This is a genomic window from Streptomyces atroolivaceus (genome assembly GCF_000717025.1).
GTDB classification, from domain to species: domain Bacteria; phylum Actinomycetota; class Actinomycetes; order Streptomycetales; family Streptomycetaceae; genus Streptomyces; species Streptomyces atroolivaceus.
On record NZ_JNXG01000002.1, the window covers coordinates 164,655 to 276,569 of the forward strand.

A 111,915-nucleotide genomic window follows, 5' to 3' on the forward strand; every position below is an offset into this window, starting at 1 on the left:
TCGCGACACCGCTGCTCACCGGCCCCTTCACCGCGCCGTTGGCGACCTCCACGACCAGCGAGTCCGGCTCGTACCGCAGCCCGATGGTGATCGAGGCGCCCGGAGCGTGCTTGTGGGCGTTGGTCAGGCCCTCCTGGACCACGCGGTACGCCGCGTGGTCGGCGGTCGGAGCGAGCGGACGCACCTCGCCCGTACGCCGGATCTCCACGGGCGTGCCTGCCCTCCGGGACGTCTCGGCCAGGCTCTCGACGCCGGCCACCCCACGAGACGCGGGACCAGGGTCCTCGCCGCCGGTGCCGGTGCCCGGTTGAGTCCTGGGGGAGTCGGCGCCGTCCCGGAGTACGCCCACCACGTCCCGCAGTTCGTGCATCGCGGCCACCGACGCCTCACGCAGCACACCGACGGCCTCGCGCTGCTGTCCGGTCAGCTCACGGTCCACCTCCAGCGCACCGGTGTGCACCGCGATCAGCGCCAGTTGGTGGCCGAGGCTGTCGTGCATGTCCTGCGCGATGCGCTGACGCTCCAGCATCCTCGCCTGCCCGAAGATCATCTCTCGCTCGCGCAGGAGCTGGGCGTTGTACTCGTGGAGGGTGTCGGTCAGTGTCCGGCGCTGCGACCAGTAGCGCCCCGCGAGCCCCGGCACGAGGATGACGACCAGCATGAACATCCCGGCGATGGCCAGGAGCGAGAACGAGACGTGTGGTTCCAGCGCGACGGAGAGTCCGAGGGAGAGACCGTAGGCGAGGCCGAAGACACCGCCCGCCCTGCCCAGTCCCTCGATCCGCCGCCCGGCCGACCAGGCGACGACGAGCAGAAGGGGCGCGAAGCCGAAGAACGGCGCGGAGCCGGCCGCGGCCGCCAGCAGCACGGAGGCAGGCAGGCCCCGGCGCAGGAGCGACAGCAGCCCGGCGGCCAGCCCGATGCCGACGGCCTGCGCCTTGGTCTTGTCATCCGCGAGCCCGGCGCCCACCGCCAGCAGCATGAGCGCCAGGCTCAGGAACGATTCGCCGACGATGCGCCGGAGCGGCCACATCCCGGGCGCGAGGAGGGCTCGCCCCGGCACGGCCGACCAGAACGCCAGACGCGTCCTCACCGCCGATGCCCGAGGAACGGAGGTTGCGGGGGCGATGGAATCCACACGAGTCACGCGCCCACGGTAGAGACCCCCGGCAGGGCGCCGCTGTAGCCGTTGGTCGAGAGGCCGGACGACGAAAGTCGTGGGCGGCGTGGGGGTTACGCGTGCTTGAGGCCGGCGACGAAGGCGCCCCAGGCGGCTGTCCGGAACACGAGCGCCGGGCCGTCGGCCATCTTGGAGTCGCGGACGGGGACGATGTCGGGGTGGCCGTCGGCGACTTCGAGGCAGTCGCCGCCGTCGCCGCCGCTGTAGGTGGACTTGCGCCAGGTGGCGATCTCCAGGCAGTCGCCGCCACTGCCTCCGCTGTACGACGACTTGTGCCAGGTTGCCGTGGAGAGGTCGCAGTCAGAGCTGTTTATCTGCATGGGCGTAATCCTCCGCCACCGATTCGATCAGGGCCAGGGACGCTCCCGGTGACAAGGCGCTGGCCACGACGAGATCGTAGGTCAGTTCGTACTGCCTGACGGTAGCCGGATCGTCCTGCAACTGCCCCGTCCCCAGGCCCTGTAGGTAAGCGAGCGGAGGTGCGCCAGGGAACGACATCAGTTTCAGGGGGCCTGCGAGCGCCCCGTGGGCACCGGCGGAGAACGGCAGGACCTGCACGATCGCACGGTGTCGGTGAGCCAGTGCCGCGATGTGCCTGAGTGCCTCAGCCATCACTGCCCTGCCACCCTTGTGACGACGCAGTACGGCTTCGTCGAGAACCACCCAAACCAGGGGGGTTGTTGGATCGGCGAGCAGGTGCGCACGCTCCAGGCGTGCTGCCACCAGATCGTCGATGACGTCCTCGGTGGCGGTCGGTTGATAGGCCCGGAACACGGCCCGCGCATACGCCTCGGTCTGCAAGAGGCTCGGGATCAGCAGGGGCGCGTACTCCCTGATGGCCGTGGCTTCCTGCTCCGCTTCCGCCGCCTCCGCGAAGTGGTCCGGGTACTTGGACTTCTTCAGTGCCGCGCAGTTCCGCGTGAAGAATCCGCCCGCGTCCAGCACCTCGTCCAGTTTCTGCGCCTGGTCCGCCTGCATCCGTCGCGTACCGGCCTCCAGCTGGCCGATGAAGGAGCCGCTGACGAACAACGGCGCCCCCAGGTCGTCCTGCGAAAGGCCCGCACCCTCTCTCCGGTGGCGGAGTTCGGCGCCCAGGAGGGCCCGGGGTGAGGCGGAGGGGTCGAGCTTCTTGGGTCCGGGCAAGGCGACTCCCTGTGGCACACGTGCGGGTGTTGGAACTGCGCCTCTTCCACGGTAGCGACGAATTGACCACGCTGTGTACGCATAGCCACTACTCAGCGTGGAAATGGGGAAGATCATGATGACGGCTACGGAACGGCGCAAAGAGGCAGCGGGCAGAGTGCGGGCTGCGGAGGACGCGGTGGCGCGGCTGCGGGACGGGCTGGCGGGGGTCGGAGTGAAGCTGCCGTCGCTGCAAATCGACCCGGTGTCGTGCGCGGGCGACGAGCCGACGCCGCTCGTCGACCTCGGCCGGTGCTCGATCGAGACGGCGCTGCGGCTGAGCGCACAGCTCGAAGCGAAGGCCGCTCATGACAGTTGAAGGACTGGAGCCGTGCAAGCCGGAGCCCGGCACGTTCGCGGTGGACGGCCGGGACGGCCGGGTGGGCCGGGTGATGGGCCGGGTCGGGCCTTACGTACAGCTGCGCCCGCCGGGCGGTGGCGCGGAGTGGGAGTGCCCGCCGGAAGCCGTCCGGCCGGCTCCGCCGGGGCTCGTGCTGCGCGCGCGGGTGAAGGAGATCAACTGGGAGGGACGGCTGCCGTCATGAGCGGGCGGCACCAGTCGTGAGGTCCTGCTTCCGCCTTTCTCCATCCATACGCGGCTGCCCGGCGTCTGCCTCATGAGATGCGTGTGAACGGTGGCCTGGTTCTCCGGCGAGGACACATGCCGCGAGCTCGCTGCGCACGTCACACGATCGTGGGACGCTGGTGGAAGCGGCGTACTGCCGCTGGAACGTCGATCTACGCTTCCACGCCAGGCCACAGGAGAAGGGACCTGCGATGACCGCTGCGATGGTCGAAAACGATCAGGGCTCCGAGGGCCGCCCGTGGGGCTACCTGCTGCGCACCTGGCAGGAACTGGACGTGCCCGAGGGGTGGCGCGCCGAGATCGACGAAGGGCAGATCGTCTTGGTACCGCCGCCTCATGCGCACCACAACAGCATCGCCGAAACGGTGCAGCGTCTGCTTTACAGGGGTCTCCCCGATGATCTGGGGATCTACCAGACACTGGGTGTGCACGTCGCGCCTCTCGACAAGCTTTATGTCCCGGATCTTGTCGTGTTGCCGAGAGAGCTGGTCACCGCCGCCGATCCGGAGACCAGCGACCCGATGGACGCGTCGGAAGCGCTGCTGATCGTCGAAATCACTTCCAAGGGGAACGCCCGGGAGGACAGGACGAAGAAGTACCGCGCCTATGCGCGGGCGGGGGTCCCGATGTACCTGCTGATCGACAGGTTCGACACGCGTGGGGCGATGACCACCCTGTTCACGGAGCCGGACGGGGACGGAACGTACAAGCGTTCCGACCCCGTGCCCTTCGGGAAGCCGCTCCTGCTGCCCGAGCCATTCGACGTGGCTCTGACTACGGACGACTTCCCGGTCTGACGGGCGTCCAGGGGCGTTCAGAGCCAGGGCCCCGCGGCGTCGCGCAGCGCCCTGATGGACTCGGAGAGCGAGGCGACCGACGCCAGCGCGCCGGTCACGGTGAAGATCGCGTTCCGCACGCGGCCCTGACCGGCGTCGTCGGCCGGAAGCGAGGCGACCTCCACCTCGGCGAGCGCCGACTCCGCGGCCGATCCCTCGGCGGCGGACAGCTCGGCCGGGTCCAGGGTGCGGATGCGGTCGCGGAGGGCTTCGACGGCCTCCCGCAGCCGCACGACCTCGTCGGACACCTCGTCTTCGGCCGCCGGGGCATGGCTGACGTACTCGGCCCTGCTGTGGTCGCCCGTCTGCGCGTTCCCGGTGAACGTGCCGTGGCCGCTCACGTGGATTCCGCGGTCCTCCCCGGCCGGTGTGTTCGTCATGACGTCGACTCCTTCAGCTCGAACCGGTGTTACCGCCGGTCGTCGGACCGACATGCGGTTGTGGCGTGGTGACCGTCTGGTGGCTCGCCCGGGCGCCGTCACCCGTCTGGACATTCCCGTGCACCGTGCCGTTGATGTGCACGGAGCGGTCGAAGAGGACGGTGGTGCGGGCGTCGTACTCGCTCGTGCGGTAGCCCGCGTCCCTCAGGCTGTTGCGCACCGCGGTGACCGTCCTGGTCTGGATGCTCTTGAGGAAGCGGTGGACGTCCATCTCCTGGAAGAGCTGCTGGAACTGGGGCTCCGCCGCCAGCTCGCGGACCGAGTAGGCGGGGCCGTGGTCGACCGGGCGGTCGGTGGCGCACATGCGGGCGTACCAGAACCTGGAGCGTGCGGTGCGGGTCTTCGTGCGGGAGGGGGCCGTGAGGTCGCCCGGGCCGTCGGCGACCAGGGAGAACACGGACGCGAACGCCCCGCCGATCAGGTCGGTCCAGTCCTTGGTGTCCCTCGGGGGCAGTATGTCGTCGATGAGGTGGTAGGCGCGGGCGATCGGCGGGAGCAGGGAGGCCCGGGACTCGAGGAACAGCAGACCCCCCTGCATCTGTACGCGGCTGAACACGGTGAGCACCACTTCGTCGCCCCAGCTGCCGACGCGCACAGCCAGGTAGTGGCGTAACCGCTCCTCGGCGAACAGGTCGAGGCTGTCGGCCCACCACGTCCCGGGGGCCTGCCCGTGCGGGGTACGGAGCATCCGGGCGGCCTCGTCCCGGGCGGCGGGGGCCATGGCCTGGAACGGGGTGCCGGGGCCCGTACCGCTCCAGTCCGTCGAAGGGCCCAGCCGTTTGCCGCTCTTCATGACGTAGTCCTCCACATGGAGCCCGCGCAGCCGGTCGCCGGGGTAGGACTCCCCCTCGCCGAACCGGAGGAGGTCGCGGCGTATCCGTGCGTGCACCTGGGGCACGGTGAAGGCCGCCCGGCGGCCGGCGGCGTCACTGTCCTCGTCCTCCGTGTCCGGCACCAGCTCGATGGCGAAGGACCAGTGGTCCAGCTCGATCCCTGCGCCGACGAACGGCGCGTAGTCGCTGTAGACGACGTCGGGGTCCGCCTGCTGTGCGCGGATCTCGGCGAGCCTGGGAGCGACGACGGGAGGGTCGGGGTGTTCCGTGCTCCGGCCGACGGCGAGGGAGTAGAGGCGGTGCACCTCGCGGTGCTTGTACACGGCGGCGACAGCGGTCCATCCCGCGAGGACCAGCACGGCGGCGAGGAGATGGCTGCCCTCCCCGGCGAAGCCGCTGACCAGGACGTAGAAGGCCTGCTCGGCCAGGCCCACCGTGCGCCACAGGACCCAGAGGAAGGCGAGGAGCAACAGGACGGTGATGAGGCCCTGGCCCGAGCGGGACCTCGGGTCGTCGCCCGGCCGGGCGCGCCCTCGTAGCGCGTCCTTCAGCCTGCGGCCCAGAACTCGCGCCAAGTGGACGAACAGGACCAGCAGGAGAGGGACGAGTGCCCCGGCGGCACTGACGGGAAGCATCAGCAGGGGCAGGCCGAGCAGGAACGCCGCACGCGTCGCCACTTCTCTGCGCGCGACGAAGCACTCCTTGAGGACCGCTGCCAGATCCACCCCGTACGAGGGCGGCGGGATGCGGTGCGGGTTCTCGGCGAGTTCCTGGATCACGGCGTCGCGGAACTGCCGGTCCAGGTGGGCGGCGCCGCGCAGGTAGTCCGTGGCGCCCCCGGGCCGGTTCCCGGCCTGGGAGCGGACCAGCTGCCACAGGGTGCTGCCGGGGCCGGACGGAGGAGGGACCGGGAGCGGGTCGGGTGGGAGCGGTGGGCTCTGGGGATCGGTCATGGGAGCCGGCTTTCCGTCGGGACGGAGTACAGAGGTGGCGGTGCGGGGGTGGGGCGACGCGGTGTCAGAGCTCGGCCGTGTCGCGTTCCGGGAGCCCGTAGCTCGCGGCGATCGGCGTCCAGTGCGCGAGGAACTCCTCTTTGGCACCGGTGGCGAGCTCACTGCTCCGCACGCCTCGCCGGTAGGAGGAGGTGCGGGGGACCGCGCCGGGGGAGCAGCCCTGCGCGTCGTCGGCCCAGTCCGCGAACGCCCGGTCGGCGTCCGCCGAGTGCTGCCATCCCGTACGGAGGCTGCCCGCCGCGAGCGAACCGGACGCGAGCTCGCCCACGTCGAGTGCGGCGAGATCGGTGATCAGGCCCTCGCGGCGTACGGCGGCCTCGTTCAGGGCCTGTCCCGCGGCGGCGACGGTCCCGTCCGAAGCGCAGGCCTCCACGGCGTTGACGGCGTCGATGACCTGCTGACGGTCCGACTCGCTGCGCTCCAGGAGTTCGTCCACCGCCGTGGCCTGTTCCTCGGCCGACGCGGTGGGCGGGCCGGAGGGCTGGGGGTCCGTCTCCGTGGAGCCGGAGAGAGCCACCGAGGGCGAGCTGGAGGACGAGGGGCCGGCGCTGTGGGCCGCATCGGGGGCGGAAGGGCGGACCGTGTGGGCGACGACGAGGACCACGGCGGCGACCGCCAGGCCGCCGCCCACCGCCAGCAGGACGTACTTCTTCGGTACGGTCCGACGGCCGCTGTCCGGGTCAGGGTCCGGGGCCGGCTCGTCCGGCGGTCCGGTCCGGCCGTCGGAGGCCCGCACCCAGCCGCCCGCGCCACCGCGCGCGTGCTCGTCCCAACGCATCGGCCCACCGCTGTTGTTCTCGCTCATGAGCGCCCCCCCGCCACTGCAAGAGGGGTAACCATCCCATGGGCCACCGGTGGAGCCAACGGGGCCGTTGTGAATTGGCCGAAGACGGCCGTGCCGGAGCACGGACCTGGTTCTCGGCACAGCTGACAGCGGGGCCGGCTCCCTGTGGAGCCGGCCCCGCCTCTGCGCACGGCGCGTCAGGTACTAGATGCGGTAGCTGTCGTAGTAGGTGCCGACCTGGGCGTGGTAGCCCGGGTCACCCGCATGCTTGTGCTTGTCGAACTCCGGGGAGTCCTTGATCTGGTCCTTGGTCAGGTCGACGAAGATCGTCTTGTGCTCGGTGTCGATCCCCTTGACCGTCCCTGCCGGAAGCAGGACGCTCTTGCCGAAGATCCAGACACCGGTGTCGACGACGATGTAGGCCGAGCCCACCTCGTCGGAGTGCTTGTCGACCTTGCCGATGCTTCCGTCCGTCGCCTCGACCGAGAATCCGGTCAGGTCGGCGCCCGCGGTGTGGCCGCTCGTGGTCTGGTAGCCCCACAGGTTGTTGCTCATAATCGGCTCCTTCCTAGACGGTTCATTCGGCGCGGCGAATCCCCTTGTGACGGGATATCCGCCGCTCACTTATCGGCTGCCCGCGCTTTTCCGGTCCACACATGTTTCCGGTCCGCACATGGTGAATTCGGTGAAACACAGCGAAAAACGCGGGCGGCTCAGCACCCGAAGGTGCTGAGCCGCCCGCGTTCATCGCTGGTCGATGTCGTCTACCAGCGGTACCACCGGCCGCGCTTGCCGCCGCCGGCTGCCGGACGGACAAAGAATCCGATGAGCCAGACCACGAGTACGATCACCGCGATCCACCACAGTGCCTTGAGTGCGAAACCGGCACCGAAAAGGATCAGAGCGAGCAGAAGAACGAGAAGCAGGGGAACCATTGTTATCAACCTCCGAGGCATCTGGTGCCCGGCAATCCATTTCCTACACACACGTGTTCGCGAGGAAAAGTTCGCGACGTTCTCGCGACCTTCTCGTGGCCCTCTCGTGACTGTGCGCGGCCGCAGCGCACGGCCGGCGGCGGCGCCCCCGCACGACGCGTGCGCGGATACCGCCGCCTGGAACCGCCGTCGGTCAGACGCCCGCGGGCTCCTTCGCCGGGGTGCCGCCGGACGCGGCGGCCGGGCCGGTGGCCGCGACCGTGGAGGGGGCCGGTTCCTGGGAGACGTTGAACTCTGTCAGCAGCGCCTTGCCGAAGCCGAAGAAGTACGTGGCGACGAAGCCCGCGACGTAGCCGACGAGCAGGCCGCCCGCGTAGATCGCGATCGTGGAGCCGAGGCCGTGGTTGCCGTCGAGGAGCGGGAACAGGGCCCAGCCGGACGGGCCGATGGCGGTCGAGCCGACCGAGTCGCCGAGCTGGTTGAACAGCCCCACGAAGCCGCCGCCGAACGCGCCGCCCACGCAGGCCGTGATGAACGGGCGGCCCAGCGGGAGCGAGACGCCGTAGATCAGGGGTTCGCCGACGCCCAGAAGGCCTGCGGGCATGGCGGACCTGATGGTCTTGCGGATCGACTCGTTACGGGGAAGGCGGAGGTAGACCGCGGCCGCCGCGCCGACCTGGCCGGCTCCGGCCATGGCGAGGATGGGGAGCAGGACCGTGAAGCCCTGCTGCTCGATCAGCGTCGTGTGGATCGGGATCAGCGCCTGGTGCAGGCCGAGCATCACCAGGGGCAGGAAGAAGCCGCCGAGCAGGAAGCCCGCGCCCGCGCCGCCCGTGGAGAGCAGCCAGTCGGCGAACGTACCGATGGCGGAGGAGACCTCACCGGCCACGTACATCAGGCCGAAGATCGTGACGAGGCCGGAGATCAGAACCGTGAGCGTCGGGGTGACGAGGACGTCCAGCGCCTCGGGCACCCAGCGGCGGCACCACTTCTCGACGTACACCGCGAGGACCGCCGCACCCAGGGCACCGAGGACGCCGCCCTGGCCGGGGGAGAGGGTCTGGCCGAAGGCGTCGATGTTCGCGACGCCGGGGAAGACGATGATCGCCGCGACGGCGCCGCCGAGGATCGGCGTACCGCCGAACTCCTTCGCCGTGTTGTAGCCGACGAAGACCGCGATCAGGGCCATGAAGCCGGAGGCCATCGCCGCGAGGGCGGGGGTGACCGAGGTCAGCCAGCCGAGGTTGACCAGCAGGCCGTTGAGACCGGCGATGATGCCGCAGCCGATCAGGGCGGGGATCAGCGGGACGAAGATGTTCGCGATCTTGCGCAGGAACAGCTTGAACGGGGTGGAGTTCTTCGTCTTCTGCTGCGCCTTGAGGGCCGCGCCCTTGTCGGCGAGCTCCTCGGCCGTGTGGACGGGCCCGGGGGTCTCGGACGCCGACGCCCTGCCCTCCTCGACCAGCTGCTCGAACTCGGGGGTGACCCGGGCGACGGTGCCCGGGCCGAGGACGATCTGGTAGGTGTCGTCCTCGACCACGCCCATCACGGCGGGGACCGCCTTGAGGGCCTCGTCGTCGACGAGGGTGCGGTCGTGCAGGCCCAGCCGGAGCCGGGTCATGCAGTGGGCGATCGAGCTGACGTTCGCAGCGCCACCGACGAGCGGCAGGATCGCGGCGGCAGTGGCGCGGTTCTTGTCTTCAGTAGCCATGTGCGTGGTGCCTTGCTGTGCGGGGAGTGGTGCGTCAGGTGGTTCGGACGGCCGCGAGGGCGGCGCGGAGGTGGCCCCGGGAATCGGCCAGGAGCGTGGCGGCGGTGGGGCCGTCGACGCCGCCGAGGATGGTGAGGATGGCGTTCTTCACCTCGCCGTCGGTGGCGGTGAGCGCCGCCTCGATCTCCTGGTCGGAGGCGCCGGTGGCGAGGGAGACGATCCGGCGGGAGCGGGCGCGCAGCTTCTCGTTCGACGCGCGTACGTCGACCATGAGATTCCCGTACGTCTTGCCGAGCCGGATCATCGTGATCGTCGAGAGCATGTTCAGGACGAGCTTCTGCGCCGTGCCCGCCTTGAGGCGGGTGGAACCGGTGAGCAGCTCGGGACCGACGACGATCTCCAGGCCGTGCTCGGCCGCGGCGGCGAGCGCGGAGTCCGCGTTGCAGGAGAGACCGATGGTGAGCGCGCCCTTGGTGCGGGCGTGCTCGACGGCTCCGATGGCGTACGGCGTGCGGCCGGAGGCGGAGATCCCGACCACCGTGTCGTCGGCGGTGAGGTTCAGGCCGTCGAGGTCGGCGGCGGCCAGCTCCTTGCTGTCCTCGGCACCTTCGACGGCCTTGACCATGGCGGAGGGACCGCCCGCGATCAGGCCGATGACCTCGGACGGGTCGGTGTTGAAGGTGGGCGGGCACTCGCTGGCGTCGAGCACACCGAGACGGCCGGCGGTGCCGGCGCCCGCGTAGATCAGCCGTCCGCCGCGCGCCATGCGCTCGGCGGTGGCGTCGATCGCGGCGGCGATGTGAGGCAGCTTCTCGGCCACGGCGGCGGGGACGGTGGCGTCCTCGCCGTTCATGATGCGGGCTATCTCCTGCGTCGGCAGCTGGTCGATCTCGGCGAGCTCCGGCCGGAACGCCTCCGTGGTGAGGGTGGCGAGCTGGGCGCGGAGTTCGCCGTAGCCGCCGGGGGTGGCGGCGTCGGCGTTCGCGTCGGTGGTGGAGGTCACGGGGCTCTGCTTTCTCGTGCTCGTACGGTGCGCGGGTGCGGGTGCTGCCGGGGTCAGCGGCTGCGTGGGGTGTGGCGGTGGGCGAGCGCCTCGTACGAGGCGGACAGTGCGGGTGCGGCCGTTTCGTACGTCCGCTGGGCGACGCCTATGAACAGGCAGTCGACGACGAGGAGCTGGCTCGTGCGGCTCGACATGGCGGCGGGCCGCAGCTCGCTCTCCCGGGCGGTGGACGTCGTCAGCACGTGGTCGGCGTACTGCGAGACCGGCCCGTCCGGGCGGCCGGTGATCGCGATCGTCGTCGCGCCCCGGTCGAAGGCGACCCGGAGCGGCTCGATGACGTCACCCGTGGAGCCCGAGTGGGTGATCGCGATGGCCACGTCGCCGGAGCGGAGCTGCACCGCGTTGGTCACGGCGAGGTGCGGGTCCACGTGGGCGTGGGCTATCAGGCCGATGCGCAGCAGCTTCTGGGCGAGGTCCTGGCCGACGAGGGAGGACGCGCCGACGCCGTAGACGTCGATGCGGCGCGCGGTCGCGGCGGCGGCCACGGCGGCCCCGAGCTGCACGGTGTCGAGACCGGCGGCCGTGTCGGCGAGGGTCTGCTGCTCGTCGTAGGCGAGCTTCGCGACGACGTCCGCGATGGGGTCGTCGACCGCGATGTCGGCGGTGACGGCGGGCGCCCGGCCGGACTGCTGATGAGCGGCGAGGCCGGCGAGCGCGAGGCGCAGGTCCCGGTAGCCCGGATAGCCGAGGAGGCGGGCGGTGCGGACGACGGTCGCCTCGCTGGTGCCGGTGAGCTCGGCGAGACCGGTGACGGTGAGGGCGGCGCACCCGGCGGGGTCCCCCGCGACCGCTTCGGCGACCCTCTGCATGGAACGGGTCATGGACGGGGCGAGGGTCCGCACCTTGGCCGCGAGGGCCGCGGGGGCGGGCGGCGAGTCCGGGTTGAAACTTTCCTTCACGTCATTGGTCACGTTTGAAAGATATTTTCAGAGGTGAATCCCGTCAACCCCCTTTGGTCCCTACCTCTGAAGGATCAAGCTCGGGCGTGTCGGCGGCGGGGGACAATGGGCCCATGGAGTTGAACAGCCTGGAACAGGAGCTGCACACCGCGCGTGCACTGGTGATGGCCGACCTCGTGGCGGGCGACGTGGCGGAAGCCGGGATCGTCTCGATGGTCGAGGACGCGGTGACCCACCGGCGGTGGTGGGTCGAGCAGTGGCCCGAGGGTGTGGCCTTCGTCACGGGGCTCGTGGCGCAGGACGTCCAGGACGCGCTCCTGGAGCAGCACGGGCGCTGGCCGCTGTGCCCCGTGTGCACGGAGGAGGGGCCGCACGCCCTGGACGTCGAACCGGAGCTCGGCGCCGATCCGCACTGGGTCTGCACCAAGGCGGCGGTGGCGGTCGCACGGGTGGGGTCGCTCGCCGAGGTGCTCGGCCGGTGACCGTCTACATCGACCCGCCGACCTGGCCGGGGCACGGCCGCATGTGGTCGCACCTGGTCAGCGACGAGTCGTTCGAGGAGCTGCACGCCTTCGCCGCCACGATCGGCTGTCCGCCCCGCGCCTTCGAGCGCGACCACTACGACGTGCCCGAGGCGCGTTACGCCGACGCGGTGCGCGCCGGGGCTCGGGAGGTCGGGTCGAAGGAGATCGTGCGCCGGCTCACCGACGCGGGGTTGCGGCGCCCGAAGGGGCGGCCTGCTCCGGGCTGACCGCCTGTCCCGGGATGCCCAGGTCCGGAGCCGCGCCCCGCTCCGGGCCGCTGTGCGCCGGGGCGCCCGCGATCCGCCGGGACGGTGCGCCGCCGCGCAGCCGCATCGAGACCGTCACGGCCGCCAGACCGAGCACCAGCATGGCGGCACCCGCCCAGGCCGTGGCCCGGAAACCGAAGTCCGCGTCGATCACCGTGCCGCCGAGCCACGGGCCGCTCGTGTTGCCCAGGTTGAACGCGGCCGTGGTCGTCGCTCCCGCCAGGGTCGGGGCCACACCCGCGACGTTGAACATCCGGGCGTTGAGCGCCGGTGCCGTGTAGAACGCGGACAGTCCCAGCAGGAACGCGAGAACGACCACGGCGACCTGGTTCGACGCGAACAGGGCCAGGGCCACCAGGAAGACCGTCGAGGCGCTGATGCCGCTCAGCAGCACACCGAAGAGGTGCGCGTCCGCGACCCGGCCGCCGATCGTCGTACCGATCACCGCGCCGACGCCGAACAGCCCGAGCACCCACGGCACCCAGCCCGAATCCAGTCCCGCCACATCCGTCAGCAGCGGCGCGAGATAGCTGAACGCGCAGAACACGCCGCCGGCCGCGAGCGCCGTGATCACGATCGACAGCCACACCTGACGGTCCCGGTAGATCGCGACCTCCCGCCTCAGCTGCGGCTTCTCGTCCGGCAGCGGAATGCGCGGGATGCGTGTGACGACGCCGACCAGCGCCACGGCTGACGCCGCGCCCACCGCCCAGAACGCCGAACGCCAGCCGAAGCTCTCCCCGAGGAACGCGCCCAGCGGCACACCCAGGACGTTGGCGATCGACAGCCCGCCGATCATCACGGCCATCGCCCTGGCCCGCGCGTTCACCGGCACCATCGCGATGGCGACCGCGGCGCCGACCGCCCAGAAGCCGGCGCACGCCAGCGCACTCACCACGCGGGAGACGAACAGCACCTCGTACGTCGGTGCCAGCGCGCCCGCGACCTGGCCCAGCCCGAAGACGGTGATGAGCGCGATGAGGGTCGTACGGCGGGGCAGCCGCAGGGTGGCGACGGCGAGCAGCGGTGCGCCGACCACCATGCCGATCGCGAAGGCGGATATGAGGAGCCCGGCCTGCGGGATCGACACGTCCATGTCCTCGGCGATGGGCGGTAGCAGCCCCGACAGCATGAATTCGCTGGTACCGAGGGCGAAGACCGAGAGGCCGAGGATGTAGACGGCCATCGGCATACGGGGACGGCTGGAAGCAGAATCGGGCATGACAGTGGCCAACAGTGTTTTCGTCCCTGTCATTCCCCTGTCCCAGTGGGTGGGCAGCCCAGTGGGTGGGCAGCCCGGTGGGTGAGCAGCGCGGTGGTGGGCAGCCCGGTGGGTGAGCGGCTCAGTGGTGGGCAGCTCAGTGGGTGAGCAGCTCCAGCTCGGTCGTCAGGTTCTGCCGGGCCCTCGGCTCCCACTCCGCCGCCCCGTGGGGCGTACGGAACAGCCGGGGCAGCTCCAGCAGCTGCCGCAGGACGGCGGAGCGCCCCTCGCGGAACGCGTCGTCGGGGACGAAGCCGTACTCCTCCCTTACCTGCGCCGCGTACGCGGCGTACTCCTTGGGGGCCGCCGCCAGGATCGCGAGGTCCGCGTCGCAGAGCACCTCGCCGTTGGTGTCGCCGTCCGCCGGGTCGTGCGTGACGGTGAGCCGGACCAGCCGCGCGACCTCGGCCGTCGCGGCGTCCGGGACACCCGCCTCGGGGAGAGCGCGTTCGGCGAGCGCTGCGCTGCGCTCCTCGTTCTCGGAGCGGTCGGGGCGGTAGACCGCGTCATGGAACCAGACGGCGAGGCGCACCAGGTCCGGGTCGGAGGCGTGGCCGGCCAGGGTGTCGACGCGGTCCAGGACCTGGGTCAGATGGGTGGTGGTGTGGTAGCGCCGCTGGGGTTCGGCCCACCGCGCGAGGAGGGCGTCGGCGTACGGGTCCGGATCGGGCCCGCGGTCCGTCCCGCCGCGTGCGGCGAGCAGGGTCTCGCGCCAGCGGCCACGGAGTGAGCCGCCGGTGTCCGGGCTCTCGGAGGTGCCGCGTTCGGAGGTGCCGCTGTCGGATGTGCCGGGGGCGCTGTCGCTCATACGCCGAGGGTAGGACGTACGCGCCCGGGGACGGTCCGCCCCCCGGCCGGCGGGCCGGGGGACGGGCCGCCGCTCAGTGACCGGGCGGCGTGTCCAGGGCCAGTGCCGCGTACGTCGCCAGCCAGTGGTCCGAGGAGAAGTCACCGGAGGACACGGTCGGCAGCCCGAACGCGAGATGTGCCTCGGCGGAGGCCAGGAGGGCGGTACGGGCCGGGCCTTCCGGGAGTGCGCCGGCGATCGAACGGAGGGCGGCCGCCCGGCTCAGGGTGAGACCGAGGAGGTGGCCGATCTGCGGGTCGGCGTGGTCGGAGACCACCGGCGGGTCGAGCAGGGTGGAGTCGGGCGCGGCGGAGACCAGGTCGGGCAGGAACGCGGCGATCCAGGTACGGAACTCCGCCACCGGCAGCACCCGCCTCATCGCGTCGGCCTCGGCCAGGGCGGGGGAGAGGAAGTCCTGGCCGGAGGGTTCCCAGTGGGCGGGGGCGTCGTGGTCGTCGGTGAACCAGGTCCTCAGCCGGTCCGTCGCCGCGTCGAGGACCGGCGCCGGCAGCCCGGCGGTCCCGCCCGCGTCGAGGATCAGGCCCAGGCCGAAGGCGCTGTTGTTGTGGACGCCGTGCCGGACCGGGTACGTGGCCTTGGGCAGCCAGGCGCCGAGCAGGTCGCCGACCGCTGCCACACCGAGGGCCAGGGCGTCGGCCCAGCGGTCGCCGTCGGGCGTGGCGAGGGCCCGGCACTCGGCGGCGAGCGCGATCAGCCAGGCCCAGCCGTAGGGACGCTCGAAGTACGGCCGGCCGCGCAGGTAGGACGCCTCGACGGCGATGTTCGCGTGGGTCAGATGGGTGTCGAGCACCTCGCGGATACGGGTGGTGAGGGTGGCCGGAAGATCGCCGGTGGTGGAGAAGCGGCGCACGATGCGGACGAGCAGCCAGTGCATGTGCACCGTGGAGTGCCAGTCGTAGCCCCCGTAGAACGCGGGGTGCAGCGTGCGGGGCGCGACGAGTTCCTCGGGCCCGGTGTAGAGGTGGGCGGGCGCGTTGGGGTATTCGCGTACGACGTTGGCGAGGGCCAGTTCCGCGAAGGGGACGGCGTACGCGGCGGGGAGCGCGGGGGACATCGGGGGCTCCAGAGAGGTGGGCGAGCGGCTCGGGTCAGGGGGCGGTCCGGGTCGGGGTGATCCCGGGCCGAGGGGGGGCGTCCGGTCCGGGGTGATCCGGGCCGAGGGGGGGGGCGGGGTGGTCCGGGTCAGAAGGCGAAGAGGGCCATGATCGCGACGTTGCAGACCAGCAGGGCCGCCGCCGTGGGGAGCTGGGCCTTGATCGGGCCGTACTGGTCCTTGAGTTCGAGGAGCGCCGCCGGGACCAGGTTGAAGTTGGCGGCCATCGGCGTGACGAGCGTGCCGCAGAAGCCGCACAGCATGCCGATCGCGAGGACGGCGGGTGCGTTGCCGTTCATCTGCTCGATGAGGACGGGCCAGCCGATCGCGGCGGTCATCACCGGGAACGCGGCGAAGGCATTGCCCATGACGATGGTGAACAGCGCCATGCCGCAGCAGTAGACGGCCACGGCCACGAACTGCTGACCGTCCGGCAGCACCGCCTCGCTGATCCTTCGGACCTGCTCGCCGACGCCGGCCGTCTGGAAGATCGAGCCGAGGACGGAGAGCAGCTGAGGCAGGATCAGCGCCCAGCCCATCGATTCGAGCATGTTGCGACCGGAGTGCAGCGGGACGGAGACCTTCCGCTCGCGCAGGAGCACCATGCCCACGACCAGCGCGGCGACAGCGCCGACGCCCAGGCCGAGGATGGTCTCGTACCCCGGCTCCAGGACCGGTTCGCCACCGATCTTCCAGTCCTTCACCAGCGTCGCGCAGATCATCGCGACGACGGGGATGGTGAGGGCCGGAAGGAACAGCTTGTTGCCGAGCAGGGCGGCCGAGGCGGCACGCTTCTCGCGGGGCGGGGTGTGCGACTCGCCCTTGCCGGTGAGACCGCAGCCACCCAGGACGATCAGGAGCAGGACGGCGACGCCCAGCGGTTCGGCGGGGAGGGACTTGTCGACGACTCCGGTGGAGTAGAAGAAGGCGGCGCCCAGCAGGCCCCAGAAGCCGGCGGAGCCGAAGCGCCTGGGGTTGGTGCGGTCCATGACCATCTGCGCGGCCATGACGAGGAACACCGCGCCGACCAGCCAGAAGAAGTGCTCGGACTTGATCACTTGGCGTCCTCCGTCCGGAGCCCGGCGTGTGCCGTCAGGTCGTTCTCGGCGGCGGCGACGGCGAGTTCGCGCTCCAGCTGCCGGTCCAGGTTGAGCAGGCGGGCCCCGTGGATCAGGAAGGCGCAGATCGCGGAGGGGATCGCCCACAGGGCCAGGTGCAGGGGCTCGAGGTGCTGGCCGTACGTGGAGTTCACGAAGCCGGTGATCAGCAGGATCGATCCGATGGCGATGAAGCAGTCCTCACCGAAGAAGACTCCGATCGTGTCGGCGCCGGACGCGTGCGAGCGGACCTTCTCGCGCAGCCTTTGCGGCAGCGGACGGCCCGCCTTGGCCTCGGCGGCCGCCTCGGCCATCGGGGCGATCAGCGGCCGCACGCTCTGCGCGGGGCCGCCGATGCTGGTCAGGCCGACGGAGGCGGTGAGCTGCCGTATCAGCAGGTAGAGAGTCAGGAACCGGCCGGTGGTCAGCTTGCCCAGCTTGCCGATGAGGTTACGGGCCTGCTCCTGGAGTCCGTAGCGCTCCAGGAGTCCGATGACCGGCAGCGTGATGACGAAGACGGTCACCGAACGGGCGGAGGCGAAGCTGTTGCCGAACGTGGCCAGCACCTCCTGCGGCGAGAGCTTGCCGAGCAGCCCCGTGACGATGCCGGCGGCACCCACCACGAGCAGGGGATTGCGGCGGGTGGCGAATCCGAGGATCACCACGAGCACGCCGAGGAGAACGATCACGCGTCGGCCTTCTTCCGCGCAGGGACGTGGCGGTGCACGGTCCTGGTCAGACGGGGTTGGTACGCGAGACCTTAGGGTCTTGTTCAACAATCCCACAAGGGTGTGGGCTACATCGATCCGAATCGGCGGCGTGGGAGAGCGGGGTGACGGGTGGCTTATCCGGCTTCGCCCGCATCCGAGGCGGAGTGCGGGTGCTTCGGGAGTGGAGGGATGGGGCGCGGATCGTGGAACGACGGCGGCTACCGCTCGGTGAGCCGCTGCGCGTACGCCTCCGCCAGTTGGCGCCGGGAATCCTCCAGGTAGAAGGCGAGCATCCGCTCCGCGCCGGCCGCGTCCCCCTTGGCCAGCCGGTCCGTGATCTCACGGTTGCGGGTGAGATAGGGCTCGTGGAAGCGCCGGGGGTCGGCCATCACGTGGAAGGCGAGCCGCAGTTCGGCGAGGACGTTGCGCATCAGTTCGTCGGTGCGGGGGCTGTCCGCCAGGCCGGCCAGCGCCTGGTGGAAGCGGATGTTGGCGGTGGAGCAGGCGGGCCAGTCGTCCTGGAGCGCGGCCTGCTCGCCCGTCGACACCGCCGCCTCGACCGCCGTCAGGTCGAACGGGGGCTCGCCCAGGGCCCGCAGGGCCGCGCACTCGACGAGGAGCCGCACCCGGTAGATGTCGACCAGGTCGTCCACGGCCAGGACGCGGACGAAGACGCCCCGGTTGAGACGGTGCTCCAGGAGGCGTTCGTGCGACAGCAGGCGGAACGCCTCGCGCAGTGTGTTGCGGGACACGGCCAGGGCGCCGCTGATGCTCTCCTCGGACAGGCGGCTGCCCGGCGGGAAGTAGCCCTCGGTGATCCGGTCCCGCAGGACGGCGGCGACCCGCTCGGCCGTACCGGACCGCTCCAGGGAGGCGCTGTGCGTCGCCAGTTCCGAGAGGTCCGGCGTGCCGCCGGTCCTCCCGCCGTCCGTCGTCCCCGCCATGCCCGTCCCCTGTCTGTCGCGTCTGTGGCGCCTGTCGTACGGTCGTGTCTGCCGCGGCCGCCGCGCCCGCTGTCTCCGGAACGCAGGGCGTGGCCTGGTGTCCCGTCAACTGCGCGCGGTGCGCGGTGCCCAGTGAACCGTACGAGTGTCTCAGGCGGCGGGCGGACTCTTGTCAGATTGTTGAACAATCGCTAGCGTGCGCTCGTGACGGATCTGACGAGTGTGACGCGCCCCCCGAGGCCGATGGACCTCAACGCGGACCTGGGTGAAGGGTTCGGACGCTGGACCCTCACCGAGGACGAGGCGCTGCTGACCTGTGTCACCAGCGCCAACGTGGCCTGCGGCTTCCACGCGGGCGACGCCTCCGTGATGCGGCGGGTCTGCGACACGGCGGCGGAGCGGGGCGTACGCATCGGGGCGCAGGTCTCCTACCGTGACCTGGCCGGGTTCGGGCGGCGCGCCATGGACGTGCCGGCGGCCGAGCTGACGGCCGAGATCGCCTACCAGATCGGCGCCCTGCGGGTCTTCGCGGAGGCGGCCGGCTCGACCGTCTCGTACGTGAAACCGCACGGCGCCCTCTACAACCGTGTCGTCCACGACGAGGAGCAGGCCGCCGCCGTCGTCGCGGGCGTGCTGCTCGCCGGTGGCCGCCCGGCCGTCCTCGGGCTGCCCGGTTCGCGGCTGCTCGCGCATGCGGAGGCGGCGGGGCTGACCTCCGTCGAGGAGGCCTTCGCCGATCGCGCCTACACCCCGCGGGGCACGCTCGTGCCACGGGGCGAGGCGGGCGCCGTGGTGCACGACGCGGACGAGGTCGTACGCCGCAGTGTCGGCATGGCCGTCGACGGCGCGGTGACCGGGGTGGACGGCAGCCGGATAGCGGTCACGGCCCGGTCGCTGTGCGTCCACGGGGACACCCCGGGGGCCGCGGCGCTGGCGCTGCGGGTCCGGACGGCGCTGGAGGAAGCGGGCGTCAGCGTGCGGGCGTTCGCGTGAGCGGCATCCGGGTGCTGGAGGCCGGACCGCGCGCCCTCCTCGTGGAACTGGCCTCCGGCGACGACGCGGAGGCCTTCCACGCGGAGCTGCTCCGACGCCGGGAGGCGGGGGAGCTCCCCGCCGTGCGCGAGATCGTCCCCGGGGCCCGGACAGTGCTGCTGGACGGGGTGGAGGACCGCACGCTCGCGGGGCGGCTGCGGTCATGGACCGTGCCGCCGCTGAGCCGGGAGGCGGGGGAGGCCGTCGAGATACCCGTCGTCTACGACGGCCCGGACCTCGCCGATGTGGCCGACGCCTGGGGCGTCGCCGTCGACGAGGTGTCCCGCATCCACGCCCGTACGGAATTCCGGGTGGCCTTCTGCGGGTTCGCGCCCGGTTTCGGATACCTCACGGGTCTGCCCGGACACCTGCACGTGCCGCGCCGGGCCACGCCCCGGACCCGGGTGCCGGCCGGCGCGCTGGCCCTCGCGGGCCCGTACACCGGGGTCTATCCGCGCCCGTCCCCCGGTGGCTGGCAGCTCATCGGCCGGATGCCGGAGCCGGGCACCCTCTGGGACCCGGCACGCGAACCGGCCGCGCTGCTCGGGCCCGGGGCCCGTGTGCGCTTCGTGCCGGCGGGGGTGCACGCATGAGCCCGGGGCTCGAAGTGGTCAGGGCGGGCGCCCTGACCACGGTGCAGGACGAGGGCCGCGCGGGCTGGGCCCACCTCGGCGTACCCCGGGCCGGGGCGCTGGACGGGCCCGCCCGGCGGCTGGCCAACCGGCTCGTCGGCAACGCGCCGGACGCGGCGGTGCTGGAGACCACCCTCACGGGGTGCGCGGTCCGGGTGACCGGCACCCGGCCGGTGCTCGCCGTCGTCGGCGGTGCGGGGTGCCGGGTCACGGTGGACGGCCGCCCGGCCCCGTGGGGCGCGCCCGTCCGGGTGCCCGGGGGCGCGGTGCTGGAGGCCGGGCCGGCGGTGCACGGGCTGCGTGGCTATCTGGCCTTCGCGGGCGGCCTGGTGCCCGAACCGGTACTCGGCAGCAGATCCGCCGACCTGCTCTCGGGGCTCGGTCCGCCCGTCCTGCGCGAGGGTGACGTCCTGCCGCTGGGGCGGCCGGGCGGCGCCCCCTGTGCCGACACCGTGCCCTGGCCGGGTGTCCCCGCCGAGCTGGTGCTGCCCCTGCACGCGGGGCCCCGCGACGACTGGTTCACGGAGGCGGCCCTGCGCACGCTCACCACCGCGGCGTACCGGGTCTCCGAGCGGAGCAACCGCATCGGACTGCGCATGGAGGGCCCCTCCCTGGCGCGTGCCAGGGAGGGTGAGCTCCCCAGCGAGGGCATGGTGCTGGGAGCCGTCCAGGTGCCGCCGGACGGGCTTCCCGTGGTGTTCCTCAACGACCATCCGACGACCGGTGGTTACCCGGTCGTGGGCGTGGTCGCGGAGACCGCGCTGGCGGGGGCGGCGCAGGCGGTCCCGGGGACGCCGGTGCGCTTCGTGCGCGCGTGACGGGAACGCGGTGAGGGGCCGGGCGACAGGGGGGTGGGCCTGCCTCCCCGAGGTTCCGCTTGACGTTACCGAAGCGTAACTTACCGGTGAGTTACCTCAGGTAACGCCTGGGTGCTAGCTTGCGCTCACCTTCATCGGAGCAGAACGAGGAGTGAGCCGTGAGTCCGCGCAAGACCACCCGTTCGAGCTCGACCCCGCGCACCCCCCACCTCCTGGATCCCCGTCGGCCGGGACGCCGCACGGGGCGCCTGCTGGCCGCTTCGGTGGCCGTCGCCGCCTGCCTGGGCGCGGCCGCCGTACCGGCCTCCGCCACCGGATCCGCCGGGTCGGAGCCCGTGGTCTCCCGGGGCGTGACCATCCCCGCCTTCTACAACCCGCCGGCGCAGCTGCCCGCCGCCGACGGGTCCCTCGTCCGCACGGAGCCGCTTCCCCTCGGCCTGAGCCTCCCCGGTCTGGACGGCCGGCAACTGCCCGGTACCGCGACGCGGCTGATGTACAAGTCCACCGACGCGGGCGGCGGGCCCGTCGCTGTCACCGGCGCGTACATCGAGCCGTCCGCCGCGTGGAAGGGCGGCGGCCCCCGCCCGCTGGTGGCGCTGGCCTCGGGGACCATGGGCCAGGGTGACCAGTGCGCGCCCTCGCTGTCGCTTCAGCACCCGTTGACCATCGGCGAGGGCACGGTGTCCATCGGCTACGACAACCTCGCGGTGTACCGCTTCCTCGCCGCCGGTGCGGCCGTCGTCGTCACCGACTACGCGGGCCTCGGCACCACCGACCGGCTCCACACCTACGTCAACCGGGTGGACGAGGGCCACGCCCTCCTGGACGCGGTCCGCGCGGCCCGTTCGGTCGCCGGCACGTCACTCACCCCCGAATCGCGGGTCGGCCTCTACGGCTACAGCCAGGGCGGCGGAGCCAGCGCTTCGGCGGCCGAGCTGCAGCCCTCGTACGCCCCCGACGTCAATCTGGCGGGCACCTACGCCGGAGCCCCGCCGGCCGACCTGACCGAGGTCATGAAGGGCATCGACGGCAGCGCCCTGGCCGGCGCGCTGGGCTGGTCGATCAACGGCTTCGCCCAGTCCGACCCGTCCCTGAAGGCGGTGGTCGAAGCCAACACGAACGACGCGGGCAAGGCGGCGCTCAAGGACACCTCGACGATGTGCGTGGGCGACGCGATCCTCGGCCACGGCTTCACGAACAGCAAGAAGTGGACCGCGAACGGCAAGCCGCTCGCCGACATCATCGCGGCCGAGCCGAAGCTGCAGGCGGTCCTCGCCCAGCAGCGCATCGGCAATCTGAAGCCGGCGTCCCCGGTGCGCCTGGCGACAGGTGTGCACGACGACATCGTCGGCCACCAGCAGTCGAGGCAGCTCGCTGTGGACTGGTGCCGCAAGGGTGCGAACGTGACGTACGAGGCCGTCCTCCTGCCCAACCTCGGGGACAAGATCCTCACCAACCACCTGGCGCCCTACCTCACCGACCAGGGCAGTGCCATCTCCTGGATGACCGACCGCCTCTCCGGCAGGAAGGCCGTCTCCAACTGCTGGTCGATGCCGGTCCAGCCCTGACGTTCCTCCTCTCCGTGACGCACGGGGAGCTGCGCCCCGGGAGGCCGACCCGTAGTCTGGTTATTGGACTAGACCTGTAGTCAGCCGCTCCGAAGGAATGGAACACCATGAGCAACCGTGCAGTCCTGGAGGTGATCGCTCTCGACGCGGAGGACGCGGTCGCGGCGGAGGCGGGCGGTGCGGACCGCCTCGAACTGGTCACCGACATGGCGGCCGACGGCCTGACCCCGTCCGTGGCGGCCTTCGCGGAGATCAGGGCCGCCGTCAGCATCCCGCTCAGGGTCATGCTCAGGGTCGCCGACGGGTTCGCCGCGGGCGACATCCGCGTCCTCGTGGAGAAGACCCGCGCGATGCGCGCCGCGGGGGCGGAGGAGTTCGTCCTGGGCTTCCTCGACCAGGACGGCCATGTCGACCTCGTGGCCGTCGAGCGGCTCGTCGCCGAGCTGGACGGCTGCCCGTGGACCTTCCACCGCGCCATCGACCGCGCGTCCGACCGCGACGTACTGCGCAAGCACCTCGCCGACCTGCCCGGGCTGGACACCTACCTCACCGCGGGCTCGCCGAAGGGCGTCGACGCCGGCATGGACACCCTGCTGGCCGAAGCGGGGCACTCGGACCTGCCCGGCTACGAACCGCAGATCATGGTCGGCGGAGGCCTTCGTCTCGACCACCTGCCGAGGCTGCGCGCCGCGGGCATCGAGGCCTTCCACATCGGAGGGGCGGCGCGGCCGGGCGGCTGGAGCGGTCCGGTGGACGCGACAGCGGTACGGGAGTGGCGCGCGGTGCTCGACAGCTGACGGGGGCGGCCCTGCCCGGCCGCGCCGCCCCGTGGACGCCGCGGTGGCCGGACGGGATGCTGCCGCACCTCGACGCGGAGGGCACGCCGGGGTCGAGGGATGACCTCGACGCGAGGGCCCGGGGCGTGGCCCCGGGCCGGTGGTCACTGGCCCGGGGCCACGGACGGTTCCTCGTGGTCACCGCCCCGGGGCCACGGACGGTTCCTCGTGGTCACCGGCCCGGGGCCACGGACGGTCCCTCTTGGTCACCGGCCCGGGGCCACGAAGGGCTCCTCCCCGTCAGCGGTCCTGCCCGGCCTCCCGGCGGCGGCGCCGGTTCTGGGCCACCGCTCCCGCGGCGAACATCAGGGCGGCGCCCGTCAGGGAGACCGCCGTCGCGGCGGGCAGGTAGCCGGCCGAGGAGTCGGCGGTGGCGGACACCAGGCCGGCCTCACCGGCCTCGGCCGCGTGCCCGGCGTGCTCCGCGTGGGCCGGCACGGCAGGCGTCCCGGCCTTCTCCGCGGCCTCCGCCAGCTCGTCCGCCGACATCCGGCTGCCCTTCATGCCCGTGACCTCGCCGCTGCCGCCGTCGAAGACGACGTCGGAGCAGGAGTAGAAGTTCTCCTGGCTGTCCGAGCGGATCCAGTGGATGAAGATCATGTGCTTGCCGGTCTTGCCCTGCGGGAGCTGGAGGTTCCAGTAGTAGTTGCCACCGTCCGAGCCCGCGCCACCCGCCTGCGGCGGATTGTTCACGGTCTGGGTGAGTGTCAGGTCGTCCCACTTCAGGGTCTGGTTCGGTGACCAGCCGTTCTTGGTGATGTAGACGTCGAACCTGCCCGGGTGGGCGGCCCAGTTGCTGTACTTCACCTGGGTGGTGGTGCCCGCGGTGAGGTGGGTCGTCGGCCAGTCGCTGCGGGCCGCGTTGTACGACGAGAAGTTGTACGGGCCGTTGTGGCCGCCGCTGCAGAGCTCGCCGTCGGGGATGTACCCCTTGGTCTTCCCGCCGCCGTTGGAGTCCAGGACGCCGAACCAGTTGTACAGCGGCGTGGTGCCGGTCGCCGCGACCGCGGCGGCACAGGCCGGGTTGGACGGGGTCTGGTTCCCGCTCGCGATCATGTCCTTGTAGCACAGGTAGCTGCGTGAGCCCGGATCCATGGCGACGCCGTGGGCGGACGCGGGGGTGGGCAGACCGGCCAGGGTGAGGGCCAGGAGGCCGGCTCCCAGGAAGCTCAGCGTGCGAGGCGCGCGCGTTCGGGCGCTTCTCCGGATGATGTGTCGCATGGCCATGAGGTTGGTCTCCTTCGGGATTCTCTGTTGGGGCAGATGACCCTGTGGCCCCCACGCGCAGGAGCCCGAGCACCGGGGCGAGGCGTGTCGGTACAGCCGGCCGGAAGGCACGCCGGGGCAGCGGGCGGACCTGCCGGTGCGGTTCGCGTCGATCCGGCCGGGCTCGGTGGCCGGCCTGTCGTCGTGTCGTGCGGGTGGGGGGAGAGCGGCGTGTGGGAGCGCTCCCAAAAACGTAGCGCGCGCCGGGTGGTCTGTAAACGCCCCGTGCGGTGGCTGTAGCAACTTCCCGTGAAAGAAGGGGACGTGCGGTCGCGTGGTGGTGACGGGGCGGGTGCGCGTGCGCCCTGCCACCACCAACCGCCCGGTGAACTAACCCAGTTGATCCGGAAGCGGTGCCGCGTGCAGGACCACGAGGCCCGAGACCGCGCGGGTCAGGGCCACGTACAGGCGGCGCAGGCCCGTGCGTTCGTCGGGTTCGCCGTCGACCACGGCCGCCGGTTCGTCCAGCACGACGTAGTCGTACTCCAGGCCCTTCGCCAGCGAGGCCGGGACGAGGGTCAGCCGGGACTCGGCGGTCGTCTCCTGGCCGGGGGAGAGGAAACTGTGGCCGGCCGCCGCCAGCGCCGCCGACAGCGCCGGGATGCGGGCGTCGGCGGCGATCAGGCCGATCGAGCCCTCCTGGAGCAGCGACTCCTCGCAGGCCGCGACCACCGCGGCGTCCAGGTCCGCCACCGCCACCTCACGTACCGCGAGGGAGCCGGGCGCCTCACGCACCGACTCGACCGGGGCGAGGCCCGGCGCGATCGAGGGGAGCAGCCGGGAGGCGTACGCGATCACCTCGCGCGGCACACGGAAGCCCGCGGTCAGCTCCTCCACCACCGCGTCCGACTTGCCCAGATGGAACAGCGCCTGCTCCCAGCTCCGCGTGGACCAGGGCGTGGTCCCCTGCGCCAGGTCGCCGAGGACCGTCGCCGAGCCGGTCGAGCAGCGGCGGCCCACCGCGCGGTACTGCATCGGGGACAGGTCCTGGGCCTCGTCGATGACGACGTGGCCCAGGGAGTGCGTCCGGGCCACGAGGTCGGCCGCCTCGTCGATCAGGACCGCGTCCGCCGCCGTCCACCTCGCCGACTTCACGCTGCGGGCGGGCCGGGCCATCAGAATCTGCTTCTGCTCGTCGCCCGTGAGGAGCCCCTCCGCGTGGGTGGCCAGGAACTCCGCGTCCGTCAGGATCCGCAGCACGAGCTTCGCCGGGTCCACCGCCGGCCAGATCGCCTTCACGGCCGCCTTCACCGCCGGATTGCGGGCCACCGCGTTCTGCACCCGGTCGTCCGGGGCCTCGCCGGCCTCCTCCATCCGTACGAGGACGGCGTGCGCGATGCGCTGCGGAAGGGCCTCGTGGGCGGCGCCGTACCGCATGTCCCGGGCCAGCAGCTCGACGGTCATCTCCTCGATCTCGTAGGCCGGGACCCGCCAGCGGCGGGAGCCGCGCACCACCACGACCGGCTCCGCCGGGGTCGTCACGTGCGAACGGACGGCCCGCCGCAGGACCTCCGCCATCCGCGCGTCGCCCTTGATCACCGCTGCGGCGGACTCGTCCGTGCCGCGCACCTCGACGCGTGACGCCACCAGGTCCTCGACGGTGGCCTGCCGCACCTCCATCTCGCCGAGCGCGGGCAGGACCTGCTCGATGTAGTGGAGGAACGACCGGTTCGGACCGACGACGAGGGTGCCGGTGCGGGCGAGGCGCTCGCGGTGCGCGTACAGGAGGTACGCCACCCGGTGCAGGCCCACCGCCGTCTTCCCCGTCCCGGGCCCGCCCTGGACGCAGACCGTCCCGCCGAGATCGCTGCGGACGATCTCGTCCTGCTCGGGCTGGATCGTCGCCACGATGTCGCGCATCGGGCCGACGCGGGGCCGCTCGATCTCCGCCTGGAGGAGCTTGCTGGTCTGCTCGGTCTCCGTCGGATCGGTGAGGTGCTCGTCCTCGTACGCGGTGAGCTCTCCGCCGGTGTAGCCGAACCGGCGGCGGTGGTCCACGTCCAGCGGGTTGTTCCGGGAGGCCTGGTAGAACGGCTGGGAGACCGGTGCGCGCCAGTCGATGACCATGGGGTCGCCGTGGGCGTCGTGGACGTGACGGCGTCCGATGTAGAAGCGCTCCCCCTCCCGTCGCCCACAACCGCCCCCGGCCGGGGCGCTACGCGCCACCCCTCCTGATGCGCCCTCCGCCGTCTCGGTGCCGACCAGGTGCTGGTAGTCGAGGCGTCCGAAGAAGAGCGGTGTGTGGGCGAGGTCGGCGAGCGACTTGATGCGGTCGTCGATCTGCGACTGCAGGACCTCGGCGTTGACCCAGTTCGCGGTGACGTCGCGGATGTCGAGCGCCTGCACGTCCTCGCGCATGGCGCGCAGCGCGGCACGGGACGCGGCGAGGTGCGCCCGTTCCCTGACCAGTGGATTGCTTGACTCTTCGTGCGCGGGCACGGTGTTGCCTCCGGCTTTTCGACGCAGGACGGCGGACAGGGCCGGCCGCCCGGTCCGCTCGGGGACGTTCACACAGAGATGCGCACGCGCGCGGGCGCGTGCGGCTGTTGTCGGCCGGTTTCCGTCCGGTCGGCGGCGCTCCCCCGGCTGCCGGCCGCTCGAGGGCTGGCCGGTACCACGGTGCGGGAGGCGGGCAGACCGGCGATTGTATCGACCGCGGTCCCCGGGGTCGAACGAATTGGAGACGGGCGCGGTGTCCGCCCCGTAGGGGACGGCGTGCGACCTCCGGCCTACCCGGGCCCGTACACGCTTCGGCCCGCAGGCCGATGCCGGGGCGCGGCCGGGCGGAGCACCATGGAAGGCATGAGCACCCTTTATCTGGACCCCCGCAGGACCGGGCCCGCGCACGGCGCGACCGCGGCCACCGGTCGACCGCACAGCCACCGGATGGGAGACGCGGTGCGCGCCGTCTCGGTCTTCGCGCGCACCGCGTTCGGTGTGGCCGTCCTCGGTGAGTACGCGGAGGAGGCCGGTGTGATCCGCCGCCACCGCTGAGCCCCGGGCCCGGCCCCGTCCCCTGTCCCCGTTCCCCGTCCCCTGTCAGCTCTCCGTCAGCAGCTCGTCCGCGTCGACAATCCGGTAGGCGTACCCCTGTTCGGCCAGGAAGCGCTGACGGTGCGCCGCGAAGTCCTGGTCGATCGTGTCGCGGGCGACCACCGAGTAGAACCGTGCCTCGTGGCCGTCGGCCTTCGGCCGCAGCACCCGTCCGAGCCGCTGAGCCTCCTCCTGGCGCGAGCCGAACGTTCCCGACACCTGGATGGCGACCGTCGCCTCCGGGAGGTCGATCGAGAAGTTCGCGACCTTGGACACGACCAGCACACTGATCTCGCCCTGCCGGAACGACTCGAACAGCTTCTCGCGCTGCGCATTGCTCGTCTCGCCCTTGATCACCGGGGCGTCCAGGTGCTCACCGAGCTCGTCGAGCTGGTCGATGTACTGACCGATGACGAGGGTCTGCTCGCCCCGGTGCTTGCGTACGAGCGCCTCGGTGACCTTCCGCTTCGTCGCGGTCGTCGCGCAGAACCGGTACTTCTCCTCGGCCTCGGCCGTCGCGTAGGCGAGGCGCTCCGAGTCCGTGAGGTTCACCCGGACCTCGACGCAGTCGGCGGGCGCGATGTAGCCCTGCGCCTCGATCTCCTTCCACGGGGCGTCGAACCGCTTGGGCCCGATGAGCGAGAAGACGTCCGACTCGCGGCCGTCCTCGCGCACCAGCGTCGCGGTGAGCCCCAGGCGCCGGCGGGCCTGGAGGTCGGCGGTGAACTTGAAGACGGGCGCGGGCAGCAGGTGCACCTCGTCGTAGATCACGAGCCCCCAGTCGCGGGAGTCGAACAGCTCCAGGTGCGGGTAGATCCCCTTACGGCGGGTCGTCAGCACCTGGTACGTGGCGATCGTGACCGGCCGGATCTCCTTGCGCGTACCGCTGTACTCGCCGATCTCCTCCTCGGTCAGCGAGGTCCGCTTCACCAGCTCGTGCTTCCACTGCCGCGCGGAGACGGTGTTGGTGACGAGGATCAGCGTGGTCGCCTTGGCCTCGGCCATGGCTCCGGCGCCGACCAGCGTCTTGCCCGCGCCGCAGGGCAGGACGACGACACCCGAGCCGCCGTGCCAGAACCCCTCGACGGCCTGCTTCTGGTACGGGCGCAGCGCCCAGCCGTCCTGGTCGAGATCGATCGGGTGCGCCTCACCGTCGACGTACCCGGCGAGGTCCTCGGCCGGCCAGCCCAGCTTCAGCAGCGTCTGCTTGATCTGCCCGCGCTCGGAGGGGTGCACGGCCACGGTGTCCGGGTCGAGGCGCGCCCCGACCAGCGGCTGGACCTTCTTCGAGCGGAGGATCTCCTCCAGCACCGGCCGGTCGTTGGAGGTCAGCACCAGCCCGTGGACAGGGTGCTTGGACAGGGTGAGGCGGCCGTACCGCGCCATCGTCTCGGCGATGTCGACGAGGAGTGCGTGCGGCACGGGGTAGCGCGAGTACTCCACGAGCGCGTCGACGACCTGCTCGGCGTCGTGGCCCGCGGCGCGGGCGTTCCAGAGGCCGAGGGGGGTCACCCGGTAGGTGTGGATGTGCTCGGGGGCACGCTCCAGCTCGGCGAAGGGCGCGATGACACGGCGGCAGGCCTCGGCCTGCTCGTGGTCGACTTCGAGGAGCAGCGTCTTGTCGCTCTGGACGATGAGGGGTCCGGTCACGCGCGTCGGCCCTTTCCGGCGTGGGGTGGCCGCCCGGGTGCGAACGGCCAAACGTCCAGTGTGCCGCATCAGGGCCGCGACCGGGCGGCTACGTTGTGGGCATGAGCGAGGACCGCACGCGTGAGCCCACATGAAGGTTTCTTCATCTTCGCTTCATCCAGCCCCGCCGGTCCGGCGGGCAGGCTCCGCACATGGCCTTCTCGCACCGTATCGCCACCCTGGCAGCCGTCGTCGCGATCCCGTTGGGCATTGCCGCCACCAGCTACGCGCTGGCCGACAGTCCTGCCCGCCCGGAGGTGCCCAGCCGGGTCGAGCTGGACACCGGCTCGCCCTCGGGCAGTCCGGATCCGGACACGACGGGCCGCCCGAGCCCCAGCGGGCCGGGCGGCCCCGGCACCGGTGCGGAGCCGGGCGACGGCGTCACGGCGGTGCCCGACGGCGGCTCGCCGACGGCACCGCCCAGCGACGTCGTCGTCCCGCAGCCGCCCGCAACCGACAGTGACGACGACGATGACGACAACGACGACAGCACCCCCGGGACCGACGACGGCCACGACGACGGGTGAGCCGCCACCGGCGGGCAACCGGATCTCCGCCCGGGTCCGCATCCTCCTGTGGCTGCTGGTGGTGATGACCGTGGCACTCGCCGCGGTCGCCGCCACCACCCGCTCCATCCTGCTGACCGACCTGGACCACCGGATCAGCACGCTGCTCGCCCAGGAGACCCGCGAGTTCGCGAACTTCGTCGAGCACGGCAAGGACCCCGACACCGGCACCCCCTTCGCCGGGCCGCAGCGGCTGCTGGAGGTCCACCTCCAGCGGCAGTACGCGGACACCGGTGAGGAGCTGCTCGCGGTCGTCTCCGGCCCCTCCGGCTCCTCGACGCTCCGGCAGAACCGCGAGATCTCCACCGGCCTGCCCCTCCACAGGGACCGCGCGTCGCTCAAGGAGATCACCGGGTCACCGGAGAGCACGGGGACCCTGCAACGGCCCCGGGGCGAGATCCGCTGGGCGAAGGTCGACGTGGGCAGCGCCGGCGCCGACCCGCAGGGGACCTTCGTGGTCGCGTTCCACGCGGACGGCGAGCGGGCCGTGGTGAACGGCGTCTTCCGTGTCCTGCTGGCGATCTCGGGCGTCGCCCTGCTGATGACCACGGGCATCGCCTGGGTCGTGGCGGGGCGCATACTGGCGCCCGTCCGGCTGGTGCGCGCCACTGCGGCGCAGCTCACCGAGCAGGACCTCACCCGTCGTATCCCCATCCACGGACGGGACGACATCTCGGCGCTCGCCGAGACCTTCAACGCGATGCTCGACCGGCTGGAGCGCGCGTTCGGCACCCAGCGGCAGTTCATCGACGACGCCGGCCACGAACTCCGTACACCGATCACCATCGTGCGCGGCCATCTGGAGCTGATGGGCGACGACCCGGCCGAACGCGAGGAGACGGTCCGGCTGGTCACCGACGAGCTCGACCGGATGAGCCGGATCGTCGAGGACCTGCTGCTGCTCGCCAAGGCCGAACGCTCCGACTTCACGACCCCCGAACCGGTCCAGCTCGCCGAGCTGACCGCGGACGTCTATGTGAAGGTACGGGCGCTGGGGCGGCGGGACTGGCACCTGGACGGCGGTGCCGACGGCTGGGCGCTGCTCGACCCGCAGCGCATCACCCAGGCGATGGTCCAGCTCGCGCAGAACGCGGTCCAGCACACGGCTCCAGGCGCGACGGTCCGGATCGGTTCGCGGTTCACGGACGACGGCGAGGTGGAGCTGTACGTCGCGGACAGCGGTTCCGGCGTGCGCCCCCAGGACGCCGAGGTGATCTTCCAGCGGTTCCGGCGCGGCGCCTCCCGGCGCGGCTCGCGCGGCAGCGGCGCGGGGCTGGGGCTGTCGATCGTCAAAGCCATCGCCGAAGGCCATCGCGGGCGCGTCGAGCTGCGCCCCACCCCCGGCGGCGGGGCGACCTTCGCCCTGCTGCTGCCCTGTGTGCCCGTCGCGGAACCTGATGTGGAGGCTGTCGGACTGTGAGCCGGATCCTCATCGTCGAGGACGAGGAGCGGATCGCCGCCTTCGTGGAGAAGGGCCTGCGGGCCAACGGCTTCACCACGACGGTGGCCGGCGACGGGCGCACCGCCGTCGACTACGCGTGCACGGGCGGCTTCGACCTGATCGTCCTGGACATCGGACTGCCGGACCTGGACGGGTTCTCGGTGCTCCGGGAGATAAGGGAGGCCCAGGTGACGTCCCCGGTGATCGTGCTGACGGCGCGGGACTCGGTACGGGACACGGTGGCCGGCCTGGAGGGCGGCGCGGACGACTGGATGACCAAGCCGTTCCGCTTCGAGGAGCTGCTGGCCCGGGTACGGCTCCGGCTGCGCACCGCGGCACGGGTGCCGGAGGTGACCGTACTGCGCAGCGGGGACCTGACCCTGGACCTGCGGACCCGGCGGGCCAGGGCCGCGGAGCGCACCGTGGACCTGACGGCGCGGGAGTTCGTCCTCCTCGAGCTCTTCCTGCGCCATCCCGACCAGGTGCTGTCACGCGAGCAGATCCTGTCGCACGGGTGGGGCTACGACTTCGACCCCGGGTCCAACATCGTGGACGTCTACGTACGGGCGCTCCGCAAGAAGCTCGGGGCCGAGCGGCTGGAGACCGTACGCGGCATGGGGTACCGGATGCGGTGACCGCGCCTGCATGAACTTTCCTTCATGGAAGGCTCATCAGGGGCTCACCGTGGCTTCGGAGACTGTCGGGGAAGGGCCGGGACCGGCCCGGATCCACCCCGAGGAGCCAAGGTGACCCTGACCGCCCGTCAGGCCGTGTCGGCATGCGTCGCGCTGAGCGTGTGCGCGGTTCTGCTCGTCCCCGGACTCGCCCACGGCCTCGGCACGGACGCCCGGATCACGCTGGTGGTGTTCGCCCTCGCCACCTGTGCGTGGATCGGGACGTCCGTGGACGACACGTACATAGCGCTGGGCGCCGGACTCGTGCTCGCGGCGGCGGGAGTGATCAGCAGCGACACCCTCTTCGCGACCCTCGGCGACTCGACCGTCTGGCTGCTGATCTGCGCCTTCGTGATCGCCGCCGCGGTGTCGCGCAGCGGGCTCGCGGGCCGGGCGGCGGCCTTCCTGGTCGGCGGCGCCCGCACCGTGCGGCAGCTCGTGCACCTGACGACCACCGCGCTGGTGCTGACCGCGTTCGCGGTTCCGGCGACCTCGGGCCGCGCGGCGCTCGCGCTGCCCGTCTTCCTGGCCCTGGCCAAGGCGCTGGCCGACCGCAAGCGGCTGGTGGTCATGCTGGCGCTGCTCTTCCCCACGGTCATCCTCCTGTCGGCGGTGGCCACCCTCATCGGGGCGGGCGCGCACCTGATCACGGTGTCCGTGCTGTGGGAGGCCACCGGGCAGCGCATCGGCTTCACCCAGTGGCTCCTGCTGGGGCTGCCGCTGGCCGTCGTCTCCTCCCACCTCGCGGCGGAACTGGTGCTGCTCACCACGACGCGGCGGGCGGACCGGGGCGGGCCGGTCGACATCTCCGTGGAGGAGATCCAGCAGCACAGCGACAAGCCGGTGACCGGTCCGCTGGAACCGGGCGAGGCACGGTGCGCGATGCTGCTCGGCACCGTGGTGGTGCTCTGGTGCAGCGAACCGCTGCACGGTGTGACGCCCGCCCTCGTCGCCCTGATCGGCGCGGTGGTCGCCGCCTCACCGGCGCTGGGCACCGTCCGCCTGAAGGACGCCCTGACGACGGTGCCGTGGTCACTGCTGCTGTTCATGGCGGCGACGATGGCGATGGGTGCCGCGCTCACGCAGTCGGGAGCCGCGGAGTGGCTCGTCTCCGGGCTGCCCACCGGCACCGGAGTACCCACGTGGGTGTTCCTGGCGGTCGTCGTCGCCCTCAGCACCGCGGCCCATCTGGTGCTCCAGTCGCGCTCCGCCCGCTCCAGCGTGCTGGTGCCGCTGGTGGTGGCGGCGGCCGTGGGACTCGGCGTCAACCCGGTGGCCGCCGCGCTGGCCTCCACCGCCGCCGCCGGCTTCTGCCACACCCTGCCCGCGTCGGCCAAGCCCGTGACGCTCTTCGCCGACGTCCCGGGCATCCCGACGTACGGCCCGCGCGACCTGCTGCGCCTGTCGGCCGTGCTGGCACCGCTGACCGCCGCGGTCGTGCTGCTCTTCGCGCTCGGGGTCTGGCCGTTGCTGGGCGTGGCGCCCTGACCGTGGCGCCCGCCCGCCCTCTCGCCGACCCCTCTCCCACCTGTCACCTGCCATCCAGGAGCACTCATGTCCGCGACGTACCGGTTCGCCATCGCCCCCAGCGGCTTCAAGGAGTCCCTGTCCGCGCAGGAAGCCGCCCAGGCCATCGCGGAGGGGCTGCTGCGTGTGGTCCCCGACGCCGAGATCGATCTGATCCCGCTCGTCGACGGCGGAGAGGGCACCGCACAAGCCCTCGCCGCCGCCACGGACGGACGGCTGGTGCGCCGTACGGCGACGGGGCCGGTCGGCGACCCGGTCGACACGCACTTCGCCCTGCTCGGCGGGCCGGCGCACGGGCCGCGCACCGCGGTCGTGGAGATGGCGGCGGTGGCCGGTCTGGGCCTGGTGCCGCCGGACCGGCGCGACCCGGTGACCACCACGACGTACGGGGTCGGCCAGCTCATCCGTGCCGCGCTGGACGCCGGGGCGCACCGCATCCTCGTCGGCTGCGGGGACTCGGGGACCTCCGACGGCGGCGCCGGAGCGCTCCAGGCGCTGGGAGCACGCCTCCTCGACGCCGAAGGACGCGAACTCGCCCAGGGCGGAGGCGAACTGCGCCGCCTCGCCCGCATCGACACCTCGGGTCTCGACCCCCGGCTCTCCGAGGCGGAGATGCTCGTCGCGTGCAATCCGTACAACGTGCTGTGCGGGCCGCAGGGCGTGGCCCGGGTCTTCGGCCCGCAGAAGGGTGCGACCCCCGGCCAGGTCGAGGAGCTGTCCATGGCCCTCGACCACTGGGCGGGCGTACTCGCCCGTGACGTACGCCCTCGCCTGTGCGGTGCGTCCGACGGGGCGGCTCCGCCCGACCTGCGGTACGGGCCGGGCACCGGTGCCTCGGGCGGGCTCGGCGCGGGGCTCGCGGCGCTCGGCGCCCGGCTGCTCCCGCGCTTCGAGGTGCTGCTCGACCACCTCGACCTGGACGCCCGGCTCGCCCGCGCCGACCTGGTGATCACCGCCGAGGGCGCCCTCGACCGGCAGACCCCGCGCGGCAAGGTCCCGGCCGAGGTGGCACGCCGGGCCAAGCTCTTCGGCCGTCCGGTGCTCGCACTGGCCGGGACGATCGGCGACGGCGCCCAGCAGGTACGGGAATCCGGCGTCGACGCGTACAGCGGAATCCTGCCCGCACCGGTGGGTCTGGCGGAGGCGCTCAGCCGCGGCGGGGAGTTCCTCGCCGACGCCTCGGAGCGTGCGCTGCGCATGGTGCTGCTCGGCATCGGCCTCACCTCCACCGGCACGCCGGGCACCCGGGCGGCGGCTCCGGGCGAGGTGCTGGCACAGGCCGGGTGAGGGCGGGCGGGGGGCCGTAGCGTGGAGGAATGGACGCGACGGAGACGGCAGGTGCGGTACCGGGCCCCGACGACCCGGATTTCCCCGCCCACCACGCGCCGGGGTGCACCGCCCTCGCCGATCTGGACGCGCTCCTCACGGGGTGCCGCGCCTGTCCCCGGCTGGTGGCCTGGCGGGAGGAGGCCGCCGCGGTCAAGCGCGCGGCCTTCCGGGACCGGGACTACTGGGCGCGGCCCGTCCCCGGCCTCGGGCCGTCCGACGCCGCGGTGGCGGTGGTCGGTCTCGCGCCCGCCGCGCACGGGGGCAACAGGACCGGCCGGATGTTCACGGGCGACGCGACCGGTGACTTCCTCTTCGCCGCCCTGCACACCGTGGGCCTGGCCTCGCAGCCGGCCTCGTCACACGCCGGGGACGGGCTCACCCTGCACGGTGTGCGGCTCACCTCCCCCGTGCACTGCGCGCCCCCGGCGAACAGGCCCACCCCGGGGGAACGCGACACCTGCCGCCCGTGGCTGGCCGCCGAACTGGACCTGCTGAGCCCGGGGCTGCGCGCGGTGGTGGTGCTCGGCGGGTTCGGCTGGCAGGCCCTGCTCCCCGTCCTGGCGGAGGCGGGCTGGAGCGTGCCGCGCCCGCGTCCGGCCTTCGGCCACGGTGCGCACGTCGTGCTGCCCGCCACGGAGCGCAGGCAGGAACTGCACCTGCTGGGCAGTTACCACCCGAGTCAGCGCAACACCTTCACGGGCCGGCTCACCATGCCGATGCTCGTCGACGTGCTCCGAGAGGCCGCGGCCGTCGGCGGGCTCCCTGCCGTCTGAGGGCCCTTCCACCGGCAGGCCGGTGGCCACCGCCCCGGCCGGCAGGCAGGCGGCGAGCAGCACGGTGCCCGGGTCGCCGACAAGGCCGTGGGGGCAACCCGAAGCAGAGCGGGAACACCCTGACCGTCGGGTGGAACAAGGGCGCGACCGGGACGGAGAGCTTCGAGCGCTTCCGGGACATGGACCCGCCTGAGCCCCGGGATCAGGTCGGCTGCTCGTCGGCGAGCTCGGCGACGCCCGTGATCCGGTGCAGCGGATACGTCCGGACCTCGTCGGCCGTGTGGTCGTACGCCGTCACGAAGCCGCCCTCGACCTTGACCGGGGCGATCACACGCTGGCTGGCCGCGCCTTCCGCGTTGACGTAGCCGATCCAGACCGCCGAGCCGGTCATCGCCGCCGCCTGCACCGTGGCCAGGGTCTCGGCCGGGGTCGTGCGGGGGAGAGAGCCCGCCGCGGCCGTCTCCGAGGTGTCCTTGTGGACGGCTCTGGCCGCCGAGTCACCGGCCCGGACGGCCCGGACCGCGGCGGTCAGCAGTGTGGTGTCCGGGACCGGCGGGCCCTCGGGGACGGGAACGGGCGGTGTACGGGGCGGAGTGCGGCGGGCGCCCGCCCGGGTGATCAGGACGTCGCCCTCGGCCGACTCGGCGGCCGGGGCATACCCCATCTCGCGCAGCCCTTCGAGGAGCGAACCCGGGTCGGTCTGCGCCGCCAGGACGGTCGGCGCGAGCCGGCGCAGCCGCAGGGTGGCCGAGCGCTTGTCGGCCAGGATCTCGTTGAGCACGGCCTCGTCGTCGCAGCGCACGTACGCGGAGGCGGCGCCGATCCGCAGATGGCCGTGGCGGCGTGCCACGTCGTCGATGAGGTAGGTCAGCGGCTGGGGCACCGGCGTACGGCTGTGGGTGGCCAGGAAGGCGTGCAGATCGGTCGCGGCCCGCCCGGCGTCGAGCGCACGGCGCACGGAGCCGGGGGTGAAGCGGTAGACCGTCGCGCCGCCCTTGGACTCGACGTCGGCCAGCACCGAGAGCATCTCGGCGAGGGGGCGTTCCAGCGGGCCGGGGGCGACCGCCGTCAGGTCGGCCTGGAGCAGCACGTGGTCCAGGGGCTCGGGGATCAGCGGGGCGAGGCGGGCGGCGGCCTCGTCGGGGCCCTCGTCGAGCAGCGCGCGGGCCTGGGAGGAGAGGGCCCCGCGGCCGGTGATGCCCAGGAGCTCGGCCTCGTCGACCGTCCACAGGGCGATCCGGGAGCGGAGGTCGGAGGCGCCGCCAGGGACTGCCGGGCCGCCCGGTCCTGAGGTGCGCAGCGGCCGTTCCCAGCGGAGCCGGGCGAGCACGGTCTGCGGGTCGGGGGCGGTGCCCGGCGGGAGCGAGGCGAACAGGGCCAGGACCCGGCGGCGTACCTCGGGGGCGGCCGAGCGGTCCAGATCCGGGCCGAGCGCCGAGAGCGCCCGGCCCTTCGCGTCCTGGCCCCCGATCAGGCCCGCGGTGCGGGTGGCGGCGAGCCAGGCGGTGGCCAGGTGGGTCCAGCGGTCCTGGGCGGGGAGGTCCAGCCACTCGTCGGAGGCGGGCGTCGGGGCGTACCGCTCGTCGGTCTGTCCGTCGGAGGCCAGCAGGCCCGCCGCGTAGGCGAGTTCGATCCAGAACGCGGCGACGGGCTCGGAGACGTCGAGCGAACCGGCGGTCCGCCTCAGCTCGCGCACGCTCAGGCCGCCCGCGCGCAGGATGGCCGGGCCGCCGTCGTTCCAGAGTTTCAGCAGGTCCTCGACGGTGGAGAGCGCCATGAAGCCCTGGCCCGCCGCCGCTCTGTCCACAGCCTGGGGATCCCGCTCCGCCGCCGCGACGAGCGCCGGCGGCACGGGCTCGGGCACACGGTGGGCGCGGCCGGCCCGCAGGTGCAGCGCCGCCTCGCGCGGCAGGACGACGGTGCGCGTCGACACGGGCAGCAACAGCCCGCGGTCGCGCAGCCATTGCACGGGCGGTGCGGGATTCGGGGTGACCTCCCCGTAGGGCGGCCCCCAGACCAGCCGGTCGAGCACGGACAGCGCCTCGACCGGGGCGGTGTCCAGCAGTTCCGCCATCCTCGTCCGGTCCGTGAAGAGTCCGGCCAGCGCGGCGACGGCGGACACCGGGTCGTGGGTGGCCGGCAGCCCTGCGGCGGCCAGGATCTCCTGCAGCCTGCCGGGCGACATCCCGGCCGTGGCCTCGGCGACGGTCGGGCCCAGGCCCGTGGGGGAGGGGTGCTGCGGGGACGGGGCGAGCAGTTCCCGCGCGGTGCGTACGAGGTGCAGCCCGGTGTCCTCGCCCCAGACCAGGGCCTGTTCGCGCAGGGTGGTGAGGGCGCCGGGCAGCGCGGCGGTGATCGCCGCGCCCGCGTCGTCCCGCCCGTCGCCGTCGCCCTGGCCGTCGCCGGTGAGGAGCGCGAGCAGCGTGTCGTACGGAGCCGGGTCCGGCGCCACCGCCAGCGCCTCCGCGGTCTGCAGGGCGAAGCGGTCGAGGTGCTCCAGCGCGCGGACGACGGAGGCCCGCGTGCCGGCCCGCGTCGCCAGCTGGGTGATGTCGTTCGGCACGGGGCTGAGCAGGTCGGGGCGGGCGCGCAGCAGCCCTGCCAGCGATTCGTCGCCCCGGGCGCGCAGGGCTTCGGCGAGCGTGCGCGGTGGTGTGGTCGTCCCCATCCGTCCCACGGTAGCCCCTGGAACGCTACCGTCGGGGCAGGGCGGGTGGAGGGAGGACCATCGCGTGGGGATCGAGAGCGACCGGCTGGTCTACGACTATCTCAGCCGGGTCGGTGACCTGGCGCAGCAGCAACAGCTGTCCTCGGGCGCCCGGATGAGACTCGTCGCGACGCTGCGGGGCGAGATCGACCGGCAGCGCGGGACGGACGGCTCGGACTCGCCGGCGGTGGTCCGGCGCATCCTCGGCAGGATCGGCGCCCCGGACGAACTCGTGGCCGCGGCGGCCGAGTCGGGCGAGGGGACGGTGCCGCTGCCGTCGCCCCGGACGGCTGCGGCCATGGGCGCGAAGGAGCCCCGCGGGGTGCCGCGGGCGCGGCGTGGTGTGCTCCGGAAAGACGCCTCGCGCAAGGGCGCGTCGCCGGAGACCGGGAAGCCCGGGAGCGCGGCACCGGGGCGGGCGGAGCCGGTGCGTGCGGAGCCGGACCCCGGGGCGCCGGTGCCGGGCGAGCCGGTGTCAGGGGAGCCGTCGCCGGACTGGCCGTCGGCGTCCGCGCCGCACATGGCGGGCCTCGGCCAGGCCCCGTCGGAGGGCGAGCCCGAGTGGTGGCGGATCGAGCCGGGGCCCTTCGGCGAAGGCGCGCAGGATGCCATGGGCGCGCCGGGCGCGGTGGGTCCGGGCACGGCCGTGCCCGGGTTCGTGGGCGGGCTGGAGAGCCCGGAGCTGTTCGGGATGCCGAGCGCCCCGAAGACCCCGGGGCCGCGCACCCCGGCGGAGGCGGAGGAGGCCGAGCCGGCGGCGGGGGAGAAGGAGGCCGTGCCACCGTCCGTGCCCCGGCCCCGCAGGAAGCTGCGGCTGCGCCGCCGCGCGAGGGCCGTCGCGGACGACGGCGCGCCCGTGCGGCCCCGTCTCTCGAACCCCTTGCTGCTGCTGGCCGCCGCGCTGCTCGTGGCCGGTGCCGTGTCCGGCCAGTGGCTGGCGCTCGCGGGCGGCTGGCTGCTGGCGTACAGCTCGCGCAAGTTCTCGCGCGCGGAGGCGAAGTGGGTCGCGCTGGGCCTGCCGGGTGTGGTCGTCGCCGGGGCCTTCGCCTGGCTGTGGGGACGTATGGAGGGCCGCTGGGGCGAACCCCTCGCGAGCGGTGCGATGGGTGACGCGATGACGGACCTCTGGCCCGTCGTGGTGCGGGTGGCGGCGGTGACGTCGGCGCTCTACCTGGTGTGGCGTGCCCGCCGGCTGGCGGGATGAGGGTGGCGGGCGCGCACGGCGAAGCAAGTGTACGTTCGTACACCTCGGGGGTGTACGATCGTACGCATGCCGACGGACTACTTCGCCAACGATCCGCGCACCAACCTCGAGCGCATGCTCGCGGGCGACCTCTACATCGCCGACGATCCGGAGATCGCGCAGCGGCAGCAGCACGCGATGCGCCTCGCCGCCCGCTTCCAGGCCGCCTACACGGAGGACGCCGACGCGGCCAGGACCATCCTGGCCGAGCTGCTGGACTCGGTGGGCGAAGGCGTCGACCTGCGCCCGCCGCTGTACGTCGACTACGGCAGCAACATCTCCATCGGTGCCCGCACCTTCGTCAACTACCACCTCACCGCGCTGGACGTCGCGCGCATCACCATCGGTGAGGACTGCCAGATCGGCCCCAACGTCCAGCTGCTCACGCCCACCCACCCCGTGGAACCGGAGCCCCGCCGGGACAAGCTGGAGGCCGCGCTCCCCATCACCATCGGTGACAACGTCTGGCTCGGCGGCGGAGTCGTCGTGTGCCCCGGGGTGACCATCGGCGACAACTCCGTGATCGGCGCGGGAGCCGTCGTCACGAAGGACATCCCCGCCGGCGTCGTCGCCGTGGGCAATCCCGCCCGCGTCATCCGCAGCGTCTGAGCCGCCCGTCCCATGGCCACCGGGCGCACGGACCCGCAGCGGCGCGAGCGCATCCTCGCCGCCACCCTCGACCACATCGCCGAGGAGGGGGTCGTCGGTGTCTCCCACCGCAAGATCGCCCACCGCGCCGATGTGCCGCTGGGCTCGATGACGTACCACTTCAGCGGCATCGACGACCTGCTGCGCGAGGCCTTCACCCGCTTCGCCGACCACATCGTGGCCGTCTTCGAGCTGCACCTGGGACGGGTCGGCACGCCCGAGGAGGCCCGGGAGGCGGTCACCGACCTCATCCACGTGCTCTCCGAAGGCCCCCGCCGGGACCTGGTCCTCACCCAGGAGCTCTACACGCTGGCCGCCCGGCGCGACGAGTACCGCGAGCTCACCCACGCGTGGATGAACCGCAGCCGCCGCCTGCTGGAGCAGCATTTCGACCCGGAGACCGCGCGCCAGCTGGACGCGCTGATCGAAGGGCTGGCCCTGCACCGGTCGCTCGACACCGAGCCGCAGAGCCGCGAGCTGACGCGGCTGGCGGTACACCGGATGACGTCCGGCGCCTAGGCCGGAGCGCAGGCCGGGACGGCAGCCGGAGCGCAGGCCGGCGTACGGCACCCGAACCGCCTGCGGGGTGCGGACCTGACACCGCACCCCGCAGGCATCAGCCCTCCTCCGGAAGCCGCTGCGGACAAGCGGGGGAAAGGCGACACAAGATGTCCGGTTTCCGGGAAAGCATGGTGTCTCCGCCGCCCGCACGGGCGCCGGAGCGGCGCGCTGGACCAGGAGGACACGTATGTCAGGGGCACTCGACGGGAAGATCGCCCTCGTCGCGGGGGCGACACGGGGAGCCGGCAGAGGGATCGCGGTCGAGCTCGGCGCGGCCGGGGCCACCGTCTACGTCACCGGTCGCAGTACGCGGGCGGGGCGATCGGAGTACGACCGTCCCGAGACCATCGAGGACACCGCGGACCTGGTGACCGCGGCGGGAGGCCACGGCATCGCCGTGCCCACCGACCACCTGGTTCCTTCGCAGGTCAAAGCCCTGGTGGACCGCATCGGGGCGGAACAGGGCCGACTGGACCTGCTGGTCAACGACATCTGGGGCGGCGAGCACCTCTTCGACTGGGACGCCCCTGTGTGGGAGCACGACCTGGAGAAGGGGCTGCGGCTGCTGCGGCTCGCCGTCGAGACCCACGCGATCACCAGCCACCACGCTCTCCCCCTCCTGCTGCGCGGCCGGGGCGGACTGGTGGTCGAGGTCACCGACGGCACGGCGGAGTACAACCAGGAGACCTACCGGGTCTCGTTCTTCTACGACCTCGCCAAGTCCTCCGTCCTGCGCATGGCCTTCGCCCTGGGCCATGAACTGGGCCCACGCGGGGCCACGGCGGTGGCGCTGACGCCCGGGTGGATGCGCTCGGAGATCATGCTCGAACAGTTCGGAGTGACCGAGGAGACCTGGCGTGACGCACTCGATCGCGTGCCGCACTTCTGCATCTCCGAGACACCGTCCTACACCGGGCGGGCCGTCGTCGCGCTGGCCGCCGATCCCGGGGTGAGCCGGTGGAACGGCCGGTCGCTGTCCAGCGGGGGGCTCGCCCAGGAGTACGGCTTCACCGACGTCGACGGCAGCCGGCCGGACGCCTGGCGGTACATCACCGAGGTCCAGGACCCCGGCAAGCCCGCCGACGCGAGCCGCTACCGCTGATCCGGTCACGGATCGTGCCGACGGTGACGACGTACTCAGCCGCGGGTCCGTTCCCTGCGCAGCTCCACCTCCTGGCCGGTCACGGGGGCCTGGATCTTGTACACGTCACCGACCCGCAGGGTGCCGGGCGTGCTGTACTCGCCGTGGACGGCGATGTACGAGACAGCCGTCCGCGAGCCGGGCTGCCAGAACGTGCGGTGGTGGGGGGCGTTCCCCGGGTGCTCCGGGATCTCCACCAGGGGGACGCCGCGCCGGTCCAGCAGGCGCCGCAGCTTCTCGAACCGGAGCCGGGGCGCGAAGCGCCCGTAGCGGGAACGGAGCACCTCGCCCGGGATCGTCCTGTCACGACGGGCCAGCCGGTGCACCTCGATGCTGAAGTGGTGACCCGCCCAGGGATCGCCCGCCCGGGCCCGGTGCCAGTGGAACTCGGCCAGTCCGTAGTCACGGAACATCGCCTGCCGCCCAAAGGCGTTCTCGGCGAAGTCCGTCCCCAGGACCGAGGAGACACGGTCGGGGGAGTCGGCAGGGCGAAGGCCGAGGAGGGTGCCGGTGGTGACGGTGTGGACGTAGAAGGCCAGGGAGTGCGGGGTCACGTCTCATTCCTCGGCAGGAGGGGGCGGGTGCGGTGATTCTGCACACCGCGCGGCAGGTCTCCACCGGCGCCTGCCGCGCTCGCGGCCCGCCGGGACGGACGGCAGGTCACCCGGGCCGGGGCGGTCTGCACAATGGGTGTCATGCCCGCACACACCCTGACGGTCGGATTCGACCTCGACATGACGCTCATCGACTCCCGGCCCGGCATCAAGGTCGCCTACGAGACACTGTCCGCCGAGACGGGTGTGTACATCGACACCGACCTGGTCGTCAGCCGGCTCGGCCCGCCGCTCCAGGACGAGGTGGCCAACTGGTTCCCGGCCGACGCGGTCGCCGAGGCCTGCGACCGCTACCGCGCGATCTACCCGGACACGGCGATCACGCCCTCGGTCGCGCTCCCCGGTGCCAGGGAGGCCGTCGAGGCCGTCCAGGCGCTCGGCGGGCGGGCGATGGTCGTCACCGCGAAGTACGAACCGAACGCCAAGCTCCACCTCGCGCACCTCGGCATCGGGGCGGACATCCTGACGGGCGGCCTCTGGGCCGAGGCGAAGGCGGAAGCACTCCTGGAGCACGGCGCGCGGATCTACGTCGGCGACCACACCGGGGACGTACGGGGCGCACACGCGGCGAACGCCGTGTCGGTCGGTGTCACCACCGGCCCGTGCGACGAGGAGGAGCTGCGGGCGGCCGGCGCCGACGTGATCCTGCCGGACCTCACGGCCTTCCCCGCCTGGCTGCGGGCCTTCGCGGCGGCGTGAGACGTACGGGCGGGGGCTCTCCCCCGCGGCCCGGAGGTGACGCGCGCCGACCGCTACGGGGTCACCTCGTGGCGGCGCGCTTCGGGGAGCTCTGCCACACGGACCGCACCACCCCCGCGGCCGCGATCAGGAACCCCAGGCCCATCAGCATGCACACCGCGTAGGCGATGGGCGGGAACGGGTCGGTGCCCAGGAACAGTGGGGCCACGGTGACCATGGTGGCCAGTGCGCCGATGAAGAAGACGATCGCGCCGACCTGTACGAGCCGGTCGCCTGCGCCGGAAGGAGTAGTACTCACCCGGTCAGGGTAGTTCCCAGCTCGGCGGAACCATTCGGCGACGTCTTGTGTCCGGTCCCCGGCCCATTAGCCTGGGGCATGGCGGGTCGGAGACCCGCTGTACTGCTATCCGGAGCCGTTTCGCGGCTCTCCCGCACACCGACGAGTACGAGGACGAGGACAGACGTGCCCACGGGTAAGGTCAAATGGTTCAATTCGGAAAAGGGCTTCGGCTTTCTTTCGCGCGACGACGGCGCCGACGTCTTCGTCCACTCCTCCGTACTCCCGGCCGGCGTCGAGGCGCTCAAGCCCGGTCAGCGCGTCGAGTTCGGTGTGGTCGCGGGCCAGCGCGGTGACCAGGCCCTCTCCGTGGTGATTCTCGACCCCACGCCGTCCGTGGCCGCCGCGCAGCGGCGGAAGCCGGACGAGCTCGCCTCGATCGTCCAGGACCTGACGACGGTGCTGGAGAACATCACGCCGATGCTGGAGCGGGGCCGCTACCCCGACAAGGCGGCGGGCGCGAAGATCGCCGGCCTGCTGAGGGCCGTGGCCGACCAGCTCGACGTCTGAGCCGATCCGGGCGGGCCCGCCACGGCCGGGCGGGCCCGCCCGGTCAGCGCGCGGTGACGGAGAACGCGTCCGGGGCCAGCGCCGGTACGAGGCCCTCGGCCGCCGCCCGGGTCAGCAGGCCGCGGACCGCCGCGTAGCCGCTCTCCCCGAGGTCCGCCGTGAACTCGTTCACGTAGAGCCCGATGTGCTGGTCGGCCACGGCCGGGTCCATCTCCTGGGCGTGCTCCAGGACGTACGGGCGCGAACGCTCCGGATCGTCCCAGGCCATCCGCACCGACGTGCGGATCGACTCCGCCAGCCGGTTCAGTGTCTCCTCGCCCAGCGAGCGCCTGGCGATGATCGCACCGAGCGGGATCGGCAGGCCGGTGGTCGCCTCCCAGTGCTCGCCCATGTCGGCGAGACTGTGCAGGCCGTAGTTCCGGTAGGTGAAACGGGCCTCGTGGATCACGAGCCCGGCGTCCACGCGGCCGTCACGCACCGCGGGCATGATCTCGTCGAACGGCATGACGACGATCTCGCCCACGCCGTCCGGCACGACCTCGGCGGCCCACAGCCGGAACAGCAGATAGGCGGTGGAGCGCTCGCTCGGCACGGCGACGGTCTTCCCCGTCAGGTCCGTGCCGGGCTCCCTGGTGAGGACGAGCGGCCCGCAGCCACGCCCCAGAGCGCCGCCGCACGGCAGCAGCGCGTATTCGTCGAGAACCCACGGCAGGACGGCGTACGACACCTTCAGCACGTCGAACTCGCCGCGCTCGGCCATGCCGTTGGTGAGGTCGATGTCGGCGAAGGTGACGTCGAGGGCGGGCGCCCCGGGGACCCTTCCGTGCGCCCAGGCGTCGAAGACGAAGGTGTCGTTCGGGCACGGCGAGAACGCGATCCGCAGCGCGGGGAGCGGTGCTCCTCCGGTGCCGGTCGCGGGGTCAGTCACGGTGTCGGTCGAGTCGGTCATGCCGGTTCCAACTTTCCACTACGGGTGCGGTCTTCCCGAACGCCCCGGTGAGCGCCGCCAGGGCGTCGCCGATGCGCCAGGCCTCGCGGTCGCGCGGCCCCACGGTGTTCGAGACGGCCCGGAGCTCCAGCGCCGGGACGCCGAACCGGTCGCCGGCCTCCGCGACGCCGAAGCCCTCCATGGCCTCGGCGAGGGCTCCGGGGTGCGCCGCCAGCAGCTCGGCTGCGCGGGCCGCGCTCCCGGTCACGGTGGAGACGGTGAGGACGGGGCCCGGGACGGCGCCGGTCGCCTCCGCGACGTCCCGCACGAGGGCCTCGGGCGGCAGGAAGGTGTCCCTGCCGAAGCCGAGACCGGTGACCGGCACGAAGCCGTCGGGGGTCTCGGCGCCCAGGTCCGCGGCGACGATGCCGGTCGCCACGACGAGGGAGCCGACGGGCGCGGCGGGTGCGAATCCGCCGCCGATGCCGGCTGAGACGACCAGCGCGTACGGAGCCGAGAGGGGCGCGGCGGCGAGCGCGAAGGCGGTGGCCGCCGCCGCGGCGGCCGGACCCACGCCGCCCGCCAGGACGTCGAACGGGCCGGCCCGGTGCAGCTCGGCGCCGGGCACCTCACGCATCCCGGGCCCACCCCCGAACGCACGCGTGACCGCGTCCCGTTCGGCCGGGACAGCGGTCACGACAAGCACCCGCACAGCGGTCGTCCTCGGGTTCAGGGGGTCAGGACGTCTTCGTGAGCTGGAAGTGCCAGATGCCCGTGAGCTTCTGACCCTTGGTCTCGACGATGCTGATCTGCGTCTTGTCCGCCGTGGTCTCGCCCGTCTGGCTGGCGAAGAAGGCGCTGCCGGGGATCGAGCGGTAGGTCCTCTTGTACGGCTCCTGCTCGGCCTGCTGGCCGTTGATGAAGAGGGTCCAGCCGTTGTCCGCGACCTCGGGGTCGACGCCGAAGCGGACCTTGTCGTCCATCGCGACGTCGACGGACTTCTCCGCCTTCTTGTTCAGGCAGCCCTGGATCTCGGACTCCTTGAGGGCCTTGCCGTCGTTGTAGCAGGAGGCCTCGGTGCTCACCGAGTCCCCGCCGACCGTCACGGTGGCGAGCGGCGTCGGCTTGTCGCAGGCGGACAGGACAAGGAGTCCCGCGGACACGGCACCAAGAGCGACGCCGATTCGACGGCCCTTACCGGAGAAGAACGCAACGGTCATGCGCCGAAGGTTATCGGTCGGCACCGCTCACGCCACGCGCGGGTGCGGTGAGCCGCGCCGTGCGGCCCCCAGGAGGCCCCGTACGGAGGCGGCGGCGCCGAGTGCGAGGAGCCCGGCGGCGACGGACATGCCGAGTACTCCGTTGAGGGGCAGCGCGATGCCGATCGCGCCGCCGGCGACCCACGACATCTGGAGCAGTGTCTCCGACCGGGCGAACGCCGAGGTGCGCACCTCCTCCGGCACGTCGCGCTGGATCATCGCGTCCAGCGACAGCTTCGACAGGGCCTGGGTGAAACCGGCGACAGCGGCGAGAGCGGCGACCATCACCGTGCTGAAGAGGACCGCGGTGAGCACGGCGACCCCCAGGGCGAGCCCCAGCACCGTCGCGACGATCACCTCGGGGCCGCGTGCCCTGAGCCATGAGCCCACGGCCGTGCCGCAGGCGTTGCCGGTGCCGGCCGCGACGCCCACGATGCCGAGCGAGACGGCGGCGCTCTGCCCCGCCAGGGGGTGCTCGCGCAGCAGGAACGCCAGGAAGAAGATGAGGAAGCCGGAGAGCGCGCGGTGCGCGGCGTTGGCCTGGAGGCCGTGCAGGACGGACGGCCCGACGGACCGCAGCCCAGGCGGCCTGTCCCGCCCGTTCCTGGTGCTGCCGGTCCTGCCGCCCTTCTTCCCGCCGGTGGCGGCGACCGGGCGGGGCGCCTCCTCGTGCGGGACGGCGAGACGGGCCTTGCGCTCGCCCTTCGCGGAGTCGACCTTGTGGGGCAGGGTGAAGGCGAGGACGGTCCCGCCGAGGAAGATCGTGCAGGCCCCGTAGAGCGGCCAGGGGGACCCGATGGTCTGGAGCCCCGCCCCGATCGGTGCGGCGATCCCCGTGGCCAGCAGACCGGCCAGTGTGACCCGTGAATTGGCCTTCACCAGGGAGAAGCGGGGTGGCAGGAGGCGGGGTACGACCGCACTGCGCACCACGCCGTACGCCTTGGAGCAGACCAGGACACCCAGGGCCGCCGGATAGAGCTCCAGGCCGCCCGTGGCCACCGCGCCCGACATCGTGATCGCGAGAACGGCGCGGGCGAACATCGCACCGGCCATCGCGGCGCGGCGGCCGTGCGGCAGACGGTCCAGGAGGGGGCCGATCACCGGGGCGAGCAGGGTGAAGGGGGCCATCGTCACGGCCAGGTAGAGCGCGACGCGCCCGCGCGCCTCGTCCGTCGGTACGGAGAAGAACACGGTCGAGGCGAGCGCCACCGTGATCATGACGTCGCCGGCGCCGTTGACCGCGTGCAGCTCGATCAGCTTGCCGAGGCCGGACTCACCCGCCCCATGGGCGTGGGTCGCCTTCCTGATCCCCCGCGCGGTGCCCGTGAACGGGGCGCGCAGGACACGCCCCATCGCCCGGCACGCCCTGCGGAGCGGACCGGACCCGTCGGAGGACCTGGCGGCAGCCACGTGGTCATAGTGCCCCACCCCCTGCCGTAACGAACCCATGATCGGCCGGGGCGTGGCGGCGTCCGCTCCGTCGGGCGAGTCGTCCCCGGCCGCGGAGCAGCCGGGAAATGGCCGGGATGCACCGACGGTCCCGGGCGAATCCACCTCCGTCCGACGGCGGCCCGGACGCCGGTCCCGGAAGGGTTCCGTGCCTGTTTGGGACGGGCAGGTGGGCGCGGGGCGGCAGAGAGGGTAGCGTGCACTCACGCGCCACCGGCGGTTGTTCTTGGCCGCGCGTCTCTCCGCGATCCCGCAGAATGGGTGGCAGAAGGCGCGCCCGAGGCAGGCACAACGGGTGTGGACGTCGACGCGGCCCCCAGGTCCGCTCCGCTCACAACTGTCATGGCCGAAATCGGACATCGATGGAGCTGCTGGCGCGCTCGTGAGACGGCGTATGGAGAGAAGCGAGACCTGTGAGTGCTGCGACGACGCGAAGCCGTACGGCCCGTACCCCCGCCCCCGACCGTCTGTGCGCCGAGGCGGTAGACCTCGCGCGCGCGGCGGCGGAGGAAGCTGCCGCGCCAGGAGTGGTGGGTGAGCACGTGGGCCTCGTCTCCGAAGGGGACCGGGTCGTCACTCACTACTTCGAGTCCAAGGAGCCCGGCTACCGGGGCTGGCGCTGGGCGGTGACGGTAGCCAGAGCCTCCCGCGCCAGGAACGTCACCCTTGACGAAACGGTGCTGCTGCCCGGCTCCGACGCGATCCTCGCCCCCGAGTGGGTGCCCTGGAGCGAACGCCTGCGGCCCGGCGACATGGGCCCCGGCGACCTCCTGCCCACCGAGGCGGAGGACCCACGCCTGGAGCCCGGCTGGACGGGCGAGGACGAGCCCCTGCCGAACTCCGCCGTCTCCGAGGTCTCCCAGGAGCTGGCCGCCCTCGCCGACGTGGAGGACGCGGAGCTGACGACGCTGCCCACGACGCGCCGCGGCTCGATCGCCGCGGTCGCGGACGAGCTCGGCACGCGGCGCGCACGGGTGCTCTCCCGGTACGGCCTCCGGCTGGCCGCGGACCGGTGGGACGAGGAGTTCGGGGCGAAGACGCCCATGGCGCAGGCGGCTCCGGCGTCGTGCGTCACGTGTGCCTTCCTGGTGCCGATGGCGGGCTCGCTGAAGCAGGCCTTCGGGGTCTGTGCGAACGAGTTCGCTCCCGCGGACGGCCGGGTGGTCTCCCTGTCGTACGGCTGCGGCGGGCACTCCGAGGCGGCGGTCATGCCGAAGCCGCCGAAGCCGACGCCGCACGCCCTGGACACCATGCAGGTGGACGACTACTCGCTGCGCCCGGCAGCCGACTCGGGCTCGGTCCCGGTCCAGCCGGACGGCTCGACGGAGGACCTGGGCCACTCCTGACGCCCTCGTCCGCGCGGTCCGGCGTCGTCGCCGGGCCCGCGCCCCGGCGCGGCTTCGTCCGGGGACGACCCATGACCGGCCCCGCCAGGGGCGGTGGCGGACACGGGCTCTTACCGCTCGCGGTACCTTCGGGCGCACACTGGGCGTCACGGGTCACCGGAAGAGCGGAGTACGAGCGTGGGCATGAATGCGACCGAGGGGGCCGATCCGTTCGGGACGGCACGACTGCGGCGCGGCGTGCTGGACGCCTGGGGCGCGGGCCCCGCCCGCTTCCGTGAGGACGCCAACGCCGAGGAGGACCTCGCCCTCGGCGGCTACCGCGACCGCCTGGTCGTCGAGCTGGCCCAGAACGCCGCCGACGCCGCCGCCCGCGCCGGTGTCCCCGGCCGGCTCCGCCTCACCCTGCACGCGGCGGGCGCCGGCACCCCCGCCGTTCTGGCCGCCGCCAACACGGGTGCCCCTCTCGACGCGACCGGCGTCGAGTCCCTCAGCACGCTGCGGGCGTCCGCCAAGCGTGAGGGCCACGAGTCGGCCGTCGGCCGCTTCGGCGTCGGTTTCGCCGCCGTGCTGGCCGTCAGCGACGAGCCCGCCGTCGTCGGCCGCCACGGCGGCGTCCGCTGGTCCCTCGCCGAGGCACGCGACCTCGCGCGGCAGGCGGCCGTCGGCAGCCCCGGCCTCGGCGACGAGCTGCGCCGCCGCGACGGACACGTGCCGCTGCTCCGGCTCCCGCTGCCCGCCGAGGGCACCGCGCCCGACGGTTACGACACCGTCGTCGTCCTGCCCCTCCGCGACGGCGTCGCGGAGGACCTCGTGGGCAGACTGCTCGACGGTGTCGACGACGCGCTGCTCCTCACGCTGCCCGGCCTCGACGAGGTCGTGATCGAAACCCCCGACGGGGTACGCACGTTGCTCCGCTCCCAGCACGGCCCCTACACGCACGTCGACGACTCCGTCCGCGGCCTCCACCGCTGGCGCACCGTCGCCGCCCACGGCGCCCTGGAGCCCGCCCTGCTGGCCGACCGGCCCGTGGAGGAACGGCTGCGCCCGCACTGGTCGGTGACGTGGGCCGTGCCCGTCGGAGAGGACGGCGCGCCCCAGCACCCCCGTACGGCACCCGTCGTGCACGCCCCCACACCCACCGACGAGCCCCTCGGCGTCCCCGCGCTGCTGATCGCCTCCCTGCCGCTCGACACCACCCGCCGGCACCCCGCGCCGGGCCCGCTGACCGATTTCCTCGTGGAGCGTGCGGCCGACGCGTACGCCGAACTGCTCGCCGGCTGGGAGCCCGTGTCCGTCGCCACGATCGCGCTGGTGCCGGGGATGCTCGGAAAGGGGCAGCTCGACGGCGCCCTGCGGGCCGCGATCCTGGAGCGGCTGCCACGGGTGGCGTTCCTGGAGCCCGCCGCGCCCCGGGACCCGGCCGAGGCCGCCGGCCAGTGGGACGACTGGGACGGTGCAGGGGCCCCGCGCCCGGGGACGACCGCGCTGCGGCCGGTCGAGGCCGAGGTCGTGGAGGGGGTGGGCGACGCAACCGTACGGGTCCTCGCGGAGGTGCTCCCGTGCCTGCTGCCCGCCGGGCTGGAGCGCCGCACCGAGCTGCGCACGCTCGGCGTCGCCCGGATCCCGCTGACCGAGGCCGTCGACCGGCTGGCCGGCCTGGAGCGTGCCCCTGACTGGTGGCGGCGGCTGTACGACAGCCTGGCCGGCGTCGACCCCGACCGGCTCACCGGACTGCCCGTGCCCCTCGCGGGCTCGGTGGACGCGCCGCCCCGCACCACCATCGGCCCCCGCCAGGTCCTCCTTCCGCTGCCGGACGCACCGGCCTCGCCGGTTCTCGCCCGGCTGGCCCGGCTCGGACTGAAGGTCGCCCACCCGGACGCCGCCCACCCCCTCCTGGAGAAGCTGGGCGCCGTGCCCGCCACCCCCCGCGCCGTCCTGCGGACCCCGCAGGTCAGGGCCGCCGTGGCCGGTTCGCTGGACGCGGGCGAGATCTGGGACGAGGACGCGCTGGACGGGGACGAGCTCGCCGACACCGTCCTCACGCTCGTGCGTGACGCCGACCTCGCGCCGGGCGAAGAACCCTGGCTGGGCGCGCTCGCCCTGCCCGACGAGGACGGCGAACCGGCGCCCGCCGGTGAACTCGTACTCCCCGGCAGCCCGTTCGCCCAGGTGATGCGTGAGGGTGAACTCGCCCTCTGCGACGCGGAGCTGGCCGAGCGCTGGGGCGAACAGCCCCTGACCGCCTGCGGGGTGCTGGCCACCTTCGCCCTCGTACGCGCCACCGACGTCGTCCTGGACCCGGATGAACTGGAGCCCCGCGACAGCGACTTCGCCGAGCCCGACGACCCCGGGCTGCTCGACGCCGTCGACGTGTGGTGCGAGGACGTCCTGGACCAGCTTCCGGACACCCCCGTGCCGCCCGTCGTCACCGAGCTCGTCGCCGTGCGTGACCTGGACCTCGTCGACGACGACGCCTGGCCGCAGGCGCTGGCGATGCTCGCCCGGCCGCCGCTGCGGGACGCGCTCACCCAGCCGGTACGCGTGCTGCTCCCGGACGGTACGACCCAGTCGGTGCGGCCCTACACCGCGTGGTGGCTGCGCGATCACCCCGTGCTGGGCGGCCGCCGCCCGGCCGGCCTGCGCGCTGCGGGCGGTGACCCGCGCCTGGCGGGCCTGTACGACTCCGCCGACGCGACGGGCTTCGACGACGCGCAGGTGCTGCGCGCCCTCGGCGTACGGACCTCGGTGGCCGCGCTCCTGGACGAGCCGGGCGGGGCGGCGGAGCTGCTGGGCCGGCTCGCCGACGAGGAGCGTCCCGTCGGGCCCGTACAGCTGCATTCGCTCTACACGGCGCTCGCCGAGCTGGACCCCGAACAGGTCACGCTGCCCGACGAGTTGCGGGCCGTCGTGGACGACGAGGTGCGGGTCGCCGACGCGGCGGACGTCGTGATCGCCGACGCCCCCGACCTGTTGCCGCTGACCGGCGGTCTCCCGCTGCTGCCGGTGGCCCCGGCGCGGGCGGCGGAGCTGGCGGACCTGCTCCAGGTACGGCGGCTCGGAGAGAGCGTCGAGGCCGTGGTGACGACGGAGGGCGAGGAGCACCAGGTGCCGGACTCCGTACGGATCCTGCTCGGCGCGGGGACCCCCGACACCTACGTCGAACACGGCGAACTCCGTGCCGGAGGCGTCGAGCTGGACTGGCGCCGCACCCCGGACGGTGTGGTGCACGCGTCCACGGTGGAGGGCGTGGCGGCCGGTCTCGCCTGGGCGGCCGGCCAGTGGCCGCGCCGCTTCGAGGTGGCGGCCCTGCTGGAGGACCCGTCCCGCACGGAGGAGCTGGCCAGGGACCGCTGGTTCGACTGAGCGGACCGGCCTCGGGGGCTCACAGCTCCTTGACGTACCGGATCGCGTCGGCGGGCGGGGCGAGCGGGTGGCGGTCGCGGACGGCCTCGACCGTGACGTCACCTCGCGTGTCGCGGACGGCGCGGACCCCCGGCCCCGACCACCTGGCCGCGGAATCGCTCGTAGGTTCCGTACTGCTCCCCGGAACGCGTGCTTCCGCCTGCGGAGGGGCCGGCCGGCGGCGAACGACGGCGCCGCTCCCGCGATTCCGGTGATCCCGGTGGGCGGGTCGATCATCGGTCTGCTCCTGCGCTGGGCCATGTCGATGTGATCTTCACAGGAAAGTCGCTGGAAGAACACAACCTTTCACGAGGGTGAACCGTCTGATCTGTGGAGTCAGCAGACTCACAGACCACATGGGGACCGTCGGACGAGGGACTTGCCGCGGCCCCCCTTTCTCCACCTGGGGAACACATGCGTATTCGTGCCACTGTCGCCGCTGTTTCCGGCGCCCTGGCTCTGTCCGCTCTCGCCGTTCCGGCGGCGCAGGCGGGCGAACAGGCCGTTCCGAGCCTGGACAAGCCCACCGCGGCCGAGGCGTTCGGCCTCGGGGCCAAGACCCCGCGCGCGGCGGCGCGCGCCGCCGTGACCGAGCCCGTGATCTCGAAGGTCGTCGTCAACGGCGGCAAGGACATCGTCCTCGGTACCACGGCCTCGAAGAAGATCAGCGTCTCCATCACCGCCTCGCACCCGTCCGGCATAGCCGACGGATACGTCGACCTGTGGCACGGCTCCGACGTCGAGACGGACGTCGACGGGTGGGTGATGCCGAACGAGGACGCCGCGACCTGCACCAACTCCAGCGCCACCACCGCCACCTGCAAGATGACGATCACGATCGTCCCCGGCGAGGACCTGTACAAGAACGCGCTCGCCGGCACCTGGCACGTCACCGCCGGTGCGCTCGCCGGTGACCAGAGCTCGGTCGCCTGGAACGACTACCACTCCAAGGCCCGGGTCCAGCGCCTCTCCAAGGTGACCGTCAACGCCTCCCCGGAGCCCGTCAAGAAGGGCAAGACCCTCACGGTCACCGGCAAGCTCTCGCGTGCCAACTGGGAGACCGGCACGTACAAGGGCTACGCCACCCAGGCCGTCAAGCTGCAGTTCCGCAAGAAGACCAGCAGCACCTACACCACCGTCAAGACCATCAAGTCGAACAGCACCGGTGCGCTGAAGACCACCGTCAAGGCGTCCGTGGACGGCTACTGGCGCTACAGCTTCGCCGGTACGTCCACCACCCCGACCGTCACGGCCGCGGGTGACTTCGTCGACGTGAAGTAGTCAGCTACGAGCGGAAGCGGCGGCCGACCATGCGCCAGGTGAACTCCAGGACGGCCGCCGCGACCGCCGCGATCCCCACCGCGGCCCAGGGCATGGTGGTGCCCACCAGCTTCAGCGCGAAGAAGTCCTGGAGCCAGGGCACCGCGAGCACGACGAGGAAGCACAGGCCCATCGTCGCCACGAGGGCGACCCGCCACCACGTGTAGGGGCGGGCGATGATCGCCAGGACCCACATGGAGACCAGGAACAGCGTGAGCGTCGCCGCGCTCGTCTCGGCGTCCAGCGCTCCCTGACCGGCGTAGTGGTGCCGGGCCACCAGATAGGTGGTGAAGGTGGCCGCCGCCGCGATGACCCCGGACGGGATCGCGTACCGCATGACGCGGCGTACGAAGTGCGGCTGGGCCCGCTCCTTGTTGGGGGCGAGCGCCAGGAAGAAGGCGGGGACGCCGATCGTGAGTGTGGACAGCAGCGTGAGATGCCGTGGCAGGAACGGGTACTCCACCTGGAAGCAGACCACCAGGATCGCCAGCAGCACCGAGTAGACGGTCTTCGTCAGGAACAGTGTGGCGACGCGGGTGATGTTGCCGATGACCCGGCGGCCCTCGGCCACGACCGAGGGAAGCGTCGCGAAGCTGTTGTTCAGCAGCACGATCTGGGCCACCGCGCGGGTCGCCTCGGAGCCCGAGCCCATCGAGACACCGATGTCGGCGTCCTTCAGCGCGAGCACGTCGTTGACGCCGTCGCCGGTCATCGCGACCGTGTGCCCGCGTGACTGGAGAGCCGCGACCATGTCCCGCTTCTGCTGCGGGGTGACCCGGCCGAAGACCGCGTTCCGCTCGATCTCCGTGGCCATGTCGTCGCGGTCCTCGGGCAGCCGGCGGGCGTCAAGGGTGTGTTCGGCACCCGGCAGCCCCAGCTTCTGGGCCACCGCGCCGACCGACACGGCGTTGTCGCCGGAGATGACCTTCGCGGCGACGTCCTGGTCGTCGAAGTAGGCCAGGGTCTCCCCGGCGTCGGGACGCAGCCGCTGCTCCAGGACGACGAGCGCGGTGGGTACGGCGCCGGAGGCGGCGTCCGGGGCGTCCAGCTCGCCCCGTACCCGGGCGAGGAGCAGGACCCGCAGCCCCTGCTCGTTGAGGTGGCCGGTCTCCGCGAGGGCCGGGTCGTCGGCCGGCAGCAGCACATCGGGGGCGCCGAGCAGCCAGGCGGACGCGGCCCCGTCGTCCTCGGTGAAGGCGGCGCCGCTGTACTTGCGGGCCGAGGAGAAGGGCACGGCCTGGGTGACGCCCCAGCCCTCGCCGTCCGGGCAGGCGTCGACGATGGCCTGGAGGCTGGCGTTGGGCCGTGGGTCGGAGGCGCCGAGTGCGCCCAGGACGCGGCGGACGTGATCCGGATCGGAGCCGTTCAGCGGGCGGACCTCGGTGACGTCCATGCCGCCCTCGGTGAGGGTGCCGGTCTTGTCCAGGCAGACGATGTCGACCCGCGCCAGGCCCTCGATGGCGGGCAGCTCCTGCACGAGGCACTGCTTGCGGCCGAGCCTGATGACCCCGATCGCGAAGGCGACCGAGGTGAGCAGGACCAGGCCCTCGGGGATCATCGGGACGATGCCGCCGACCGTGCGGGCCACCGAGTCCTTGAAGTTGTTGTCCTTGACGACCAGCTGGCTGACGATGAGCCCGATCGCCGTCGGCACCATCATCCACGTCACGTACTTGAGGATGGTGCTGATGCCGCTGCGGAGCTCGGACTGCACGAGGGTGAAGCGGGACGCCTCCTCGGCGAGCTGCGCGGCGTAGGCCTCGCGGCCAACCTTGGTGGCGGTGAACGCCCCGCCGCCCGCGACGACGAAGCTGCCCGACATCACCGGGTCACCGGGCCGCTTGACGACGGGGTCGGCCTCACCGGTCAGGAGCGACTCGTCGATCTCCAGGCTGTCGGCCTCGACGACCGTCCCGTCGACGACGGCCTTGTCCCCGGGGCCCAGCTCGACCAGGTCGCCGAGGACGATCTCGGAGACGGAGACCTCGGCTGAGGCCCCGTCGCGCCGGACGGTCGGTTTCGCCTCGCCGATCACCGCGAGGCTGTCCAGGGTCTTCTTGGCGCGCCACTCCTGGACGATGCCGATACCGGTGTTCGCGATGATCACGAAGCCGAAGAGGCTGTCCTGGATCGGCGCGACGAACAGCATGATCACCCAGAGCACGCCGATGATCAGGTTGAACCGGGTGAGGACGTTCGCGCGGACGATCTCGGTGACGGAGCGGGACGAGCGGACCGGTACGTCGTTGACCTCACCCCGAGCGACCCGCTCGGCGACCTCGGCCGTGGTCAGCCCGCCCTGCGGGCCGGGAGGGGTCTCCATGGGGTCCGGCTGCTCGCCGAAGGAGTCGAGTGCCCGCTGCGTCATGACTCCGACCGTACGGGCGGAAGGGATGGTTCACCCGCCGGGCGCGGGAAGTTCCGACCGGGGGAGGACCGGAATGGTCCCACGGTCGTACGTCAGGGGGAGAGGCCGGACGGGTGGCGGCCAGGGGTCAGTGGCGCACGCCGTCGGGTGCGGACTCCTCGGCGGCGGCCTGCGCGGCGGCCCTCTTCAGCGCGGCGTCCCGTCCCCGGACGTACCAGATGCCGATGAGGCCCAGGCCGGCACCGGCCAGGCAGACCCAGATCCACCAGGCGTGCCCGCGGTCGTCGAACCAGCCGTAGAAGGGGACCTGCACGAGGAAGAGGACGAACCAGAGGATCGTGCCGCCGGTGACGGTGGCGACGACAGGCCCCTCCAGGGGCTCGGGCGCCTCGTGCTTGGGTGTCCACTTCTCCATGTGGTCAGTCTAGCCGGGGTGCCGCAGGCCAGTCGGCCCAAGGATCTACGCGCGGAGATAGCGATCTTCCACTTATGTATTCATACTGAATCTGCTTGTGGGTGACTCGAATTATTCGTGTGAACATCCAAATTTGACTGCTTTTCCCCCTCGATGCACGACTGAAGGTCATACATGTCCTCCTCGGCCACCGCTCCGGTCGATCAGCCGCCGACGCCGCAGCAGCCTCACGGCGTCCTTGATCGTTACTTCAAGATCTCCGAGCGGGGGTCGACGGTCGCGCGTGAGGTCCGTGGTGGTTTCGCCACGTTCTTCGCGATGGCGTACATCATCGTGCTCAACCCGATCATTCTCGGCAGCGCGAAGGACATGTACGGGAATCAGCTCGACGGCGGCCAGCTCGTCACGGCCACCGTGCTGGCGGCTGCCTTCTCCACGCTCCTGATGGGTGTGATCGGCAACGTGCCGATCGCGCTCGCCGCCGGTCTCGGCGTCAACACCGTCGTGGCACTCCAGCTCGCCCCCCGCATGAGCTGGCCGGACGCGATGGGCATGGTCGTCCTGGCGGGCATCGTCGTGATGCTGCTGGTCGCGACCGGGCTCCGTGAGCGCGTGATGAACGCCGTGCCGCGGTCGCTGCGCAAGGGCATCGCGATCGGCATCGGCCTCTTCGTGCTGCTGGTCGGCCTGGTCGACTCCGGCTTCGTCTCGCGCATCCCGGACGCCGCGCACACCACCGTGCCGCTCCAGCTCGGCAGCGACGGCCACCTCAACGGCTGGCCCGTCCTCGTCTTCGTCCTCGGCACGCTGCTGACCCTCGCGCTGATCGTCCGCAAGGTGCCGGGCGCCATCCTGCTCTCCATCGTCGTCATGACCGTCGTCGCGCTGGTCATCGAGGCGGTCGCCGACCTGCCGGCCGGTGCCTGGGGGCTCACGGTCCCCGAGTGGCCGGGCAATCCCGTCTCGTCGCCGGACTTCGGCCTGCTCGGACAGGTCAGCCTGTTCGGCGGCTTCGGGAAGGTCGGACTCCTGACCGGCATCCTCTTCGTCTTCACCGTGCTGCTGTCCTGCTTCTTCGACGCGATGGGCACCATCCTCGGTGTCGGCGACGAGGCGAAGCTGATGGACAAGGACGGGAACTTCCCGGGCATCAACAAGGTCCTGCTCGTCGACGGTGTCGCCGTCGCCGCGGGTGGCGTGAGCTCCTCCTCCGCGTCGACCTGCTTCGTGGAGTCCACGGCGGGCGTCGGCGAGGGCGCCCGTACCGGGCTCGCGAGTGTGGTGAGCGGACTGCTCTTCTCGGTGGCGCTGCTCCTGACGCCGCTGGCGACGATGGTCCCGTCGCAGGCGGCCACTCCGGCGCTCGTCGCGGTCGGGTTCCTGATCCTCGCGGGCAATGTGCGGGACGTCGACTGGAGCGACTTCACGCTCGCCATCCCGGCCTTCATGGCCATGCTGATGATGCCGCTCACGTACTCGATCACCAACGGCATCGGCGTCGGCTGCATCGCCTTCAGCGTGATGCGCCTGGCGGCGGGGCGCGGCCGGGAGGTCCCGACGGCCATGTACGTGGTGTCCGCGGTCTTCGTCTTCTACTACGCGATGCCGGCGCTCGGCCTCACGTAAGCGCCTGCGGAGACGTCCTGCCGCGACGTCCCGCCCGTCTCCACCCCTGCGGGGCGGATCCCCGTCATGTGACCCGGTCGGCCGGGTCCGCGTGACGGGGCTCCGCCCCGTAGAACTTCTCGGTCTCGTCGACGGCCGCGTGGAAGCGCTCGTCGAAATCGTCACGCACGAGCGTTCGGACCACGTAGTCCTGGACGCTCATGCCACGTCTGGCGGCGTGCCGGCGGAGCCGGTCGAGCAGCTCACCGTCTATGCGCAGGCTGAGCACTGTCGATCCCATGCCAAGCAGGGTCGCGGCACACATGGCCTTTTCGCGGCTCTTTCCGCCGCATACTCACTCGTTCGGGTGATCAGTTTCTCGCGCGTGTACCATCGAGTGGTATTTAGCATTGCTAATGAGTTACGCTAATGAACATGCCTGACCTGATCCACGACGGTGACAGTGCCGCCGCCGTGAGCTCCCTCCGCTCCGCCGTGATGCTGCTGGGCCGGCGTCTGAAGCACCAGCGTGTCGACGAGTCGCTGAGCCCCACCGAGATGTCGGTGCTCGGCACACTCGCCCGTTGCGGGTCCGCCACCCCCGGTGAGCTGGCCCGCAAGGAGCACGTGCAGCCGCCGTCGATGACCCGCATCGTCGCGCTGCTGGAAGCCAAGGGGCTGGTCAGACTGGAACCGCACCCCGATGACCGTCGGCAGAAGATGGTCAGCCGGACCGAGCAGGCGGAAGCCATGCTCGCCGAGAGCCGCTCCAAGCGGAACGCCTGGCTGGCCAACCTCGCCGAGGGCCTGGACGAGGACGAGTGGGAGAAGCTGCGGGCCGCCGCGCCCGTGCTGGAGAAGCTCGCCCACCTCTGACCCCACGGGGCGCCCGCAGGCCCGTAGCCCGGAGCCCGCGGCGCCCCGCCGTCACGTCCCTCGTCAGTCCGTACGCCGTATACGCCCGAGGAGGCGAACCCTTTTGAGTACGGGATCCGGAGCAGACTCCGCCCCCGCACCGACTTCCACCCACGAGAGCAAGACCGGCGGGACCTTCTCGTCGCTGAAGATCCGTAACTACCGCCTGTTCGCCACGGGCGCCGTGATCTCCAACACCGGTACCTGGATGTCCCGCATCACGCAGGACTGGCTCGTCCTGAGCCTCACCGGGTCCGCCGCCGCCGTCGGTATCACCACGGCCCTCCAGTTCCTCCCGATGCTGCTCTTCGGCCTGTACGGCGGCGTCATCGCCGACCGGCTCCCGAAGCGGCGTCTCCTCATCATCAGCCAGGCAGCGCTCGGTCTGTGCGGCATCGCACTCGCCGTCCTGACCCTCTCCGGCGTCGTCGAGGTCTGGCATGTCTATCTGATCGCCTTCCTGCTCGGCATGGTGACGGTCGTCGACAACCCCGCGCGTCAGTCGTTCGTCTCCGAGATGGTCGGCCCCGCGCAGCTGCGCAACGCGGTCAGCCTGAACTCGGCGAACTTCCAGTCCGCCCGGCTCATCGGCCCCGCCGTCGCGGGTGTCCTGATCACCACGGTCGGCAGCGGCTGGGCCTTCATGTTCAACGGGCTGTCGTTCATCGCCCCGCTCGTCGGTCTGCTCATGATGCGTACGAGCGAGCTCCACGCGTCCGTGACCGTGAAGCGCGCCAAGGGCCAGCTGCGCGAAGGGCTGCGTTATGTGTCGGGCAGACCAGAGCTGATCTGGCCGATCGTCCTGGTCGGCTTCGTCGGTACCTTCGGGTTCAACTTCCCGATCTTCCTGACGGCCTTCGCGGACGAGATCTTCGACGGCGGCGCCGGGATGTACTCGTTCTTCAACATCCTCATGGCGGCCGGCTCCCTGGCCGGAGCCCTGCTCGCCGCCCGCCGCCGCTCCTCGCGGCTCCGGATGCTGGTGGCCGCGGGCACCCTGTTCGGTCTCCTGGAGATCGTCGCGTCGCTGTCGCCGTCCGTCTGGCTCTTCTCGCTGCTGCTCGTCCCGATCGGCATGATCGGCCTGACGACCAACATCAGCGCCAACACGAGCGTCCAGATGGCCGCGGACCCCGAGATGCGGGGCCGGGTGATGAGCCTCTACATGATGGTCTTCGCCGGGGGCACTCCGGTGGGTGCCCCGATCGTCGGCTGGATAAGCGACGCCTACGGTGCGCGCATCGGCATGGCGGCCGGCGGGGCGATCTCGATGGTGGCCGCGATCGGCGTCGGCTTCATGCTGACCCGCGTCGGCGGCCTGCGCCTCAAGGTCGACCTCCGGCCGGGTCGCCCGCACGTGCGAATAGTTCCGCGCGAGCAGCTGGCCACGGCGGCCTGAACCCACCATGATCGCTGCCCTCTCCTCGTCGGGGAGGGCAGCGTTCTCGTTTCAGTCGCGGGGGAAGTCGCCCGTCTCCAGCGTGAGGCCCACGACCGTCCCGGTGAGGTCGACCGGAGTCCCGGAATCGAGGCTCAGCACGCTGCGGTACTCGTCGTCCTTGGGGATCGTGTGCAGATGCCACGTGCCGGTGTACGGATCGGCGATGAGGTACACGGGGACGCCCGCGGTGGCGTAGGTGGCCTTCTTGGAGCCGTAGTCGTTGGCGGCCGTGTCCTTGGAGATCACCTCGGCGACGAACTCGACGTCCTGGTAGCGCCAGTGACCTTTGGCGTCCGGGGTGGCGCCGTCGGCAAGGGCCACCACGTCCGACGCGAAGCCGTTCAGGCGGCCCGGGAAATCGATGCGTACGTCCGACATCAACCGGCGGCGCGGGTAGCCGGCGCGCAGCTGTTCGACGAGGTCGAGACTGATCTGCCAGTGCGTGCCCCGTCGCGGCGACATGTAGATGTTCCCCTCGGCGATCTCGACCTTGAATCCCTCGGGGGTGGGCTCAAGCCACTCGAACATCATGTCCAAGGTGCGCTCGTCGCTGGTGTCCGCCATCTCGATCCTGTCGTCGACGACGGTCATCGTGCCGCTCCTCCCCGCCGCCGCACAGCGCGGGCAGCCGCGTAGTACAACGATAGGCCCGCCCCCCCCGGACACGCCGGGACGCTGGGACACTCGCCGCATGAGCAGCCAGAGACTCTTCGCCGCCGTCCTGCCGCCGGAGCCCGCCGCCGACGAGCTGGCCGGTGCCGTCGCCCCGTTGCACGAACTGCCCGGGGCCGTGAACCTCCGCTGGACCGCCCGGGCGGGGTGGCACTACACGCTGGCCTTCCTCGGGAACGTCGACGAGGAGCTGCTGCCCGGGCTGTACACCCGGCTGGAGCGGGCCGCGCACCGGACCGAGCCCTTCCCGCTCCGGATCCACGGCAGCGGGCGGTTCGACGGGCGGGCGTTCTGGGCGGGGGCCGAGGGTGGCACCGACACGCTGAGGCTGCTGGCGCGGCGTGCGCACGCCGCCGCGCGCAAGGCCGGGGTCCCGATGGAGGAGCACCGTCACTACACCCCGCACCTCACCCTCGCCCGCAGCCGGGACCAGGCCGACCTGACGCCGTACACGGCGGCGCTGGAGGGCTTCGAAGGGATGCGCTGGGAGGCCGGGGAGCTCGGTCTCGTACGCAGCAATCTGCCCGTGGGCGGGGTGCCGGGGGAGCAGCCGCGGTACGAGGTGGTGCAGGCCTGGCCGCTGGGGCGGTGAGCGGTGCGGTTACGCTCGTCGGGTGGATCCCAAGACCAGAAACCGCATCATGGCGGCCGTGCTCGTACTGATGTTCGTCGTCGTGGCGGCGGCCTCCGCCCTCGGAGGCTGACCCCCGGGGCGGACGCCGCACGCGCACCGCGTTCCTACCAGGCGAAGTTCTCCGGCGAGGGACCCGGGCCCGGGAAGATCTCGTCCAGGGCCGAGAGCACCTCGTCCGACAGCTCCAGCTCGACCGCGCGCACCGCCGAGTCGAGCTGCTCCCGCGTGCGCGGCCCGGAGATCGGGCCCGTGACGCCGGGACGGGTGAGCAGCCAGGCCAGGCCGGCCTCGCCCGGTTCCAGGCCGTGCTTCTCCAGCAGGTCCTCGTACGCCTGGATCTGCGCCCGCACCTTCGGGTCGGCCAGCGACTCGCCGGAGCGGCCGGAGGTGGACCGGGCGCCTCCGCCGTCGCGCTCCTTGCGGATCGCGCCGCCGAGCAGCCCGCCGTGCAGCGGCGACCACGGGATGACCCCGAGACCGTACTCCTGGGCGGCCGGGATGACCTCCATCTCGGCGCCGCGCTCCATCAGGTTGTAGATGCACTGCTCGCTGACGAGGCCGTAGCTGCCGCGCCGGGCGGCCCGCTCGTTGGCCTGGGCGATCTTGTAGCCCGAGAAGTTGGACGAGCCCGCGTAGAGGATCTTGCCCTGCTGGACCAGTACGTCGATGGCCTGCCAGATCTCGTCGATCGGGGTGTCCCGGTCGACGTGGTGGAACTGGTACAGGTCGATGTGATCCGTCTGCAGCCGCCTGAGGCTGGCGTCGACGGCGCGGCGGATGTTCAGGGCGGACAGCTTGTCGTGGTTGGGCCACGCCTCGCCGTCGGCGCCCATGTTGCCGTAGACCTTGGTGGCGAGGACGACCTTGTCGCGGCGGTCCCCGCCCTGCGCGAACCAGGTGCCGAGGATCTCCTCGGTGCGGCCCTTGTTCTCGCCCCAGCCGTAGACATTGGCCGTGTCGAAGAAGTTGACGCCCGCGTCCAGGGCGGCGTCCATGAGCGCGTGGCTGTCGCTCTCGTTGGTCTGGGGGCCGAAGTTCATCGTCCCCAGTACGAGGCGGCTGACTTTGAGTCCGGTGCGTCCGAGCTGGGTGTACTTCATGGTTCCCCAGCCAACTCCTTCGAGCACGCTCGAAGCAAGCGTTCTCAGCCAAGCCGTGCGAACCGGTCCAGCGCGGCGAGCACCGCCCTGGAGGTCGCGGGCCCGCCCAGATGACCGGCGTCGTCGATCACCGTCAGCTCGGCGTCCGGCCACGCCTTCGCCAGCTCCCACGCCGTGGTCAGCGGGCCGCCCAGGTCGAAGCGGCCGTGCACGAGGACGCCGGGGATGCCCGCCAGCCGGCCGGCGTCGCGGATCAGCTGCCCCTCCTCCAGCCAGGCCCCGTGCGAGAAGTAGTGCGTGCAGATCCGGACCAACGCCAGCTGGTCACGGCCGGGCCGCCCGCTGTAGGGAGACGGGCCGGCAGCGGCCTCCATGGACAGCACCGCGTCCTCCCAGGCGCACCAGTCGGCCGTCGCCCTCGCCCGTACGTCCGGGTCGGGGCTTTCCGTCCGGCGCGCGTACGCGGCGACCAGATCCCCGGGGCCCCGGGCCTCCGGCACGCCGGCCCGGAACAGGTCCCAGGCCTCGGGGAAGATCTGCCCGGCACCCCGGTACAGCCAGTCGATCTCGCTGCGCCGGGTCGTCGTGACGGCGGAGATCACGATCTCCGAGACCCGCCGCGGGTGCTGTTCGGCGTACGCGAGGATCAGCGTGGAGCCCCAGGACCCCCCGTAGAGAAGCCATTTCCCGATGCCGAGGTGGCGTCGCAGGAGCTCCATGTCGGCGATCAGGTGCGCCGTCGTGTTGTGCCGCATGTCGGCGGCGGGGTCGCTCGCGTGCGGGGTGGAGCGGCCGCAGTTGCGCTGGTCGAACAGCACGACGCGGTAGAGGTCCGGGTCGAAGTACTGCCGGGCCCGGGCGTTGCACCCGCTGCCCGGTCCGCCGTGGACGACGAGGGCCGGCTTCCCGGCCGGGTTGCCGCAGACCTCCCAGTACACGAGGTTGCCGTCGCCGACGTCCAGCGTTCCGTGGTCGTAGGGCTCGATCGGCGGGTACTTCTCGTCGGGGCCTCGGTCCACTGTGGCGTCCTCTCCTGTCGATGAGGTGGGGGCGGGAGCGGAGCCCCTCAGGTGTGCACCGTCTCCGTCCTCCCGGCGGCCGTCCGGGGAACCTGCCCCCGGACGGTCCGTCCCTGAGGGGTCTCCGGCAGCTTTGGAGGCTGCCGGAGCTTTACGGGGCGATGGGCAGACGTCGCTTGTGGTCGGTGAGGCGGTAGCGGGCGACGATGGTCTCGAAGGCCTGCTCGTCCACCGGCTTGCCCTCCAGGAAGTCGTCGATGGTGTCGTAGGTGACGCCGAGCGCGTGCTCGTCCGCCTTGCCCGGGTCGAGCGTCTCCAGGTCGGCCGTCGGCACCTTCCCGACCAGCTCGGCGGGCGCGCCCAGCGCCTCGGCGACGGAGCGCACCCGGCGCTTGGTGAGTCCGGTCAGCGGCACCAGGTCGGCGGCGCCGTCCCCGAACTTGGTGAAGAAGCCGGAGACCGCCTCGGCCGCGTGGTCCGTGCCGACGACGAGGCCGTCGTGCGCTCCGGCCACCGCGTACTGGGCGATCATCCGCTGCCGGGCCTTGACGTTGCCGAGCACGAAGTCCTGGTGGTGGGGGTCGCGGAAGGCCACGTCGCCGGAGAGCAGGGACTCCTGGGTGGCGTCGGTGGCGGGCTTGATGTCCACGGTCAGCACGTGGTCGGCCTGGATGAAGGAGAGCGCGAGCTGGGCGTCGTGCTCGTCGGCCTGGACCCCGTAGGGCAGCCGCATGGCGTAGAACCGCGCCTCGTGACCCGCGGCGCGGGCACGCTCGACGGCGAGCTGGCACAGCCGTCCGGCCGTGGTGGAGTCCACGCCGCCGCTGATGCCCAGCACCAGCGAGCGCAGACCCGTGGAGGTCAGCCGCTCGGCGAGGAAGGCCACCCGGCGCTCGATCTCCCGCTCGGCGTCGAAGGTCTCCGCGACCTCCAGTTCCCGGGCGATCTCCTGCTGCAGGGCGATGTTCGCCGGCTCGCTCACGTCTGCTCCTCGGTCCGGTCCACGACGGTCTGTCGTGCCCACCCTACCGAGGGGCCCCCGGTCACCGGGCGGGTGCGTCGGCGCACCCAGGGCAGCAGCTGCACCACGCCGAAGGCCACCTCGGCGCCGAGGAACAGCCACAGCAGCCGGGGGCCGCCGTGGGCGAGTGCGTACGCCTGCCATGCCGTGAACAGGGCCCGCGCCACCCCGTCGTACAGGCCGTGCACCGGCAGGGGACCCACGATGCGCAGGACGGCCCACACGACCACGACCGAGCCCATCAGATTCGCGTACAGGATCTGCATCGGGTCCTGGGCGGGCAGCGGGCCCATCCCGAGGGCGTCGCCCAGGGACGAGAGCCCGTCGTGCAGCAGGCCGTACGTCCAGGGCGTCGCGAAGCCGGCCGTGACGACGAGGTCGTACCAGGCGCTCGCGCGTACGAGGCCGAGGTAGGAGGGGGTGCGGAGAGAGGGCATGAGGGAACTCCCTGTGGTCCGTGGGGAAGCGACCGTCCGACTCTCAACGGTGGAGTACGGTCCAAGGTCAAGCGCAGAACCGGGGGAGTGCCATGCTGATAGGCGAACTGGCCGAGCGGACGGGCATGTCGAGGGACGCCATCCGCTTCTACGAGAGGACCGGACTCGTCGCCGGGGGCCGACTGCCCAGCGGATACCGTGACTTCCCGCCGGAGACGGTGCCCTGGTTGCTCTACGTCCGCACCGCGCAGGCGCTCGGATTCTCCCTGGCGGAGATCGCGAGGCACGGCGAGGAGCTGCGGGATGCGCCCGATCCCGCGGACGCCCTGTCCGCGCTGCTGGAGGCGAAGATCCGGACGGTCGACGAGCGGATGGCCGAACTGGCCTTGCTGCGTACCGAACTCGCCGCCCGCGTGGGCACCGGGTGCCCGCTCCGCGCCGCCGGTGCGGTCAGCCCCTGACCGCCACGTGGTAGGCGGAGGCCCACAGCGTCACCGCGGAGGCCAGCCCGACCACGGCGCGCACGCTCCCGTCCGGCAGGCCGGCCGCGAGGAGGGCGAAGCCGAGGACCGCGGAGGCGCTCAGCAGCGCGGCCGTCCCCTTGTACTGCCACTGGTCGTAGAGACGCGCGAGCGGCACGAAGTGCAGGCCGACCACGAGTGCGACGGCCGGCGGGATGAACCCGGGGCGGCCGGAGGCGTTGGACGCCGCGATCACCGCGAAGATCGCCGCGAGCTCGGCGACGTTGACGATGCCGACCGAACGCGCCCAGTTCGCGGGAGGGGTGACCATGCGGGGCGAGGGGGCGGCGCCCTTGCGGTAGGCGAGGTAGACCGCCGCCGCGGTGACGGGCACCGCGATGATCTCGACGGTCAGGGCCGCACCCGAGGACGTCAGCCCGGACGCCCCGGCGAACGCCCAGACGAGGGCGAACACCGACAGCACGACGGTGCCCCGGCGGCGCAGGGTCCGGGTGAGTGCGGCGCATTCGGCGTCCGGGACCGGGGGCGACGAGGGCGTCGGCTGGATCATTGGGCGAGGGTACAGCCGTCATCGGGCCCGTTCGGCGGTTTCGGAACGGATGGAGCAGGCCTCCACTTGCGGAGGCCTTCCGTCCGGCCCGCACCTCCTGACCTGCTCGTTTCCCCGGCACCGGAGTGCGGTCCGGGTACGGCCGGGGCGGCCACCTGGCCACCGTGACAAACTGGGCGGAAGACCCGCTCCGGGCAGGCCCACGAGGTCCGCGAGCGCGATGACGAGGAGGCCGCCGCGTGAACGCCACCCCGCAGGTGCTGGCCGTCCTGGACGGCCTTCTCGCCTCCGCCGCCCCCGGTGAGCGCGGCGCCCTCTGGCATCTGGCGGAGCAGGGAAGGGAGTTGGACGCCAACGTCGTCCATCTCCCGCCGGGGGCCGGGGTGGGCGAGCATCAGGAGGACGTCCTGGACGTGCTCCTCCTCGTCCTCGCGGGCCGCGGCAGCCTGCGTACGGGTGACGGCGACACGCTGGACCTCACCCCGACGGCCGTCACCTGGCTGCCCCGCACCTCGCGCCGGGCACTGGAGGCGGGGCCGGAGGGCTTGACCTACCTCACGGTGCACCGCCGCCGGCCCGGACTGATGATCAAGCCGGCCGTCCGGGCTCCCGCGTACGAGGGCGGCGAGGCCGCCTGCATGCTCGACCTGGTGTGCCAGGAGTGCGGGCGGCTGTCGGCGGACCGGGCGCCGCGATTCTGCAGCGCGTGCGGAGAGGCCTTCCCGGCTCGATAGCGCGCGTCGCTCACACGGCGCGTTCCATGCAGATCAGCCGGTCCCGGTCGTCCCACGACTCGGTGACGGTGAATCCGAGCCGGCCGTACAGCGCGATCGCGCCGGCCCGCCACTTCCACACCGACAGCCGTACCGCCCCGGCCCCGCTCTCCGCAGCGTGCGCCAGCGCGGCGCCGACCAGACCGGACGCGACACCCAGACCGCGGAACGCCGGGTCCGTCCAGAGCCTCTTGATCTCGGACCGCCCGTCGACGGGCGCGGTCACCACCACGCAGCCCACCGCGATGTCCCCGCTCGACGCCAGCAGCACCACGTCGCCGGCGAACGTGGTGCGGGGCTCCACGATCTCGGCCCGGTAGTGGTCCGGCAGTTCGTCCACACCGGGGACGGCCTCGCCCTTCTCCGCCTGCGTCCGCAGATGGTAGGCCGCCAGCAGGCGCGCCGGTCCCTCCGCGGCGGAGCGGGCCGTCCGGCCCGGCCAGACCATGACGGAGATGCCGCCTTCACCCTTCATGGCGTCAGCATCACATGTCCCCGGCAGCCCCCGGGCCGGCGTGACCCGCCAGGGGCCGCCGCTCAGGCGAGGGAGAGGAACAGCTTCTCCAGGCGGGCACGCATCCGGTCCTTGTCGGCGGGCGTCCGTCCCTCGTCGGCGAGGCACTGCTCCAGCCCTGTGGCGATGATCGAGAACCCGGCCCGGTCGAGGGCGCGGGAGGCGGCGGCCAACTGCGTGACCACTTCCTCGCAGTCCCTGCCCTCCTCGATCATCCTGATGACCCCGGCGATCTGGCCCTGGGCCCGGCGCAGCCGGTTGAGGACGGACTTCAGTTCGTCGGCCGCCATGTCGAGTTGCACGGTTCCTCCTGCGTCATCCGTATCCGGTATACCCCTGGGGGTATGTTACCGGGTGTCTCAAGTGCCCCTCGTATGCGGAGGGTTCGCCCGCTGCGCACGCGTGCCCGCACTGTTGTCCGATCGTTATCCCGGCGTGAGAATCCACCGGCCGAGGGGTGGTCCGTCGCGCATCGCCCCACGCATGACCGGGAACCTCCTGAAGGTGCCGGATCCGACAGATGCCCGGTACATGCATGTGACGCATCATTCATGCGTGAATGGCGCGGCGGAGGCGCGGGCGGAGCGCGAGCGTCCGGGTGAAGGTTGTACGTCCGCCGGTAACGGTTTGGATTCGACGCCCTGTCCGGCCCGGATGTGAACCTCTTGAAAAAGGGGCGGACATTGCGTGTACTGAGGTCTACACCAGCTGCACGTCGGCTGTGTTCCGGATCCGGTCATTCACATTCCAAGGCGCACTCGCGCCACTTTCGCATGCGCGAAAACATCGGGGAGAGAAAAGTGCGTTACTTCAAGAGAGCTGTCACGGCTGCCGCCATAGCCGCAGCGGTTTCCGCTGCCACGGTGACTCCCGCATCGGCGGCGGGCGATTTCGACAACTACTGGTTCGGCTGCAACTACGAATCGTCCAACAACTTCAAGTTCCGCATCTTCTACAACTCCAACCTCGCGGGCGACTACCGGAACATCGGTTACGCCGTGTACGACTTCGACTCGGTCGCGAACGGTACGAGTGCCGGACCCCTCACGTACTGCGGTTTCAGGAGTGCGGGAAGCGGTCAGCGCGTGAAGAACAACGCGGCGTCCGCGCGTAACACTCACGCCACCTACACCGGCGCGCTCTATTACAACAGCGGCTACAAGGGGGCGACCGACTACATCTGGGGAACGGTGAACCAGCTCGAAGCCACGTACAACGAAAACGCGTCTTTCAACTGGGTGAGCCTGTAAGAAGCTCACGGTTGCCCGCCGAAAGCGGGCAACCCGCCTTCCCCTCTCCTCGCCGAACCTGGAAAGCCCCACATGCGCGCTAGACCCTCAGGCGTGATCGCCTTCTCCCTCGCCGCCACGTTCCTGCTCGCAGGATGCTCCTTCTCGTCCTCGCCGGACGCGGCCGACCAGGCTCCCGCGGGTGACCCCAAGGATCCGGCGAGCTGGGTCCTTCCCCTGCAGGCATTCATGCCGACGGAGCAGGAATACGGCCAGCTTTCGCAGGCGAAGAAGATTCTGGTCGGCGACTGCATGAAGGGTTTCGGCTTCTCCTGGGTTCCCGCACCCGATCTCCCCAGGGTGGGCCCCAAGACGCTGACCGACTGGCGCTACGGCATCCACGACATGGCTCTGTCCAAGGAGCGCGGATACAAGCCCGACGCGAAGGAGCAGGAAGCCTACGACGCCGCTGTCGAAAAGGGTGCTGTCGACGGCACGACGGCCGACGGCCCCGACGCCCGTGCCCTTGACGGCAGGATCAAGGAGGTCGACGGCAAGAAGGTCCCCGAGGGCGGGTGTGTGGGCGCCGCGAACAAAGAGATCAACGCCGATGCCCTGCAGGCGCGTGCCGCGCTCGACCTGGCCAACGCGGCCTTCGTGAAGTCCAAGCAGGACCCCGAGGTCGTCAAGGCGTTCTCGGGCTGGTCGGAGTGCATGAAGCGGAGCGGTTACGACTACGAACAACCGCTCGACGCGAGTGACGACCCCCGATTCGGCGTTCCCGAGGTGAGTTCGGAGGAGATCGCCACCGCCACCGCCGATATCACCTGCCGGCAGAAGACCGAGGTCGCCTGGATCTGGTTCCAGGCGGAGTCCGCTCTGCAGAAGCGGGTCATCGAGGACCACGCCGAGGAATTGTCGGCGGAGCGTCGGAGCATCGAGACCTCGGTGCGCAAGGCGTCGAAAATCGTCACGGGTAAGTGAGCACCGTCATGTCCGAAGACACCCCACCCCGGCCGCATCCCGGACGGCGTCGGCAGAAGGGCGGCCTGGACCGCCGCCGACGGGCTCTGATCTCCGTGCTCGCCGGTTCGGTGGTCCTGACCGGAGCCGGCGTCGCCGCTGCCGCCTTCATCAAGTCCCCCGCACAGGCGGCCGCCGACACCGGCCCTCCGCCGGCGAGCGTCCTGACCGCCGCGGTGGAGAAGAAGGTCCTCTCGGAAACGGTCATCACGCGCGGCAAGGTCGCTTCCTCGCAGCGGATCACCGTGTCCGGTGAGGGCGCGGGCGGGAAGGACGCCGGCCGTTCGGTGGTGACGAAGGTGGCGGTGAAGGAGGGTCAGTCCCTCCGCATGGGGCAGCTGTTGCTGGAGATCTCCGGCCGCCCGGTGTTCGTCCTCAAGGGAGCCGTCCCGGCGTACAGGGACCTCGGGCCGGGAAGCACGGGCGACGACGTCGCACAGCTGCAGCGGGCCCTCACCGAGATCGGCCACGGCACGGGGAGCGACCGCGCCGGGACGTTCGGGACCGGGACGGAGCAGGCGGTCGAGCGCTTCTACCGGGCCCACGAGTTCGCCCCGGTGACGGAACAGACCGGTCCGCCTCCGGCGACGACGGAGGTCGCCGGGGGCGTCGGCACGGCGGGCGACGACGACGGTGACGACGTGCCGGCGCCCGCGCCCCGCGTCACCGTCCCCCTTTCCGAGATCGTCTACGTGCGCACCGGACCCGCGTACGCGGAGGACGTGTCGGCGCAGGTGGGCGGCGAGGCGAAGACTGACCTGGTCTCGATCTCGGCGGGCGAACTGATCGTCGACGGGACGGTGGGGCCGGAGGTGAAGGGCCTGGTGAAGCCCGGGCAGACGGTCTCGATCGCGTCCGAGGTCACCGGCGCCCGCGCCACGGGAACGATCGAGTCGGTCGCCGCGAAGCCCACGAAGCCGAAGGACGGCGAGCAGGCCGGTGGCGACACCTACGCGATGAAGGTCAGGCCGTCCGGCCGCCTCCCCGCCGATCTGGCGGGCGAGGACGTCCGGCTCACGATCACCGCCGCGTCCTCGCAGAACGAGGTCCTGGCCGTTCCGACCTCGGCCATCTCGTCCGGCGAGGACGGACAGACGACGGTCACGGTGCGCCGGGGGCAGAAGGAGCGGCGCGTACCCGTCGACACCGGCATGATCGCGGACGGGTACGTGCAGGTCACCCCGCGGGGCCAGGCCGGACTCACCGCCGGTGACCAGGTCATCGTCGGAGTGGACGAGACGCGCGCGGGAGCCGGCTGACCATGGTGCACGTCGACCGCCCCGCCGTGATCGCGCTCGAGGGCGTGGGTCTCACGTACCCGGGCCCCCCGCCGGTCACCGCTCTCCGGCCCTGCTCCCTGCGGATCGAGCAGGGCGAGTTCGTCGCCGTCGTCGGGCCCTCGGGGTCGGGCAAGTCCAGCCTGCTCAACATGCTCGGTCTGCTCGACAACCCCACCGAAGGCACCTACCTGCTGAACGGTCTGGACACCTCCGCGGTGAGCGACAGCCGCCGTGCGGCGTTGCGCGGATCCCACATCGGATTCGTGTTCCAGTCCTTCCACCTGCTTCCTCACCGCACGGCCCAGGAGAACGTGGAACTCGCGATGCTCTACCGGCGGACACCCCGGCGTGTCCGCCGCCGCAAGGCGGCCGAGGTGCTGGCCCGGGTCGGTCTCGCCCACCGCGCCCATGCCCTGCCCACCCACCTGTCGGGGGGCGAGCGGCAGCGCGTGGCGGTCGCGCGTGCGCTGGTCGGAGAACCGGCACTCCTGCTGTGTGACGAACCGACCGGGAACCTCGACAGCGGGAACGCCGCCTCGCTCCTCGACCTCCTCGGACGCCTCCACCGTGAGGGCATGACCATCGTGGTCATCACACACGACGGACAGGTCGCCGCCCGGGGCCGACGGACCATCACCATTCGGGACGGCGTACTCACCGAGGTGGACACCGGCGCGGCGGCACCGTGCTGAACCTACGCCGCGACCGAGCCGAACGCCGGGGAACGCCGGTGGACCGGGGCGCCGGCCGCTCGCGGCTCGCGACCCGTGATCTCCTGTCCGAGGCCGTCGCCGGAATCGTGCAGCGGCCCGCCCGTTCGGTCCTCACCTCGCTCGGCACGGTCCTGGGCGTCGGCGCGTTCATCGCCGTCCTGGGACTCACCGGGACCGCCGCCGCGCAGATCGACACGCGCTTCAACCGGCTGACGGCCACGGAAGTCACGGTGGAGGACACCGGCGGCCGCGACGCCGACCGGGTCCCGTTGGCGTTCCCCCGGAGCGCCGACGCCAGGATGGCCCGTGTCAACGGTGTCGAGGCCGCCGGCGTGTACTGGAAGATCCGTCTCGCGCCCGGACAGTCCGTCCGGTCCTCCCAGGTCGGGAACGCCAACGGCGCGGTGTCCCAGACGCCTGTGGTCGCCGCCTCTCCCGGGGTCCTCGCGGCAGCCGGACCCCACTACGTCCAGGGGCGCGGATACAACGCCTTCCACGAGTCCCACGGCGACAGCGTGGCCGTGATCGGGTCCGCGACCGCCGCCCGCCTGGGCATCCTCACCCTGCGCACCCAGCCGGCCATCTTCATCGGGGACACCGCGTTCACCGTCGTCGGCATCATCGACGACGTCGAACGCAAACCGGACCTGCTCCTCTCCATCATGATTCCGAGAGCGTCGGCCGAGCGGATCTGGGGACCACCGCAGGACGAGCGCGCGAAGATGCTCGTCTCGACCGACCTCGGTGCCGCCGCCCAGGTGGCGGAGGAGGCCGCTCTCGCGCTGCGGCCGGACCATCCCGAGTACCTGCGGTCGATCCCCCCGGCCGACCCCAAGGCGCTCAGGAACGCGGTGGGGAACGACCTCGGGCAGCTGTTCCTCCTGCTCGCCGTCGTCTGCCTGTTCATCGGAGCGGTGGGGATCGCCAACACCACGCTGGTCGCGGTGATGGAGCGGATCGGTGAGATCGGCCTACGGCGCGCGCTCGGCGCGAGATCCAGGCACATCACCCTGCAGTTCCTCGCCGAGTCCGCGGCCCTGGGCCTGGTGGGGGGCGTCACCGGCACGTCGCTCGGCACCGCGGTCGTCGTCGGCGTCTCGCTGCAGAAGGAATGGACGCCCGTCGTCGATCCCCTCACCCTCGCCGCGGCACCCGCGCTCGGGCTGGCCACCGGACTGCTGGCCGGCCTGTATCCCGCATGGCGGGCCGCCCGTATCCCACCGGTCGACGCCCTCCGCCGTTGAGGCGCGCGGAGACCGTCCACAGACGTGTCCGGGGCAGCAACCGAGCGCCGGATCCCACACCACCCACTTTGTTCACCGGAAGACAGGAGGGGCTCATGGCTGACGAAATGGTTCAGCGCGCCCAGAGGTTCATCAACACCACCTACAACAACGGTGCGACGCTCGGCATAGCCAAGCTGGACGAGAACGGCCAGACCGGCTGGCCGGTCATGTACGCCCTGACCCGGGCCCTGCAGTACGAGATGGGCATCACCGCGCTCTCGGACTCCTTCGGCCCGACGACGATGTCCACGATCGGTGCGAAGTACGGCAAGCTCGACGAGACGACGGTCCCGTCAGCGAACTTCTGCCGCATCATCCAGTCCGCCCTGTACTGCAAGGGCTACGACGGCGGAGAGATCGACGGCACCTACAACGCCCGGGTCAAGGACTCCGTCGCGGCCCTGCACAAGAACATGGGGGTGAGCGTCACCTACCCGGGCAGCGCCCTGTGGCCGAAGACCGCCAAGGGCCTGTTCAACATGGACGCCTACGTCACCGTCAACAGCGGCTCCGAGACGGTCCGGGCGATCCAGCAGTGGCTGAACGGCAGGTACGTCCTGCGCAAGGACTTCTACATCATCCCCTGCGACGGCCACCACTCCCGTGACGTCGCCAAGTCCATGCTGTTCGCCATCCAGTACGAGCTGGGCATGGCGGACGGCGTGGCGAACGGCGTCTTCGGCCCCGGAACGCAGACCGGCCTGAAGTCGCGCACGGTATCGGTCTCCAGCAACTCCACGGGCGTATGGGCGCAGCTCTTCACCGCGGCCATGGTCCTGAACAAGAACAGCGTGGCGTTCGGCAACTTCACCGACGCGGTACGACAGGCCGTGACGTCGTTCCAGTCGTTCTGCGGCCTGTCCGCCACCGGCGCGGGTGACTTCCCCACCTGGGCGTCCCTGCTCGTCTCCTACGGCGACCAGTCCCGCAAGGGCGCGGCCTGCGACGGCGTCACCGAGATCACGCCGGCGCGGGCCACGGCGCTGAAGGCCGCCGGCTACAAGTACCTCGGGCGCTACCTCTACAACCCTTCCAGCACCAGCCTGCCGGAGAAGGCGATCCAGCCGGGCGAACTGGCCACGATCAAGGAGGCCGGGCTGCGCTGCTTCCCGATCTACCAGACGTGGAGCCGGTCCGCCGACTACTTCAGCACCCAGCAGGGCACCAGGGACGCCTTCGAGGCCATCGACTGGGCGCGGTACCACGGCTTCAAGCCGGGCACCATCATCTACTTCGCGGTCGACTACGACGCGATGGACGGCGAGGTCACCGACTACGTCATCCCGCACTTCCGCGCCATCACCCGGACCATCAGCGAGAACTCCGGGTACAACGTGGGTGTCTACGGAGCCCGCAACGTGTGCCAGCGCGTCGTCGACGCCGGGTACTCGTCCGTGTGCATGGTCTCCGACATGTCCAGCGGTTTCTCCGGCAACCTCGGCTACCCGCTGCCCTCCAAGTGGTCCTTCGACCAGATATCCACCATCACGATCGGATCCGGCACCGGATCGATCGAGATCGACAACAACATCGCCTCCGGCCGGGACACCGGCCAGGGCGACTTCAACCCCGGGGTCTCGTTCGACGGCCTGGACGTGGACCTGGACAAGAGCGCCTACCGCGCGTCCATGCTGCAGGACGTCAAGTCCTATCTGACGTCGATCGGTGTCCCCGAGACCGGGGGCGACGGCTGGACCGACAAGGACTGGGCGAGCCTCGGCGGCATCTCCACGACCGAGGCCTTCGACGCGGTGGTGGACTCCGACTGGCTCTTCACCTCGCTGGCCCGGTCGCTGCGGATGCGCAAGGCCCTGATCCAGGCCCCCGTCCTGTGGGAGCTGCGCAAGCTCAACCCCGGCGACTTCCTCGCCGACGCCGCCGTCCAGGCGGGCATCGAGGACGACTGCAGCACCGGCTGGGGCCAGATCTTCGCGAGCACGGCCATCCAGGCCCGCAACTACTGCATCGGCGAAGGCATCATCAACGGCGAGGGCAAGGACTACACGAACGCGGACGACCTGAAGGAGGTGTGGAACAAGCTGCACGACGACCAGGATTACAACGTCCGCACGGTCGCGTACGTGCTGCTGTGGAACTCCGAACTGTTCGGCATCGACCGGCCGGACCTGAGCGGCGACGTCCACGTCACCGAGGCCGTGCTCGGCCGGTACAACGGCACCGGCCCGGACGCCGAACAGTACGGTCGGGAACTGATGGGCCTGTACCACGTGCTGGAGAACTACAACGCGTTGTCCCGCGCCTGATCCGGACAGCAGACCCTGGTACCGGACACACACGAAGGAAGGCCGGAGAGATGGCCGGACGGTGGCCCACAGCTGTGGGCGCGAACCTGCTCCTCGGGATCCCCGCTGTGGCGCCCCTCTGGCTGCTGTGGTTCCTCGCCGCGAACTGGCTCACGGGCCCCGCGCCGGAGGAGAACGACGGGCTGGGGGTGTGGATGGTGATCACGGCGGTCGTCGTCGGCCTCTACGCCCTGCTCTGGGCGTCCGTGAACCGGCCGATCGCACGCCGGAGTTCGCTCACACCACGCACCTACTGGCTGACCGGCGTCCTGGCCACTCTCCTGCCGAGCACGGCGCTCATCATCTACTCACCGTGAAGGGACACGAAGACGTGCAGCACGACAACATACGAGGCGTTTCGAGACGGACGGTCCTGACGCACGCGGGCGTCATCGCAGCCGCGGTGACGGTGACCTCCGTTGTGCCGGGCGTGGCGACCGCCGCGCCGAAGGCCCCGGAGACCACACCGGCCGACGTACCCACGTCCGCCAACGGCTGGCCCCTGGAGAAGGAGGCGAACCACGTCTCCACCGTGTGGACGCGCCCCGTCCCCGGGACCGGCCACAAGCTCGACATCCGGATCGGCGACGCGGAAGCGATCCTGCTCCACGTCATCCGCCGCTACCACTACGAGGTCGAGCAGCTCAACCCCGGTGACCTCGCCGGCTGGCAGAGGATCGGCACCCTGGACGAGAAGCTGCCCGAGTCCAACCTCGCTTCCGGGACCGCGGTCCGCATCCGCCCGGGCGCCGCCGCCGAGGGCAGCCTCTTCCCGCTCCAGGAGATCACGGTGCGGGACATCCTCGCCGACTGCGAGGGAGTCGTCCGCTGGGGAGGGGACGACAAGAAGGTGGACGAGTCCCTCTTCTACCTCGGCCACGGACCCGACAGCACCGAGGTACGCGACGTGGCCCGCAGGCTGCGTACCGGAGAGGCCACTCCCGGCCGGGGCGCCGGCGTGGCGGTGGACCCCCTGTCCAGGACACGGCGCGATCGCGCCCAGCGCCTGGCGCGGCAGCAGGCCGGCAGCTGAATCCGTGAACGCCCTCCGGCCCGCGGCGACGCGGCCGGGGGGCCGGATCGTCACGCCGCCGGGCGTCGACGACCGCCCCGTCGTGACGACCCGTGCCGGAGACCGGCGGTCCGGCCCATGGATCCGGGTGCCGGGGCGCCGAGCCCGGTGACCGCGGCGGTACGTGGCCCGAGCGATGCGTCCGGCCGGTCACGAACGCGGGTGCGCCTGGCAGAATCCGAGCATGGTGGACATCATCTCGCGTGACGGGACGTGGAGCTTCGACGGGGCGACGGTGCGTGTCGTCCCCGGCAGCAAGGTGCACCCGGTGCGGCAGGATCTGGGCGAACTGGCCGTTCCCCTGCACACGGTGGCGGGCGTCTCGTTCGAGCCGGACCGCAAGGGCGGCCGTCTGCGACTGCGGCTGCGCACCGGCGCCTGCCCCGTCCTGCGGGCCGCGGACGGACGGCTGAAGGACGCCGCCGACCCGTACCAGCTCGTGGTCGACAAGGACCGCACGGGCGTGGCGGAGTACCTCGTCGACGAGATACGCAACGCCCTGCTGATCGAGCAGGTGCCCGAGGGCCCGGTGGACCGCTTCCTGCTGCCGGGGCCGTCGGTGCCGGTGTCGGGCGGCGGCGGGGACGGCACGGCTTCCTTCGACGGGGAGACGGTCCGCCTCACCTGGAACTGGAAGGCCGAGGAGTCGAAGACCGCGGGCGGCGCGGTCACCCTGCCCCTGTCCGAGGTGACCGGGGTGCGCTGGATGCCCGCCATCGGGCTGGAGAACGGCTTCCTGCGCTTCGACCGGGGAGGCGCCTCGGCCACGACCCCCAAGTACGACCCGTACTCCCTCGTCCTGTGGGGGCTGTCCAAGCGGGAGTACACCGCGGTCCTGGTCGCCGCCGCCGTCCTGGTACGACTGTCGGCCCCCGCCGATGCCGTGGCCCCGGCCGCGACCGCCCCGGCGCTCGGCCCCGTCCCGGCGCCGGACGCCGACGGTCACGACGCCCTGTTGCGGCGGCTCCGCGAGCTCGGCGGGCTGTACGAGGCCGGCATCCTCACCGACGAGGAGTTCGCCGCAGCGAAGCAAGCCGTGCTGAAGAGGCTCTGAGCAGGGGCTTCGTCCGGCCCGGAGCTCGCGCCGAGGGGCTGGTCACACGGTCGGCGGGGGGCTGGGCGCCCTGCGGCCGGCGGGCCGTCCCCGGCCCCACACGGCCAGCGGCTCGAGCGCGTCGTTGAGGCGCGCCCCGTCCTCGGTCAGCGAGTACTCGACGCGGGGCGGCACCTCGTCGTAGGCCACGCGGCGCACGATGCCGTCGGCTTCCATCTCACGCAGGTGGGAGGCGAGTACCTTCTCGGTGATCCCCGGGACCAGCCGGCGCAGCTCGCCGAAGCGGCGCCGGGGCTGGGTCTCGAGCGCCCAGAGGATCAGCACCTTCCACTTGCCACCGATCACTTCCATCACGGTGTCGATCCCGCAGATATGTGCGTCCGGCGTGTCGGGCCGGTTCAGCGTCGTCATACCCCACCCCTCCGACGTGCTTGCTCACCTCAGGGTAACCACCCACTCCGAAGTGCGTACTTGATCGGCCGGTGCCCCGGGGCGAGTCTGACCGGCATGACACAGAAGACTGTCGAGAAGACCCCCGTCACCCTGCTGGGCCTGGGCGCGATGGGTACCGAACTGGCCCGTACCTGGCTCTCCGCCGGTCACCCCCTCACCGTCTGGAACCGCACCCCGGCCCGCGCCGCCGCGCTCGCCGCCGAGGGCGCGGAGGTCGCGGGCAGCGCCGCCGACGCGGTCGCGGCGAACACCCTGGTCGTCGTCTGTCTGCTGGACGACGCCTCGGTCGACGAGGCGCTGGACGGCGCCGACCTGGCCGGCAAGGACCTGGTCAACCTGATCACCGGCACCCCGGCCCAGGCCCGCGCCCGCGCCGAGTGGGCCCGCGCGCGCGGAGCCCGGTACCTGGACGGCGGAATGATGGCCGTGCCTCCGATGATCGGCGTTCCGGAGGCCGGCGGTTACGTCTTCTACAGCGGCTCGCGGGAGGTCTTCGAGCAGCACCGGGAGACGCTGGCCGTCCCGGTGGGCACCACCTACGTCGGCGAGGACGCGGGCTTCGCGGCCCTGTACGACGTGGCGCTGCTCAGCGCCATGTACGGGATGTCCGCCGGGATCGCCCATGCCTTCGCCCTGATCCGCAAGGAGGACATCGACCCCGCGTCGCTGGCACCGCTGCTCACCGACTGGCTCGTCGCGATGGCGCCGTCGGCCCACCTGACCGCCGAACAGCTGCGGAGCGGCGACTACACCAAGGGCGTCGTCTCCCGTCTCGCCATGCAGGTCGCCGGCACGCCGACCTTCCTGGGCACGGCCGAGCAGCAGGGTGTGAGCACGGAACTGCTCAGCCCCTACTTCGAGTTGATGCGCCGACGCCTGGCCGGGGGAGGCGGCGACGAGGACCTGACAGGAGTGGTCGACCTGCTGGTCCGCTGACCGCCCCTCAGCCCCGGGTCGCCGAACTACGCGCACCTGCCGGCGAGATCGCGGGTACGGGACCTTCGGGCAGGGTGCTGTCCTTCCGGCCGTTCGGTCGGCCGGGCACGGGCGGCGGGGCGGGCCCGGGTGGGAGGGTCAGCTCCCGCAGGCGCAGCCGGCTTCCTCGTCCGGGGCGGGGCTCCTGCTCATCCGTCCGGCGTCCGCCTTGACGACGTACACCTCCCAGGGTTCACGGCCGGGGCCGTGCACCCACACCTTGTCCTGGAGTGCGTAGCAGCACGACGTGTCGTTCTCCTCGAAGGTGGCGAGCCCCGCGTCCTTGAGGCGGGTGGCGGCGGCGGTGACCTCGCCGGTGCTGCCGACCTCGACGCCGAGATGGTCGAGCCGGGTCTCCTGGCCCGGCTCGCCCTCGATGAGGACGAGCTTGAGCGGCGGGGTGGTGATCGCGAAGTTGGCGTAGCCGGGGCGGCGCTTGGCGGGCTCCACGCCGAAGAGCTTGGAGTAGAAGGTCACCGACGCGTCGAGATCGGCGACGTTGAGCGCGAGCTGGGCACGGGACATGACTGCCTCCTGAGGCCTGCTGTATTGACGTTCTTCGATTCAAGTCTGCTCTCTGAATCGAAGGACGTCAACATAGAGAGATGTCGAAACAGGGCCTGCGGCGCTCGGCCACCAGCTGCTGCACACCTGTGCGACCTGTCACCGGTCCTGGCGGACTGTGCCGCCGACGGCGCGGCGCGGGTCGCGTGCGGCAAGGGGGGTCAGGACAATGGCGCACGCGCCATCCAGAGGCGCCCGAGCCCTGTCCGGTTCTCGCGACCCGCGCGACCGCGGCCGTGGGAACCGGACATGGGGCATATCAAGGAGGACCCGTGGTGGATGTCCCGGTGGACCAACTGACCGGTGTGGTCGACGGTGTGCGTACGCGGGCCCGTGGGCAGCTCCTCGACGCTGCCCTGGAGCTCTTCGGGGTGTACGGCTACGCGCAGACGTCGGAGCAGGACCTGTGCGAGACGGCCGGGGTGCCGGCGGAGGTGCTCTGGGAGGAGTTCGGCTCCCGTGAGGGCCTGTTGACCGCCCTGCACAACCAGATCACGACCAGTGGACTGCGGGCGGCGGAAGTGGCCCTGCTCTCCGAGGGGATGGACGACTGTCCGGTGGAGCAGCGTTTCCGCCGGCTCTTCGACGCGTACGTGTCGGCGGTGACCCGGGACCTGCGTGAGGCGCGGGTGACGTTCGTCGAGGTGCTGGGTGTGAGCCCGGCGGTGGACGCGCACTGCAAGCGGTGGCGTGACCTGTGGACCGACTTCCTCACCGGTGAGGCCGAGCGTGCGGCGGTGCGCGGCGAGGTGGAGGAGCGGGACCACCGGGTCGTGGTGATGGTGATGGTCGGCACGGTCCACGAACTCATGGCCCACCACGCACGCCGCCCGCGCAGGGCCCGGCCGGACGAGGTGACGGAGGAGCTGACCAAGCTCGGGCTCGCGATGCTCGGGGTCGAGACCGTCGGCTGAGCGGACCGTGCGCGCCCCTGGCGTCGTCACACCTTGATGTCCGCGGCTACGGGCAAGTGGTCGCTGCCGGTCGCGGGCAGCGACCTGACGCGGGTGACCGTCGCCGAACGGGCGAGGACCTGGTCGATCCTGGCGACCGGGAACCCCGCGGGCCAGCTGAACGCGAAGCCCGGTCCCGGCCGGCTCATCAGTGAGCCGACCGGTTCCAGACCGCGGTCGTCCAGCGTGCCGTTGAGGTCCCCCAGAAGGATCACCCGCTCCAGGGGCTCGGCGGCGATGGCCTCGGCCAGGAGGACGGCGCTCTCGTCCCGCCGGCCCGACGTGAGCCCGGTCGCCGGGCCGATCCGCACCGAGGGCAGGTGTGCGACGTACACGGCGACCTCGCCCCGCGGCGTGCGGGCGGTCGCCCGCAGGCCCCTGTTCCACCCCTCCCCGACACCCGACGGCCTGATGTCCACGAGCCGTGCGTCGCTGAGGGGGTACTTCGACCAGAGTCCGACCGTGCCCCTCGTCGCGTGGTGGGGGTGGTCCGCGGCCAAGGCCGCTTCGAAGGCCGGCAGCGCCGTCGCCGTCAGCTCCTCCAGGGCGATGAGGCCGGCGTCCGTACCGGCCAGCGCCCTCGCGGTCGCGGCCGGATCGGGGTTCACGTCGCTGACGTTGTGCTGGACCACCGTGAACGTGCCCTCAGCCGGCCGGTCACCGGTGGACACCAGGCCTCCGAAGGAGACGGACCAGGCGGCCACGGGCAGCAGCAGCGCGGCCGACGCCAGGAAGGAGCGGCGCAGCAGTGCCGGGACCAGCAGGACGGGGACGGCCAGGCCGAGCCAGGGGAGGAAGGTCTCCAGCAGACTGCCCACGCGGCCGGGGGTGTTGGGGACCAGGCCGGGACGGACGAGCAGGACGGCCACCAGGAGACAGAGCAGAGCGACCGCACGGCCCCGCCGCCGGCTCCAGCCCCGCTTCCGCGCGTCGGGCTTCTTCGTCACCCGCTCGTGCCCCCGTCCGGGCGTCTCCCCGTGATGCCCCGCCCGTCACCGGAACGCGCAGCCCCGTGATCCGGTTCCGGCCCCCGGCACCGGCCGGAGGTGTTCCACGACGAGGCGGGGGGCGTGCGGTGACCGTGAGGCCCCCGGGAGTTCAGGCCGCCGCCAGTGCTCCCGCGTACGGGCCGCCCACGCCCCAGGCCTGGTGCATCGCGTCGGCGAACGCGGCGGCCAGTCTGTGCTCGCCGGAGGGGCCGGGGTGGGTGCCGTCGTACGTGTCCGTGTGGATGTCGTAGCCCGCGGGGCGTGAGGCCAGCAGGACCGGCGACGAGGGGGCGTCCAGGTCGGCGACCGCCTTCGCGAGCAGCGTGTTGAAACGGTCGCACTCGGCGGCGAAGGGAGCGTCCGACTCCGCCCTGATGTTCGGTATGACAGGCAGCAGCACCAGCTTGATCCGGGGGTTCGCGGTGCGGGCCGCGGTGACGAACGCCCGTGCGTTCGCGGCCGTCTGCGTGCTGTCCGTGTAGAAGCCGAGGTCTATCAGGCCGAGAGAGACCAGCAGGATGTCGGCTCGGGCAGCCCTGACGGTGTCCGCGATGACCGGGGCCATGTGCAGCCAGCCCTCGCCCCAGCCGGCGAGGTGGCGCCGCGCGGACGCGGGGAAGGCCTCATCGCCGTACGCGTGGGAGAGCGGGGCGTTCGCCTCGGTGTCGTACAACTCGGTTCGCGGGCCCGTGATCGCGTACCCGCCGTCGCCGAGAGTCGCCTCGAGGTGTTGCCACATGCGGTAGCGCCAGGTGAAGTCGCCGGCCTTGCCCACGGTCATGCTGTCGCCGACGAAGAGAAAACGCATGGCGACATCATGGCGGATCACGTCTCCGGGCTGCGACGTGACGGTGGACACTTGTGCCATGAGATCGCTGCTGACCGTCTCCGCTGCCGCCGCCCTCCTGTTCCTGACGGGGACGGCGCCCGCCGTCGCGGACGACGGGGACAGGGCGGACCGGAGCTTCACGATCGAGGACTCCCGGATCACCGAGTCCAGCGGGCTCGCCGCCAGCCGGATCCACCCCGGCGTGTACTGGACGCACAACGACAGCGAGGACGGACCGTACGTCTACGCGGTCGACTCCCGGACCGGCAGGACCGTGGCGACGATCACCATGAAAGGTGTGGGAGAGCCCCGCGACGTGGAGGCGATCTCGATCGGGCCCGACGGGAACCTGTACGTCGGTGACATCGGCGACAACCTCGGCGGCTCCTGGGACCACGTCTGGATCTACCGTTTCCCCGAGCCGAAGCGGCTCGCGGACGCCACCGTGCGGGCGACGCAGTTCGACGTGACGTACGCGGACGGGGCGCGCGACGCCGAGGCGATGATGGTCCACCCCACGACGGGGCGGGTGTTCATCGCCTCGAAGAACGAGGACGGCGGCGGTCTCTACGAGGGCCCGCAGAAGCTGACGGCCGGCGGAGCCAACGTCTTCCGGCGCGTGGGTGAGGTGCCGTGGGTGACGGACGGGGCGTTCTCGCCGGACGGCGGGGAACTGGTGCTGCGCTCGTACTTCAGCGCCCGGGGCTACGCCTTCGAGGACGGCCGGCTCGGTGCCGACCACGCGGTGAGCGTGCCGCTCCAGGGCCAGTCCGAGTCGGTGGCGTACACGGCGGACGGCTCCGCGATGATGTTCGGCTCCGAGGGGGAGAACAGCGAAGTGGTGCGCGTGGAGGTGAAGGGCGGCGGCAAGGCGCCCTCCCCGAACGGCGGGGGCGGTGGGACTTCGCCCGGGGACGACGGGGACGGCGGCGGCTCGGACAAGGGCACGGTGACGGGAGGCGCTCTGGCCGTCGTCGTCGTCGTGGTGGCTCTGATCGCGGCCGGGCGCCGCCGCGGGTAGCGGTCCCGCCGGCTCAGTTCAGCCGGGCCATCTCCGAGATCGGCCAGTCCATCGCGTCTCCCGCGTGTGTGTCGCCGGGCCGGTCTCTCCGGCCCTGTCACGACGGTAGGAGTTGCCGCAACGGCAACTGCAACCCCCGATCCCCGGACTCTTCGCCGCCGGACGCAGGGCGTGCCCCCGGCCGGACGGACTCGCCGACCGCCGGTACCCGTGGACCTCCCGGTCCCGCCCACGCCGACGGGGCTGTGGCGGAACCGTGCCGCCCTGCTGCCGCACGCCGGCACGCTCAGACGTCGTCGGTGACCGGCCGCAGTTCGTAGTGCAGGGTGCGGTCGCGCTTCAGCCGGTGGGTGAGCGGGACGGCCACGCCCTGGAGCGCGGGGTACTTCCGGGAGAGCGTCCGCGCCGCGTGGGTGTTCTCCTTCGAGTCCTCCTGGAGGAGCCGCGCCCAGGCCTTCACAGGTGGTCCTGTCGGCGCACCCCGCACGGTGCACGGCGCGATCTCCACCATCGGGTGGTTACGCATCCGGTCGACCTTCCAGGCCGAGGAGAACGTGCGGATGTAGGCGTGGTCACCCTCGACGGCGATGCTGACGGGGGTACGGGCAGCCGAGCCGTCCGGCCTGCGGGTGCTGAGCAGGACGGTGTACTGCTTCACGAAAGGCTCCAGCTCATGGATCGTCTCCATGCATCCATGGTGCATGAAACAGGGGCGAGGCGGACCTTCGGGTCATCGGTCCGTCATGGCCCGGTCACTTGTTCCGCGCGCTGCCGGACCAGGGCCTCCAGCCCGTCGACGATGCGGCCGAGGCCGAAGGCGAAGTGGTCGAAGTCGGATCCGAACGCGTCCTCCGGCAGGGCGGCCATCCGCGGATAGTCGCCGCTCAGCATGGCCCGCTCCAGGTACGGGTGCTGTCCCTTCCAGAAGGCCTCGTCGCTCAGGCCCGTCTCGCGGGCGGCCTCCATGGCGTGGTTCTCGGTGCGGGCGAGGCCCTCGACGAAGCTGTTCACCGTCATGATCACGCCGATCAGCTCGGGACCGGTGAGGTTCATCCCCCGGAGCCCGGTCAGTGACAGTTCGAGACCGCGCAGGGCGCTCGGGCCGAGGACCGTGCGCGCCTGGTTGATCTTGAGGAGCCAGGGGTGGGCCCGGAGGGTGGCCAGGTAGCTGTGGGCCATGGCCTCGACGGCCGACCGCCAGTCCCCGGGCACCTCCGACGCGTCCGCGGCGAGCGGTTCGCCCTGGACGCGGTCCAGCATCAGGTCGAGCAGTTCGGCCTTGCCGGGGACGTAGCGGTAGAGCGTCATCGTGCCGGTCCCGAGCTCCGTGGCGAGCCTGCGCATCGAGAGGGCGTCGAGGCCCTCCGCGTCGGCGACCTCCACGGCCTTGCCGACGATCCGGTCGAGCGTGAGAGCCGGCTTGGGGCCACGGCTGGGACGTTCTCCGGTGCCCCACAGGAGCTCCAGGCTCCGTGCGATGTCGCCGCTCCCCGTGGTGGTGCCGCCTGTCGGTGCGCTCTTCGTCATGGGCTCAGGGTAAGCCTCCGACATGAAACTGGGTACGGTGTACTCGAAATCGGGTACGGTGTACCCAGTAAGGGAGCCTGAAGGGGAGGGAGTGCCATGTCCGCATCCGGAGACGCCGTGCTGGCCGAGCGGATCGTGAAGCGGTACGGGGCGAAGAAGGGGGCCGCGGAGAAACGCGCGCTCGACGGGTTCGACCTGGCGGTCAGGTCCGGCACCGTGCACGGGCTGCTCGGGCCGAACGGTGCCGGGAAGACCACCGCCGTGCGGGTGCTCGCCACCCTGCTGCGGTTCGACGCCGGCCGGGCGGAGGTCGCCGGACTGGACGTCGCCCGCCGGCCGCGGCAGGTACGGAGCAGGATCGGGCTCGCCGGGCAGTACGCCGCCGTGGACGAGGTCCTCACGGGCCGGCAGAACCTGGAGATGTTCGGCCGCCTCTTCCATCTGGGCGGCGGGGCTCGGCGGCGGGCCGACGAGCTGCTGGAGCAGTTCGACCTGGTGGAGGCGGCGGACAAGGGCGTCACGGAGTACAGCGGAGGGATGCGGCGGCGGCTCGACCTGGCCGCCTCGATGATCCTCGCGCCCCCCGTGCTGTTCCTCGACGAGCCGACGACCGGGCTCGACCCTCGCGGCCGCGGCGAGGTCTGGGACGCCGTACGGGCACTGGTGTCCGGCGGTACGACGGTGCTGCTGACCACGCAGTACCTCGACGAGGCGGACAGGCTCGCCTCGCACATCACCGTCATCGACCGGGGGCGGGCCATCGCGGACGACAGTCCGGACGGACTCAAGGACCGGGTCGGCGGCGACCGGATCGAGGTCGTCGCCGCGGAGCCGGCCGACCTCGCGGCCGTGGCGAAGGCCGTGGACCGGGTGGCGGGCGGCGGACTCGTGGTGACGGATGCGCCGGACCGTCGCGTGCACGCCCAGGTCACCGACCGGGTGGCCGCACTGACCGAGGTGGCGCGGTCCCTCCAGGACGAAGGGATCGCGGTGGAGGACATCGGACTGCGCAGGCCGAGCCTGGACGACGTGTTCCTGCGCCTGACGGGACACGGCGCGCAGGCCCCCGACGGAACGGAGGCCGCGGCATGACCGCGCTCGAACTGCCCGCCACCACCGGCCGCGAGCGGAGCCGGGCGTACTGGGCGCTCGCCGACTGCTGGAACGTCACCCGCCGCAGCCTCACCCACTACCAGCGGCAGCCCCTCGCGATCGTCTGGCAGCTCGGTTTCCCGATCATCTCGGTGCTGCTGTACGGCTACGTCTTCGGCAGCGCGATGAAGGTGCCCGGGGGCGGCGACTACCGGGAGTTCCTGATGCCCGGCATGTTCGCCACGACCATGACGCTGGGCTTCATGAACACCGCCATGGCCGTGGTCACCGACGCCGGCAAGGGGGTCATCGACCGCTTCAGGTCGATGCCGATGGCCCCGTCCGCCGTCACCGCAGGGCGCGGGGCCGCGGACCTCGTGGTGGCCTCCGCCGAGCTGGCGATCCTGGCGGCCACGGCGCTCGCGATCGGCTGGCGGGCGGACGGCGGCCCGCCGGCAGCTGTGGCGGCGTTCGGTCTGCTTCTGCTGCTGCGGTTCAGCCTGATCTGGGTAGGGGTCTGGATCGGCCTGCTCGTCCCGAACGCGGAATCGGCGGGCGGGCTGTACGCGATCGCCTTCCCCGTCACGATGATCTCCAGCGCGATGGTGGCCCCCTCGCTGATGCCCGGCTGGCTGGGCACGGTCGCCGCCTGGAACCCGGTCTCCTCCACGGTCACCGCAGCCCGGCAGCTGTTCGGCAACCCGGTGGCGGGCGGCGGCACCTGGATCGAGGAGCACGCGCTGCTGATGGCGCTGGTGTGGCCGCTGGTGATCACGCTGGTGTTCCTGCCGCTCGCGGTGCGCAGATTCCAGCGGCTCAGCCGCTGAGCCCCGCGTAGGGTCCGTCCATGCAGGCCGACCGGGCCCCCGAGCCCTTCTCCACCTTCCGTCTCGACGCTCTCCCGCTCGATGCCACGTACGCGCAGGAGATGGCCGGGGTCCTCTCCGACCCTGCCCTCCACACCTGGACGGGAGGCGCCCCGGAGGACGCCGGCACGCTGCGAGCCCGCTACGAGCGCCAGGCTGCCGGCTCGCCCGACCCCGCCGAACTCTGGTGGAACTGGGTGCTCCGGGTGCGGGCCGACGGGTGCCTGGCCGGCTATGTGCAGGCCACCGTGCGCGGGGCGCGGGCAGAGGTGGCCTGGGTGGTCGGGACCCGGTGGCAGGGCAGGGGCTACGCGAAGGAGGGGGCCGCCGGTCTGGTCCGGCACCTGCTGGACCGGGGCTCCGTCCGTACGGTCGTCGCCCACATCCACCCGGACCACGCGGCCTCCGCAGCCGTGGCCACCGCTGCCGGGCTCCTGCCCACGGACGGACGGGAGGACGGTGAGGTGCGGTGGCGGCGGGACACCGCCCGGGAGACCGCGACGGACCGGGTGGCGTGCTCCGGCCGCGATCTCTGATCAGGACGGACGCGGCCGTCGTCGTCCCAGGCCTCCATGGTGCGCGGAGCGCGGACGCGGCAGCTCCGGGGGCCGGGCATCCGACGGACGCTACGGGCGGGGACGGCCCGCCTCGACCAGCTCGGCGACGTCGAGGGTCATGTCGGCACCGATCGACGCGGGAAGCTCGGCCGACTGGCCGGGGGCGTAGACCTCGTGGCTGTCGTACGTGCAGCCGGTGGGCTCCGTCAGGACGTGGAGGCGGCCGTGGCGGCGGTCCAGGACCACGTACGCCGGGATCTTCGCCTCGGCGTACGCGGCGACCTTGTTGCGGAGGTCGCTCTTGTAGTTGCCTGATGTCACTTCCAGGACGAGGCGGAAGACGGCCGGGTCGTAGCAGTTGTTCTCGACCAGATGCCCGTCGAAGTCCGCGTCCACGACGGCGAGGTCCGGGATGGCGTAGTCCTCCGGCCCGCCGGGCAGCCACAGGCCGATGGCCTGGAGGACCGCGGACTCCCCGTCGTCGAGTCCGGCGGTGATGAAGGGCCGCATGAGCTTGGTCAGAGCGCGGGCGTGCGGGCCGTCCGGGGGTGGGGCCACGGTGATGACGCCTCCGATGATCTCGACGCGATAACCCGGAAGCTGCTCCATGAGACGGTTCGCCGTCACGAGCATCGGTTCCGGCTCATCGTCACAGGGGTGCTCGACTGCGGCAGCAGACATGGCGGGCCCTCCTGAAATGGCTGGTGTCGAGGACATCATCGTAGGACGGGGCTCCCGAATCCGTCCCGCAGGCGGTTCGTCACCCGGCCGAGTGAAGCAGAAACGGCCCTGCTCACCGAGGTGTGCAGGGCCGTTCCGGACGTGTGACCGTCAGAGCTTGTCGATCACGTAGTCGATGCAGGCGGTGAGCGCCTGGACGTCCGCCGGGTCGATCGCCGGGAACATCGCCACGCGCAGCTGGTTGCGGCCCAGCTTGCGGTACGGCTCCGTGTCGACGATGCCGTTGGCGCGGAGCACCTTGGCGACGGCCGCCGCGTCGATGCCGTCCTCGAAGTCGATCGTGCCGATGACCTGCGAGCGCTTCGCCGGGTCGGTGACGAACGGGGTGGCGTACTTGGAATCCTCGGCCCAGCCGTACAGGTGCTGCGACGACGCCGCGGTGCGGCCGGTGGTGAAGTCCAGACCGCCCTGCGTGTTCATCCACTTCAGCTGCTCGTTCAGCAGGAAGAGGGTGGCCAGCGCCGGGGTGTTGTACGTCTGGTTCTTCAGCGAGTTGTCGATCGCCGTGGGCAGCGAGAAGAACTCCGGGACGTGCCGGCCCGAGGCGTGGACGCGCGCGGCCCGCTCCAGGGCGGCCGGGGAGAAGACACCGATCCACAGGCCGCCGTCGGAGGCGAAGGACTTCTGCGGGGCGAAGTAGTAGACGTCCGTCTCGGTGATGTCGACCGGCAGGCCGCCCGCGCCGGAGGTGGCGTCGACCAGGACGAGCGAGCCCTCGTCGGCGCCCGCGACCCGCTTGACGGGGGCGGCGACACCCGTCGAGGTCTCGTTGTGGGTGAAGGCGTAGACGTCGACGCCCGCCTCGGCCCGCGGGTCCGGGTGGGTGCCCGGGTCCGAGGCGATGACGGTCGGGTCGGCCAGCCACGGGGCGAGCTTGGCGGCCTTCGCGAACTTCGACGAGAACTCGCCAAAGTTCAGGTGCTGGGACTTGGACTCGATCAGACCGTGCGTCGCGACGTCCCAGAAGGCGGTGGACCCGCCGTTGCCCAGGATGACCTCGTACCCCTCGGGGAGGGAGAAGAGGCTGCGCACACCGTCACGCACCTCGCCGACCAGGTTCTTGACCGGGGCCTGGCGGTGGGAGGTGCCGAGAAGGGAGGTGCCGGTCGCGGCCAGTGCGTCGACCGCCTCCGTCCGCACCTTGGAGGGCCCGGCGCCGAAACGTCCGTCGGCGGGCTTGAGGTCAGCGGGAATCTGGATGTCAGCCACGATCCGGAGCGTAGTCCCTTCCGGTAGCGGTGGAAGACCGCGTCCGTCGGATGAGACACACGCTCCGGATGCCGGACGACCGGCGCGGGCGGGCAGGACAGTGGAAAACCGGCAGGGCGAAACGTGCGCGATCAGCCCAGATCGACCGGGAGTTCGTACAGGTCGTTCTGGGTCACGATCGGCTTGTTCCGCAGGTCGGAGGCGGGGACGGCGAGGTCGAGGCCGGGGAAGCGCTCGTACAGCGCGGGCAGTGCGACCCCCGCCTCCAGCCGGGAGAGCGCGGCACCCGGGCAGACGTGCGGACCGTGGCCGAAAGCGATGTGGCGGTTGGGGGTGCGGGTGATGTCGAACTCACCGGCGGTCGGCCCGTACTGCTTCTCGTCGCGTCCCAGCGCGCCGAACGAGACGATCAGGGCCTCGCCCTTCGGCAGGACCTTGTCGCCGACCTCGATGTCCTCGGTCGCGAAGCGGATCAGGACGTGCGAGGTCGGGGTGTTCCAGCGCAGGGTCTCCTCGATCACGTTCTCCCACGGCACCTCCCCGCTCAGCACGCGCTTGCGCTGCTCGGGGTGGGTCTGGAGCGCCTGTACGACGTTCACGACCAGGCTGATCGTGGTCTCGTGGCCGGCCGCGATGATCAGCTGAAGCGTGTTGACGATCTCCTCGTTGGTGAGGTGGTCGCCGTCCTCCGAGGCCGCGATCAGGGCGCTGGTGAGGTCGTCGCCCGGGTTCGCCCGCTTGTCGTCGACGATCTTCGTGAACAGGGCGCCGAGGTCCGCCATCATCTGCGGGACCTCCTCCGGCGGGGTCTGCGTCGAGAAGAACTTCTCGAAGAGCTCCTTGAGCCGGGGGTGGTCGGCCGCGTCCACGCCCATCAGCTCGCTGATGACGTTCATCGGCAGCGGATAGGCGAACTCCGCCTTCAGGTCGACCGGCTCGCCCGCGGGCAGCGCCGCGAGCCGGTCCAGGGAGGCGTTCGTCAGCGCCTCGATGCCGGCCCGCAGCCGCTCCACCCGCTTCACCGTCAGCGCCTGCGCGACCATGCCGCGCAGCCTGCGGTGCTCGGCGCCGTCCACCGTCAGCATGGAGCGGCCCGGGTTGACGAGGCCGATCAGCGCCCAGTCCATCGGGATCTCGCCGCGCTGCCAGGCGTTCCAGACGTTGATGTCCTTGACCACGCGGCTGTCGGTGAGCAGCTGGCGGGCCTCGGCGTGGTGCGTGACCGCGTAGCAGTGGACCCCGCCGGGGAGCTCCACCTCGGCCAGCGGGCCGGCGGCGCGCAGCGCGGCGCTCTCGGCGTCCAGGTCGGCGACGAGGGGATCGAGGGCGATCCGGGTCATTTCAGGCCTCCAAGAGCTGGGGTGGGCGTGAAGTGCACCGGCAGATCCGTCAGCCCGTGCAGCCACGGGGACGGGCGCCGGGTCAGCTGTTCCGCGGGGACGTCGAGGTCCACGTCCGGGAGCCGGTCCAGGAGCACCTCGATCCCCGTACGGGCGATGACCTCGGCGGTCTCCTGGGCCGGGAACGGGCAGCGGTGTTCGCCGTGCCCGAAGGAGAGGAAGGCGTTGTTGCCGCCGGTCAGCGCGGAGCCGTCGGTGCGTATCTGCGGGTCGACGTTGGCGGCGGCGATGCCCAGGAGCAGCAGGTCACCGGCGCGGATGTGACGCCCGCCGAGGTGGGTGTCACGGGACGCCCAGCGGCCCGCCACGTTCTGGGTGGGGGTCTCCTCCCAGAGCACCTCGTTCATGGCCTCGCCGACGCTGTGCCGGCCGCCCGACAGGGAAGCGGCGAAGCGGTCGTCGGTGAGCATCAGCCGGAGCGAGTTGCCCATCCAGTCGGCGGTCGGCTGGTGGCCCGCGGCCATCATCACCATGAGGTCCTGGGCGACCTCCTCGTCGGTGAAGCCGCCCGGGTCCTGGAGCATCCGGGTCGCCACGTCGTCGTCGGGCCGGGCGTGCTTGTCGGCGAGGAGCTGGAACATGGCCGTGCCGAGGTGCTGCTGTCCGGCCAGGGCCCGTTCGCGGCCGTCGATCATGTCGTTGAGCGCGCCCACGAGGGGTCCGCCGACCTCGTCGCTGAAGCCGTAGAGCTTCGCTAGGACGCGGGCCGGGAGCAGCATCGCGTACTCGGCGATGATGTCGGTGCGGCCGATGGAGCAGAAGCGGTCGATGAGATCGTCGGCGTACTCCTCCGCGTACCGCTTGAGCGCGAACGGGTCGACGGCCTCCAGGGCGTTGCTGATCATCGCCGCACGGACGGTGTGCCGCTCACCGACCGTGTAGAGGATGGACGGCTGCCTGCGGCCGATCATCGGCAGCAGCGGCCAGCCCTCCGGGATGTTGTCCCACTGGTTCCAGAGCTCGGAGTCGCGGCTGAAGAGCACCGGGTCGCCGGTGACCTGGTGCAGCTCGCGGTAGCCGAGGATCAGCCAGGCGGGTATGTCGCCGGCGAGGACGACGGGGGCCACGGCGCCGTGGTCACGGCGCATCTCCCGGTACAGCCGCACGGGGTCGGTCTGGAACCGTGGTCCGGACAGAGGTACGGGACCGTGGGACACGGGGCACTGGGTCACGGGGTGGGCTCCGGGGTCATGGCCGGGGCTGGGCCGGCGGACAGGGCAGGGCCGGAAGCCTTCGCACGGGCGACGGACATCGCGTGGAGGTGCTCGACCAGCGTGATCAGGACGTACTTGCTGGAGGAGCGGTCCCGCGCGTCGCACTCGACGAGCGGGACGTCGGGGGAGAGGTCGAGGGCCTCGCGGATCTGCTGCTCGGTGTGGAACGAGCCGCCGAAGTCGTTGCACGCGACGATGAACGGCGTGCCGTGGTGCTCCAGCCGGTCGATCGCGTACCAGGAGTCGGCGAGCCGCCGGGTGTCGACGAGGACGACGGCGCCCAGGGTTCCGGAGAAGAGACGGTCCCACAGGAACCAGAAGCGTTCCTGTCCGGGCGCGCCGAAGAGATAGAGGACCGAACGCGCGTCGAGCGTGATGCGGCCGAAGTCGAAGGCGACCGTGGTGGACGTCTTGGAGTGCACACCGTCGAGGTCGTCGACGGCCTCGCCCGCGCGGGTCATGGTCTCTTCCGTGTTGAGCGGACGGATCTCGCTCACGGATCGGACCATGGTGGTCTTGCCGACCCCGAAGCCGCCGACGACGACGATCTTCAGTCCGTTGTCGGCTGTCGCCTGCAGGGCGGCACGGTCAGAGGTTGCGGAGTCCAACGAGCACCTGTTCCAGGGTGTCGGTGTCGGGGAGCCGGTCCGCGACACGGGCAGTACGGGGGTGGCGGGCGCTGATCCGGCCGGTGTCGAGCAGGTCGCACAGCATGATGCGGACGATGCTGACGGGCAGATTCAGGGTGGCCGAGATCTCGACGACCGCGGTGGGCCTGTTGCACATCCGCAGGATCGCGACGTGCTCCGACTGCATTCCGGGGCTCGGGTCGCACTCGGCGACGACGAGCGTCACCAGGTCGAACGCGGCCGAGTCGGACCGGCTGCGGCCACCCGTGAGGGTGTACAGCCGGTCCGGGTCGTCGTCGCGTCCGGGGCGGGGGCGCGGGACGGACGTCATACGTCCGCGGTTTCCGCGACCGTGGCCGCCGTGTCGCCGGAGGGGTCGCGCGGCGGGGCGACGAGGTATTCGCCGAGCTGCTCGACGAGTTCGCTCATGTTGTGGCCGACCAGGCCGACGTCGGAGTCCTCCGCCGCCACGACCGCCAGGTGGGCGCCCGCGCCCGCCTCGACGATGAACAGCACGCCGCCGTAGAACTCGGTCATCGCGGACCGTACGCCGCCGCTGCCGTCACCGAACTCGATGGACGCGCCGTGCGACAGGCTCTGGATGCCGGCGGAGATGGCGGCGAGCTGGTCGGCCTGGTCGACGGAGAGTTCGGGGGTGCGGCACAGCTTCAGGCCGTCCCGGGAGAGGACGAGAGCGTGCCGGGCGCCGGGCGTGCGGTCGAGCAGCCCCTCCAGCAGCCAGTTGAGCTTCTCATCGGTGGTCGCGCTCATCGGGTGTTGCCTTCCGGGTGCGGGGAATTGGCTCGTACCGCCTGGCTGAAGGTGCTGAAGCGGGCAGCCTGGACCTTCGGGTCGGTGGCACGGGGCCTGGGGGATTCGGCTCCGCCGGGGGTGGCATTGCCGGTACGTGCTTCGGCGGCGGCCAGGGTGCGGCCGCGGCGCCGCTTGGGCAGGCCGCTCTCACCGACCTGGGGGACACCACCGGTGGACTCGGACGCCGACTCCGGGCTCCCGGACGCGGCATCCGTCCGCGACGCGGACCCGGGGGAGTGCGCCGCCGCGGTGGCCGGGGTACGGCTGTCCGGGCCCGGCGTCGTGTGGGCCGGCTCGGGCTCGGGGTGTCCGGCCGGCTCCGGGAGGGGAGCGGTGGTCGCGGGTGTACGCGAGATGAGCTCCTGCGGCAGCATCATCAGGGCGCCCGTTCCTCCGCGTGCCGACGGCCGGAAGGAGACGGTCAGGCCGTGCTTCCTGGCCAGCCGGCCGACGACGGCGAGTCCGAGCCGGGTGCCGGAGATACCGGTGAGGTCCTGGTTGTCGGCGGAGACGGCGCGCTCGGCGCGGCGCAGCTGCACGTCGCTCATCACCAGGCCGCTGTCCTCGACGGTGACGACGATGCCCGCCGGCACCTCCTCGACGTACACATGCACTTCGGCGGTGGGCGGCGAGAAGTTGGCAGCGTTGTCAAGGAGTTCGGCCAGGGCGTGCATGACGCCCTCGGCGGCGTGGCCCGCGATCGCCACATCGCTGGTCGAGTGGAGGCGGATGCGCTGGTAGCCGCCGATACGGCCCATGGCTCCGCGCAGGATCGACTCCATCACGATCGGCTTGGCCCAGCGGCGCCCTGAGCGCGCACCGGTCAGCACGGCGATGGAGTCGGCGAGACGGCCCGCCTGGGCCGTGCGGTGGTCGAGGTGCAGCAGATCGCCGAGCACGTCCTCGGCGGTGTGCCGGTGCTCCATCTCGCGGAGGTCGGCCAGCATGCTCGTGGCCAGGGCCTGCATCCGGCCCGCGGCGTTGGCACAGGCGGAGATCGCCGCGGAGCGCTCGTTCTCGGCGCGCCGGGCACGGGTGGTGAGCCGGGCTGCCTCGGCGGTGAGCCGTTCGTGCTGCTCGGTGGCCTCGACGGTGACCCGTGCGACCCGGTCGTCCGCCTCGGCGGTCACCCGGGCCGCCTCGGCGGAGGCGGCCGCTCTGATGCGGGCGATCTCCGCGGTGAAGCGCTGCGCCTCGGCGGCGGAGGTCGAGACGAGGCGGGAGGTCTCGGCGGTGAAGCGTTCGGAGTCGGCGGCCCGCATGGCGCGCAGATTCCGGGCGGTGGCGAGCGCGTGGACGGTGACGGCCGCCGCGACGCACAGCAGCACGGCGGCGGAGCCCGCCCCCCATGCGGTCGGGGTCCGTACCGAGGCGGGAGCGGCGGCGACCGCCCACAGGCACAGAGCACCGGTAACGGCTGCCGATATCAGCAGGGCGAGTGCGGTCGGCCGGAGTGAAGGGCGCAATCGGAGTCCTCGGGGCGGACGGTGCGGAGGAATGGACAGGTGTGACAGAAGGGGCAATCGGGATGTAACGGTGTGGTGATGATGAAAGGACCACAACTGGACCTGATTGTTCCTGATCAAGTCGAGGCAACTATAGGAGAATTGGCGACTTGTTTGGGGATTCCTTGTGGCCACTTCTATATGAAATCTGGCTTGAATCGACTCTGGCGGAGTCATGGGGTCGGTGCCCCCCAAGGCAAGTCGCGGGGCTGACGGGCAAGTAGTGTCGAATGTTGCGGTATGTCCCCTGTGTGATGCTTGATTTATCACGATCGTCGCTCGTGAGCCGGTGGCCAGCTAGGGTGAGCGCTCCGGTGCAGTCGACTTTCGCGGTCGGCACTGCCGTAAGACACACCGCGCGCCTTGAAGGGGGAGGCGCCGCGTGGCCCCGACGGAGGACGCAGGCAACCGTGGACGCGCAAGGCCGTGGGCGGGACGAGGCTATCGACCCCGCAGACCAGTGGGTACTCAACCCCGACACCGGTGATTACGAACTGCGACTGACCCCCTCCTCAGGGCGATCAACCGCGTCGGCCGGTACGACGGACGCGAGAAGGCCCGGACCGCGCCGCAGCCCGAAGCCGGAGACGGCACGGCCGCCCGGGGACCGGGCCTCCGTCCCCGGTCAGCGCGGCGGGCGCCGGGGTGCCGGCGGCGGACGTGGGGACCGGGACGAGGCGCGGAAGCCGGCGGGCCGGGCGGCCGCACCGGCCGCCGGGCGCCGCAAGGCCAAGCCGCAGAAGTCCCGCAAGAAGAAGGCCCTGGCGTGGACCGGCGGCGTGGTCGCCTTCCTGATGGTGGGCGTCGGTACCGCGGGCTACCTCGTGTACCAGCACTTCAACGGCAACATCACCGCCGTCTCCAGCGACGGGGCCGGCACCGGCGGCTTCAGCAAGGACCGGGCGATCAACGTCCTGGTGATCGGGACCGACAAGCGGACGGGCGAGGGCAACGAGGGCTACGGGGACGCGGGCAGTGTCGGCCACGCCGACACCAGCATCCTTTTCCACGTCTCCAAGGACCGCACGAACGCCACCGCGCTGAGCATCCCGCGTGACCTGATAGCGGACATCCCCGTCTGCCCGACGCAGCTGGAGAACGGGGAGGAGAAGGACATCCCCGCGACCCCCGGCGGGCGCTTCAACACCAGCCTCGGGCAGTCCGAGCGAACCCCCAGCTGCACCATGCGCACCGTCACCGAGCTCACCGGCATCGAGGTCGACCACTTCATGGTGGCCGACTTCAACGCGGTCAAGTCGCTGACGTCGGCCGTCGGGGGCGTGGACGTCTGTCTCGCCAAGGACATCGACGACAAGGACTCCCACCTCAAGCTGGCCAAGGGCGAGCACACCCTCCAGGGCGAGCAGGCGCTCGCCTTCCTGCGCACCAGGCACTCCGTCGGCTTCGGCAGCGACCTGAGCCGCATCGAGATCCAGCAGCAGTTCCTGGGCTCGCTGATGCGCAAGCTCAAGTCCAACGACACCCTGACCAGCCCCACCAAGATGTGGTCGCTCGCGGAGGCGGCCACCAAGGCGCTCACCGTCGACGACAAGATCGCCGACATAAACCGGCTGCGTCAGCTGGGCATGGAGCTGGCGTCGGTCGACCCCAAGAACATCACGTTCACCACGGTCCCGGTGCTGGACAACCCGAACGACAAGGCCACCGTCATCCTCGACGAGTCCAAGGCCCCGCAGGTCTTCTCGATGATGCGGGAGGACGTCTCCTTCACCGCGGTGGCGAAGCAGGAGAAGGCCGAGGCGAAGGCCAAGGCGGACGCCAAGCTGAAGGGCGAGATGGCCGCACCGGCAGACGTGCGGGTCGACGTCTACAACGGCGGCGCCCCCGCCGGCTCCGCGCAGAACGCCCTGGACTGGCTGCAGAACGAACAGGGCGTGCTCAAGTCCACGAACCAGGCGAACGCGCCGGAGGACGTCAAGAAGACCCAGCTCGTCTACGCGCCCAACCAGGCGGACCAGGCCCGCCGGCTGGCCGACATGATGGGGCTGTCGGCCTCGGCCCTCAAGCCGACGACGACGGACGCGGGCGAGATGGAACCGATGGCGCTGACCCTGGGCCCCGATTTCAAGAAGGCGGGCAGCCCGCTCACCGCCCCCGCGAAGGCCCCGGACGACATCCAGCGCGTGGAGGCGGACAAGGCGGTCTGCGCCAAGTAGCCCGAACCGGCCCCGCATCACACCGCGGGGCCGGCCGACCGCGCGGGGCCCTGTCCGGCCCTCGGTAGCGGGCCTTGCCCGGCCCACCGCGCCGGGCCCGTCGGGTTCTCGCGCCGGGCCTTGCCCGGCCCACCGTGCCGGGCCCGTCCGGCTCACGTGCCGGGCCTGCCCCGGCCCACCGCGCCGGGCCCGTCGGGTTCTCGCGCCGGGCCCGTCCGGCTCACGTGCCGGGCCCGTCCGGCTCACGCGCCGGCCCCCTCCCTGACCCGGCCTCATCCGCGCGAAAGACCGCACCCGCCCCGTGCTTGACGGCCGCTCCCGGGCCCGCTACCGGCATGCTGGTCCCATGTCCGCCACCGACCTCGTCCGAGACCTGGCCCAGGCCGTCCACGGTGACGTGGAGTCCGACGCGACCGCCCGCGCCCTCACGACCATGGACGCGTCCAACTACCGCCGCGTCCCGCAGGCGGTCGTGGCCCCCCGCGATGCCGCGGACGTCGCCGAGACCCTCCGTATCTGCCGGGAGCACGCCACTCCGGTCGTGCCCCGTGGCGGCGGCACCTCCATCGCCGGCCAGGCCACCGGCACCGGGGTCGTCCTGGACTTCACCCGCCACATGCGGCGCGTCCTCGACCTCGACCCCGTGTCCCGCACCGCCGTCGTCCAGCCCGGAGTCGTCCTGGACGACCTGCGGGCCGCGGCCGCCCCGCACGGGCTGACGTTCGGCCCCGACCCGTCCACCCACAGCCGCTGCACGCTCGGCGGCATGATCGGCAACAACTCCTGCGGGTCGCACTCCGTGGCCTGGGGCACCACCGCCGACAACCTCCGCAGCCTGCGCGTCGTCCGCTACGGCGGAGGCGACGCCCTGCACGTCGGCCGGGGCCTGCCCGACGCGCCGCCGGGCCTCCACGAGTTCGCCGCCGCCCACCTCGCCCTCCTGCGCACCGGCTTCCCCGCACTCCCGCGCCGTATCTCCGGATACGCCCTCGACGCACTGCTCCCCGAGCACGGCCCCGACCCCGCCCGGGCCCTCTGCGGCAGCGAGGGGACGCTCGCCGTGGTCACCGAGGCGACCGTCCGTCTCGTCGAGACGCCCGGCGCCCGCGCGCTCGCCGTCCTCGGGTACGCCGACGAGCCGGCCGCCGCCGAAGCCGCCCCCGGCCTGCTGCCCCACGGCCCGCTCACCGTCGAGGGCATGGCCGCCGACCTCGTACGCGAACCGGCCGGCCTGCCACGCGGCGGGGCCTGGCTGTTCGTCGAGACGGGCGGCGCCACCCCCGCCGAGGCCCGTGCCCACGCGGAACGGATCCTGCGCGCCGCCGACGCCCTGGACGGCACCGTCGTCACCGACCCCGCCGCGATGCGGACCCTGTGGCGCATCCGGGAGGACGCCGCCGGCACGGCGACCCGGATGCCCGACGGCACGGAGGCGTGGCCCGGCTGGGAGGACTGCGCCGTACCGCCCGCCCGCCTCGGCCCGTACCTCCGCGACTTCCGGGCCCTGCTCGCCGAACACGGCCTGCGCGGCACCCCGTACGGGCATTTCGGCGACGGCTGCATCCACGTGCGCATCGACTTCGACCTGCTGACCGAGCAGGGCGTGGCCCGCTTCCGCCGCTTCTCCGAGGACCAGGCCGGCCTCGTCGTCGCCCACGGCGGGTCGCTGAGCGGCGAACACGGCGACGGGCAGGCGAGGGCGGAGCTGCTGCCACGGATGTACGGGGACGACATGGTGCGCCTGTTCGAGCGCTTCAAGGACCTCTGGGATCCCGACGGCGGCCTCAACCCCGGCATCCTCGCCCGCCCGGCCCGGCTGGACGAGAACCTCCGCTTCGCCGTGCTCCCCGGACGCCCCGTGGACGTGGCCTTCGGCTACCCGAACGACGGCGGCGACTTCTCGGCGGCGGTGCGCCGATGCGTGGGCGTCGCCAAGTGCCGTACGGAGAAGGCCGGTCCGGATGTGATGTGCCCCTCGTTCCGTGCGACCGGCGAGGAGGCCCACTCCACCCGGGGCCGTGCCCGGCTGCTCCACGAGATGCTCGCGGGCGAGGTCGTCACGGACGGCTGGCGGTCCACGGAGGTGCGGGACGCGCTCGACCTGTGCCTGTCCTGCAAGGGCTGCCGCACCGACTGCCCGGCCGGCGTCGACATGGCCACGTACAAGGCGGAGTTCCTCCACCACCACTACCGGAGACGCCTGCGTCCCGCCGCGCACTACGCGATGGGCGGGCTGCCGCGATGGCTGCGCATGGCCGCCCCCTTCGCGGGCGCGCTGAACGCCCTGGCACGGATCGGACCCCTCGCCGCCCTCGTCAGGCGGCTCGGAGGCATCGACCCGCGCCGGACGCTCCCGGTCCTGGCGCGGCAGACGTTCCGGTCCTGGGCGCGCGCCCGAAGGGCCCCCGGGGCCGCCGGACCACCCGTCATCCTGTGGCCGGACACCTTCACCGACCACCTCTCGCCCGAGGCCGGCCGTGCGGCGGTCCGGGTCCTGGAGTCGGCCGGCGGGACGCCGGTGCTGCCCGCCCGCGGCGTGTGCTGCGGCCTCACCTACGTGTCGACGGGCCGGCTCGACGCGGCCCGTGCCGTCATGCGCCGCACCCTGGACCGGATGGAACCGGCCCCCGGGACCCCGGTCGTCGTCCTGGAGCCGAGCTGCGCCGCCACCCTCCGTACGGACCTGCCGGAGCTCCTCCCGGACGACCCGCGAGCTGCCGGACTCGGCGCCTCCGTACGCACCCTGGCGCAGTACCTGGAGGAGTACGCCCCCGAGTGGACGCCGCCCCGGCTGGACCGCCGCGTCGCCGGCCAGACCCACTGCCACCAGCACGCGGTGCTCGGCGACGCCGCCGAGCGCAGGCTCCGCGAGAAGGCGGGCCTGACCGGTGAGCTGAGCGGCGGCTGCTGCGGGCTGGCCGGCAACTTCGGCTTCGAGAAGGGCCACTGGGACGTCTCGGTGGCCTGCGCCGAGGACCAGCTCCTTCCCTCCGTGCGGGCGGCGCGGCCCGGCACGGAACTGCTGGCCGACGGTTTCTCCTGCCGCACCCAGCTGGAGCAGCTGACGGGCCTCCGGGCCCGGCACCTCGCCGAGGTGCTGGCGGAGGGGCTCGACGGCTGACGGGGACGGCCCGTGTCAGAGCTTCGCGACGGCCTCGCTGACCGCCGCGGAGAGCCGCTCGTTCTCCGGGGCGGCGCCGCCGGGGAGGGCGAAGCGGCGGCGGGTGTAGCCGTAGGCCACGCCGTTGGCGGGGTCGGCGTACGCCTGCGAGCCGGCGGCTCCCGAGTGGCCGAAGGAGCCCTCGCCCAGGGCCGGGTAGTGGTTGCCCGACGCCTCGAAGCCCAGGGCGAAGGCGTCGGCCTCGGCGGTCACCACATCGGCCCCCGTCCAACGCACCCGGCCGGCCTCGGCGACGGTCTCCGGCTCGAGCAGGGGTGCCCGGCCGCCCAGCCCGGACACCGCCGCGGCGTACATCCCCGCGAGCCCCCGCGCCGAGGCCACCCCGCCGACCGAGGCCGGGCCGAGCGCGCGTACCGCGCGGGTGTTGGCGAGGGCGACCAGGTCGAGGGGCGGGTCGGCCGCGAAACCGAACGCGACCGCCATCAGGCTGTCCGGGTCGACCGGGTTCGCCGCGAACTCGGCGGCCTGCTCGGGTGTGGGCACGCCGGGGCGGATGCTCACGTAGCGGGGTTCGAGGGCCTCGGGCAGGCCCAGGTGGAAGTCCAGCCCGTACGGGGCACGTACCCGCTCCTCGAAGATCTCCTGGATCGAACGCCCGGTCGCCCGGCGGACCACCTCGCCGGTGAGGGCGCCGATCGTCAGCGCGTGGTAGCCGTACTCCGTGCCGGGCGTCCAGTAGGGCCGCTGTCCCGCCAGCCGCGCGGCGAGGATCCGGTCGTCGGCCAGCTCCTCGACGGTGAATCCGCCGTCCGCCCAGATCAGCCCGGAGCGGTGCGACATGAGTTCCCGCACGGTCAGCCCGCCCTTGCCCTCGGCGGCGAACTCCCGCCAGTACGACGCGACCGTACGGTCCGGATCGATGACGCCGTCCTGGATGAGGAGGGCCACGACGAGATGGGCTGCGCCCTTGGTCGAGGAGTACACGGCGGGCAGTGAGTCCCCGGCGATGCCCTCCCCGGCCCACAGGTCCACCACCAGCCGGCCGTGGTGGTGGACGGCGAGCTGCCCGCCGGGTTCGGTGTGGTCCGCGGCCAGTACGGCGGCGAACTCCTCCCGTACGCCCTCGAAGCCCGCCGCGACCGTGCCGTGCACGGCGATGGTGCTGTCGCCGGTGTCCGTCATGAGATGCCCCCTGGAGATCATCGACCCGATCGGTACCGGTCCCCAACTCCCGTGCGGCGCAGTCGCATTCCCCGCTACTCGATGGAATTCCCGGGGGGCGTCCGCTGTTCGCGCGCCACGATCTCCCGGGCGAGCGCCGCCAGTCGGGGGAACGCCGGATGACCGGGGCCGTCCCGGCGGGCCAGCAGGACGGGAAGCGGCGGGGCGTCGTCCAGCGGCACGTAGGTGACCCCCGCGTGCGGATGCATCTGCGCCGTGGACGCCCCCGAGACCCCGCTGCCCCGTCCGGCCGCGATGGCGGTGAGCCAGTCGTCGGTGTTGGCGACGGTGAGCGTGGCGGCGGGGCGTGCGTGCAGGGGCCACAGGGCGGGCGTGGTGGCTCCGGAGACGGTGTTCAGGACGACCGCGCCGCCGGTCAGATCGGCCAGGGACAACGAGGCGCGGGCGGCGAGCGGGCCGTCGGCTGCCACGGCCGCCACCCGCTCCTCGGTGAACAGCACCTCGGTGACGAGCCCCGGAGTGTCCACGGGCCCGCGGAGCAGGGCCGCGTCCACCTCGCCGCGGGTGAGGCCGGCCGTGCGGTCGTCGATCCGCAGCAGTTCGAGCGGGGTCTCCGGGTGGCGCTGCTGCCAGGTCCGCAGCAACGGCGTGGTGTAGGGGCCGAACGCCGACCAGGCGTGCCCGAGCCGCAGCGGCCAGTGGCGCAGCCGGCCGGGATCGAGAGCCTCCTCGAAGGCGGCGACCGCTGTGGCCGCCTTGTCGCGGAAGGCGAGACCCTCGGCGGTGAGGGCGAGGTGGTGGGTGGACCGGTCGACGAGCCGGACGCCCAGGTGCCTCTCGAGGGCGGCCAGCGTGCGGGAGACGACCGGCTGGGTCACGCCGAGCCGGGTGGCGGCGCGGGTGACACCGCCCTCGTCCGCGATGGCGAGGAAGGCCCGCAGATGCCGGACCTCGATGCGGCGTCCGCCGTTGCCGGTGCCCTGTCCAGTGCTCATGCGCCTGGAGCATAACGGGAGCGCAATCGGCATTTCACGGGAAGCACGCAGGTCTCTACGGTGAACAGGTGAGCGGCCTCCGGCTGGTGCAGTATCGTAAACTCCAGAGTGCACCCTAATGGACTTGATGAGAGGTTCCCGGTGAACAACCCGCGTGCTGCCGCTGAGCCGGCCGCTGCCGTTGCCGTACCCGAGGCGGTGTCCGCGCTCGACGAGCCCGGTCACGGCCGGCCGGCCGGCCCCGGCGGCCGCAGGGCCGCGCTCGGCCCGGTCGCGCTGGTGGTGGCCGGCGGACTCTCCGTCCAGTTCGGTGCGGCGGTCGCCGTCCTGCTGATGCCGCGGGCCGGTGCGCTCGGCGTCGTCACGCTGCGTCTCGCCGCCGCCGCGCTCGTCCTGCTGGTCATCTGCCGGCCGAAGCTGCGGGGGCACTCGCGCGCCGACTGGGGCACGGTGGTGGCCTTCGGTGTCGCCATGGGCGGCATGAACACGCTCTTCTACCAGGCCGCCGACCGCATCCCGCTGGGCGCGGCCGTCACACTCGAGGTACTGGGCCCGCTGGTCCTGTCCGTCGTGGCCTCCCGACGCCTGGTCAACCTCGTATGGGCCGCACTGGCGCTCGGCGGCGTCCTCCTGCTCAGCGGCGGAGGCTTCGACCGCCTGGACCCGGTCGGGGCGGCGTACGCCCTGGGCGCCGGCGCCATGTGGGCGGCGTACATCGTCTTCAGCGCCCGCACCGGCCGCCGTTTCCCGCAGGCGGACGGCCTGGCCCTTGCCATGGTGGTGGCGGCGGTTCTCTCGCTGCCGCTGGGCATCATGGAGGCGGGCTCGAAACTGCTGGTCCCCTCCACGCTGGGCCTGGGCATCGCCGTGGCACTGCTGAGCTCCGTCCTGCCGTACACCCTCGAACTCATGGCCCTGCGCCGCCTGCCCGCGCCCACCTTCGCGGTCCTGATGAGCCTCGAACCGGCCATCGCGGCCACGGCCGGTTTCCTCATCCTCGACCAGGCCCTGTCGTCGACCGACGCCCTGGCCATCGCCCTGGTCATCGGGGCGAGCATGGGAGCGGTGCGCAGCCAGACGCGGGGCTCCCGGAAGCGGTGAGCTCCCCGCTTCCGCGTTCGGCCTGCGCGGCAGGGCGTCCGATCCTAGGGTGGTCGCGATGGCCGACCTGGAGGAACACATGCCTGAACGCGACGATCTGCTCGCGCTCGTGACCGATCAGCGCACCAACTTTCTCTACACCGTCGCGGAACTCGACGACGCCGGGGCCCGTGCCCGGACGACGGTCAGCGAGCTGACCCTCGGGGGACTCCTGAAGCACCTCGGGCTCGTGCAGCGCAGCTGGCTCGACGTCGTCGAGGGCACCGCCCCCGCCAAGGTCGACTGGGCGGACCTCGACCCCGACGGCAACCGGATGACCGACGCCGAGACGGTGGCCGGGCTGCTGGAGGCCTTCCACTCGGCGGCGGACGCGTTCGACCGCACGGTGCGCGAGGAGACCGACCTCGACCGGGAGGTCACGCTGCCCTCGTACCCCTGGTCGCCCCCGGAGCCGGTCGTCTGGACCGTCCGCCACGTCCTGTGGCACATCTTCCGTGAGCTCGCCCACCACAGCGGCCACGCCGACATCATCCGCGAGGCGCTGGACGGCGCCAGCACCACGGCGAAGATGGCCGAGGCGGCGTCGAAGGGGCGGTAGCGAGCGCACTGCCGGGCCCGGCACGGGCGCCGTTGCGCGGCCGTGGGCCCCGCTCCCGCCGCGGTCACCGCGCCGGGAGCGGGCGCGGGAGGCACGATGGAAGGGAGCGGAGGAAGGAGGCCCGCGCATGGGATCCGCAAAGGGAACCGACGAGTACGACGGGCTGTACTCGCACACCCCCTCACAGGCCGAGGGCGAAAGCGACGAGCCGGGCGTGCGCGGCACGGCCTCCGAGATCCACCCCGACGTCCCCCGTACCGAACCCTCCCAGGCCGAGGGCGACCGCACGGAGTGACCTCGCGGGCGGCCGGCCGGCCGCGAAGCAGGATCCGGAACGCGGCGGAGCGGGGTGTCAGGGGGCGTGCGCTCCTTGAGGACGCCGGGTGCCTTCGGCCCCGGGCTCCCACCTCGCTCTGCTGGACCACTTCAAGGACCACTCGGACCCGCGCCGCAGCGAGGCCCTGGAGATCAAGTGGGGCGTCCACCCGCAGGGCGGCGAGCGGGCGCGGTGGGTGAGTGGTGAGGAGCGCACGGCGCGGCTCGTGCTCCTCGGTGGCCGCTTCCGCATGCGCTTCCCCGGGCGTGACGCGCTGCTGGAAAGCCAGGGCGACCACGTCGTCCGGGGCCGGGGCGCCGGTCACTCCTGGTACGCGGAGGACGAGTCCGTGGTGCTGACGGTGCGTCGGCCCTCCGTTCCGGGCCGCCGGGCCGGCTGATCCGCCCGGTGGAAATCCGGTGCGCACCGCCCCGAATAAATCATGCAAGCATGCTTGCTTGTTTTGTGGGCCACTGGCATGCTCCGGGGCACACCGCCACGCCCCGAGGGGAGCGCACCGTGCCCGACGCATCGGCCGTGACCGCCGCCGTGCTCGACGACATGCGTGAGGAGGGTGACGAACTCGACCTGCTGGTCGCGGGGTTGAACGCGCACGAGTGGGCCGCGCCGACTCCCGCCGAAGGGTGGACCGTCGCCCATCAGATCGCCCATCTCAACTGGACCGACGAGGTGGCCCTGACCGCCGCCACCGAGCCCGACGCCTTCGCCGCGGAGGTCGAGAAGGCGCTGGCCGCCCCCGGGACCTTCGTGGACGAGGCGGCCGAAGCAGCCGTCGCCGCTCTGGCGCCCGAAGCGCTGCTCGTGGAGTGGCGGGAGGGACGGGCCCGGCTTCAGGAGGCCCTCCGCGCGGCGCCGGCGGGGACGAAACTGCCCTGGTACGGCCCGCCCATGAGCGTCGCCTCGATGGCCACGGCGCGGCTCATGGAGACCTGGGCCCACGGCCAGGACGTCGCCGACGCGCTCGGCGTGACCAGGAAGCCGACCGCCCGGCTCCGGCACGTCGCCAGGATCGGCGTACGGGCCAGGGACTACGCCTACTTCGTGCGGGGGCAGCAGCCACCGGATGAGCAGTTCCGGGTGGAACTGCGCACCGAGACCGGCGAGTTGATCACGTACGGGCCAGAGGAAGCCGCCCAGCGGGTGACCGGGCCGCTGCTCGACTTCTGCCTGCTCGTCACCCAGCGCGCCCACCGGGACGACCTCGCCGTCGAGGCGGTGGGTCCCGACGCCGGGCAGTGGCTGGACATCGCGCAGGCGTTCGCCGGACCCGCCGGAACAGGCCGCCCCCGGAAGGCCGGCCGATGACCCGGCCGCTGCGCATCGGCAACGCGTCCGGCTTCTACGGTGACCGCTTCGACGCCGTGCGCGACATGCTCACCGACGGCCCGCTGGACGTCCTGACCGGGGACTACCTCGCCGAACTCACCATGCTGATCCTGGGCCGCAGCCGCCTCAAGGACCCGAAGCGCGGATACGCCTCGACCTTCCTCCGGCAGCTGGAGGAGAACCTCGGCCTCGCCCACGAGAAGGGCGTGAAGATCGTCGCCAACGCGGGCGGGCTCAATCCGGCCGGACTCGCCGACGCCGTACGCGAACTGGCGGACCGGACCGGCGTGCCCGTGCGCGTCGCCCACGTCGAGGGCGACAGCCGCCCGGTGCCCGACGGCTTCCTCACCGCCAACGCCTACCTCGGCGGCGGGGGCATCGCCGCCTGCCTGCGCGCCGGGGCGGACGTCGTCGTCACCGGCCGGGTCACCGACGCCGCCCTCGTCACCGGGCCCGCCGCCGCCCACTTCGGCTGGGCTCCGGAGGACCGTGACGCCCTCGCCGGGGCCGTCGTCGCCGGACACGTCCTGGAGTGCGGGACCCAGGCCACCGGCGGCAACTACGCCTTCTTCGGCGACCACGACATCCGCCGCCCCGGCTTCCCGCTCGCCGAGATCCACGAGGACGGCAGCAGCGTCATCACCAAGCACGACGGAACGGGCGGCGTCGTCGACACCGGCACCGTCACCGCCCAGTTGCTGTACGAGACCGGCGGCGCCCGCTACGCCGGACCCGACGTCACCGCCCGGCTCGACACCGTCACGCTGACGCAGGACGGCCCGGACCGGGTGCGCATCAGCGGCGTACGCGGCGAGGCGCCGCCTCCCACGCTGAAGGTCGGGCTCAACCGGCTCGGCGGGTGGCGCAACGAGGTCGTCTTCGTCCTGACGGGGCTCGACATCGAGGCCAAGGCCCGTCTCGTGCGCGACCAGTTCGCCGACGCCCTCGACCGCGCCGGCTCGGCCCCCGCCGAGGTGCGGTGGGAGCTCGCCCGTACCGACCGGGCCGACGCCGGCACCGAGGAGACCGCGAGCGCCCTGCTCCGGCTCGTCGTGCGCGACCCGGACGCGGAAGCGGTCGGCCGTGCCGTGTCCGGGGCGGCCGTCGAGCTGGCGCTCGGCAGCTACCCGGGATTCCATGTGACCGCCCCGCCCGGGAAGGGCGCGCCGTACGGGGTGTTCGAAGCCGCCTACGTGCCGGCGGGCGAGGTCGAGCACGTCGCCGTGGAACCCGACGGGACCAGGGTGCGCGTCCCGACGGCCGGCCCGTACCGGGAGATCCGCGAGGTGGCGGAACCAGACCTGCCGGAACCGCTGCCCGCCGGGCCCACCCGCGCCGTCCCCCTCGGGTACGTGGCCGGAGCCCGCAGCGGCGACAAGGGCGGGGACGCCAACGTGGGGGTGTGGGTCCGCACGGACGAGGCCTGGCGGTGGCTGGCCCACGAACTGACCGTCGCCCGCTTCCAGGAGCTGCTGCCGGAGACCGCCGGGCTCACCGTCGTACGCCATGTCCTGCCCCGGCTGCGGGCGCTCAACTTCGTCGTCCACGGCCTCCTCGGCGAAGGCGTCGCCGCGCAGGCGCGCTTCGATCCGCAGGCCAAGGCGGTGGGGGAGTGGCTGCGGTCCCGGCACGTGCCCGTACCCGTACAGCTGCTGGACCGACCGGAGGTGAACGCATGACCGTCCTGTCCACCGCACTCGACACCGCGGGACCCGAGTACGCCGCCCACCGCGAGGCCATGCTCGCGAAGCTCGCCGAGCTGGACACCGAGCACCAGAAGGCCCTGGCGGGCGGCGGCGAGAAGTACGTGGCCCGTCACCGGGGGCGCGGCAAGCTCCTCGCCCGCGAGCGGATCGAGTTGCTGGTCGACCCGGACACCCCCTTCCTGGAGCTGTCCCCGCTCGCCGCCTGGGGCAGCGACTACGCGGTGGGCGCCTCCCTCGTCACCGGGATCGGGACCGTGTCCGGGGTGGAGTGCCTGATCACCGCCAACGACCCCACCGTGCGGGGCGGCGCCTCCAACCCCTGGACCCTGAAGAAGGCCCTGCGCGCCAACGAGATCGCCTTCGCCAACCGGCTGCCCTGCATCTCGCTGGTGGAGTCCGGGGGTGCGGACCTCCCCTCGCAGAAGGAGATCTTCATCCCCGGCGGGGCGCTGTTCCGCGACCTCACCCGGCTGTCCGCCGCCGGGATCCCCACCGTGGCCGTGGTGTTCGGCAACTCGACGGCCGGAGGCGCGTACGTCCCCGGCATGTCCGACCACACCGTGATGATCAAGGAGCAGTCCAAGGTCTTCCTGGGCGGCCCTCCCCTCGTGAAGATGGCCACCGGCGAGGAGAGCGACGACGAATCGCTCGGCGGCGCGGAGATGCACGCCCGTACCTCCGGCCTCGCCGACCACTACGCCCTCGACGAGCACGACGCGCTGCGCCAGGCCCGGCGGATCGTCGCCCGTCTCAACTGGCGCAAGGCGCACCCGGATCCGGGCCCCGCCGAGACGCCCAAGTACGACGAGGACGAGCTGATCGGGATCGTCCCCGGTGACCTCAAGACCCCCTTCGACCCCCGCGAGGTCATCGCCCGGCTCGTCGACGGCTCGGACTTCGACGCCTTCAAGCCGCTCTACGGGACGAGCCTGGTCACCGGCTGGGCGCGCCTCCACGGCTACCCCGTCGGCATCCTCGCCAACGCGCAGGGCGTGCTGTTCAGTGAGGAGTCGCAGAAGGCCGCCCAGTTCATCCAGCTCGCCAACCAGCGCGACATCCCGCTCCTCTTCCTGCACAACACCACCGGCTACATGGTCGGCAAGGAGTACGAGCAGGGCGGCATCATCAAGCACGGCGCCATGATGATCAACGCGGTGTCGAACTCCCGGGTCCCCCATCTGTCCGTGCTGATGGGCGCCTCCTACGGCGCCGGCCACTACGGCATGTGCGGCCGGGCCTACGACCCCCGCTTCCTCTTCGCCTGGCCCAGCAGCAAGTCCGCCGTCATGGGCCCCCAGCAGCTCGCGGGCGTGCTCTCCATCGTCGCCCGTGCCTCCTCCGCCGCGAAGGGGCTGCCGTACGACGACGAGGCCGACGCGGGGCTGCGCGCCATGGTGGAACAGCAGATCGAGTCCGAGTCGCTGCCGATGTTCCTCTCGGGGCGGTTGTACGACGACGGGGTCATCGACCCGCGCGACACCAGGACCGTCCTCGGGATGTGCCTGTCCGCGATCCATACGGCACCGGTCGAAGGCGCGCGCGGCTTCGGCGTCTTCCGGATGTGAGGCAACCGATGATCACCACACTGCTTGTCGCCAACCGGGGCGAGATCGCCTGCCGGATCTTCCGCACCTGTCGTGAGCTGGGCATCTCCACCGTCGCCGTGTACTCCGACGCGGACGCCGGTGCCCTGCACGTCCGGGAGGCCGACACCGCCGTACGCCTGCCGGGTGCCGCACCGGCGGACACGTATCTGCGCGGCGACCTCGTCGTCGCCGCCGCGCTCGCCGCGGGCGCCGACGCGGTCCACCCCGGGTACGGCTTCCTCTCGGAGAACGCCGGGTTCGCGCGGGCCGTGCAGGACGCGGGCCTCGTCTGGGTGGGACCGCCGGTCAAGGCCATCGAGCTGATGGCGTCCAAGACCCGGGCCAAGGAGCTGATGGCCGCCGCCGATGTGCCGCTGCTCGCCCCCGTGGACCCGGGGAGCGCCACCGCCGCCGATCTGCCGCTGCTGCTGAAGGCGGCGGCCGGCGGCGGGGGGCGCGGGATGCGGATCGTACGGGAACTCGCGTCCCTCCCGGCGGAGTTGACCGCCGCCTCCGCCGAGGCGGCCGGCGCCTTCGGGGACGGCGAGGTCTTCGCCGAGCCGTACGTCGAACGAGGCCGGCACGTCGAGGTCCAGATCATGGCGGACGGGCAGGGCACGGTGTGGGCGCTCGGCACCCGCGACTGCTCGCTCCAGCGCCGCCACCAGAAGGTCATCGAGGAGGCCCCCGCGCCGGGCCTCGACGACGGGCTGCGCCGGCGGCTGCACGACGCGGCCGTGGCCGCCGCGCAGGCGGTGGGTTACCGGGGCGCGGGGACCGTCGAGTTCCTCGTCTCGGCCGGAGGGCGCCCGTACTTCCTGGAGATGAACACCCGGCTCCAGGTCGAACACCCCGTCACGGAGGCGGTGTTCGGCCTCGACCTCGTAGCCCTGCAACTCCGCGTGGCGGAGGGCGGGCCGCTGCCCGCCGCCGCGCCCCCGGCACCCGCCGGACACGCCGTCGAGGCACGCCTGTACGCCGAGGACCCGGCACGTGACTGGCAGCCGCAGACCGGAGCACTGCTCACGCTGGAGGTGCCCGCCGAACCCGGCATCCGCCTCGACGCCGGCTACACGGGCGGCGACACCGTCGGGGTGCACTACGACCCGATGCTCGCCAAGGTCATCGCCCACGCCCCCACCCGCACCGAAGCCGTCCGTCTCCTCGCCCGCGCCCTGGAACGCGCCCGTATCCACGGCCCGGTCACCAACCGGGAGCTGCTCGTACGCTCCCTGCGGCACCCGGACTTCGTCGCGGGGCGCCTCGACACCGGCTTCTTCGACCGGCATCTGACCGATCTGACGGCGGCCGGCGCCCCCGGCCAGGACGCGGCCCGCCGGCTCGCCGCCACCGCCGCCGCGCTCGCCACGGCCGCGGGCGCGGCCGGGGGAGGCGCGGGACCCGCCCGTCTCGGCGCCTGGCGCAACCTCGCCTCCCGGCCGCAGACCAGGTGCTACCGCGCCGAGCCCGACGGCACCGAGTACGAGATCGCCTACCGCACGGGGCGGGACGGCACCCCGGCCCCCGGGACCGGTGAGCGGGTCCTCGCCGCCCGGCCGGGGGCGGTCACCCTCGAAACCGGCGGTCTGACCCGGCACTTCACGGTCACCACCCACGCCGACCGGGTCCACGTGGACACCACCGCAGGCTCGTACACCTTCACCGCGCTGCCCCGCTTCAGCGACCCCGCCGAACGCACCGAACCCGGCTCCCTGCTCGCCCCCATGCCCGGCACCGTCGTCCGCCTCGCCGAAGGACTCGTGCCCGGCGCCGCCGTCGAGGCCGGACAGCCGCTGATCTGGCTGGAGGCGATGAAGATGGAACACCGCGTCCTCGCCCCCGCCTCCGGCACCCTCACCGCGCTCCACGCCGCCCCCGGACTCCAGGTCGAGGTCGGCGCGCTGCTCGCCGTCGTACAGGACGCACCTGCGGAAGCCCCCGCGCACCAGGAGGAGACGACCCGATGAGCACCGTCCTCGAAACCCCGGAGCACCAGGCCCTCCGCGCCGCCGTCGCCGCCCTCGGCAGGCGCTTCGGCCGCGCGTACAGCACCGAACTGGCCCGCAAGGGCGAGCACCCCCGCGAGCTGTGGGAGGAGGCGGGCAAGCTCGGCTACCTCGGCGTCAACCTTCCCGAGGAGTACGGCGGCGGGGGTGCCGGCATGGCCGAGCTCTCCATCGTGCTGGAGGAGCTGGGGGCCGCGGGCAGCCCGCTCCTCATGCTGGTCGTGTCCCCGGCGATCTGCGGCACCGTCATCGCCCGCTTCGGCACCGAGGAACAGAAGCGGGCATGGCTCCCCGGCCTCTCCGACGGCTCCCTGACCATGTCGTTCGGCATCACCGAGCCCGAAGCCGGCTCCAACTCGCACCGCATCACCACCACCGCCCGCCGGGACGGCGAGGAGTGGATCCTCAGCGGCCGCAAGGTCTTCATCTCCGGCGTCGACATCTCCGACGCCACACTCGTCGTCGGTCGCACCGAGGACGCACGCTCCGGCAGCCTCAAGCCCTGCCTCTTCATCGTCCCCCGCGACGCCCCGGGCTTCTCCCGTACGCAGATCGACATGGAACTCCAGGCGGCCGAGAAGCAGTTCGAGCTGGTCCTCGACGACGTACGGCTGCCCGCCGGCGCGCTCGTCGGCGAGGAGGCGGACACGGGTCTGCTCCAGCTCTTCGCCGGCCTGAACCCCGAACGCATCATGGGCGCGGCCTTCTCCATCGGCATGGGCCGCTACGCCCTCGAACGGGCCGTGGACTACGCGAAGACCCGCACCGTCTGGAAGAGCGCCCCCATCGGCGCCCACCAGGCCATCGCGCACCCGCTCGCCCAGGCGCACATCGAGCTGGAGCTCGCCCGCTTGATGATGCAGAAGGCCGCGAAGCTCTACGACGACGGTGACGACACCGGGGCGGGGGAGGCCGCCAACATGGCGAAGTACGCCGCCGCGGAAGCCTGCGTCCGGGCCGTCGA

At 72.1% G+C, this 111,915-nt stretch carries 112 protein-coding genes (2 of these 112 running past the window's edge); 58 read left to right on the top strand and 54 right to left on the bottom strand.

The window, feature by feature from the left end; translation table 11 throughout:
- From OO67_RS03950 to OO67_RS03960, 3 genes are all read right to left on the bottom strand, one after another.
- Positions 1-1,033, bottom strand: partial view of a sensor histidine kinase gene (locus tag OO67_RS03950; RefSeq protein ID WP_033297237.1) — the 5' portion only. 653 nt of this gene lie to the left of the window's left edge; 1,033 of the gene's 1,686 nt are visible here — the first part of the coding sequence; its start codon is at positions 1,031-1,033; the stop codon falls past the left edge of the window.
- 200 nt (positions 1,034-1,233) lie between these two features.
- Positions 1,234-1,500 carry a DUF397 domain-containing protein gene (locus OO67_RS03955; protein WP_033297239.1) on the bottom strand — a complete coding sequence of 89 codons (267 nt, stop codon included), beginning with the start codon at positions 1,498-1,500 and terminating at the stop codon, positions 1,234-1,236.
- Positions 1,481-2,323: a helix-turn-helix domain-containing protein gene (locus OO67_RS03960; RefSeq protein WP_033297243.1), complete on the bottom strand. Its 843-nt coding sequence runs from the start codon at positions 2,321-2,323 to the stop codon at positions 1,481-1,483. Before OO67_RS03960 ends, OO67_RS03955 begins: the two co-directional genes overlap by 20 nt.
- 103 nt (positions 2,324-2,426) lie before the next feature.
- Between OO67_RS03960 and OO67_RS03965 the strand changes: the two genes are divergently transcribed.
- The 3 genes from OO67_RS03965 (at position 2,427) to OO67_RS03975 (ending at position 3,745) form a co-directional block, all read left to right on the top strand.
- A complete protein-coding gene (locus OO67_RS03965; RefSeq protein WP_425274644.1) occupies positions 2,427-2,681 on the top strand; it encodes a hypothetical protein in 255 nt (84 codons plus the stop codon).
- Complete coding sequence (locus OO67_RS03970) at positions 2,671-2,907, top strand: hypothetical protein (RefSeq protein WP_033297245.1); 237 nt, start codon at positions 2,671-2,673, stop codon at positions 2,905-2,907. Before OO67_RS03965 ends, OO67_RS03970 begins: the two co-directional genes overlap by 11 nt.
- A gap of 232 nt (positions 2,908-3,139) precedes the next feature.
- A complete protein-coding gene (locus OO67_RS03975; RefSeq protein WP_033297247.1) occupies positions 3,140-3,745 on the top strand; it encodes a Uma2 family endonuclease in 606 nt (201 codons plus the stop codon).
- Between the two features lie 17 nt (positions 3,746-3,762).
- Here the strand turns inward: OO67_RS03975 and OO67_RS03980 are convergent, their stop codons facing one another.
- The 8 genes from OO67_RS03980 to OO67_RS04015 all read right to left on the bottom strand — a co-directional run bounded on the left by OO67_RS03980 (position 3,763) and on the right by OO67_RS04015 (position 11,474).
- A complete protein-coding gene (locus OO67_RS03980) occupies positions 3,763-4,164 on the bottom strand; it encodes a DUF5955 family protein (protein WP_033297249.1) in 402 nt (133 codons plus the stop codon).
- Between the two features lie 13 nt (positions 4,165-4,177).
- Positions 4,178-6,010, bottom strand: coding sequence for a hypothetical protein (locus OO67_RS03985; protein WP_033297253.1), 1,833 nt, complete (start codon positions 6,008-6,010; stop codon positions 4,178-4,180).
- Positions 6,011-6,074: 64 nt separating this feature from the next.
- Complete coding sequence (locus OO67_RS03990) at positions 6,075-6,875, bottom strand: hypothetical protein (protein WP_033297255.1); 801 nt, start codon at positions 6,873-6,875, stop codon at positions 6,075-6,077.
- Positions 6,876-7,058: 183 nt separating this feature from the next.
- The gene (locus OO67_RS03995) at positions 7,059-7,409 is read right to left on the bottom strand and encodes a PRC-barrel domain-containing protein (protein WP_033297260.1); all 351 of its coding nucleotides are present in this window, start codon (positions 7,407-7,409) and stop codon (positions 7,059-7,061) included.
- Positions 7,410-7,618: 209 nt separating this feature from the next.
- Complete coding sequence (locus OO67_RS04000; protein ID WP_031093367.1) at positions 7,619-7,789, bottom strand: DUF5670 family protein; 171 nt, start codon at positions 7,787-7,789, stop codon at positions 7,619-7,621.
- A 193-nt stretch (positions 7,790-7,982) separates the two neighbouring features.
- Complete coding sequence (locus tag OO67_RS04005) at positions 7,983-9,500, bottom strand: PTS transporter subunit EIIC (RefSeq protein ID WP_033297266.1); 1,518 nt, start codon at positions 9,498-9,500, stop codon at positions 7,983-7,985.
- 34 nt (positions 9,501-9,534) lie between these two features.
- Positions 9,535-10,503, bottom strand: coding sequence for an N-acetylmuramic acid 6-phosphate etherase (gene murQ / locus OO67_RS04010; RefSeq protein ID WP_033297271.1), 969 nt, complete (start codon positions 10,501-10,503; stop codon positions 9,535-9,537).
- A gap of 53 nt (positions 10,504-10,556) precedes the next feature.
- A complete protein-coding gene (locus OO67_RS04015; RefSeq protein ID WP_033297274.1) occupies positions 10,557-11,474 on the bottom strand; it encodes a MurR/RpiR family transcriptional regulator in 918 nt (305 codons plus the stop codon).
- A gap of 101 nt (positions 11,475-11,575) precedes the next feature.
- Between OO67_RS04015 and OO67_RS04020 the strand changes: the two genes are divergently transcribed.
- Together OO67_RS04020 and OO67_RS04025 are read left to right on the top strand one after the other, a co-directional pair.
- Positions 11,576-11,944 (top strand): hypothetical protein, encoded by a 369-nt coding sequence (locus OO67_RS04020; RefSeq protein WP_033297276.1) that lies wholly within the window; start codon positions 11,576-11,578, stop codon positions 11,942-11,944.
- Positions 11,941-12,213: a DUF4031 domain-containing protein gene (locus OO67_RS04025; RefSeq protein WP_033297278.1), complete on the top strand. Its 273-nt coding sequence runs from the start codon at positions 11,941-11,943 to the stop codon at positions 12,211-12,213. The genes OO67_RS04020 and OO67_RS04025 overlap by 4 nt, the downstream gene beginning before the upstream one ends.
- Here OO67_RS04025 and OO67_RS04030 read toward each other — a convergent pair.
- From OO67_RS04030 to OO67_RS04055, 6 genes are all read right to left on the bottom strand, one after another.
- The gene (locus OO67_RS04030) at positions 12,164-13,444 is read right to left on the bottom strand and encodes a Cmx/CmrA family chloramphenicol efflux MFS transporter (protein ID WP_167748636.1); all 1,281 of its coding nucleotides are present in this window, start codon (positions 13,442-13,444) and stop codon (positions 12,164-12,166) included. The genes OO67_RS04025 and OO67_RS04030 overlap by 50 nt on opposite strands.
- A gap of 166 nt (positions 13,445-13,610) precedes the next feature.
- Positions 13,611-14,321 carry an HD domain-containing protein gene (locus OO67_RS04035; protein WP_033297282.1) on the bottom strand — a complete coding sequence of 237 codons (711 nt, stop codon included), beginning with the start codon at positions 14,319-14,321 and terminating at the stop codon, positions 13,611-13,613.
- 73 nt (positions 14,322-14,394) lie between these two features.
- Positions 14,395-15,435 (bottom strand): DUF2891 domain-containing protein, encoded by a 1,041-nt coding sequence (locus OO67_RS04040; RefSeq protein WP_033297284.1) that lies wholly within the window; start codon positions 15,433-15,435, stop codon positions 14,395-14,397.
- Between the two features lie 128 nt (positions 15,436-15,563).
- On the bottom strand, positions 15,564-16,532 hold the full coding sequence (locus OO67_RS04045) for a DUF979 domain-containing protein (RefSeq protein WP_033297286.1): 969 nt from the start codon (positions 16,530-16,532) through the stop codon (positions 15,564-15,566).
- Complete coding sequence (locus tag OO67_RS04050) at positions 16,529-17,260, bottom strand: DUF969 domain-containing protein (protein ID WP_033297288.1); 732 nt, start codon at positions 17,258-17,260, stop codon at positions 16,529-16,531. Before OO67_RS04050 ends, OO67_RS04045 begins: the two co-directional genes overlap by 4 nt.
- Positions 17,261-17,499: 239 nt before the next feature.
- On the bottom strand, positions 17,500-18,225 hold the full coding sequence (locus tag OO67_RS04055; protein ID WP_033297291.1) for a GntR family transcriptional regulator: 726 nt from the start codon (positions 18,223-18,225) through the stop codon (positions 17,500-17,502).
- Between the two features lie 243 nt (positions 18,226-18,468).
- Here OO67_RS04055 and OO67_RS04060 point away from each other — a divergent pair, with 243 nt between their 5' ends.
- The 5 genes from OO67_RS04060 (at position 18,469) to OO67_RS04080 (ending at position 23,072) form a co-directional block, all read left to right on the top strand.
- Positions 18,469-19,218, top strand: a complete 750-nt coding sequence (locus tag OO67_RS04060) for a LamB/YcsF family protein (protein WP_033297293.1) — start codon at positions 18,469-18,471, stop codon at positions 19,216-19,218.
- Complete coding sequence (locus OO67_RS04065; RefSeq protein WP_033297299.1) at positions 19,215-19,850, top strand: 5-oxoprolinase subunit B family protein; 636 nt, start codon at positions 19,215-19,217, stop codon at positions 19,848-19,850. The genes OO67_RS04060 and OO67_RS04065 overlap by 4 nt, the downstream gene beginning before the upstream one ends.
- Positions 19,847-20,707 (top strand): 5-oxoprolinase subunit C family protein, encoded by an 861-nt coding sequence (locus OO67_RS04070; RefSeq protein ID WP_033297301.1) that lies wholly within the window; start codon positions 19,847-19,849, stop codon positions 20,705-20,707. The genes OO67_RS04065 and OO67_RS04070 overlap by 4 nt, the downstream gene beginning before the upstream one ends.
- A gap of 158 nt (positions 20,708-20,865) precedes the next feature.
- Entirely contained in the window at positions 20,866-22,275 is a 1,410-nt protein-coding gene (locus OO67_RS04075) for a lipase family protein (protein ID WP_033297303.1), read from the top strand.
- A gap of 107 nt (positions 22,276-22,382) precedes the next feature.
- Entirely contained in the window at positions 22,383-23,072 is a 690-nt protein-coding gene (locus OO67_RS04080; RefSeq protein WP_033297305.1) for a copper homeostasis protein CutC, read from the top strand.
- A gap of 279 nt (positions 23,073-23,351) precedes the next feature.
- Here the strand turns inward: OO67_RS04080 and OO67_RS04085 are convergent, their stop codons facing one another.
- Both OO67_RS04085 and OO67_RS04090 read right to left on the bottom strand, forming a co-directional pair.
- Entirely contained in the window at positions 23,352-24,338 is a 987-nt protein-coding gene (locus OO67_RS04085) for a lytic polysaccharide monooxygenase auxiliary activity family 9 protein (RefSeq protein ID WP_033297307.1), read from the bottom strand.
- A gap of 369 nt (positions 24,339-24,707) precedes the next feature.
- Entirely contained in the window at positions 24,708-26,816 is a 2,109-nt protein-coding gene (locus OO67_RS04090) for a HelD family protein (RefSeq protein ID WP_033298660.1), read from the bottom strand.
- 363 nt (positions 26,817-27,179) lie between these two features.
- Here OO67_RS04090 and OO67_RS04095 point away from each other — a divergent pair, with 363 nt between their 5' ends.
- Positions 27,180-27,371: a hypothetical protein gene (locus OO67_RS04095; RefSeq protein WP_033298661.1), complete on the top strand. Its 192-nt coding sequence runs from the start codon at positions 27,180-27,182 to the stop codon at positions 27,369-27,371.
- A gap of 45 nt (positions 27,372-27,416) precedes the next feature.
- Here the strand turns inward: OO67_RS04095 and OO67_RS04100 are convergent, their stop codons facing one another.
- The gene (locus OO67_RS04100; RefSeq protein ID WP_033297312.1) at positions 27,417-29,060 is read right to left on the bottom strand and encodes a DNA repair helicase XPB; all 1,644 of its coding nucleotides are present in this window, start codon (positions 29,058-29,060) and stop codon (positions 27,417-27,419) included.
- Positions 29,061-29,251: 191 nt separating this feature from the next.
- On the opposite strand from OO67_RS04100, the gene OO67_RS04105 reads away from it, so the two are divergent.
- From OO67_RS04105 to OO67_RS04130, 6 genes are all read left to right on the top strand, one after another.
- The gene (locus OO67_RS04105; RefSeq protein ID WP_033297313.1) at positions 29,252-29,626 is read left to right on the top strand and encodes a hypothetical protein; all 375 of its coding nucleotides are present in this window, start codon (positions 29,252-29,254) and stop codon (positions 29,624-29,626) included.
- Complete coding sequence (locus OO67_RS04110) at positions 29,571-31,085, top strand: sensor histidine kinase (protein WP_382055284.1); 1,515 nt, start codon at positions 29,571-29,573, stop codon at positions 31,083-31,085. The genes OO67_RS04105 and OO67_RS04110 overlap by 56 nt, the downstream gene beginning before the upstream one ends.
- Positions 31,082-31,741 (top strand): response regulator transcription factor, encoded by a 660-nt coding sequence (locus OO67_RS04115; protein ID WP_033297314.1) that lies wholly within the window; start codon positions 31,082-31,084, stop codon positions 31,739-31,741. The genes OO67_RS04110 and OO67_RS04115 overlap by 4 nt, the downstream gene beginning before the upstream one ends.
- Before the next feature lie 111 nt (positions 31,742-31,852).
- Positions 31,853-33,268: an SLC13 family permease gene (locus OO67_RS04120; protein WP_033297316.1), complete on the top strand. Its 1,416-nt coding sequence runs from the start codon at positions 31,853-31,855 to the stop codon at positions 33,266-33,268.
- A gap of 66 nt (positions 33,269-33,334) precedes the next feature.
- Positions 33,335-34,594, top strand: coding sequence for a glycerate kinase family protein (locus OO67_RS04125; protein WP_033297318.1), 1,260 nt, complete (start codon positions 33,335-33,337; stop codon positions 34,592-34,594).
- 29 nt (positions 34,595-34,623) lie between these two features.
- Complete coding sequence (locus OO67_RS04130; protein ID WP_033297320.1) at positions 34,624-35,409, top strand: uracil-DNA glycosylase; 786 nt, start codon at positions 34,624-34,626, stop codon at positions 35,407-35,409.
- Between the two features lie 202 nt (positions 35,410-35,611).
- Here the strand turns inward: OO67_RS04130 and OO67_RS04135 are convergent, their stop codons facing one another.
- A complete protein-coding gene (locus tag OO67_RS04135; protein ID WP_033297322.1) occupies positions 35,612-38,077 on the bottom strand; it encodes a helicase C-terminal domain-containing protein in 2,466 nt (821 codons plus the stop codon).
- 64 nt (positions 38,078-38,141) lie between these two features.
- Here OO67_RS04135 and OO67_RS04140 point away from each other — a divergent pair, with 64 nt between their 5' ends.
- From OO67_RS04140 to OO67_RS04155, 4 genes are all read left to right on the top strand, one after another.
- Complete coding sequence (locus tag OO67_RS04140) at positions 38,142-39,320, top strand: hypothetical protein (protein WP_033297324.1); 1,179 nt, start codon at positions 38,142-38,144, stop codon at positions 39,318-39,320.
- A 66-nt stretch (positions 39,321-39,386) separates the two neighbouring features.
- Entirely contained in the window at positions 39,387-39,968 is a 582-nt protein-coding gene (locus tag OO67_RS04145; protein WP_033297326.1) for a sugar O-acetyltransferase, read from the top strand.
- Between the two features lie 12 nt (positions 39,969-39,980).
- Positions 39,981-40,526, top strand: a complete 546-nt coding sequence (locus OO67_RS04150; protein WP_033297328.1) for a TetR/AcrR family transcriptional regulator — start codon at positions 39,981-39,983, stop codon at positions 40,524-40,526.
- Positions 40,527-40,755: 229 nt separating this feature from the next.
- Positions 40,756-41,670: an SDR family oxidoreductase gene (locus tag OO67_RS04155; RefSeq protein ID WP_033297330.1), complete on the top strand. Its 915-nt coding sequence runs from the start codon at positions 40,756-40,758 to the stop codon at positions 41,668-41,670.
- A 35-nt stretch (positions 41,671-41,705) separates the two neighbouring features.
- On the opposite strand, the gene OO67_RS04160 is transcribed toward OO67_RS04155, so the two are convergent.
- On the bottom strand, positions 41,706-42,263 hold the full coding sequence (locus OO67_RS04160) for a hypothetical protein (protein ID WP_033297332.1): 558 nt from the start codon (positions 42,261-42,263) through the stop codon (positions 41,706-41,708).
- Positions 42,264-42,404: 141 nt separating this feature from the next.
- Here OO67_RS04160 and OO67_RS04165 point away from each other — a divergent pair, with 141 nt between their 5' ends.
- Positions 42,405-43,022, top strand: a complete 618-nt coding sequence (locus OO67_RS04165; protein ID WP_208860954.1) for an HAD family hydrolase — start codon at positions 42,405-42,407, stop codon at positions 43,020-43,022.
- Between the two features lie 61 nt (positions 43,023-43,083).
- Here the strand turns inward: OO67_RS04165 and OO67_RS04170 are convergent, their stop codons facing one another.
- On the bottom strand, positions 43,084-43,320 hold the full coding sequence (locus OO67_RS04170) for a hypothetical protein (protein ID WP_033297337.1): 237 nt from the start codon (positions 43,318-43,320) through the stop codon (positions 43,084-43,086).
- Between the two features lie 165 nt (positions 43,321-43,485).
- Between OO67_RS04170 and OO67_RS40425 the strand changes: the two genes are divergently transcribed.
- A complete protein-coding gene (locus OO67_RS40425) occupies positions 43,486-43,869 on the top strand; it encodes a cold-shock protein (protein ID WP_033297339.1) in 384 nt (127 codons plus the stop codon).
- A gap of 43 nt (positions 43,870-43,912) precedes the next feature.
- Here OO67_RS40425 and OO67_RS04180 read toward each other — a convergent pair whose 3' ends face one another.
- Genes OO67_RS04180 through OO67_RS04195 form a run of 4 tightly spaced genes read right to left on the bottom strand, consistent with a single transcriptional unit; the run spans position 43,913 to position 47,466 of the window.
- A complete protein-coding gene (locus tag OO67_RS04180; RefSeq protein ID WP_033297341.1) occupies positions 43,913-44,818 on the bottom strand; it encodes a 1,4-dihydroxy-6-naphtoate synthase in 906 nt (301 codons plus the stop codon).
- Positions 44,790-45,509 carry a futalosine hydrolase gene (locus OO67_RS04185; protein ID WP_033297342.1) on the bottom strand — a complete coding sequence of 240 codons (720 nt, stop codon included), beginning with the start codon at positions 45,507-45,509 and terminating at the stop codon, positions 44,790-44,792. The genes OO67_RS04180 and OO67_RS04185 overlap by 29 nt, the downstream gene beginning before the upstream one ends.
- A gap of 25 nt (positions 45,510-45,534) precedes the next feature.
- The gene (locus OO67_RS04190; protein ID WP_033297344.1) at positions 45,535-46,017 is read right to left on the bottom strand and encodes a hypothetical protein; all 483 of its coding nucleotides are present in this window, start codon (positions 46,015-46,017) and stop codon (positions 45,535-45,537) included.
- Positions 46,018-46,044: 27 nt separating this feature from the next.
- Entirely contained in the window at positions 46,045-47,466 is a 1,422-nt protein-coding gene (locus OO67_RS04195; RefSeq protein WP_033297346.1) for an MFS transporter, read from the bottom strand.
- A 452-nt stretch (positions 47,467-47,918) separates the two neighbouring features.
- On the opposite strand from OO67_RS04195, the gene OO67_RS04200 reads away from it, so the two are divergent.
- The 3 genes from OO67_RS04200 (at position 47,919) to OO67_RS04210 (ending at position 53,534) form a co-directional block, all read left to right on the top strand.
- On the top strand, positions 47,919-48,851 hold the full coding sequence (locus OO67_RS04200) for a DUF3027 domain-containing protein (RefSeq protein ID WP_208860955.1): 933 nt from the start codon (positions 47,919-47,921) through the stop codon (positions 48,849-48,851).
- 183 nt (positions 48,852-49,034) lie between these two features.
- Positions 49,035-52,214: a sacsin N-terminal ATP-binding-like domain-containing protein gene (locus OO67_RS04205; RefSeq protein ID WP_033297348.1), complete on the top strand. Its 3,180-nt coding sequence runs from the start codon at positions 49,035-49,037 to the stop codon at positions 52,212-52,214.
- A gap of 453 nt (positions 52,215-52,667) precedes the next feature.
- Complete coding sequence (locus tag OO67_RS04210) at positions 52,668-53,534, top strand: DUF5707 domain-containing protein (protein ID WP_033297350.1); 867 nt, start codon at positions 52,668-52,670, stop codon at positions 53,532-53,534.
- A 4-nt stretch (positions 53,535-53,538) separates the two neighbouring features.
- Here OO67_RS04210 and OO67_RS04215 read toward each other — a convergent pair whose 3' ends face one another.
- Together OO67_RS04215 and OO67_RS04220 are read right to left on the bottom strand one after the other, a co-directional pair.
- Positions 53,539-55,941: an HAD-IC family P-type ATPase gene (locus OO67_RS04215; protein ID WP_033297352.1), complete on the bottom strand. Its 2,403-nt coding sequence runs from the start codon at positions 55,939-55,941 to the stop codon at positions 53,539-53,541.
- A gap of 127 nt (positions 55,942-56,068) precedes the next feature.
- A complete protein-coding gene (locus tag OO67_RS04220) occupies positions 56,069-56,356 on the bottom strand; it encodes a DUF2530 domain-containing protein (RefSeq protein WP_033297354.1) in 288 nt (95 codons plus the stop codon).
- Between the two features lie 174 nt (positions 56,357-56,530).
- On the opposite strand from OO67_RS04220, the gene OO67_RS04225 reads away from it, so the two are divergent.
- A complete protein-coding gene (locus OO67_RS04225) occupies positions 56,531-57,982 on the top strand; it encodes an NCS2 family permease (protein WP_033297361.1) in 1,452 nt (483 codons plus the stop codon).
- Between the two features lie 64 nt (positions 57,983-58,046).
- Here the strand turns inward: OO67_RS04225 and OO67_RS04230 are convergent, their stop codons facing one another.
- Positions 58,047-58,262 carry a hypothetical protein gene (locus OO67_RS04230; protein WP_208860956.1) on the bottom strand — a complete coding sequence of 72 codons (216 nt, stop codon included), beginning with the start codon at positions 58,260-58,262 and terminating at the stop codon, positions 58,047-58,049.
- Positions 58,263-58,396: 134 nt separating this feature from the next.
- Between OO67_RS04230 and OO67_RS04235 the strand changes: the two genes are divergently transcribed.
- Both OO67_RS04235 and OO67_RS04240 read left to right on the top strand, forming a co-directional pair.
- Positions 58,397-58,837 carry a MarR family winged helix-turn-helix transcriptional regulator gene (locus OO67_RS04235; RefSeq protein WP_031093273.1) on the top strand — a complete coding sequence of 147 codons (441 nt, stop codon included), beginning with the start codon at positions 58,397-58,399 and terminating at the stop codon, positions 58,835-58,837.
- Positions 58,838-58,940: 103 nt separating this feature from the next.
- Positions 58,941-60,275, top strand: coding sequence for an MFS transporter (locus OO67_RS04240; RefSeq protein ID WP_033297363.1), 1,335 nt, complete (start codon positions 58,941-58,943; stop codon positions 60,273-60,275).
- A gap of 51 nt (positions 60,276-60,326) precedes the next feature.
- Here the strand turns inward: OO67_RS04240 and OO67_RS04245 are convergent, their stop codons facing one another.
- On the bottom strand, positions 60,327-60,908 hold the full coding sequence (locus OO67_RS04245; protein WP_033297366.1) for a Uma2 family endonuclease: 582 nt from the start codon (positions 60,906-60,908) through the stop codon (positions 60,327-60,329).
- A gap of 100 nt (positions 60,909-61,008) precedes the next feature.
- On the opposite strand from OO67_RS04245, the gene thpR reads away from it, so the two are divergent.
- Entirely contained in the window at positions 61,009-61,581 is a 573-nt protein-coding gene (thpR, locus tag OO67_RS04250; protein ID WP_033297368.1) for an RNA 2',3'-cyclic phosphodiesterase, read from the top strand.
- A gap of 146 nt (positions 61,582-61,727) precedes the next feature.
- Here the strand turns inward: thpR and OO67_RS04255 are convergent, their stop codons facing one another.
- The 4 genes from OO67_RS04255 to OO67_RS04270 form a co-directional block, all read right to left on the bottom strand.
- Positions 61,728-62,723: an aldo/keto reductase gene (locus OO67_RS04255; RefSeq protein ID WP_033297370.1), complete on the bottom strand. Its 996-nt coding sequence runs from the start codon at positions 62,721-62,723 to the stop codon at positions 61,728-61,730.
- 44 nt (positions 62,724-62,767) lie between these two features.
- Positions 62,768-63,742, bottom strand: coding sequence for a prolyl aminopeptidase (gene pip / locus OO67_RS04260; RefSeq protein WP_033297372.1), 975 nt, complete (start codon positions 63,740-63,742; stop codon positions 62,768-62,770).
- A 151-nt stretch (positions 63,743-63,893) separates the two neighbouring features.
- Complete coding sequence (nadE, locus tag OO67_RS04265; protein ID WP_033297383.1) at positions 63,894-64,724, bottom strand: ammonia-dependent NAD(+) synthetase; 831 nt, start codon at positions 64,722-64,724, stop codon at positions 63,894-63,896.
- Positions 64,721-65,200 (bottom strand): hypothetical protein, encoded by a 480-nt coding sequence (locus tag OO67_RS04270; protein ID WP_051709120.1) that lies wholly within the window; start codon positions 65,198-65,200, stop codon positions 64,721-64,723. Before OO67_RS04270 ends, nadE begins: the two co-directional genes overlap by 4 nt.
- Positions 65,201-65,292: 92 nt before the next feature.
- Here OO67_RS04270 and OO67_RS04275 point away from each other — a divergent pair, with 92 nt between their 5' ends.
- The gene (locus tag OO67_RS04275) at positions 65,293-65,661 is read left to right on the top strand and encodes a MerR family transcriptional regulator (protein ID WP_033297386.1); all 369 of its coding nucleotides are present in this window, start codon (positions 65,293-65,295) and stop codon (positions 65,659-65,661) included.
- Here the strand turns inward: OO67_RS04275 and OO67_RS04280 are convergent.
- The gene (locus tag OO67_RS04280) at positions 65,651-66,232 is read right to left on the bottom strand and encodes a hypothetical protein (RefSeq protein WP_033297388.1); all 582 of its coding nucleotides are present in this window, start codon (positions 66,230-66,232) and stop codon (positions 65,651-65,653) included. The two genes, OO67_RS04275 and OO67_RS04280, sit on opposite strands and share 11 nt — an antisense overlap.
- Before the next feature lie 239 nt (positions 66,233-66,471).
- On the opposite strand from OO67_RS04280, the gene OO67_RS04285 reads away from it, so the two are divergent.
- Positions 66,472-66,966, top strand: coding sequence for a hypothetical protein (locus OO67_RS04285; protein ID WP_033297390.1), 495 nt, complete (start codon positions 66,472-66,474; stop codon positions 66,964-66,966).
- Positions 66,967-66,976: 10 nt separating this feature from the next.
- On the opposite strand, the gene OO67_RS04290 is transcribed toward OO67_RS04285, so the two are convergent.
- Both OO67_RS04290 and OO67_RS04295 read right to left on the bottom strand, forming a co-directional pair.
- Positions 66,977-67,480, bottom strand: coding sequence for a GNAT family N-acetyltransferase (locus OO67_RS04290; RefSeq protein ID WP_033297392.1), 504 nt, complete (start codon positions 67,478-67,480; stop codon positions 66,977-66,979).
- A 62-nt stretch (positions 67,481-67,542) separates the two neighbouring features.
- Positions 67,543-67,821, bottom strand: a complete 279-nt coding sequence (locus OO67_RS04295) for a metal-sensitive transcriptional regulator (protein WP_033297393.1) — start codon at positions 67,819-67,821, stop codon at positions 67,543-67,545.
- Between the two features lie 498 nt (positions 67,822-68,319).
- Between OO67_RS04295 and OO67_RS04300 the strand changes: the two genes are divergently transcribed.
- From OO67_RS04300 to OO67_RS04340, 9 genes are all read left to right on the top strand, one after another.
- A complete protein-coding gene (locus OO67_RS04300; RefSeq protein WP_033297395.1) occupies positions 68,320-68,769 on the top strand; it encodes a hypothetical protein in 450 nt (149 codons plus the stop codon).
- A gap of 72 nt (positions 68,770-68,841) precedes the next feature.
- Positions 68,842-69,732, top strand: coding sequence for a hypothetical protein (locus OO67_RS04305; RefSeq protein WP_033297397.1), 891 nt, complete (start codon positions 68,842-68,844; stop codon positions 69,730-69,732).
- A gap of 8 nt (positions 69,733-69,740) precedes the next feature.
- On the top strand, positions 69,741-71,030 hold the full coding sequence (locus OO67_RS04310) for a peptidoglycan-binding protein (protein WP_106972717.1): 1,290 nt from the start codon (positions 69,741-69,743) through the stop codon (positions 71,028-71,030).
- A gap of 2 nt (positions 71,031-71,032) precedes the next feature.
- A complete protein-coding gene (locus tag OO67_RS04315; protein WP_033297399.1) occupies positions 71,033-71,743 on the top strand; it encodes an ABC transporter ATP-binding protein in 711 nt (236 codons plus the stop codon).
- A complete protein-coding gene (locus OO67_RS04320; RefSeq protein WP_078597629.1) occupies positions 71,737-73,008 on the top strand; it encodes an ABC transporter permease in 1,272 nt (423 codons plus the stop codon). Before OO67_RS04315 ends, OO67_RS04320 begins: the two co-directional genes overlap by 7 nt.
- 95 nt (positions 73,009-73,103) lie before the next feature.
- Complete coding sequence (locus OO67_RS04325) at positions 73,104-75,314, top strand: glycoside hydrolase domain-containing protein (protein WP_033297402.1); 2,211 nt, start codon at positions 73,104-73,106, stop codon at positions 75,312-75,314.
- A 50-nt stretch (positions 75,315-75,364) separates the two neighbouring features.
- Positions 75,365-75,670, top strand: a complete 306-nt coding sequence (locus tag OO67_RS04330; RefSeq protein WP_033297404.1) for a hypothetical protein — start codon at positions 75,365-75,367, stop codon at positions 75,668-75,670.
- Positions 75,667-76,386: a hypothetical protein gene (locus OO67_RS04335; protein ID WP_244300037.1), complete on the top strand. Its 720-nt coding sequence runs from the start codon at positions 75,667-75,669 to the stop codon at positions 76,384-76,386. The genes OO67_RS04330 and OO67_RS04335 overlap by 4 nt, the downstream gene beginning before the upstream one ends.
- Before the next feature lie 223 nt (positions 76,387-76,609).
- Positions 76,610-77,479 carry a DUF4429 domain-containing protein gene (locus tag OO67_RS04340; protein ID WP_033297406.1) on the top strand — a complete coding sequence of 290 codons (870 nt, stop codon included), beginning with the start codon at positions 76,610-76,612 and terminating at the stop codon, positions 77,477-77,479.
- Positions 77,480-77,521: 42 nt separating this feature from the next.
- Here OO67_RS04340 and OO67_RS04345 read toward each other — a convergent pair whose 3' ends face one another.
- Complete coding sequence (locus tag OO67_RS04345) at positions 77,522-77,890, bottom strand: winged helix-turn-helix transcriptional regulator (protein ID WP_033297409.1); 369 nt, start codon at positions 77,888-77,890, stop codon at positions 77,522-77,524.
- 96 nt (positions 77,891-77,986) lie between these two features.
- On the opposite strand from OO67_RS04345, the gene OO67_RS04350 reads away from it, so the two are divergent.
- Positions 77,987-78,868, top strand: coding sequence for an NAD(P)-dependent oxidoreductase (locus tag OO67_RS04350; protein ID WP_033297411.1), 882 nt, complete (start codon positions 77,987-77,989; stop codon positions 78,866-78,868).
- 138 nt (positions 78,869-79,006) lie between these two features.
- Here OO67_RS04350 and OO67_RS04355 read toward each other — a convergent pair whose 3' ends face one another.
- Positions 79,007-79,432 carry an ArsI/CadI family heavy metal resistance metalloenzyme gene (locus OO67_RS04355; RefSeq protein ID WP_033297413.1) on the bottom strand — a complete coding sequence of 142 codons (426 nt, stop codon included), beginning with the start codon at positions 79,430-79,432 and terminating at the stop codon, positions 79,007-79,009.
- 311 nt (positions 79,433-79,743) lie between these two features.
- Between OO67_RS04355 and OO67_RS04360 the strand changes: the two genes are divergently transcribed.
- Entirely contained in the window at positions 79,744-80,385 is a 642-nt protein-coding gene (locus OO67_RS04360) for a TetR/AcrR family transcriptional regulator (protein WP_033297415.1), read from the top strand.
- A gap of 26 nt (positions 80,386-80,411) precedes the next feature.
- On the opposite strand, the gene OO67_RS04365 is transcribed toward OO67_RS04360, so the two are convergent.
- The gene (locus OO67_RS04365; protein ID WP_033297417.1) at positions 80,412-81,371 is read right to left on the bottom strand and encodes an endonuclease/exonuclease/phosphatase family protein; all 960 of its coding nucleotides are present in this window, start codon (positions 81,369-81,371) and stop codon (positions 80,412-80,414) included.
- 151 nt (positions 81,372-81,522) lie between these two features.
- The gene (locus OO67_RS04370) at positions 81,523-82,221 is read right to left on the bottom strand and encodes a GDSL-type esterase/lipase family protein (RefSeq protein WP_033298671.1); all 699 of its coding nucleotides are present in this window, start codon (positions 82,219-82,221) and stop codon (positions 81,523-81,525) included.
- A gap of 58 nt (positions 82,222-82,279) precedes the next feature.
- Here OO67_RS04370 and OO67_RS04375 point away from each other — a divergent pair, with 58 nt between their 5' ends.
- Positions 82,280-83,263, top strand: a complete 984-nt coding sequence (locus tag OO67_RS04375; protein ID WP_033297419.1) for a hypothetical protein — start codon at positions 82,280-82,282, stop codon at positions 83,261-83,263.
- A 286-nt stretch (positions 83,264-83,549) separates the two neighbouring features.
- On the opposite strand, the gene OO67_RS04380 is transcribed toward OO67_RS04375, so the two are convergent.
- Positions 83,550-83,951 (bottom strand): PPOX class F420-dependent oxidoreductase, encoded by a 402-nt coding sequence (locus tag OO67_RS04380; protein WP_033297421.1) that lies wholly within the window; start codon positions 83,949-83,951, stop codon positions 83,550-83,552.
- A 53-nt stretch (positions 83,952-84,004) separates the two neighbouring features.
- Positions 84,005-84,790 carry a TetR/AcrR family transcriptional regulator gene (locus OO67_RS04385; RefSeq protein ID WP_033297424.1) on the bottom strand — a complete coding sequence of 262 codons (786 nt, stop codon included), beginning with the start codon at positions 84,788-84,790 and terminating at the stop codon, positions 84,005-84,007.
- Positions 84,791-84,886: 96 nt separating this feature from the next.
- On the opposite strand from OO67_RS04385, the gene OO67_RS04390 reads away from it, so the two are divergent.
- From OO67_RS04390 to OO67_RS04400, 3 genes are read left to right on the top strand one after another with little or no spacing between them, the layout of a single operon-like run.
- Positions 84,887-85,882 (top strand): daunorubicin resistance protein DrrA family ABC transporter ATP-binding protein, encoded by a 996-nt coding sequence (locus OO67_RS04390; RefSeq protein WP_033297426.1) that lies wholly within the window; start codon positions 84,887-84,889, stop codon positions 85,880-85,882.
- A complete protein-coding gene (locus OO67_RS04395) occupies positions 85,879-86,709 on the top strand; it encodes an ABC transporter permease (protein WP_033297428.1) in 831 nt (276 codons plus the stop codon). Before OO67_RS04390 ends, OO67_RS04395 begins: the two co-directional genes overlap by 4 nt.
- Positions 86,710-86,729: 20 nt before the next feature.
- Positions 86,730-87,284, top strand: a complete 555-nt coding sequence (locus OO67_RS04400) for a GNAT family N-acetyltransferase (RefSeq protein WP_033297430.1) — start codon at positions 86,730-86,732, stop codon at positions 87,282-87,284.
- A gap of 90 nt (positions 87,285-87,374) precedes the next feature.
- Here the strand turns inward: OO67_RS04400 and OO67_RS04405 are convergent, their stop codons facing one another.
- The 8 genes from OO67_RS04405 to OO67_RS04440 form a co-directional block, all read right to left on the bottom strand.
- Positions 87,375-87,986, bottom strand: a complete 612-nt coding sequence (locus OO67_RS04405; RefSeq protein WP_033297432.1) for a Uma2 family endonuclease — start codon at positions 87,984-87,986, stop codon at positions 87,375-87,377.
- A 150-nt stretch (positions 87,987-88,136) separates the two neighbouring features.
- Positions 88,137-89,255: a phosphoserine transaminase gene (serC, locus tag OO67_RS04410; protein WP_033297434.1), complete on the bottom strand. Its 1,119-nt coding sequence runs from the start codon at positions 89,253-89,255 to the stop codon at positions 88,137-88,139.
- A gap of 131 nt (positions 89,256-89,386) precedes the next feature.
- Positions 89,387-90,595, bottom strand: a complete 1,209-nt coding sequence (locus tag OO67_RS04415; RefSeq protein WP_033297436.1) for a cytochrome P450 family protein — start codon at positions 90,593-90,595, stop codon at positions 89,387-89,389.
- Positions 90,592-91,827: a cytochrome P450 gene (locus OO67_RS04420; protein ID WP_033297439.1), complete on the bottom strand. Its 1,236-nt coding sequence runs from the start codon at positions 91,825-91,827 to the stop codon at positions 90,592-90,594. Before OO67_RS04420 ends, OO67_RS04415 begins: the two co-directional genes overlap by 4 nt.
- A complete protein-coding gene (locus OO67_RS04425; protein WP_033297441.1) occupies positions 91,824-92,477 on the bottom strand; it encodes a GTP-binding protein in 654 nt (217 codons plus the stop codon). The genes OO67_RS04420 and OO67_RS04425 overlap by 4 nt, the downstream gene beginning before the upstream one ends.
- The gene (locus tag OO67_RS04430; protein WP_033297444.1) at positions 92,458-92,829 is read right to left on the bottom strand and encodes a DUF742 domain-containing protein; all 372 of its coding nucleotides are present in this window, start codon (positions 92,827-92,829) and stop codon (positions 92,458-92,460) included. Before OO67_RS04430 ends, OO67_RS04425 begins: the two co-directional genes overlap by 20 nt.
- On the bottom strand, positions 92,826-93,269 hold the full coding sequence (locus OO67_RS04435; RefSeq protein ID WP_033297446.1) for a roadblock/LC7 domain-containing protein: 444 nt from the start codon (positions 93,267-93,269) through the stop codon (positions 92,826-92,828). Before OO67_RS04435 ends, OO67_RS04430 begins: the two co-directional genes overlap by 4 nt.
- Complete coding sequence (locus tag OO67_RS04440) at positions 93,266-94,777, bottom strand: sensor histidine kinase (protein WP_033297448.1); 1,512 nt, start codon at positions 94,775-94,777, stop codon at positions 93,266-93,268. The genes OO67_RS04435 and OO67_RS04440 overlap by 4 nt, the downstream gene beginning before the upstream one ends.
- A gap of 449 nt (positions 94,778-95,226) precedes the next feature.
- Here OO67_RS04440 and OO67_RS04445 point away from each other — a divergent pair, with 449 nt between their 5' ends.
- Positions 95,227-96,993, top strand: a complete 1,767-nt coding sequence (locus OO67_RS04445; protein WP_033297450.1) for an LCP family protein — start codon at positions 95,227-95,229, stop codon at positions 96,991-96,993.
- Between the two features lie 346 nt (positions 96,994-97,339).
- Positions 97,340-100,114 carry an FAD-binding and (Fe-S)-binding domain-containing protein gene (locus OO67_RS04450; protein WP_033297452.1) on the top strand — a complete coding sequence of 925 codons (2,775 nt, stop codon included), beginning with the start codon at positions 97,340-97,342 and terminating at the stop codon, positions 100,112-100,114.
- A gap of 15 nt (positions 100,115-100,129) precedes the next feature.
- On the opposite strand, the gene OO67_RS04455 is transcribed toward OO67_RS04450, so the two are convergent.
- A complete protein-coding gene (locus tag OO67_RS04455; RefSeq protein WP_033298672.1) occupies positions 100,130-101,296 on the bottom strand; it encodes an EstA family serine hydrolase in 1,167 nt (388 codons plus the stop codon).
- Positions 101,297-101,370: 74 nt separating this feature from the next.
- Positions 101,371-102,291 carry a LysR family transcriptional regulator gene (locus tag OO67_RS04460; RefSeq protein ID WP_033297454.1) on the bottom strand — a complete coding sequence of 307 codons (921 nt, stop codon included), beginning with the start codon at positions 102,289-102,291 and terminating at the stop codon, positions 101,371-101,373.
- A 141-nt stretch (positions 102,292-102,432) separates the two neighbouring features.
- On the opposite strand from OO67_RS04460, the gene OO67_RS04465 reads away from it, so the two are divergent.
- From OO67_RS04465 to OO67_RS04500, 9 genes are all read left to right on the top strand, one after another.
- A complete protein-coding gene (locus tag OO67_RS04465) occupies positions 102,433-103,392 on the top strand; it encodes an EamA family transporter (protein WP_033297456.1) in 960 nt (319 codons plus the stop codon).
- 79 nt (positions 103,393-103,471) lie between these two features.
- The gene (locus OO67_RS04470; RefSeq protein ID WP_033298674.1) at positions 103,472-103,990 is read left to right on the top strand and encodes a DinB family protein; all 519 of its coding nucleotides are present in this window, start codon (positions 103,472-103,474) and stop codon (positions 103,988-103,990) included.
- Positions 103,991-104,117: 127 nt separating this feature from the next.
- The gene (locus tag OO67_RS38905) at positions 104,118-104,285 is read left to right on the top strand and encodes a hypothetical protein (RefSeq protein WP_167748632.1); all 168 of its coding nucleotides are present in this window, start codon (positions 104,118-104,120) and stop codon (positions 104,283-104,285) included.
- An 88-nt stretch (positions 104,286-104,373) separates the two neighbouring features.
- On the top strand, positions 104,374-104,706 hold the full coding sequence (locus tag OO67_RS04475) for a hypothetical protein (RefSeq protein WP_033297458.1): 333 nt from the start codon (positions 104,374-104,376) through the stop codon (positions 104,704-104,706).
- A gap of 119 nt (positions 104,707-104,825) precedes the next feature.
- Positions 104,826-105,632 carry a TIGR03084 family metal-binding protein gene (locus OO67_RS04480; RefSeq protein ID WP_033297461.1) on the top strand — a complete coding sequence of 269 codons (807 nt, stop codon included), beginning with the start codon at positions 104,826-104,828 and terminating at the stop codon, positions 105,630-105,632.
- Complete coding sequence (locus OO67_RS04485) at positions 105,629-107,332, top strand: acyclic terpene utilization AtuA family protein (protein WP_033297463.1); 1,704 nt, start codon at positions 105,629-105,631, stop codon at positions 107,330-107,332. The genes OO67_RS04480 and OO67_RS04485 overlap by 4 nt, the downstream gene beginning before the upstream one ends.
- Positions 107,329-108,924 carry an acyl-CoA carboxylase subunit beta gene (locus tag OO67_RS04490; protein ID WP_033297465.1) on the top strand — a complete coding sequence of 532 codons (1,596 nt, stop codon included), beginning with the start codon at positions 107,329-107,331 and terminating at the stop codon, positions 108,922-108,924. The genes OO67_RS04485 and OO67_RS04490 overlap by 4 nt, the downstream gene beginning before the upstream one ends.
- 8 nt (positions 108,925-108,932) lie before the next feature.
- Positions 108,933-110,912 (top strand): acetyl/propionyl/methylcrotonyl-CoA carboxylase subunit alpha, encoded by a 1,980-nt coding sequence (locus OO67_RS04495; protein ID WP_033297467.1) that lies wholly within the window; start codon positions 108,933-108,935, stop codon positions 110,910-110,912.
- A protein-coding gene (locus OO67_RS04500; protein WP_033297468.1) for an acyl-CoA dehydrogenase family protein crosses the window boundary here: on the top strand, positions 110,909-111,915 show its 5' portion. 160 nt of this gene lie beyond the right edge of the window; only the first 1,007 of its 1,167 coding nucleotides appear in the window; the start codon lies at positions 110,909-110,911; its stop codon lies off the right edge, out of view. Before OO67_RS04495 ends, OO67_RS04500 begins: the two co-directional genes overlap by 4 nt.

Excerpts from the sequence above, each read along its gene's own strand:
- OO67_RS04220 (WP_033297354.1), bottom strand. The coding sequence starts at position 56,356 with ATGGAGAAGTGGACACCCAAGCACGAGGCGCCCGAGCCCCTGGAGGGG.
- OO67_RS04330 (WP_033297404.1), top strand. The coding sequence starts at position 75,365 with ATGGCCGGACGGTGGCCCACAGCTGTGGGCGCGAACCTGCTCCTCGGG.
- OO67_RS04085 (WP_033297307.1), bottom strand. The coding sequence starts at position 24,338 with ATGGCCATGCGACACATCATCCGGAGAAGCGCCCGAACGCGCGCGCCT.
- OO67_RS03985 (WP_033297253.1), bottom strand. The coding sequence starts at position 6,010 with ATGACCGATCCCCAGAGCCCACCGCTCCCACCCGACCCGCTCCCGGTC.
- OO67_RS04375 (WP_033297419.1), top strand. The coding sequence starts at position 82,280 with ATGAGATCGCTGCTGACCGTCTCCGCTGCCGCCGCCCTCCTGTTCCTG.
- OO67_RS04280 (WP_033297388.1), bottom strand. The coding sequence starts at position 66,232 with ATGATCCAGCCGACGCCCTCGTCGCCCCCGGTCCCGGACGCCGAATGC.
- OO67_RS03995 (WP_033297260.1), bottom strand. The coding sequence starts at position 7,409 with ATGAGCAACAACCTGTGGGGCTACCAGACCACGAGCGGCCACACCGCG.
- OO67_RS04315 (WP_033297399.1), top strand. The coding sequence starts at position 71,033 with ATGGTGCACGTCGACCGCCCCGCCGTGATCGCGCTCGAGGGCGTGGGT.
- OO67_RS04230 (WP_208860956.1), bottom strand. The coding sequence starts at position 58,262 with ATGGGATCGACAGTGCTCAGCCTGCGCATAGACGGTGAGCTGCTCGAC.
- OO67_RS04030 (WP_167748636.1), bottom strand. The coding sequence starts at position 13,444 with ATGCCGATGGCCGTCTACATCCTCGGCCTCTCGGTCTTCGCCCTCGGT.
- OO67_RS04040 (WP_033297284.1), bottom strand. The coding sequence starts at position 15,435 with ATGTCCCCCGCGCTCCCCGCCGCGTACGCCGTCCCCTTCGCGGAACTG.
- OO67_RS04135 (WP_033297322.1), bottom strand. The coding sequence starts at position 38,077 with ATGGGGACGACCACACCACCGCGCACGCTCGCCGAAGCCCTGCGCGCC.
- OO67_RS04020 (WP_033297276.1), top strand. The coding sequence starts at position 11,576 with ATGGAGTTGAACAGCCTGGAACAGGAGCTGCACACCGCGCGTGCACTG.
- OO67_RS04395 (WP_033297428.1), top strand. The coding sequence starts at position 85,879 with ATGACCGCGCTCGAACTGCCCGCCACCACCGGCCGCGAGCGGAGCCGG.
- OO67_RS04035 (WP_033297282.1), bottom strand. The coding sequence starts at position 14,321 with ATGAGCGACAGCGCCCCCGGCACATCCGACAGCGGCACCTCCGAACGC.
- OO67_RS03955 (WP_033297239.1), bottom strand. The coding sequence starts at position 1,500 with ATGCAGATAAACAGCTCTGACTGCGACCTCTCCACGGCAACCTGGCAC.
- OO67_RS04340 (WP_033297406.1), top strand. The coding sequence starts at position 76,610 with ATGGTGGACATCATCTCGCGTGACGGGACGTGGAGCTTCGACGGGGCG.
- OO67_RS04005 (WP_033297266.1), bottom strand. The coding sequence starts at position 9,500 with ATGGCTACTGAAGACAAGAACCGCGCCACTGCCGCCGCGATCCTGCCG.
- OO67_RS04415 (WP_033297436.1), bottom strand. The coding sequence starts at position 90,595 with ATGACCCGGATCGCCCTCGATCCCCTCGTCGCCGACCTGGACGCCGAG.
- OO67_RS04275 (WP_033297386.1), top strand. The coding sequence starts at position 65,293 with ATGCTGATAGGCGAACTGGCCGAGCGGACGGGCATGTCGAGGGACGCC.
- OO67_RS04210 (WP_033297350.1), top strand. The coding sequence starts at position 52,668 with ATGCGTATTCGTGCCACTGTCGCCGCTGTTTCCGGCGCCCTGGCTCTG.
- OO67_RS04450 (WP_033297452.1), top strand. The coding sequence starts at position 97,340 with ATGTCCGCCACCGACCTCGTCCGAGACCTGGCCCAGGCCGTCCACGGT.
- OO67_RS04150 (WP_033297328.1), top strand. The coding sequence starts at position 39,981 with ATGGCCACCGGGCGCACGGACCCGCAGCGGCGCGAGCGCATCCTCGCC.
- OO67_RS03980 (WP_033297249.1), bottom strand. The coding sequence starts at position 4,164 with ATGACGAACACACCGGCCGGGGAGGACCGCGGAATCCACGTGAGCGGC.
- OO67_RS04325 (WP_033297402.1), top strand. The coding sequence starts at position 73,104 with ATGGCTGACGAAATGGTTCAGCGCGCCCAGAGGTTCATCAACACCACC.
- OO67_RS04485 (WP_033297463.1), top strand. The coding sequence starts at position 105,629 with ATGACCCGGCCGCTGCGCATCGGCAACGCGTCCGGCTTCTACGGTGAC.
- OO67_RS04255 (WP_033297370.1), bottom strand. The coding sequence starts at position 62,723 with ATGAAGTACACCCAGCTCGGACGCACCGGACTCAAAGTCAGCCGCCTC.
- OO67_RS04125 (WP_033297318.1), top strand. The coding sequence starts at position 33,335 with ATGTCCGCGACGTACCGGTTCGCCATCGCCCCCAGCGGCTTCAAGGAG.
- OO67_RS04080 (WP_033297305.1), top strand. The coding sequence starts at position 22,383 with ATGAGCAACCGTGCAGTCCTGGAGGTGATCGCTCTCGACGCGGAGGAC.
- OO67_RS04290 (WP_033297392.1), bottom strand. The coding sequence starts at position 67,480 with ATGAAGGGTGAAGGCGGCATCTCCGTCATGGTCTGGCCGGGCCGGACG.
- OO67_RS04460 (WP_033297454.1), bottom strand. The coding sequence starts at position 102,291 with ATGAGCACTGGACAGGGCACCGGCAACGGCGGACGCCGCATCGAGGTC.
- OO67_RS04270 (WP_051709120.1), bottom strand. The coding sequence starts at position 65,200 with ATGCCCTCTCTCCGCACCCCCTCCTACCTCGGCCTCGTACGCGCGAGC.
- OO67_RS04370 (WP_033298671.1), bottom strand. The coding sequence starts at position 82,221 with ATGCGTTTTCTCTTCGTCGGCGACAGCATGACCGTGGGCAAGGCCGGC.
- OO67_RS04205 (WP_033297348.1), top strand. The coding sequence starts at position 49,035 with ATGAATGCGACCGAGGGGGCCGATCCGTTCGGGACGGCACGACTGCGG.
- OO67_RS03970 (WP_033297245.1), top strand. The coding sequence starts at position 2,671 with ATGACAGTTGAAGGACTGGAGCCGTGCAAGCCGGAGCCCGGCACGTTC.
- OO67_RS04455 (WP_033298672.1), bottom strand. The coding sequence starts at position 101,296 with ATGACGGACACCGGCGACAGCACCATCGCCGTGCACGGCACGGTCGCG.
- thpR (WP_033297368.1), top strand. The coding sequence starts at position 61,009 with ATGAGCAGCCAGAGACTCTTCGCCGCCGTCCTGCCGCCGGAGCCCGCC.
- OO67_RS04310 (WP_106972717.1), top strand. The coding sequence starts at position 69,741 with ATGTCCGAAGACACCCCACCCCGGCCGCATCCCGGACGGCGTCGGCAG.
- OO67_RS04430 (WP_033297444.1), bottom strand. The coding sequence starts at position 92,829 with ATGACGTCCGTCCCGCGCCCCCGCCCCGGACGCGACGACGACCCGGAC.
- OO67_RS04130 (WP_033297320.1), top strand. The coding sequence starts at position 34,624 with ATGGACGCGACGGAGACGGCAGGTGCGGTACCGGGCCCCGACGACCCG.
- OO67_RS04435 (WP_033297446.1), bottom strand. The coding sequence starts at position 93,269 with ATGAGCGCGACCACCGATGAGAAGCTCAACTGGCTGCTGGAGGGGCTG.
- OO67_RS04215 (WP_033297352.1), bottom strand. The coding sequence starts at position 55,941 with ATGACGCAGCGGGCACTCGACTCCTTCGGCGAGCAGCCGGACCCCATG.
- OO67_RS04155 (WP_033297330.1), top strand. The coding sequence starts at position 40,756 with ATGTCAGGGGCACTCGACGGGAAGATCGCCCTCGTCGCGGGGGCGACA.
- OO67_RS04190 (WP_033297344.1), bottom strand. The coding sequence starts at position 46,017 with ATGACCGTTGCGTTCTTCTCCGGTAAGGGCCGTCGAATCGGCGTCGCT.
- OO67_RS38905 (WP_167748632.1), top strand. The coding sequence starts at position 104,118 with ATGGGATCCGCAAAGGGAACCGACGAGTACGACGGGCTGTACTCGCAC.
- OO67_RS04385 (WP_033297424.1), bottom strand. The coding sequence starts at position 84,790 with ATGACGAAGAGCGCACCGACAGGCGGCACCACCACGGGGAGCGGCGAC.
- OO67_RS04470 (WP_033298674.1), top strand. The coding sequence starts at position 103,472 with ATGCCTGAACGCGACGATCTGCTCGCGCTCGTGACCGATCAGCGCACC.
- OO67_RS04060 (WP_033297293.1), top strand. The coding sequence starts at position 18,469 with ATGGACCTCAACGCGGACCTGGGTGAAGGGTTCGGACGCTGGACCCTC.
- OO67_RS04000 (WP_031093367.1), bottom strand. The coding sequence starts at position 7,789 with ATGGTTCCCCTGCTTCTCGTTCTTCTGCTCGCTCTGATCCTTTTCGGT.
- OO67_RS04345 (WP_033297409.1), bottom strand. The coding sequence starts at position 77,890 with ATGACGACGCTGAACCGGCCCGACACGCCGGACGCACATATCTGCGGG.
- OO67_RS04405 (WP_033297432.1), bottom strand. The coding sequence starts at position 87,986 with ATGTCTGCTGCCGCAGTCGAGCACCCCTGTGACGATGAGCCGGAACCG.
- OO67_RS04235 (WP_031093273.1), top strand. The coding sequence starts at position 58,397 with ATGCCTGACCTGATCCACGACGGTGACAGTGCCGCCGCCGTGAGCTCC.
- OO67_RS04105 (WP_033297313.1), top strand. The coding sequence starts at position 29,252 with ATGGCCTTCTCGCACCGTATCGCCACCCTGGCAGCCGTCGTCGCGATC.
- OO67_RS03990 (WP_033297255.1), bottom strand. The coding sequence starts at position 6,875 with ATGAGCGAGAACAACAGCGGTGGGCCGATGCGTTGGGACGAGCACGCG.
- OO67_RS03965 (WP_425274644.1), top strand. The coding sequence starts at position 2,427 with ATGGGGAAGATCATGATGACGGCTACGGAACGGCGCAAAGAGGCAGCG.
- OO67_RS03975 (WP_033297247.1), top strand. The coding sequence starts at position 3,140 with ATGACCGCTGCGATGGTCGAAAACGATCAGGGCTCCGAGGGCCGCCCG.
- OO67_RS04165 (WP_208860954.1), top strand. The coding sequence starts at position 42,405 with ATGCCCGCACACACCCTGACGGTCGGATTCGACCTCGACATGACGCTC.
- OO67_RS04355 (WP_033297413.1), bottom strand. The coding sequence starts at position 79,432 with ATGTCCCGTGCCCAGCTCGCGCTCAACGTCGCCGATCTCGACGCGTCG.
- OO67_RS04225 (WP_033297361.1), top strand. The coding sequence starts at position 56,531 with ATGTCCTCCTCGGCCACCGCTCCGGTCGATCAGCCGCCGACGCCGCAG.
- OO67_RS04180 (WP_033297341.1), bottom strand. The coding sequence starts at position 44,818 with ATGACCGACTCGACCGACACCGTGACTGACCCCGCGACCGGCACCGGA.
- OO67_RS04245 (WP_033297366.1), bottom strand. The coding sequence starts at position 60,908 with ATGACCGTCGTCGACGACAGGATCGAGATGGCGGACACCAGCGACGAG.
- OO67_RS04145 (WP_033297326.1), top strand. The coding sequence starts at position 39,387 with ATGCCGACGGACTACTTCGCCAACGATCCGCGCACCAACCTCGAGCGC.
- OO67_RS04390 (WP_033297426.1), top strand. The coding sequence starts at position 84,887 with ATGTCCGCATCCGGAGACGCCGTGCTGGCCGAGCGGATCGTGAAGCGG.
- OO67_RS04400 (WP_033297430.1), top strand. The coding sequence starts at position 86,730 with ATGCAGGCCGACCGGGCCCCCGAGCCCTTCTCCACCTTCCGTCTCGAC.
- OO67_RS04495 (WP_033297467.1), top strand. The coding sequence starts at position 108,933 with ATGATCACCACACTGCTTGTCGCCAACCGGGGCGAGATCGCCTGCCGG.
- OO67_RS04095 (WP_033298661.1), top strand. The coding sequence starts at position 27,180 with ATGAGCACCCTTTATCTGGACCCCCGCAGGACCGGGCCCGCGCACGGC.
- OO67_RS04350 (WP_033297411.1), top strand. The coding sequence starts at position 77,987 with ATGACACAGAAGACTGTCGAGAAGACCCCCGTCACCCTGCTGGGCCTG.
- OO67_RS04110 (WP_382055284.1), top strand. The coding sequence starts at position 29,571 with ATGACGACAACGACGACAGCACCCCCGGGACCGACGACGGCCACGACG.
- OO67_RS04305 (WP_033297397.1), top strand. The coding sequence starts at position 68,842 with ATGCGCGCTAGACCCTCAGGCGTGATCGCCTTCTCCCTCGCCGCCACG.
- OO67_RS04070 (WP_033297301.1), top strand. The coding sequence starts at position 19,847 with ATGAGCCCGGGGCTCGAAGTGGTCAGGGCGGGCGCCCTGACCACGGTG.
- OO67_RS04490 (WP_033297465.1), top strand. The coding sequence starts at position 107,329 with ATGACCGTCCTGTCCACCGCACTCGACACCGCGGGACCCGAGTACGCC.
- OO67_RS04055 (WP_033297291.1), bottom strand. The coding sequence starts at position 18,225 with ATGGCGGGGACGACGGACGGCGGGAGGACCGGCGGCACGCCGGACCTC.
- OO67_RS04380 (WP_033297421.1), bottom strand. The coding sequence starts at position 83,951 with ATGGAGACGATCCATGAGCTGGAGCCTTTCGTGAAGCAGTACACCGTC.